This is a genomic window from Bacillus cereus (assembly GCF_007678085.1).
In the GTDB taxonomy this organism is placed as follows: domain Bacteria; phylum Bacillota; class Bacilli; order Bacillales; family Bacillaceae_G; genus Bacillus_A; species Bacillus_A cereus_BE.
In genome coordinates this window covers 346029-461371 of sequence record NZ_VEDW01000001.1, presented here as the reverse complement: position 1 = coordinate 461371, position 115343 = coordinate 346029, and the positions used below count along the sequence as shown (strand labels likewise).

Below are 115343 nucleotides of genomic sequence, written 5' to 3'. Positions count from 1 at the left end.
TAACCATCTTCCCTTTTCTCGAAACGTAGAGATAATAGATTGAATAAACTCTTTAAGTGGTGGTACTTCTCCTTCTTGTTTCTTTGCCTTTACTAGAACAAGTAATAAAACAATCGATACTACGCATAAAACTGGAATCGCCCAAAATGGTAAGAACCATACAATGGCAGCAAGAGCAGATCCTAAAATAGGGCTCAGCACTTTTCCAAATGTATTGGATGTTTCAATGATTCCTAAACCTGTACTAACTTGTTTTTCATCTTTGTATAAATCACCAACACACGGTATAACAACTGGCATTGCACCAGCAGCACCAATACCTTGAATCGCTCTACCGATCAATATCCACGTGTAGGGATCATCAACTTTCCAAGATACCCAACCAGTTATCGCTCCTCCTATAGCCGCAATCAGCAAACTCGGAACCATTATCATCTTTCGTCCCCATCTATCTGATAAATAACCAGCAATCGGTATAAGTAAAATGGCTACGATGGAGTAAATTGTAATAATCATGGATACTTGAAACGATGAAATATGTAATTTCTTTTCGATAGTCGGTAGGATTGGAATGAGCATTGAATTCCCTAATGTCATAACAAGTGGAACTGATGCAAGCGCAATTAAACAACAGTTTTCTTTTTTTAACATGTTGGCTTCGGAACCCTTTCATCGTATATTTCTGACCATATAATAGCCCTGGTGGAACGTAATTTTTCATTCCACCAGGGCTATTACATCTTTACTACTTCCCATTTACAACAAAAGAAATTGGGGAAAATATAGTATTATTACTATTCTTTGAATTCAGTTCGCAATATATCCATACCAATTAATTGAAAAAAAAAGAAAGGAAGAATCCTTCCTTTCTCCTATAACCTTCTACAATTAGCGAGTATATCCGCCACCAAGTTGTTGTTCTGCCATCGCTACTAGACGTTTTGTAATTTCACCGCCTACAGAACCGTTTGCACGTGAAGAAGTGTCAGCTCCAAGTTGTACACCAAACTCTTGTGCAATTTCATATTTCATTTGATCTAAAGCTGCTTGTGCTCCATGTGATGCTAATTGATTAGAATTACGATTTCTAGCCATTACCAATCACCTCCTTATTTATATATAAATTGTGTTAAATTTTAATTTAAATACATGGTAATTTTTGGTTATTTTATTTTTTTAAAAAAAGAGTCTCTACAATGAGAGACTCTTACATCCGTTTATATTAAGAAGTTACTACTTCTAAATTTCTATTTGTTAATACTTTCATTTCTTCTTTTAATATATCTTTCGCATGATGTCCAAACCATTCGAGTGAAGCGAAATGGTCAGTATCTCTCACTTCCTGAATAATCTCATCATAATTTACAATACCTTCAAATAATGGAACCATACCAATACGACTTCCCGCTGCTGCATATACATTATTAGGTTCAAACACATGTAAATAATCTGCTGACGATATATTCTTAAAATGGTAATGTTGTATCCACGGCTTTAGTCGATGGAAGCTGTCTATTGGATCGGCTCCAGACTCCCATATATGAAGAAAATCAAGGTTTATTTTCAAATTCGGATGATCCACTTCTCCTAATAATTCCAAAGTAGAAGGCAACGTATCCGTTAACGTATTTGGATGTGTTTCTAAAAGTACATACATATTATGCTGAGCAAATACTTCACAAATCATACGAATACGATTCACATACTCTTTTCTCTCCTGTTCCGAGAAATCTTCACTACCTTTTTGTCCAGCAAACGTACGAATTTTGTTCGTTTTAAACCAATTAGCTAGTTTTGCAAGTTGTTCACATTTCTCTATCGTTTTTGCAAAATCTGCCGATAAGGATATGTCTAAGTAATCACTTATCATCGTAATTTCTAAGTTTTTATTCTTTAAACAATTTAATTCTCGTTCTGTCGTTTCATACTCTTGCATATACAAATTTTGTGCATGAGTCCCCCACAATTCAATTCCTTCAAAACCGTTTTCATATGCAAATTGAACGATATCAGTAAATGAAATTAATTGATGACGAAAGGAAATAGTACATAATGAATATTTCATAGGTTTGAACTCCCTTATCTTAAATTCAGTTAGCTTTTATAATACTAAGACAGACTTGTTTGTTTTCATTTCTTTCCATAATAAAAACTGTCTCTCTAATTCAGCCTTAATTTGCAGTTCAATTGCATTCATTTCATCCAGCTTTTCAACAATTGACAATAGCATACTTTTATTATTCGTCATTGCCATTTTAATTGCACGATACTGTACATTTGTAAATCCTTGTACAATATCTTCTACCCGATCACACCAATAATCAAATTCTTGCTCCGAATATTGCAACGTTTCACGGAAGTATGCAAAGGCATGTTCATAACTATATTTACGAATTGCAAGTACTGGTATTTGTTTTACTGCCGCTACAAGACCAGAAAGCAAATACCCATCTTCTTCATTTGCCATTTTTATAATTAAATTTTTCAGCTCCATAGTCAGTTCATTGTCATTTCTTTTGAAAGTTTCTATGAAATAACTTGCTACCATTTCTTCTGTTGGCTCCTGAATTTCTTCTACATCAATGAAATACCCTCCACCGAATGGGTTATGTTGAACAGAGTGGAGCACTTTTTCTCTTCCCATATTCCCTTCCCAACGAAAATCAGGATCTAGCATAAACCACTCTTCTTCTTTCTCTGTCTTCGATATCATTAAATAATGCGGAAACGGTTTTTGATGGAATTTATTTTCCCTCTCAGGTAATAGAGACATATCAACCATTACAATAACATAACGATTTTCTGGCTTGTTTTCTACTAATTGTAAAAACGTTTCTACATTGCTATCTTTATCTTTTGCATGATCATACCATTCGTTCACTTTCATGCCATACAACTTTTCATACCATAATAAATAATTATCATGGTTAATATTTTCGGAGTGATACGATATAATACCGCCTTCTGTTATATCAAAATCGCCGTCCCATAGTCCAAAATAAAAGGGACGAAAATCAATATCGCTACGCCTTTTTATAATTTCACAAAAACAACTCACTAAACAGTGAACTTTAATTGAAGTCATATTCTCATCCACTTTCCTAAAGGTTAATTATTCACATTTATTTCTTATACCGGCTGTAACTCCTCCATAAAATCAAGTAAAGATCCTACAGTAAGAAATGCCTTTGGGTCTACCTCATCTTCTGGAACGAATAGCTTTACATCCATTTCTATGTAAACTATGAGTTGTAACATCATTACCGAATCTATATATAAATCTTGGTTTAAACGCATCGTTTCTTCTAAATGCGTTACATTTTTTAGTTCCATTTTTTCTGTCATAATTTTCAACACTTCATTTTTTAATATTTCACGTCTCATGCTGTAACCTCTCCCATCTCTAGTAACTTTCTACTTACTTTTCCAGTTTTATTTTTCGGAATTTCAGTTACACTTTCAATCTCATGTGGAACTTTATAAGCTGGTAAATGCTGCATACACCATTCTCTTATTCGAACTGGATCAATATGAGAGATTACTTTCGCTTTAACTATTTCGCCCATCACGGGATGTTTCCCTCGATATACAATTGCCTCTTGAACCCCTTCTAGTCGAAGAATCGCTTCTTCTACCTCTATAGGAAAGACTTTTAATCCTGAAACGTTAATCACATCATCCATGCGCCCCATAAAATGAAGGCCGCGCTCAGATTTATACCCCAAATCTTTCGTAAAAATTTCCTTATTGTTCATTTTCACTACGATTTCTTCAGGCTTATTTTCATCTGAACCTATACTTATACTCGCATGAGGTAGTGGATTTCCTAAATCTAAATGACTTTTCATATCATGACATATACTAATACAACCTGCTTCAGAGCAACCGTATTGCTGCATCATATATGTTGTCGTTTCTTTTAGTTTATAAAATAATGCTTCTGGCAAAGGCGCTCCAGATGTCATAATTTTATGAAACTGAAACGTTCCTTGAGGGAAACTCCCCATAATATGTAACATAAGTGGTACTGCATATATGATATGTTTTTCTGTATTGCGAACTATATTTAATGCGAATTTAGGGTTTTTATTTGTAATGATGACAGGCTTGCTTCCCCGCGTAATCGCAGATAACGTACCACATATGAGTCCATATGAATGCGAAACAGGAGCCATAACAATCGGCACTTCATCTACTTCACAGTTTAAAGCTTCATTATAAGCAGTAATTTCTGTATCCACTTCCGTCCATGCTCTACAAATCAGTTTTGGTTCTCCTGTAGTTCCAGAACTATATTGCAATAAAGAAGGCTCTTCTAGTAAAGAGTTCACTACTTCTAATTTCGTAAAACCGCCATATTCTCCATATAAAACCCCGATACAATTTGCACGCTTCGCCATTTCAATAGCCGTTTCTTTTGGCGTATCTTCATGTATAAGCAATACTGATGATTTCTTTTCTTTTAAGAAAAACACAAGCGTAATAATATCAAATGGATCTTTCAAACAAAGCGCAAATCTATTTCCTGCTGCTTCTTGAAATTGTTCCATTTCCTTATAAACTTGTAATCTCAAATCAAAATCACTTTTGCTATACTCTTCTTTATTAACGATTAGCATGATTTCCCCCTGTAACAACTGATTTTTGTTTGTTAAGTTTTCTTGCTCTATACAATGGATTTGGAACTTCATGAACGAGCGATTCCACATCCATATATAATCGACGCTTCGTTAATTGCTCAGCATAGAATGTAGGAGTGTATAGCTGGATACTTTCAAATCTATCTTTCAAGTGTGGATATTCCCTAAAATGATTTTCAATTTCTTCGACCACTATCATCCAAAAACTTTCTTCTTTCCAATCATATTCATCCGCAAGTACGAAAGCTAATTCTCCTACATTAAATAAGAACAGTGCATCTAATACCATCTCTTGTAAACATTCCATACGATCCATTTCAAAGAAATCATTCATTTTTCCATTCGCATACGTTTTATGTATTTTAGTAAAGTCCGGACACTTATTCGTTTCTTTTAAGAATGGACGATAAAACTCAAGTCCTTCATGGAAATCCTTTAATGCAATACGGACAGGTAGCCCTTCTTTATGAACTAAAATCATATTTTGTCCGTGTGATTCTAATGCGATCCCATGCTCTACAACAAGATGCACAACTGGAATAATCGCTTTTTGAATAAGTAATCGTAGCCAATTTTCTATCCCATATTTGTTTAACCATATATCAATAACTGGTGTACCATCCTCCTCTTTTGCATATACACCGTTAAAGGGAACAGCATCCTCTTGTCTATCCAAATATTTATGAACACTTTCACGCCAAATGCACCCTAATGAACCATATGTGGCTTTCTTATTCGTATCATACGTTACACTCGAAAATTCCTTTAACAAAATCACACGTGATTCATCCCTTAAATAAGAATCCTGACTTACGACATCACTTAACCAATTCGATATAGCTGGTGCACTCGCAACTGAATATGGTTTCAGCGTACGGAGTGTTGAAGTGTTAAGTATGTTCAGCGATAACTTTACATATGGTCTCTTTGGATTCGTAACATTTCTTAACGTTCTCATTGACTGTTGCGCACAATAATCGTCCGCTGATTTTCCTAAATAAATAATATTTTTACCTTGTATATGATCAACGTAATTAGGAATGATAAAATTTTCCCATTGCCAAGGATGAACAGGTAAAAATACGTATTGCTTTGGATCACATCCCGCACTGTGAATTCGTTCCATGAACGCTTCTAATTTATGCGCACCTATCTCACCTTTTAAAATATTGTCATAAATCATTTCATTTTCATAACCTACAGTCGCATATTTCTTATGAGCTGCAATCCATATAAGTTTTATTGGCCTCATAAATTCATATCCATATTGAAAATTGTCGCGATATTGAAATCCAATGCGTGCTTTATAGCTAGGATGATATGGGTGACCGTCTATTAAAAGGCTTTCAAAGTCATCGTATGATTTTTGAGTATATTTCACCTTATTATGTCTTTCATATTGTGCAATCGTGTCTTTAAATATCGTTTGTTCTAATTCATGAATAAAAGAATCTAATTTCGTTTGTTCTACGTTAACAATCCGAAAAACTTCTTCTAAAAATTGCGAAACTGATTGTATTTCTTGTTTTCCCTCTTGAACCCTTACTATTAATGAATCTATAGAGATACGTCCAAATGTCATTCGTTCTCTTCCGTAACATTCGTACGTGACACTTTTGTTGTCCTCATCAAGTCCTTGTATAAGAAAAAGAATTTTTTCTTCGTTTTCTATACGAACTGGCGTAATGATCCCCTCATAAATTAACGACTCTACTAATTGACGTAACACTCTTCTTCGTACTGAAATGTAATCTTCTGATTCAAGCGCTTTCAATATTCTCGTATGATACATGTCCACTTTCATAACTCCCTCCACCTTATGGGAAATACCATTATTTGTATTACGTGAAATTTTAATGTTATTTATGAACGGACAGCCACTTCTCTAACGAGCGGATTCTGTACCTGTACGTAAATCGCTTGTTCTAAAGGATTACTTAACTCATCGACATCAAAAAATCTCGTTAATAAATTTGCTTTACATGCCAACTTATCCTCTTCCAACAATTCTCTTAAAAAGGTCGAAGGTTCACGGTTATTAGGAAGGAACGATTCAAGTACAGACCTTAATTCCGAGAGAAGAATTTCCTCCTTAATTAATCCCGCTGTACCAAATCCGTTAATGAGTCCAAACATATGGTTAAAAATTAAGTAGTAACGAAATCTCTCATCTACAATATAGTCGTCATATAAATTTCCAGTACGTTCTCCAATACCAGCTAACTCATTATTAAGTATCTCTTTCATTGAATTACAGAAATAAAAACCTTGATTATCACGGAAATAATATTTGACTGGGTAACCGTCCTTTAGCTGAACAACACTATTTTGCTGATGAGCTTCTAATGCAACACCATAACGTAAGTACATCCATACCATCGGCTTTAAAGAAATATTCATATATCGTCTAAACCACTCTAAACTTACTTCTTCACAGCTTCTACCTTCTAAATCTGCTAGTTGATGAATAATATTCGATAAACGAGTACGTTCCCCAGGTATAGCGTCTTGAACTAGTCCAGCAATTAAAGTAGCGTCATTTGCATGTTCACTATAAAAAGGATTCTCTCGTATAATTACTTCAAATCCAGATTCTTCTGCACCGTAATTTAATGTAATAAATGCTGGATCACAAATAAAATCAAAACCTGGAAACTTTTCTAACACTTCACCAATTGCTGTATTTAGCATTTCCTTTCCTTCAAGACCACTCTCTAATTCCTTCAATTTATTAATGCGCATTGAATTTGTTACTTTTACTGGAAATGAAAACTTAAGCATATATTTTGATTTTGGATGATATAACGTCCTAAGTGATGATGTTGCCATATAATACTTACCGGCAGGACCGATATATTCAAGTACTCCTTGATCTATCCAATCCTGTACGTAATGTTGATGTAATAACCATTCTGCCTGAAGCGGATGTATTGGAAGTAATGAATATTCATCTTCATTACAATTCTTCGATATAAATTCTTTACTAACCATCTCATCATTACGTAACTCTTCTTTTAGAATTACTGTTGTAGAATCTAATAATAATGATTTTTCATTTACTATACTTTTATGTGCCCTAAAATAATGAAGCTGACATTCTCCTTTTAATTCTGGAGAATACATTGCGCTTTTCCATTCCAAAATACCTTGTCTACTCTTTGGAGTTGGATGAGTTAAATGTCCAAATAATAAAGATTGCTCCGCTTCTATAAAGGATGTATGGAAACCGTATAATGCAGATTTATCTTCTATTCTCTCCTTTGTAAATTCTTCAATATTTTGACAACTACAAATAACTCGAAGCATAAGTTCAGCGGGATTTGTACCCTCCCCATAAATCATAGACATTTCTTTTATTAAAAACGTAATAACAGTAACGTAATCTGCTTTTATAACATTCGTATTTTCTCCCATTTGATAATAAAATTGTTCTCCAAACAAATGGCGATCTGTTGCTGATTTATATATAACTTCTCCATACAAAGTAACGTTCTGCGCCGATAGCCGACAATATAAATATGTGGGGACTTTATCTCTTTTCGACGTATTACTGAAGATACTTTTCATTTTTTCATCCTCTGTAATCCATTCTCCACTCCCTGTTTCCCTTAAATAACAGTTTAAAAAGCTTTGTAGTGTTGCATGTTCTGCGATTTGTTTCGCATGCTGCATATTGGTCCTCCTCTTTATATTAAAGCTATCGAAATTTTATATAATAAACAACAATTGAATATCGTTATCAATTATGATTCTAATTGATAACGATATTCAATTCAATAGTATATTTCAGAATTTTTTTATCTAATTTAATTTTTCTTGTTTTCTCTCTTTTCTTTAATCTAGTTAAAAATACACGAAAAAAATACTCAATTTCAAACTACATACTTACTATTTTTCATTAGTAATCCATCCAAAATGGTTAAACAAAAGAGGTATACCTTAATTGGCATACCTCTTTCAAACATTAAGTTTACATAATAATATTATTTACATCTCTCCAACAATATGCTGTTTCTTCTATGTTTAGTCTCTCTAAAAATTTCGTGTCAATTTTTTCTGGATTATATTTTTCATAAAACCTTTTAGAAGGATTTTTCGTAACAATCCATACTAAAAGTGATTGTATATCATTATTTATACATTCCGATAATAAAGCTTGAAATAACTTTTGTCCTATTTTCATTCCTTGATACTCTTGTAAAAGGTAGATTGCATATAATTCCCCATCACAATTATATGTACCACTTCTTTCAACTCCCCCATCAATGAATCCAATTATTGTCCCATCTAACGTCTCTGCTACAAATCTAAATTGGTATTTGTCTTCTTGTCGAAAAATATTTCCCCATTGTTTTTCTCGTTGCTCATATGTGATATTTTCTAAAATTTCGTCGGCAAATATCCCTTTATACGTTGTTTTCCAGCTATCAGCATGCACTTTTGCGATACCTGGTATATCATCTTTTATCGCTCTTCTAATATGTATTTCCATCATTTCTCCCCCTTGTTATTCATCATTATATCAATTTTTTTCCTTAAAAATTCAAATGAAAAAAGAGTGAATGCACTTCACTCTTTTTTATCACTATTATCTACTTTCCACTTCAACTGAAACTACTCGATCTATCTCTTTTAAGGAACTATATAACTCTGTCGTATACAAGTCTTCTGGAGCTAAAATAACCATCTCCAGTTGCTGAAATGCTCCACTATCTATATCTTTAATTTTTACTCGTTTCACATGCATACCTAAATTTTTAATTTGCTTAAATATACCATCCAACTCATGATGCTCTTTGACAGTAATTTTTATAGATAAATCTTTTTGTCTTAATGAATACGGACCTGCGATTTTCACAAGTTGCGGAAGTACATTAATCGCTAAAATGATTAAAATCATAGCAACCGTCGCTTGTAAATAAAATCCTGCCCCAATTGCTATACCTAAAGCTGAAGCAGCCCACACCATAGAAGCTGTCGTTAATCCAGAAATAACGTCATTACTTCTTCGTAAAATAACACCTGCCCCAAGAAAACCAATCCCACTTACAATTTGAGCAGCTAGACGCATTGGATCCATATTTGTATGCCCTGGAACAGAATATACATGTACGGATTCAATGGAAACCATCGTAATTAAACAACTTGCTACAGAAATAACCATACTTGTTTTCACGCCAAGTGGTTTATTCTTTAGCTGCCTATCTATCCCGATGAATAATCCTAAAAAGAGTGCTAAACCTAATTTGAGTAAAAATTCATATGACATATTTCAATCTCCTTACTTTACAATGTTTCCCTTGGAATAATTCACTATAACTCTTTTATGATATCAATTCCAGTCTTTTCTATTCATTTAACGTAAAAAACCGAAAAAACATTTGTGACGATGTTTCTCCGGCTTTTTATTACGCTTAAGATGCTTCTTTATTTCTTATCTTTAATCTTAATCTCTGCATCTTTGTAGAATGCTAATTTACTGTCATTATACTCTTTTGTAAAATTGTTAAATTGCTCTTTTGATTTTTGTGCTTCCACAGTTAATTCATTAACAGCTTTAACTTTTTCACCAATCTCTTTTAATTTCGTTTCTTTTACTTTTAATTTTTCATACAGTTCTTTTTCAGTCGCTAACGCCTTCGTATAATTTTCATTCATTTTTTGGAATGCATCATAACGGTTTTTATACGACTCTTCTACTGCTTTCGCTTGTTTTTGTAACTTCTTATCTTCAAGCTTCTCTATATTTCCTTGAATAGATTTCGTTTCTTTCTGAGCTTTTTCTAACATTTCTTTCTCATTTTTCAATACTTTTTCACGTTCATCTACATTTGAGGTAGCTTGCTCTATTTTCTTCATAACAGCATCATTTTGATCTTTACCTTCTTGTAAAATTTGAGAATATAGTTCTTGACCTTCCTTCTCTAACTTCTCTAATTTCTTCGCTTCATCAACTAATGATTTTTCTTGTGTCGCCGCTGTTTCAAAAGCTGTATATAGATTTTCTTCTGGTTTTTCACCGAAACAACCTGTTAATAGTCCTACTGATAGTGCTCCAACTACTGCTACTTTTCCATACTTCAACGTTCATTCCTCCATTACATACGGTTATCATGCCAGAAATTCACTGGGAAGTGACTCTCTTCATGATAAGCTTCAAACTCATAACCCTTTTCTTTTAACCCTTTTAAAATTGCTGGCACAGCAGCAACTGATTGTGGGTGAATGTCATGCATTAAAATGACTTCCTGTGGTTTTGTTGCATTTGTTAATACATTTTGAGCAATTTGTGCTGCTGCTGCATCAACTTGCATTTTATTATACTTCCAATCTAATGAATCAATTGTCCAATCCCATACTTTAAAACCGCCCTCTGCCACTTTATTACGAAGACCTTCATTTAAACCAGGCATCGAACCGTATGGTGGACGTGTTAATTTAGGTGATTTTCCAATAATATTTGCGATTAAGCTTTGATCTTCTTTCATCTCATTTACATACTCGCCATTTTTATATAACTTTGCAAAATTATGTGTCATACTATGCATACCTACATAATGACCCTCTGCATTTTCACGTTTCACTAAATCCGGAAATTCTTTTACATTCGCTCCAATTAAAAAGAACGTCGCCTTCGCATCATGCTGTTTTAACGTATTTAACAATTCAGCCGTATATTTCCCTGGGCCGTCATCAAATGTAAGATAAGCAACTTTTCTTTCTTTTCCATTAAAACGACTTGGTGCCGTTTTATTCATTTCTACTTTCGGTTGTTCACTTGCAAGCTGTACTACGTTTTCTTGTTTTGCAACAGCCTTTGCTGGTGAAGTAATGGATTGAAACATGAAATACCCAATAGCTACTGCTGCAATCGCTATTAAAACGACTACTACTCGTTTAATTTTAAAAGCTTTTTCCATTCTATCGAATTCCTCTCCCTATTAATCTTATATATAAATCACCCAATATAATTATACATCTATTTATTTTATTACACTATATAAACAGATATTATATGTATTATAATGGGAGTTTTATCAAAATGGTTATTCTTTCTGTACTTATAATACTCAGTGTACCTCCATGAAGCTCTACCATTTTTTTTTACGATAGCTAATAGCATGATTATTAATCTGGTAAAATGACTGTTCTATATATGGTAAATGCTCTGTAGCAATTCCAATCCCTTCGTCTTTCACCTTTATCACTGCTTGTCCTTCATTTTTAGTCGCTTCAATATATACTTTACCATTTTTATGTGAATATTTAATGGCATTTTGAACAATATTCAAGAAAACTTGCTTTAGCCTATTTCAATCTCCTATTAATTCAATTCGTTCTATGATTTTGATGTATTGCATTTGCTTCTCTTCAGCATTAGGAGTTAATTGCCAAATCGTCTCCTCTAGTATATCGTATAATTGCACCTTTTGTTTATATAACTTAAAATGATTTAAGTATAATTTTTTAAAAATAAAAAATCGGTACAGAAAAGTTACAAATCCAACCCGAGAAAAAAAGATTGGCAAAGGCCAATCTTTTTTTATTATTCATTTCGAACTGGTTTTGGTGTTACACCTAAATGCTCATTTAATTTTTTCGAAATATCTTTTACATTTTTTTCGTTTGGAATGTAATAATAAATACCTCCGATACGTTTATCCGTACCTTCTATTTGCATTTTTTCCATTTCCAAATTAGATCCTGCCATATTTTTTGTAATAGCAAGCATATCATCGAAAGTTAAGTTCGTTTTCATATTTTTATCAATCGCATCAAGTAAAGAGCCCATTTTGCTAATTGATTGCACAGACATCGCTTTTTTTGCAATTGCTTCTATTACAAGTTGTTGTCTTTGTCCACGCATTGCGTCACTATCAATTTTACGCGTTCTTGCAAGTGCAAGCGCTTGTTCTCCATTTAAATGTTGGAAGCCTTTTTCTAAATGAATCATACCCGCTTGGTCTTTACTATCTTGCTCTGTGAAAGTAACAGGTACATCAATATCAATACCACCAAGTGAATCGACAATTTGTACGAATGATTCAAAGTTAAATTTCACATAATAATCAACAGGAACATTTAAAAATCTTTCCACTGTATCTCGTGTACTTTCAACACCACCAAATACGTGTGCGTGTGTAATTTTATCTAATTTCTTTCTAGATGGAATATATACACGTGAATCACGTGGAATACTTACTAATTTAACTGATTTATCATCTTTATTAATTGTTGCTAATAAAAGTGCATCTGTGCGAACAGCTTCACCATATTGACTTTTTCGCATTTCACTACCATCTACACCCATAATTAAAATAGAGATGTTATCCTTTAAAGGCTCAACTTCTTTATCACGTTTTGATGATTTATCAATTTGTGCATACGCATCACTTACAACAGCTTTTGCTTTATTATATATTAATGATCCATATCCTACTCCTCCAAAAATAAGTAGGAAAAATGGAATTAAAATGAACCATTTTATTGACTTTCTTTTAGAACGTTTTTTATTGCTTCTCGTATTTTGTTCTAATTCAGAGCTCATCTTCATTCGCCTCTCTTTCTCTTTCCCTAGTATAATGTATGTCTAGCAATCTTCATATTGAATTTCCTTTCAAACACCTTACATTTTTGTAAGGTTACATGATGAATCCAATATGTATTCCATTTCACATTATACTCTCGTGCTTATTTTTGGCAAGTCACTATTTTTTCAACTTCAAAAATTTAACATTCCATAACATCCTAAACTTCAGATTTATAAATTTATTCGTTTCGAATCCTTCAATTTCCACCTGAAAAATTAGTAAAAACAATACATTTCACATTATTTTTTCTCAAGCGGTGTATACATTGTTTTCTTCCCATGATTATTAATGAAGGCGGATTTTGCTTTTATTTTCGTCTTTTCTATTTCTATCTCTTCATTCGAGAAATTCACAATAATTTTAATATCTTTTCCATAAGAAGTAGTTTGAACTAATTTATCTTCTGACAAATATGCAAAGTTCGCCATTTCTTCTTTTACTGCCTTTTCATGAACGTCATTCCAAACTTTCAGGCGCTGCGTAATTTCTTGTTTATGCTTATTCCACTCTACTTCATCTAAATGGTACAACGGAGGAACGTTATACAATAATTCGTATAACATACGGTTTCCAACCTCATCTTTTACTTTCAAACTTCCCCATTCCCAATGGTGCGTTGTAATAACTGAATCATTGTATACTAATTTATATAACGGTACTGCATATACAGGGTTTAAATACACTTGTTTATATTCTTCTTTTAACGGGACTTGTTTTGCATATTTTTCTGGGACATTTTGATTCGGTGACCAATATCCCCCCACATAATACGGACTTGTTTTGTTTTTCCTCATGTCTTCATCGTCCCATTTAATTACAGGCGTTTCAATGCCGTGAGCAAATGCAATCGTGCTACTTGCAAAGTCATTTCCGCCCTCTGAACCAACTACCATACCTTTTTCTTGCGCAATATAATCCATTCGTTGCAACCTTGCTTTTAAATCTTGTTCTTGTGTCGTTATATGTTTAGCCGAATAGTCATCGTAAATTTCCCCTGTTGCATCACAATCAATAAACCATGAATTATATTTAGGTCCATTTTGTAATATATCATTCATTCGCTCTTTTACACTAGGAAGGGATACAGTTGGATTTAATTTTCTCCCTCTACCTAAAAATCCTTGCACCTTTTCTCCGTTTTTCCTCGTCACAGTTGCCTCTTCATATAACGATGGATCATGAAAAGAAGCTGTATTCCAATTTTTATCAGCTTTTTCGTGAATAGAATGGTAAGAATCATATGGACCAACTAAATATCCCATTTTCTTAGCTTCTGTCACGAAATTAGGCTGCATATACCCTTGTTCCCAGTTCGGTAACCCAATCCACGCATTGTCTATTCCTGCCGCTTTCATTTCCTTTATAATATCCGTTCCATCTGCGTTACCCCATTTCCTTACTTCTTCAATCGCATCACCGAACGCTGACTTTAATATATGTTTATTTAAGTTATATAACTCCATCTTCGATAAGTGATCCACGCCTTTATCTAATAACTCACTAGCGTTCTGATCAACTTTTGGGAAAATATCCTCTTTATACAATTCCTTCATTGATAATACTTCATTTACATAGCGCAAAATAACATTTTTTTGGTACTGATCAATGAAATCTTGTTTACTTACTTGCTCAAATACATTTAATTCTCCAGGCTCAGAACTATTCTTTTGAATAAGTTCTTTTATATGGCTAAATACAGGACTATTTATTTGTTCTCTTATCTTTGGCCAATTTACGTTACTGTCAGACAAACCATTTTGATTCCAAAAATAAAAATGAGCCCCACCATAAAGTTTTTCAATCTCTTTATTTTTTCTAGCCTTTTCTTGTAATGTTTTAAATTCACCTTTTCCAGCAATGTTATCCTTATACAATTTAGCAATACTGACTGCATCATTATTTGTCACATATAATTGAAATCCATATGTTTTATTTTTATTTATACTCGGAAATTCATGTATAAAGTCAAACCCTATTTTCGGATCCGAATGAAATTTCAATTCATTATTAAACATATTGTTCGCAATATACACAATGGAATATTTCGAACCATTTAACGCAAAAAACTTCATAGAAAATGATTCAGCAAATGAATATGCATCATCCTTTAAAAACTTCTTCCAATTTTCATCATTACTCGGAATTTGCTTTCCTTCCCATAACGGAAGTGTATAATTTTCTGCTTGTACTTTCGGCCATGTAAAACTTTCTGCACCAGTCGATTCCACTTCAATATTTAAGTGATCTGTTTTCTTTTCTAGATTCACTTTTACTTTTTGATCTGGATATTCCCAAGATGTGCGATCCTTGGCTTTTTTTACATTCGACACCTTCATTTTCGGTAACGGCTGTGACGCCTGTTCCTTTACACCATCATGTTCTACAGTTAACGTGAAAGTCTCTGGATTTACATCGTAAGTAAACTCTTTATACGTCACTTTCTTTATTTTAGACTCTTCTACAGCGTTGTTACCTTTTACATCACACCCGACTAAAGTCGAAAATGACATAGTTGTAAGAAGACATATTGCTATCATTTTTTTCATCTTCTGCACCTCCACCACTGAATATACAGTGGCTTTGTTACAGAAATGTGGCAAAAAAATAGAACTAGCATAACGCTAGCTCTATTTTCAGTATTATAAATAAGTGTGTATGAACATCTATAATCTATTTAGTGTATATGTAGTACAATAACCATGTTTTTTCATCTCCACTAAATATAAAAGAAAATAATCCGAAGCTTTCACATGCATTTCTTAACTAAAAAAATAAGTATATATAATATACCCTAACACTAGTACTAAAATTACTAGCGCTGTACCTTTCCAATTCATACCACCTGTCATATCAACTGGACTACCTGATTCAGCTCTGTTTAATCCATCCTTTAAAGAACCCGTAGGATTATTTTTCAATTCACTTTTCCTTATACGTTCTCTTTTTTCTTCTGGTGACTGTTTCTTCATACGATCACCTCCAAATGAATACACGCTATACTAAATTATACATTATTATTTTTCTTTTATATGCCAACTGAAAAAATATTTACAACAAAAAAAAGCTAGCGTTGCTAGCTTTTTTATAGTTCTATATGTTCTTCTTTATTTACAGTAATACCTCTATGATCGATTTCTAGCTCACACACTTTCATAGACGTAAATACTCTCGCTAATTGCTCAGCAATTTCTTGACGTTTTTCATACGGTGTTAATATAAAAATGGATGGGCCTGCACCACTAAGCGCTGTACCATATGCTCCAAATTCTTTTGCACATTTCCGAATAGATGGTAATAAAGGGACCAGTTCTAAACGAAATGGCTCGTGAAAATGATCTCTTTCCATCATTTCCCCTACAACTTCCCACTTCTTTTGACAAAACGCAGCTACTAATACGTTACTTATCGCACTAGCCTTAACTGCTTCATGAAACGGAAACATATCTGGTAATACAGATCTGCTTTCATCTGTATTTAACTCTTCATTCGGAATAAGAGAAATTACACCTAATTCCTTACTTTCAATTCTTACAACCGAAACATTCTTTCCATCAAGTGCTCCGATTACAGTTCCTCCTAATATAGAAGCAGCAACATTATCTGGATGTCCTTCAAAATTTGTAGCAATTTGAACTTTTTGATCAGTCGTTAAGTTCAAATTGCCTAGTTGATTCGCAAGCTCTATCCCAGCTACAATTGCTGATGCACTACTTCCTAACCCTCTTGTTAGGGGGATATTACTAGTAACTTCTATTATATGGGGTGATAAAGAAGGACTCACTTTACATGCTGTGCTAACAATTAAATTTGTATCGTCTGTCGGAATAGACTCTTCAAAGGAATGGATTACTTGCCATTTATCAACTTTTTCTTTTACCACCACATCTAAATATAATGACAAAGCTATTCCTACTGAATCAAATCCAGGTCCAACATTCGCTGTACTAGCAGGAACACGAATACTTAATGGTATCACGACATAATCACCCCTTTAATATGCTCTTTAATTTGTTCTATATTATTTGAAACACTTGCAATGTCTAATGTATTAGAAGAAATTGCGATATCAGGATCTTTCAAGCCATTTCCAGTTAAAACTGCAACAACTGTCTCTCCTTTTTTGATTTTTCCAGATTGAACATGTTTAATTACACCTGCTAATGACGCATTTGATCCCGGCTCAGCGAATACGCCTTCCGTTTTTGCTAATAATCTATACGCATGTAAAATTTCTTCATCTGATACCATATCTATTTCACCATGAGACTGTTCGGCAGCCTCTACTGCATATGACCAACTTGCTGGGTTACCGATACGAATCGCTGTTGCAATTGTTTCAGGTTCTTCAATGACATGTCCTTTTACAATAGCAGCTGCTCCTTCCGCTTCAAACCCGTGAATTCTTGGCTTCTTATATCCTTTTTCTTTCTCATATTCACAGAAACCTTTCCAGTACGCTGTAATATTTCCAGCATTCCCAACAGGTATCGCTAAAACATCTGGTGCACTTTGCAACTGGTCACAAATTTCATATGCTGCTGTTTTTTGCCCTTCAATTCGATAAGGATTCACTGAGTTTACTAATGTAATTGGCTCTTCCGCAGCAATATTTCTTACAGCCTTAAGTGCATCATCAAAATTTCCTTCTATTGAAATGATTTCAGCTCCGTAAGCAACTGCTTGCGCTAATTTTCCATGTGCAATCTTTCCTTCAGGGATTACGATTATACATTTCATTCCAAGGCGTGCCGCGTATGCTGCGGCCGATGCCGAAGTATTACCTGTTGATGCACAAATAATTGCCTCCGAACCTTCTTCTTTCGCCTTCGCAACAGCCATTACCATACCACGATCTTTAAAAGAACCTGTCGGATTCGCTCCCTCATATTTACCGTATAACTGAATCCCTAATTGTTTTGATATATTTAATAGCGGAATAAGCGGTGTATTTCCTTCCATTAAGCTCACATCAGGTGTATTTTCATTCACCGGTAAATAAGAAGCATACTGATTTAATAATCCTTTATACATATTGTTTTTCCTCCTCAATAATGTAATAACTGTTTATTTCACTTGCGACATTTTCTATCGCTCCTAGTACTCGTTCAAATTGATATTTTGAAGTTTGATGTGTCACAACAACGACTTCTGCAAGTTCACGATTTACAGGTAATTGAATAACTTCTTTTAAGCTTACAGAATAATTAACGAAACATTCTGTTATTTTCTGCAGCATCCCAGGTTCATCTCGTAATGAAATACGTAAGAAATATTTCGAAACGACTTCTTCATCTCCCTGTAATTCATACGGTTCTGGTTCTTTTAACGCACTTTTATTTTTCTGAACTTGATTCATATTTTTAACGATTGAAATAATATCACTTACTACAGCAGAACCAGTCGGCAATTTCCCAGCTCCAGGGCCGTAAAACATTACTTCTCCTACCGCTTTACCGTGAACATATACCGCATTAAATTCATTATTTACATTCGATAATGGATGATGACTTGGTAAAAGTGTCGGTTCTACACTTAAATGAATGGCTGATCCTTGTTTCTCTGCTTTCCCAATTAATTTCATAGTAAATCCTAACTTTTCAGCCATTAGTAAATCTTCTTTTTCGACCTTTCGAATCCCTCTTACTTGCACATCATCTAAAGAAACATTCATCGAAAAACCTAAGTTTGCAAGAATGGCTACCTTTCTCGCCGCATCTAGCCCATCTACATCCGCTGTTGGATCCGATTCTGCGAAACCTAATTTTTGTGCTTCTTGTAATGCCTCTTCATACGACCATCCCTTTTGACTCATCTTTGTTAACATGTAATTTGTTGTACCATTTACGATTCCCATTATTTTTTCAATTTGATCTGATGCTAATCCGTCTGTTAATCCTCTTAACACCGGAATACCGCCCGCTACACTTGCCTCGTAACATAAATCACAATCATTATCGTTCGCCAGTTGGAGAAGTTCTGCACCGTATACAGCCATTAAATCTTTATTTGCTGTTACGACATGTTTCTTATTTCGTAAAGCCTTAACAATGTGCTGCTTCGCTTCTTCAATTCCGCCCATTACCTCTACTACAATATCAATATTTGAATCATTTAGAACTTCATCGACATGACTAGTTACTACGATTCCATCAATACAAACATCACGTTCTTTTTCTAAGTCACGTACAACGACTGTCTTTACCTTCACTTCATACCCTGTATCAAGTGCAATTTTTTTATAATGTTCTTTCAAAATATGGACAACACCACTTCCGACCGTACCTAAGCCTAACACCCCAACATTAATAACGTTATTCATCTTCTAATCTCCTCCTACAGTTTTATTTTTTATCTTTATCAATCACCTTGCTCTGCTTTTTAATCATGCAGGTGGTGGTTATATCCGTACGTACAAATCGTTTCATGTTACAGCACCTCCTTTCAAAGTAATAAAAAAACACACTCATCCCTAGGAAAGGGACGAATGTGTTTTCGTGGTTCCACCCTTGTTCCAACCTAGACGTATTTCTCCCTAGATTGCTCAAGTTCAGATAACGGCTGATTCCGTCAATAATTACTAGATTACTCGTTCACTATTGAAGTTCAAAGGTGGTAAAATCATTTCTCGTGTTAGGAAGCTCACACCCTTGGCTTCCCTCTCTGTAAACCGTAAAAATGATTTCATGTCCTTATCGTTACTTTTCGTTCATGTTTATTTGTTAACTCATTATACTCGCATAAAAAACAAAATCAATACTATTTTTTAATTATTTTTAATTTTCAATCTTGAAATCCATAAAAAAACACACTCATCCCTAGGAAAGGGACGAATGTGTTTTCGTGGTTCCACCCTTGTTCCAACCTAGACGTATTTCTCCCTAGATTGCTCAAGTTCAGATAACGGCTGATTCCGTCAATAATTACTAGATTACTCGTTCACTATTGAAGTTCAAAGGTGGTAAAATCATTTCTCGTGTTAGGAAGCTCACACCCTTGACTTCCCTCTCTGTAAACCGTAAAAATGATTTCGTGTCCTTATCGTTACTTTTTCGTTCATGTCTATTTGTTAACTTATTATAGTTACCAACTTTTTAAAAAGCAAGCCTATTTTTACTAGCTATTTTCAAAATCAATTATTATTGTATTTCACAATAACATTATACAACTGTCGCTCGAATTACCTATTTTGTCATTTCTCCGGTTGATAAATCAACGATTCTTATATGAATATCACATTCTAAAATATTTACATATTCACCTTAAAAAACTATATCTATAAAGTTTTTTCAATACAATCTTTTCGTATAGCTTTCTTCTAAAGAACGTGCAACATCTTCTTCAGAAGTATTTACTTTCGCATGCTCCAGCAACATTTTTGCTGCTGAAGGTAACTCTTTTTTATTCAACCATGATTCTGGATCCCACATCTTAGATCGGATAAAAGCTTTTGCACAATGAATATAACACTCTTCTATTTCAACGACAATTCCAAGTAACGGATTGCGTCCATTCGCCTGCATTTCTTGCAATATCTCTTCGTCGTTTGTAATATACGCTCGGCCGTTTATCCGGAGCGTCTCCCCAAGGCCTGGAATAAAAAAGAGTAACCCTACGTGTGGATTTGAAATAATATTCAAAATGGAATCTATACGACGGTTACCTGGTCTTTCTGGAATGATAATTTGATTATTATTTAATACGTATACAAATCCAGGTGCGTCTCCTCTCGGCGAAGCATCGCACTCTCCTAATTTATTTGCAGTAGACAATACTAGAAAAGGAGATTTTGACAGAAAATCTATGCAATGGTGGTCTAATGATGAAATAACTTTCTTTAACGCTCGCTCACTTGGTTGCCCCAATATTTTCCGTAATTCTTCCTCTGTTGAAATAATCGATTTTATTTCTTTACTCTCTATCCCCACTATTAACCACTCCGTTTTTCTTTATTTTCCCAAAATTCAATACAAATATTGTATAATAAAATTTGCAGAAAGGGGAATTTAAATGACAGAGTGGTTAACAATATTTGATCCTGAAAGAAATACACTTGGGAAGAAATTGCGTGATGAAGTGCATCGTGACGGTGATTGGCACGAAACATTTCATTGCTGGTTTGTAGAAAAAAATGATGAAGATATGTTTTTATATTTCCAATTACGCTCTAAAAATAAAAAAGAAGCTCCGGGTATATGGGATATTACTTCAGCCGGACATATTATGCATGATGAAGATGTACAAATTGGTGGTCTTCGTGAAATTGAAGAAGAATTGGGGCTTTCTTTCCAAACGACTGATTTAGCATACAAAGGCATCTTTAAAATAGATTATGATATTTCAAATCTTACGGATCGCGAGTTTTGTCATATGTATTTTCACAATGTCATAAATCCACTTCCATTCGCACCAGGTGAAGAAGTAGACGATGTGATGAAAATACATGCAACTTCTTTTCTACAACTATTAAAAAGAGAGATTTCATCTTTTACGGCTACTTCTGTTTTGAGCAATAAACCGATAGCGATAACTTTTGATGATATTTATCCATATGATCTTGCATACTATGAATTTGTTATAGAGCAAGGAAAAGACTTACTAGAAAATAATAATTTATAAATAAGATAGGACTCCCATTTTAAAGTACTGAGGAGTCCTATTCTTAATAGTGTGGCTGATTGACAATACCCCGCACTCCACTTTATTTTCTCTCTTTCGATGTTTGGAACATACTTGGTAGCGTTACAAAACGTGCCCCTTTCGTTTTTAACTGTGGAATGATTTTGTCTAGTGCCTCTACAGATCCTTGTAAATGTCCGCCTGGGGTTGAATGCTGAAGTATGACACTGCCAGGAAATGAATTCCCTAACACATTATTTGTAATTGTTTCAGCGCTTACACCTTTCCAATCAACTGTATCAACACTCCACTGTACAATCATAAAATTTTGCTCTGTTGCCCACTTCAATTGATCTTCAAGTATTTCACCATACGGTGGACGAATAAACTTCGGTGCATAACCAGCTAAACGATTTAATATTTCTTCTGTTTTTATAATTTGATTACGGTACTCAGCATCATTTACTTTCGCTAAATTAGGATGGCTATACGTATGATTGCCAATTACATGCCCTTCATTCGAAATACGTTTTACTACATTCGGAAACTTTTCTGCATTTTCACCAAGCAGGAAAAAAGTCGCTTTTACATTATGTTGTTTTAACTTATCTAATATTTTTGGCGTGAATTCTAAATCTGGTCCATCATCAAATGTAAGAGCAACTTCCGCTTTATTGTACGGTCCTGAAAATGCATACGCATATTTTTCGACCCAAGAAAATGGTGTCCATGATCCACGCTCATCTGCTTTCATCTGTACTTCAAAATTTTGAGGGATATATGCGATATAGTCTCCATAATAAAATGAGTTATATGGCATATAGGCGTACGAAATATCTCGTTCTAGTCCCCATTGATATGGAGCAAACATTTGTGGCGAATAAAAATAATACATGTTAAAAACCTCCCTAAAGTTTCATATGTGATTCCTCTTCACTTTGTTAGGGAAATTCCTATTCATGAACAAAAATAAGACTGTCCGTAATTTGGACAGTCTTACTGCTTACTATTATGAATAAATCGATGTACTATCTTTCGGTAAAGCTTTCACATGTTTTAAATAGCTTGTCACTCTGTCATCATCACCTTGCGGGTATTGATATCCATATGCATTAGCAATTTCATTCGCTACTTCCCTAAATATATTACCCATGACAAAGAATGACTCCCATATGTTTTCATATTCAGCATCCGAATAGGTCAATTTAAAATGCTCCCACATATCTTTTTCAATATATTGCTCGAAATGCTTCCCAAACTTTCCTGCATTACCTGTAAAGTCTGTTTTCATACCAATATGCCATTCTAGCATTACGATGAACATATCTCGTACTGGACCATCGAGCATCCCTTTCGCATAAGAAAGTTCTTCTCTCCATAGTCCTTTTGCCACATTCGTACTACACCACCAAAATTCATTACAGCAATCTAAAAACTCTTTTTCTGTAGGCTTTTTTATTAAGTAATCCTTATCGCTTGCTGGTGGAAATTCAACAATACAATTATCTTTATCCAGAAGCAGTTCACTTAAACTATCTTGTCCAACGAACTTATTTATCAAATCAAATGGAACGAGTGTTAAATCAATTCGATTTCCATCCATAAACTGCATTAAATACGGAAATTTCCCGTCTTCGTCCGCTGAAATTAATGACATTTCTTCTGGCATTTGTACAATCATTATTTCTCCAAATCTATGAATCCAATTATGATTAGACGTAAAAGATTGTATATCATGTACAACATACATAACATCATAGTCTTGAAAACAATCTCTTTTCACATTTGGATTTACACGCGATCCATTCATGATAACTGCTCGGATTCTGTCATCCTCTTTTGCTGTATTCATAATTAAGTCTAGCATTTCTTTTTCAGTTCTCATCTATTCCTAACCTCCAATTTATATATTCTTATATTTTTATGTGTGTTGGAGGTCCACGAGCTAGCTGTGTTGTACACGATACATGTTATAATTTTTGAAATTTCTTTTTCACCTTTTTATCTCCTTTCGTCATTCTTTTACGACTGCGATTACAAACCCATCATAGCCTTTACTGCCGACAGTTTGAAGCGCTGTACACTTACCTCTGCAGATATTAATTCTTAGAAACGGAATATTCCTTTTTAAAGCTGCTTATCATTTAGATTAGATTATACAGAACATTTCGTTTCATGTAAAAATAAAGAAGGGACATCTACTCCATTACAGAATAAATATCCCTTCTTTTGTTTATACATTTATCCCTTACGGATTAGTAGACCAAAGTCCTGCTGATTTAATAAATGTACGTTTATTTAATTTCAACTGCGCTACAATAAACTCTGCAATATCTTCTGCTTGCATTACTTTATCTGGATTTCCATCAGTTAATCCTAAATCTACAGCCATATCAGTTGCTACTGTACTTGGAGTTAAAGCTGTTACACGAATGTTATGTTTGCGAACTTCCATCGCTAACGATTCTGTTAAGCCAAGAACACCAAATTTAGAAGCACTATATGCACTTGTTACAGGTGCACCTTTTTGTCCTGCTGTAGATGAAATATTAATAATATCACCAGATTGTTGTTCAATCATACTTGGTAAAGCTGCACGAGTTGCATAGTATACACCCATTAAGTTTACTTGAATGATTTTTTCCCAATCAGCAACATCTAGTTCTAAAAACTTACCGAATTTAGAAATACCAGCGTTATTAATTAAAATATCGATAGATCCTAAACCGTTTTTTAACGTCTCAATCGCAGTAGTCACTTCTTCGTATGAAGAAACATCAGCAGTCGCAATAACAGCTTTTACGCCTTCTGCTTCTACTTCTTTCGCTACAGCTTTTAAGTTTTCTTCTGAACGAGCTAAAAGACCTACATTTACGCCCTCTTTCGCTAATGCAATCGCTACAGCACGACCGATCCCTCTACCTGCTCCTGTAATTAAAGCATTTTTGCCTTGTATTAATTCTGCCAAGTATAACACTCCTTACTCATCTCAGTTATGTATTATATTAAAATTGTATCTATGTTTATGTAAAAAGGCAATGATGCACTTTCATGTGCGTAGGTTACTTGTAGGTAACTATAGAAAGTTTTTATTTATAAGTCTCATGTTTTTGCCATGATTCATGTAAAATATAAATACATCCAGTATAGGAGAGTGTATGTGTATGAAAAGAAAAAAATGGTTCTTATCACTAACTATAGTCGGACTATGTATCATATTTTTGGCTATGTACTTTATATTTGGTAATCCACTACATTATAAAGTAATAGAAAAAGATACTAGCGACTATCTCTATACTATAAAAGGATATAGTCAAAAAGAAATACAAAGTATAACCGGAAAATATACTCCCCTTTATACTATCGGCTATTATGCAGAAGTCGTATATAAAGATGAACCTTATTTTACATACTCTTATACATACGATAATAATAAAAAAATAATACAAGACAACGGCATTTTAGGAAGACATACTGAGTCATTTGAAAATCTTAATTTGAACTGGTCATTGTTTGACGAGTTAGTAGACGGTATTCGTACAAACTTGCAAGAAAGAGGTTTAAACGAAAAGAAAGATTATTCTATACGCTATGTTCAATTCATTGATATCGATGATGATAAAAACGGTGCAGAAGCATACGTTGACTTTAAGAAAGATAAAGAATCAGACTACTCATACCGTATGAATAACGAAGGAAAAGCTTATCAATATAGTTGCAGTAACGGGAAATGTATTTTTAAAGAGAAGTAGTGTTAGAAGATTTCCCTCCTAACACTACTTTTCTTCATATTTCGGAATACAAACAATAAATTCTGCCCCATCCCCATCTTCACTCTCGACTTTTATTTCTCCTTGATGAAGGTCGAGTACTTTTTTTACGATGGCCAAACCTAAGCCACTTCCTCCATAAGTACGATTTCGTGAAGAATCCGCTTTATAAAAACGTTCAAAAATATGTTGTTTCTGTTCTTCTGATATACCAATTCCCGAATCGCGAATTCGAACTTCCACTACTTTCTCATTTTCTTTTAACTGAATTGTAATTGTGCCGCCACTTGGCGTAAATTTAATACTATTATGAATTAAATTAATCCAAACTTGACTCAAACTTTCTTGGTCAGCAATAACATATACTTTTTCTAAGTCCAGTTCTAATTCAATTTCTTTTTCAACCCAGAGCGGTTCACTATTTAACACAATTTGCTTTAACTGTTGATCTAATTGATATGCCACTCTTTCTGGTGTATACTCTTCCGACTCTAAAAGAGTTAGTTTCAGTAAATTTTGACTTAACTTAGATAATCTCGTCGTTTCCGTTTCAATAATGGCAAGATAATGCTTTCTTTTGTCCTCGGAAAAATTATCGTCTTGTAGCGCTCGAGCAAATCCTTTTATAGAAGTTAGTGGTGACTGTATTTCATGAGAAACATTCGACACAAATTCCTGACGCATTTTCTCCATCGCATTTAGTTCATCTGTCATATCATTTATACTTTTTACGAGTACACCAATCTCTCCATCATACTTTTCTTCATTGCGTATTTTTACGGAGAAGTCTCCTTTTGCAATTTTTTGTATCGGTTCAATAATAGTCCAAATCATTGCCTGTCGTTTTGGCCTCATTAATACTCCAATTAACACCCAAATAAAAACAATAAATACAAAGCCGACCATATCACTAATTAAAAAAGTAACAAACGGCGATACGTTTATTTCCAGAGCATCTAATATACTAGATGCTACATAAAAAGCGACAGACCAAATTATAGTGAGAAAAGAAAAGAGCGCTATTATCGCTCCCGTTACTTTCAACATCTTCAACTTACTCATTTGTTTTCTTTTTCTCATTTACTTACCTCTAAGCGATACCCTAAACCTCTTATCGTTTTAATACTGAAGTTCGATTTCTCTTCTTGAAACTTCTCACGTAGCCGATTAATATGAACGTCTAGTGTACGTTCATTCCCTTCAAAATCATACCCCCATACATCTTCAATTAATTGCTCTCTCGAACACGTTCTTCCTGCTTTAGAACCTAAAGTAAAGAGCAATTCGAATTCTTTTAGCGGTAATGTAGCCGTTTGTTCTCCGGCTGTAACTTCAAATGTTTTACGATTTAACAGTACATTTCCAACTTGGATGGATTGCGATACTGTAATTTGGTAACGTTTCAGTAGTGCCTTTACTCTCACTACTAGTTCTATCGGATCAAATGGTTTTACAAGGTAATCATCCGTTCCAAGGTGAAACCCTTTTACTTTTTGAGACGTTTCTCCTTTGGCAGTTAGCATTAAAATCGGGATATCATAGTATTTTCTTAATTCAAAACATACATCAAATCCATCCATATTCGGCATCATGATATCAAGAATAACCATATCAACTTTTACTTCATCTATCTTCTGCAATGCATCTAGACCATCAATTGCCTCATATGTTTGAAAGCCTTCCCGCTCTAAAAAAACAGAAACAAGTTCTCTAATATGCGGGTCGTCATCTACAATTAATATTTTAGGTATCAAAAGAACCATTTCCTTTCTAATTAGCATCCTTAATAAAACTTTTAAAAATGAATAATCAGCGGAGTATAGGCCCCACTGATTATTCATTTTATAATGATGCCTCTTTAATTTTCAATTGTTGCGTTGCAAATTCACGATACATGTCATGTGTGCGTAACAATTCATCATGTGTACCGCTTCCTGTAAGATTCCCTTTTTCTATAAAGATAATTTTATCCGCATCTACAACAGTCGAAAGTCTATGTGCAATAACTAACGTTGTTCTGCCTTTCATTAAGTTATTTAATGCTTTTTGAACAACAGACTCTGATTTACTATCTAGACTGGAAGTTGCTTCATCTAACATAAGAATTTGTGGATTTCGAAGTAACGCTCGAGCAATCGCAATTCGTTGTCTTTGCCCTCCAGAAAGCTTCACACCACGTTCTCCAACTTCTGTTGCATAACCATTTGGCAAATCATGAATAAATGCATCAACATACGCCATCGCTGCTACTTTTTCAATTTCTTCATCTGTCACTTCGCCCTCAACACCGTAACAAATGTTATCACGAATTGTTCCATCGATTAACGGACTATCTTGTGAAACGTAACCAATTTGACGTCGCCATGATTGTAGTGAATAATTCTTAATTGAATCTTTTCCTAATTTAATAGCACCGCTAGTTGGCTCGTAAAAACGTTCTAACAGTGAGAATAACGTCGTTTTTCCGCTACCACTTGGTCCTACGATTGCTGTTACTTTACCTGATTCAATTATGAAATCAATATTCTTCAACACTTTCTCTTCTTCGTTATACTCGAAATGTACATTTTCAAGAACGATTGGCTGCTTAGCATTTGTGACCTTCACACCAGTTTCATGATCTTCTACTTCATATTCTAAAATTGTATTAATTCTTTCCGTTGCACCAATTGCCTTTTGGAATTGTGTAAAGAACATAGATAGTTGACTCATTGGCATTATAATTTGAACCAAATATAAAATAAACGCTACAAGTTCCCCTGTTGTTAATGCACCGCTAGAAACTCGCATTCCACCATACCCTACGATAATAACAAGCAATGCCATTAAAACAAACGACATGACTGGTGAAATTAATGCTTGCACTTTTCCTTCTTTCAGACCAAATTGCAATAACTTTTCAATACCTTTATTTCCAGTTTCATATTCTCTTTTTTCTGTGTTCGAAGATTTCACTAAACGAATTTCCGATAAAACTTGTGTTAATACACTAGTAAAAGAAGCCGTTTCATCTTGAAGTGATTTTGAAATCTTATACATTTTCCGTCCAAGTGGAACTAAAATGAGTACTGATAATGGAATAACCGTTAAAAGTAAAAGTGTCATTTTCCAATCCAAAACAAATAGTACAATTAATGATCCGACAATTGAAATACCACCTGTTAATAAGTTTGACAAATGCTCAGAAATTAATGTTTTCACAACTCCTGTATCATTTGTCATACGGCTAATTGTATCGCCTGTTCTATTTTGATCATAATAAGTTACTGGTAAAATAAGCACCTTTTTCCACAAACGTTCTCTTAGTCCAGCTACAATCTTCTGTCCTATATAATTTAATAAATATATAGATAATCCTGCAGCTATAGTTTGCATAATAAAGAATGCAACTAGCCCAACAATTTGCCCTGTACTAATTGACGAAAGTGAGAAATTATCTACTAGCCCCTTCGTTAACATTGGTATAAATAAACTCGCTCCCGTAGAAAGCAAACTCATTAATAATGCAAAAGCAAGAATCCCTTTTGGAGGATTTGTATCTTGAATAAGGCGTAAAAACTGCCTCCAGCTCCCTTTTTTCTTCATTTCATTTCTAACGTCCATTCCACTGTTCATCTCCTCGTGTTAAACCAAACTGTTCTTTCTAAAAATAGAATACAATACGAATGTAAACTGAATGTAAACACACTTTTTCTGTTTTTACAAAATATACATACAAACGCATCTTTACAACAGATATAAACATCTGATATTATTACCTGGTACTTAATATTATTCTATGCGAATGATAGATAATCAATTTACAATACTATATAAATCTCCCGTTATTGAAAGGAGTATCCTTTTTGCAAACAAATATACATTCCGAAAAGGAAACAATCATTTTTATTCATGGATTAGTTGGCAATCGTCGCGCTTTTAAAAAAGAGCATAAGCGATTTTCCGCCTCCTACAACATTATCACTTATGACTTATTAGGTCACGGCGATGATAAAGGAGAAGCTATCGAATTTTCATTACAGCGCCTTGTAGATCAACTATTGAAATTATATGAAAAAGAAGGTATTCAAAAAGCCCATATTTGCGCTCTAAGTTATGGCTGTTATATCTCTACAATTTTTGCACAAATGCATCCAGAAAAAGTATTAAGCATTTGTCATATTGGTGGACATTATAATAATCCATCCCTTTTATATAACGTATTTCAAAAGTTTTGGGAGAAGCGAGGGGACGATTACTCTAAATGGCTCTCTCAATACGCGAATACCATTTTTCCAAGTGGCATACTAAAGGCAAATCCGTTCGCGGTCATTTCCAGAAATATTTATTACCGTTTCGGATTGCAATTACATTCATCAATCATTGCCCAATCATTACGGCATCGTTTAGAATTCGATTTAAAATCTAAATTAAAATCACTTCCCCACCCTATTCTATGGGTAATGGGTGAACATGATCATCTCTATAAATCTTGCCTTTTTGATTTAAAATCCATTCTTCCTAACGTTTTATATAAAGAAATACCGCTTGCAGGACATGCAGCAAACTTATTTCGCCCGAACTACTTCCATGACCTATACGCTCGATTTTTAAATGGGAAGTTACAGTAAAAACTACTACATTCCCAATTTATTCAACTATAAAAAGGCTTCCCAAGTTTCCCTGGAAAGCCTTTTCTCTATACGAAAAGTATATAAACTACTTTTTCTTAGTATGCTTTTGTGTAACCTAACATGTGCTTGCTCCAGTAAGAGTTACTTACAGAACTAATACGTACACCAGTTGCATCAGTTTCTGCACTAATGAACTGACCGTTTCCTAAGTAAACGCCCATGTGAGAAGGACCTGATTTATAAGTATTTTGGAAGTATACTAAATCACCTGGTTGTGGATTGCTAGTTTTTGTTTTAGAGCTCCAGTATCCAGCAACTGTTTGACGAGCGCCTTTATGACCAGTTTGATTTAATACGTAGTGAATGAATCCACTGCAGTCAAAACCAGCAGGTGTTGTACCAGCAGTTCTGTATGGTGAACCATTTAAAGATCTAGCGAATCCAGCAATTGAAGATGTATCTCCACCTGTTGTTGGTTTTTGTACGTCTTTACCTGGTTGTTGAACGTTATTTGTAACGTTATTGTTATTTGTAACGTTGTTTACTCCGCCTTTTACAAACTTAACGAAGTCTGCACTTACGTAACCTGTACGGCCGTTATGGTTAATTTTGTACCAACCATTTTCAGCGCCAGTAACGTTTAATACTTTACCTTGTGTTACGCCACCGATTACAGCGTTGTATGTAGCTGGGCCTGTACGTACTTTTAAAGCACCAGTGTTAACAACATACGAACCACCAGTTTGAACTGTAGTAGTATTGTTGTTTGTAGTTGGTTGTTTTGTTTCGTTAGATACAGCAGAACCACCTTTTGTTACGAAGTCTTTGCTTACGTATCCAGTTCCACCATTGAAGTTGATTTTAAACCAATCTTGTACTTCACCAACAACTTGTACTGTTTTACCTTTATTTACAGAACCTAATACTGTATGAGATGTACTTGGGCCTGTACGTACGTTAAGTGAAGAAACGTTTACTGTGTAAGTACCAGTTCCTTGTTGAACAGTAGTCCCTGTTTTACCACCAGTCGTTACGAAGTCACCACTTACATAACCAGTTTGACCGTTTACAGTTACTTTGAACCAACCGTTTTCTTGTCCAATTACTTGTAGTACTTGACCTGATTTCACTTTAGAAATCACGTTATGTCCTGTACCAGCACCTGAACGAACATTTAATACATCAGCAGTTACTGTGTATTTTAAGTCAGATTTTGTTTCTACAGTTTTTGTTTCAGTTACAGTCGTTTGATTTTGAGTTTGATTTTGTCCATTAATTTCTTTTAGCGCCTCGTTTGAAACTTGTGCCTGAGCAGAATCCATACCTGGAACTGCAACACCCACTACTGAAGCTGCTGCTAAACCTGCAATTACTTTTTTCATAAGTTGTCTTTACTTCCTTTCCCTACTATCCTCTTAAAAAAACTTATAAACTTAATACATTACAATATTATCAAAGTAAAATATTCATTAAGTTCCATTTTTTAACAAGAGTTTTATTTTTCACACAGAGTTCATTTTAAACGAATGAAGTGAATTCCGTGTGAACTTCATGTGAACTTTACCATTAAACTCACTGTTTTTGCAATGCTTTTTTCAAATTCCTTATGTATTTCATTGAAAGTTCGACATTTCATTCAATATATTAATATATATTTCCTATCCACTCCGAAAAACTCTATTAATCTAATACAATGCAAAGAATGTACTTCCTAGTAAGGTTCCTTCCATGAAGCATACTCTTATCATGACAAAAAATTCTTTTTTTATCAATAGTATAATATTTTCTGAAAGCTATTTTTGATACTGTCTATCGCTTTTAAAAGTTTTGACGATTTGTAAGATTTAACTTCAAAAATTCTGTTCTAATTTGACGAAAATGTACATTCCACTCACTATTTCCCGCTACACATGGAATTTTCAGGATATTTATATTATCATATGTACAGTGGTGTCTTAATCCATACATATATTATCCACCCTACCCGGAAACCAATCAAACTTTTACAGGTCGGTATTCTCCACGTATCATTGAATTTTGATATGGTAGTCTTATTGCCTGCAAATATTAGGACTGAAGAAGGAGGTATATTTATGAAAAACATAATAGATGATCCTATAAATAAAAATATAGAACTGTACTATGCTTTTTTTCAATTCGCTTCAATTATTACCTTACAAAAAATATCAACTATTGAAACACGTAAAAACGAATTAAAAGATCAGATGAAAAATTCCTATCAAAAAAATCCTTACTATTTATAAAAAGGTGAACAGATTATATTTCTGTTCACCTTTTATCCTGCATTAACTGTCCGTAAAAGCCCGATTGGTGTGGGCTAATAATCAGTGGGGGATTAACAACCCCCCCACTGATTAAAGTTTCACTTTATCGTTCCTACATTATTTATAAATTTTCACACGTTTTTCTAAAGGTTGGTATTCTTTTTCACCTGCAGTTACCACCGGTTTACCAAACGGCATTTGTGCAGTGAGGTTCCAGTTTTCTGGAACTTCCCATTCTTTTCTCACTTCTTCATCAATTAATGGATTGTAATGCTGCAATGTAGCACCAAATCCTTCAATTTCTAAAGCTGTCCAAATTGCAAATTGTAACATCCCTGAGGATTGCTGAGACCAAACGGGAAAATTCTCTTTATATAAGGCAAAGTTTTCTTGCAGTTCTTCCACTACTTGACTATCTTCGAAGTATAGAACCGTTCCATAACCACTTTTAAATGCATTCATTTTTTCTTCAGTAGACGCAAAGTTATTTTCAGGTACAATTTTTCGTAACGTTTCTTTCGTAATATCCCATAACTTATCATGTTGTTCTCCAAGCAAGACGACAACGCGAGCGCTCTGAGAGTTAAAAGCTGAAGGTGTATGTTTTACAGCATGATAAATCACTTCTTGAATTTTCTCATCAGAAACTACTTGCTCTTTACTAATCGCGTAAATAGATCTTCTGTCTTCAATTGCTGAGTAAAAATCTTTTGCCATCATAATTCCCTCCAATTTTCATTTGAGGCTTTTTCATATGTACACATCATGTTCCGCCTCTCGAAACTTATCATTAATAAGTTTCTAACTTTATACTATCAACAAACAATAATAAACTCAAATAATAACACTCACATTTTTTACCTTTTTATTTCCTCATGCTAAAAATAAAAAGGCAATTTATTGTTACCGATAATAAGTAACAACAAATTGCCTTTCTTATATGATGATCCAACTCAATATTTTACTTAATTAACTAAGCCAAATGCATAAGACATTAGCTTATTCGTCTCTGTAAAACGCTTCGTTTTACCTTTCGTTCCCATTACAACAGTAATAATACGAGTATCACCTTGTTTGGCTGTACCCGTAAAACAATACCCCGCGCTATCTGTAAATCCTGTTTTTAATCCGTCTATTCCTTCTATATATAAAGCTTTATTATTTTTATTTAACATATCATTTGTACTTATAACATTAATATTATTAAATGCTAATTGACTTTGACGTAAATGAGTCACTTCTAATATTTCTGGATAATCTTTTATAAGATGATACGCCAAGTTTGCTACATCAGCAGCTGTCATCTTCGTCTCACTTCCATCAGGTTCTTGTAGTCCTGACGCATTTGCAAATTTAGCATACTCCGACATTTTTAACTGCTTTGCTTTTTCATTCATAATCTGAACGAAATCTTTCTCTGTTTTTGCCATATGTTCTGCTAAAGCCACAGCCGCATTATTTGCTGATTCAATCATTAATGCATGGTACAAATCTTTAACAGTTAATGTGTCATTCACTTGAACTGGGATTCTCGCACCCTCTGTTTGTGCCGCTTTCGCACTCATTTTCACCGGATCTTCCCAGCGAACTTTCCGATTGTGTACATTTTCTAATAGAAGATACGCTGTCATCATCTTAGACATACTTGCTGGCGCAAAAGCTTCATTTTCATTATGTTGATAAATAATATCTCCATTACTCGCATCGATAATCATAGCTGCTTTTGCATCAATTTCCGGTGGTATGTATTTTGGTGGCACTACTTTTTCAATTAATCCTGTTTTAGGTAATTCTGCCACCTGTAAAGGTTGTCCCTCTACATTTGTTGCACTCTTTTGAGTTCCTTGGAATAAGAACCAACATATCCCTAAAATAATGACTACTAGGATCGTCAGCCTTCCCCATTTTAACCGCTTCATTTCAAAACTCCTTTAGCAAACCATTTATACACTCCATTTAACCATAACAACAATTACTTTATATCGTCAAGGCAAAAAGCATATTTATTCATCCCATACATTTATGTTACACTTAAAATACCGAAATATAAGAATATTCAATGTTTCATTATCGTAATTTAACTATTTAATAGAAAGGATTCTTACGATGCTACTTCCAAAAACATTAAAACACGGAGACACAATCGGCATTTATTCGCCCTCTTCACCAGCAACCTACACTTCTCCAAAAAGATTTGAACGAGCGAAATCCTACTTACAACAGAAAGGATTTCACATATTAGAAGGTTCACTAACAGGTCGATATGATTACTATCGTTCTGGCAGTATACAAGAGCGTGCTGAGGAACTGAATGCCTTAATAAGAAATCCTAATGTATCTTGTATTATGTCAACAATTGGTGGTATGAATTCTAATTCATTATTACCTTATATTGATTATGATGCTTTTCAAAATAACCCTAAAATAATGATTGGTTATTCAGATGCAACAGCTTTATTATTAGGAATTTATGCAAAAACAGGAATCCCTACATTTTACGGTCCAGCACTCATTCCCTCCTTTGGAGAGTTTAATCCTTTTGTAGATTATACATACAACTATTTTGCAGAAACATTATTAAATGATCAATCACTTCCTTACAACATAAAACAACCTTTATTTTGGTCAGATGAATTTATTAACTGGGAAGAGAAGACGAAAGAAAAAGAGCTTAGACCTAATAGTTGGATTTCTGTAACAAACGGACAAGCTACTGGACGTATTATTGGTGGTAACTTAAATACAATGCAAGGAATTTGGGGTAGCTCTTATATGCCGAGCATTCAAGAAGGCGACATTCTATTTATTGAGGATAGCTCAAAAGATGCAGCTACTATTGAAAGAAGCTTTTCATCACTTAAAATTAACGGTTTATTTGATAAAGTTTCAGGTATTATTCTGGGAAAACATGAGCAATTTGATGATTGTGGTACAAATCGCAAACCTTACGAAATATTATTAGAAGTACTGCAAAATCAAAGAATCCCTTTACTAGCTGACTTTGATTGTTGTCATACCCATCCGATGATCACTATGCCGATAGGAGTTCAAGTGAACATGGATGCAACCAATAAAACAATACATATTTTAGAAAAATGGAAGATATAAAAAATACTTATATTATAAGAAGAAAATATTATAAACTTTTCCATTAGAAAACATAAAAAGCTCCGTTCATCACAAACGGAGCTTTTTATTATTGTCCTAAATTTTGAACCTTCTCTTTCAAATCACGAACTTGATCTATCGTCTGCATAAGCTCAGAGTTTTTAAATTGCTCTACATCCACTTTTCCTTCTTCTATCTTTGTCATCGCCGTATCAATTAATGTATTTAATTTTTCGTTATATCCGACGATTTGCTGATGAAGATCCTTTGCTACATCAGGTGGCGTTAATTCATTGAACGCGGGTATATCTTGTTTAATTTCACTAAGCTTCGTTTCTAATTCTTTTCGAGCTTCGCTATCATTCACAGCCTTTTCAGCTAATGCTGGTGCATCATTTGCAAATGCACTTATTTCATTTACATAGTCTGTCGCTTTTTGTGCATAATCTATGGAGCTCTTTCCTTGCTCTACTAGTGAACATCCCATTAAACCAATCGAAACTATAAATACTATTAAAATTGATTTGATTTTCATTTTAGACTCCCTTCGTCTTTATAATTGTCTGCAATTTTCTCTATCATAACTTCTAGCCAAATTGCCAATACCCTTTTTCAAATGACTATCTAGACTCTTACATGTCCTATAATCGTTACAACATCTACTTCTATATGCACGCTAATAATATCTTCAATAATATCCATATATCCTTGTCCGATAGCTGTTCCATAGTGTAATGTAAGCCCCTTCTTTTCATACACTGACTTTGGCACCGAAAAAATAAATCTCCTCAAGTTTCTTTCATCGGCTGGTTCCATAATTAAAACAATCCCATCCTCTTCAAACATATAATCACGCCTTCCAACAATCCTTTCACTATGGCTCAGTATTGCCTTAAATAGATAGATTTTAAACACGATTTCTAGTGAAACAATTCGTATTACAAAAAAACACAAACCTTGAACTCTCAAGAATTTGTGTTTTTCATTGCGGATTTATATTCCTTTATCAAGTTCATAAAGTTTACGATACTTCTCGTTTTCTTTCAGAAGTTGTTCATGACTACCTTGCATCACAATTTGACCACGATCTAGGAATATTACTTCATCAACATGCTCAATTCCTACAAGATGGTGTGTAATCCAAATAACTGTCTTTTCTTCCGTTGCAGAAAACATTGTTTCTATTAAAGATAATTCTGTCTTTGGATCTAAGCCGATTGTAGGCTCATCCAGTACAATGATTGGGGCTTCTTGCATTAGCGTTCTCGCAAAAGCAACCCTTTGTCTTTCCCCACCAGAAAACCTTTTTCCCATTTCATGCATTTTTGTTTGTAATCCATCTGGAAGAGAAGCAATATGCGAAGCTAATTGTGCTTTCTCTAAAGCTTTCCATATTTCTTCATCCGTAGCCTCTGATTTACCAATTCGCACATTATTTCCAATTGGCGTATCGAATAAATGCGGTTTTTGATTCAATACAGAAATATATTTCGATAAAAGATTCGTATGAGCATGTTCACTATTCAATAAAACTTCACCATGTAACGGGCTTAGTGCACCTGTTAACAATTTTAACAAAGTAGATTTTCCTGTTCCGCTTCTTCCTAAAATGGCGATTTTCTTTCCTGCCTTTATTTGCAGTGATATTTCTTTCAATACAAATTCATTACTATCTGGGTAACTATATGATACATTATTTAATTCAATGTCTATATGTTTTGATGCAACATAACCTTTATCCCCGCGTAAGTCCTCTTCATCCTGTAAAACGGCATTACCTTCTACTTGATTTAGACGATGAGCAGATTCTACATATGATGGAATTCGATCGATAGCATCTGAAAGAGGAATAAGCGCGTTTGTGACTGATAACGTCATTAAGACGAAAGCCGCAATAACGGTAGGTGCAATCTGTTCACTTGCCGCCTCATTTCCAGTCCATATGATCATTGAAATAATTACAATCCCCACTACTAATTGAATGATACTGTCCCGAATATGATTCCAGCGTTTCATTCTTTTTTCCGTTTTTAACAACTGATTATTTTGCTCTACATACTTATTAATGAATTCATCTTTTCTACCACTTGCTTGCCAATCTGATAATCCAAAAACAGCGTCTGTTAATTGTTGATATAAACGGCTTCTTCCTTGTTTTAAAGTAACATGATGTCGCTTCATTAAAAGTAATGATACAAATGGAAGCAGAAAGACGATAATCGCTAGCATACACCCTGCAATAAGTGCAAACACTACGTCAAATGCACCGATAACAAGTACGAATATGCTATATACAACTAATGCTAATATGCTAGGAAATATTGTACGTAAATATAGGTTTTGCAAATGCTCTATATCTTCGGATAATACACCTAACATATCGCCCGTTTGAAATCGTGAACGGAAAAATAACGCCTGTGGTTCTACTATTCTATATAGTTTCGTTCTCATCTTTTCTAAAATACGTAGTACGACATCGTGTCCAACTAAACGCTCTAAATAATGAAATACTGCTTGTCCTATACTAAACGCACGTGTTGCAACGATAGGAACATATACAGCCATTACATTTTCTGGTCTAAGTGCAGATTTAGAGATTAAATAACCTGATATGAAAAGTAACATCGCACCTGAACTAACTCCAAGAAGACCAAGGAAAATAGTTAAAGTCATTCTACCTTTATTTTGCTGTATATAAGGTTTAATCCAGTTACTCATCTCTATCCCCTCTCTTTCCTGTGAAAATGTAATGCCTCATTCTTTAAAAGTTCTTCATACGTTCCACTTTCTATCATTTCCCCTTTATTTAAAATAAGAATATGATCCATCTGTTTCATCCAGTGAAGACGATGTGTTGCAAGAAATACTAACTTACCTTCAAACAGTCGTAGCATCGATTGCTTTATTTCAAATTCAGTTTCTATATCAAGATGTGCCGTAGGCTCGTCTAATAAAATAATTGGCTTTTTACTTAAAAGGGCACGTGCCATAGCGACACGTTGTTCTTGTCCGCCACTAAGCATACGTCCACCTTCGCCAATTCTTTCGTACATTCCATTCGGAAGTGATGCAACGAGTGAACGAAGACCAACTTCATTAATAACTCTCTCCACTTCTTCATCAGTTGTATCTGTTTCATAGAAACAAATGTTATCTTTTAATGAAAGCGGGAAAAGATAAGGTTGCTGCGGAATATAAGCAATATTCTTTTGCCACTCTTCACGAGTAGACCCGTCAATTTCCACACCATTTACTATCATCTTTCCACCCGAAGGAGTTAAAAAACCGGCTAATACGTCGATTAACGTCGATTTCCCTGCCCCACTTTCACCAATTACACCTATAGCGCCGGTGCCTCTCCAAGTAAAATCAATTCCCTCTAATATAGCTTTTTCAGATTCATCATTCTTTACTTTTACATCTTGTAATTTCAAGTTACTAGAGGAATTCCATTTTATATCTACATTAGATTCTTTCTTTCCTATTTCTTTTTGTTGCTGTAATATCTCTTCCATTTGCTCCATCGCAAGTTGTCCATCTAATGTAGCATGATAATTTGCACCAACTTGTTTAATTGGCAGAAAATATTCCGGAGCTAAAATTAAAATTGTAAGGGCTGGCAATAGTACAATCGTCCCATCTATTAAACGTATCCCTAATCCGACCGCCACAAATGCGATTGATAAACTCGTAAAGAAATCTAATGCAAAAGAAGAAAGAAAAGCAACTCGCAAAGTACGCATCGTTGCTTTTCTATATCTTTTACTTACTTTTTCAATCTTTCCTTCGTGCTGTTTACTTTTACCTAAATACTTTAATGTTTCTAATCCTTTTAACGTATCTACAAAATGATTAGAAAGTACACGATACGACTCATACTGACTATCCGCCATTTTCTGTGCCGCTAACCCTAGTAGGATCATAAATATAATTACGATAGGAATCGTTACAACTAAAATGATTCCAGACTCAATATCTAGCGTAAAAACATATAGTACAATTAGTCCCGGTACGATACTACTTCTAATCATTTTAGGAATTGTTAATTCAATATATGTTTTAAATTTCTCAATACCTTCTATCGATAAGGTAACCAGATGACCTGTTCCAGCAGTTTGAACATATCGCGGACCTAATGTGAAATATGACTCTATTAATTGTTTTCTAAGTAGCGAACCTGTTTTTTCAGCGAAACGTTCCACTAATATTTGTGATATGCGTACTAGCGTGTGACGTACTGCAAACATGATTCCAAAATAAACCGTTTCATTTAACACAGATTGTACTGTTTCTCCTTGAAATAAAAACGTAATAGCCCGTGCTAAAAACACCGTTTGTGTAATAATGCTAATAGCTTCTAAAATGCTAATGATCGTTAACACTACATATAAAACTCGGCTACCAGGATACGACGGAAGTCCTCTTTTTCTTTTCATTAGTACTCCAAATCTTTATCTGACTTAACAGGTTGTCTAAACACATAGAAACTCCATATTTGACTTCCCAAAACAAATGGCAATATAGCAATTGAAAAATACGTCATCAGTTTTAGTGCATAATCTCCCGATGCTGCATTATAAATTGTTAAATCGTATATTGACCCTAACGAGCTAATTAAGACACGTGGGAACATGCCGGCAAACACACTCGAACTTAGTAAAACGATTGTTAAACTCGTCATAACGAAAGCCCAACCATCTCTTCTTCTTTTATTTAATAATGTTGACGCACATAATGCTACAAAAGCTCCGATTGGAACCATAATCCACTCTGTACCATGACCAGTGAATATATCCGTTTTCCATAACCCTACACCGGCAAAAATAAGAAGTGCTATAATTGCAAGCGGTGCAATTTTCAACGCAGCAATACGTGCACGTTCTCTTAACTTACCAGTTGTACGTATAGTAAGGAATTGCAAGCCGTGAACAATACATAGCAGAAGGAACATAACTCCTCCAAGTAATGCAAATGGATGTAGTAATTGTAAGAATCCACCTACAGCATTTTTCGTCTCATCAATTGGAATACCTACCATAAAGTTAGCAATGGCAACTCCCCAAAGGATAGGCGGTAGTAAACTTCCTAAAAACATACCCCAATCCCAAAAACCTTTCCATTTATGATTATCTATTTTCGCACGGAATTTAAAGGAAACGCCTCTAATAATTAAAGCGAGAAGCATAAATACAAACGGAATGTAAAACCCGCTAAATAAAGTTGCATACCAGTGCGGGAATGCTGCGAACATAGCTCCACCTGCACAAACAAGCCATACTTCATTCGCGTGCCAAAATGGACCAATTGTATTTAAGTAAATTCTTTTCTCTAAATCGTTTTCCCCTAAAAACCTTGAAACTATACCTACACCAAAATCGAAACCTTCAAGTACAAAGAAGCCTACGAATAAAACTGCAATAATGATAAACCACAACTCATTAAGAGATAACATACTCATCCTCCTTATCAAATGGATCATGGCTTTGAGAATCCTGTTTTGCTTTCTTATTCTCATGTCCTTTAATGACACGAATGAATAAGTAAACAGTAATTCCTCCTATAATTAAATATAGTGATGTGAATGAAACTAAAGAGAATAATACTTCTCCGAACGTAACATTTGGAGATACAGCATCTTCCGTTTTCATAACACCGAAAACTACCCAAGGCTGACGTCCCATTTCAGTCATAATCCACCCTACTGTATTACCGATAAACGGTAGTGCAATTGCATACACCATTAATTTTAAATACCAATTTTTTTCAGCTAATCGATCTTTTCTTGATAAGAACCATCCGTACGCTCCTAGAAGAAGCATAAATGTTCCACTCATTACCATCGCTCTAAAACTCCAGAACATAGTGTGTACTGGCGGTATATAATCTCCAGGCCCATATTTTTCTTCATATTGTTTTTGAATTTGATTCATGCCTTCTACTTGACCACTAAATTTATCAAATGACAATAGACTTAGCATATAAGGGATTTGAATTTCAAACGAGTTTTCTTGCTTCTCTGCATCAATTTTCGCAAATACTGTAAATGGCGCTGGATCTTCACTCGTATTCCATAACGCTTCAGCTGCTGCCATTTTCATTGGGTGTGTCTTAATTAATTGTTGTGCTTGCGCATGACCGAAGAATAATACTAGCGCAGTTGTAAGTGTTCCAACAATGATAGAAATGCGGAACGATTTTTTAAACACTTCAGTTTCTTGAGCTTTCGTTATTTTCCATGCACTCACACCTGCAATAAAGAATGCACCAGTTGCAATCGCCGCTGTAATTGTATGCGGGAATTGTACCCATAATTGTGGGTTTTGAATAATCGCTAAGAAATCATTCATTTGTGCACGTCCATCTGCTGCCATTTCATATCCTACTGGCGATTGCATAAATGCACTTGCAGTTAAAATCCAAAATGCTGATAACATTGTTCCAATTGAAAGGAGCCAAATACATAAAAGGTGAATGCGCTTCGGTAATTTGTCCTCACCGAATACCCATAAACCTAAGAATGTAGACTCAATGAAAAATGCTAATAAACCTTCAATCGCAAGCGATGGACCAAACACATCACCTACGAAACGTGAATATGTTGACCAGTTCATACCAAACTGGAATTCTTGTAGAATACCAGTTACTACACCTACCGCAAAGTTAACAAGGAATATTTGTGTCCAAAACTTCGTCATCTTCTTATAAATTTCTTGTCCCTTTACCACATATAACGTTTGCATTAACGCAATGATAAAAGCTAAACCAATAGACAGCGGAACAAAAAAGTAATGGAAAATCGTTGTTGATGCGAATTGTATTCGTGCCAATTCGAGCGTTTCCATACTACAATCACTTCCTTCATAATTTTTTATATCGTAATTTCGATTGAGTTGTATGAATAAAACAACTCAAATCTTAGAAATATAGAAAGATAAATTTGTTTATGTACTTTTAGAAAATATAAATTTTCAGTTTTTAAGATAATTACAAAAGAACTTTCTCATAAAATTTACCTTTTCACTATTTCAGTAGTGTTTTATCCGTTAATCGAATTGTATAATATACCTGCATAGTAAATTCAACTGATTTTTGACGTATTATTGACATCATTTTGTCTGAAATATGTCTTTTGTAATTTTTTTGAATTAGATTTTTCTCATTACTAAAATGTATTTTTTTAATATAAGACTTACTTTCATATCAATAAAATAATCGTTTCCCTATTCATACACTTGACTTTCACGCGAAAAAATGTCCTCTTAATCAACGAAGAAATCAGTCCGTTTTTTGTCAAGAGAAAAATGTATTTTTAAAATTCAAACACAAAATATTGTTATTCAAAAATAGAAAATACCCTCCCTCTTTCTAGACTAAAAATTCATTTTTTTGTCATTTTTCCAAACTGAATTCATACATAAAAAAATACCGAGAATCGATTAGACTCTCGGTATTTTTCACATTATTTTGCTGTATGTTTTCTAACAGCCGGTAAAATTTCAGTAGCAATTAATTCAATATTTTTCTCAATTTTATTAAGTGGTACACCACCAAAATCAATTTGTGCCATAAAACGTTGTTGTCCAAACAATTCATATTGGTAAAGCATTTTTTCAATAATTTGTTGCGGACTACCAACCATTAATGCGTCGCGGTAATCTACTGCATTTGTAAATTGTTGCTTCGGATACCCACCACCGCGCAGTGTAAGCATACCAGCATTAATATGAGGATAGTATTCATTAAATGCATCTTGTGAATTTTTTGCTGTATAAAATAAACTCGTTGTTGCAACTGGCAAACTTGCTGGCTCAAATCCACTTTGCGCCGCAGCCTCACGGTAAGCATCTACTGATCCTTTAAAGTTAATAGCTGGACCACCTAGTGTCGTTATCATCATTGGTACGCCCGCACTTCCTGCTTTAATCGCACTAGCTGGCGGGCCACCAACTGCACGCCAAATTGGTAAGTTATTGTTTTTCGCTCTTGGAATAACCGATGCATGTGCAAGCGGCGCTCTGAACTGTCCGTTCCATGTTACATGTTCCTCTTTATTAATTTTTAATAAAAGCTCCATTTTCTCTTCAAATAACTCTTCATAATCATTCACATCATAACCAAGTAAACTATATCCCCCAATACGAGATCCACGACCAGCTACGATTTCTGCACGTCCATTAGAGATTAAGTCAATTGTAGCAAAATCCTCATATACTCGTACTGGATCAGATGTACTTATTATCGTTGCTGAACTTGCAATTTTTATATTTTTCGTAGCTTGTGCAATAGCTCCTAAAATAACTGTATGAGCTTGCGTTGTAAAATGCGTTTGATGACTTTCACCGACAGCAAATACATCAAGTCCAGCTTCATCCGCTAATTTAGCTGTTTCAATTAATTCATGAATTCTTTGTTCAGCACTAATTTTCTCTCCGTTATGCGGATTTAAAACATGATCCCCAATCGAATATAATCCAAACTCCATTCCTTTACTTGTATCCATACGGTATTTTTCCATAGTTTCTCTCTCCTTTAATGAAGTGTTATTCGTTTCACTTTTTAAAACGTTGGTAAGTCACGTGTATATCCCTATTACCTACGCTATCACTTGATTAGTCAATTGATGGCGTAAAAAAAATTACTTATCTGGTAATTCTTTTTTCTCACTATGCTTATGAACTTTCGTCATTAGCTCGTATAATATTTTCTGCTCTTCTTCATTTAATACATCATCAAAAAACGATGATTGAAATGCAAGTTGCTCTGGCAATGCTCTCTCTAAAGCTGCTTCCCCTTGCTCTGTAAGACTAATTGTTTTCGTTTTCCAATCTTGTTTTCGTACTATATATCCTTCTTTTTCAAGACGAGTTAACATTCGAGAAATACCACCTTGTGTAACAGTTACCTTTTCAGCTAACTCCATTTGCGTTAGTGGTTGATACGTACGTATTTGCAAAAGCACATCAAATTGAGCTGTCGTTAAATCAAAACGTTTTAAAAACTCATTTGACATCTGATTACTTTGGTTCGTAAATCGTATTAAACGTAACCATATTAATGACCCTATCGTATTATCACGCATGCTTGATCACTTCCTATCGTGAATCTTACTATCACTTTACCACTCAAGTGATAGTAATGCAAGAAATAATTACATTTTTTTAACTCAACTTACTTGTACTTAACTAAAGGCATCACCCGTGTAGTATTAGGTCTACTTGCCATTCTCTACATCTCCATAAAAAAAGGATTAAGCTCCAACGCCAATCCTTATCATGCATTTATTTTTTGTTTTCAAAACAATATGTTTGAAATCCACATCATCTTCTAATCTATTATTTTCTTTTATCGTACCGTAAATTCATTTGAACATACTGTCTTCATGTAAAACTTTTATAAGTTTGCACAAAAGACCCTTGTTTACACCAATCGGGCTTTTACGGGATAAATCATTTAAGCTCTACCTTTACTTGCTCTTTAGACATAACATCAGGTCTATAAATTAATTCAAGATTAGAATCACCTTTTTTCGCTTCAAATGTTATGGCTCCCGTTAACTTACCGTTTGGATCTACATCTTTAATTTTAAAAATATTTTTATTACTAGTTGAAAATGTATGGTCCACGATACTTCCATCTCCTCTTTCAAGGTAAAAATCTAATGGATTAATTCTAACTTTTTGATTACCAATATTCTCTACTGTAACATGAACAATAACAAACTCATTACCTTTTTCCAGCTTATCATATTCTGCCACTTGTGCTATTTGTACTTTATGGACTGTTAATTTTTGATTTCTAATTTGAGTAGTTTTTTCAACATTATATTCTCTTGTATCTTGATTCTTCTTCGTATTGTCTTTTTTGGCACTACTTTGCTCTTCCTTAGTATTATTTGATACAGTTTTAGCTACTTCTTTCTTCTCATCACATGCCGATAAACTGAAAGCTAACGTCCCTGCTAAAGTGAATGTCGCGATTTTTTTAAACATAAATTCCCTTCCCCCAATGTGAAAATGATAAAAATCCCCAAAAACTATATATTATACTAACAGATAAATGAACAGCATATTGTCGCTATGTGTCGAATGTAGTAAAGCTATGTATAAGTATGAAGTCTTACTTCGCTTCATCTCTCAACTGTTCGACATATGATAAAATCTTAACAATAAGATATCCACCTTACTTACGAACTCTTTCTACCCATAATTATGAGTATCATAAAGTTTTAAATAAGAAAAAATTCAAATAAAATGCTAAAATTAAACAAGGCACTAGTATAAAGGTGGGAAGAACATGCATATTTCTAAACAATTTATAAAACCATTTCCTGAATATGAAGACATATTTTATGATGATTTGGAACAACATAAAAAGCACTTTTTACCCATTTGTTCTATAAACTTACAATGTATTGAACCGGAATTGGACGAATGGTTACATATTGTGTCAGCAAAAGAAATCCATGATGGTTGCGTGGGTGATTTCACCAAACCATTTCACACAAATTTTACGAAAGCAGATACATTAGGATTCGATGTCATTAATGGAAAATATAAATTTGAAGCGGATTGGAATTATTTCGAAATCGAACAAAATAATTCTGACATAATAGTACAAGCCTACGAGAGTAATGAAAGAAATTATCAAATCCGTAAAGAGTATTTTCAACGTAATCAAAAAATTTATCCTTATTCTAGCTTTGGAAAAGAAATAACATCTGTAGAAGTATTGGAACAAGAGTTTGCTGAAAAACAAACAAATGGCTGGGGATTAAATTATCCCGTGGTAAATGGTATCCTAGATGATGTTCGTTTTATGACAGAAGAAGGTGAAGAATTATTAGAAGACTGCGTTAACGAAGACGAAATTTTTGACTTTACGAATCTTCTATATGTACCAAAAGATGAACATGGACATCCCTTTACATATGTTGGATTTGTTACAGGATATTATTTTCAAGCTTATGGTGCCGATCGTATTTACTTATTCTTTAATAAAGAATTAAGAAAAGCAGTAATTTGTTTTGAATATACATAAGATAATTAAGAAAAGTCCATTTTGAACATTATTACTTGAATCAAAATGGATTTTTTATAAATAATTTATTTATATTTCAATTCCGCATCTACTGTGAAATGTGTAAAACCTCATATATTGTAATATCCTCTCTCTCTTCAATTTCAGGCTTTACTTCATAAAATTCCAACTGACTATATCCCCACTTATCTGGGTTATACACTATTACATTCCCTTTACAATTTTCTGTATTCTGGACATTCTTATTAAAAATGTTACATTGAGCTTCAACCAATGAATTCTTTTGAGAAATACTCCCCATGTATTCAACAACATACTTACATTTCTTAAAATCATCACTTAAATTAACAACTAATGGAACACCTATATTTATTTGTTGCCATCCAAAAGATTGTAAAATATTATCGTAATACCCTTCAAAAATAAATTTGTTCATTCCTTCATGGCCATTCCAAATATATAAAGGTGCATAACAGTTATAGAAATTCCCGTCCTTACCTGCCTCAGTAATTAAATATGCTTTGAAATTCAATTCTTGAAAACCATCCGTTTTATGCCCATTATCCTTTACCCTTTTTTTTATTATCTCCATGTCATAATCCTTTGGTAAAATGACCTTATATTGCATTCCAATCATGTTTATCACTCACTTTCTATCTTATATACAAAATGATAAACCGATAATTGACTAACGTAAAATAGGTATAAATTATGTTTGATATCATTTATAATGATACCGTATAAGGGGCTGTGATACATGGAAATAAATGATCTTATTATATTCAAAACTGTAGCTAGTGAAGGTTCTATTAGTAAAGCTGCTAAAGAGTTAGGATATGTTCAGCCAAACGTAACTGAACGAATCAAAAAATTAGAACAAGAATTAGAAACTCCTTTACTACATAGAGATAATAAAGGCGTTTCCTTATTACCTTCTGGTGACATTTTATTAGACTACACGAATCAAATATTAACTTTAGTAGAAGAAGCGAAAGATAAAATTAAAACGAGTGGTTCTTCTTATATCATCGCGACGTCACAATCTATTTTGACTAATTATGTAAGTAAGCGTATTAAAGAAAATTTCAGGAATTATCAAATATATGTAGAAAATAGTAGTCATTTGCATAAATTACTGCAACAACAAAAAGTTGATATGGTCATTACTTACGAGGATGATCCCGAAGCAGCTTTTAAAAAAGTATTTACTACTTCCATTTCTGTAGGCTTATTAAAAGCGAAAGAAACACGAACCATTGACTATTCGCAGGAACTCTTCTTCGTTAGTAATGACAAAAAATGTCCCTTTAGAAATAAGACGATACAATTTCTAACAGAAAATAATTTATCTCAGTGTCAACTTCAACAATTAGATTCTTATTCGCTTATGAAAGAGTTTATTCAGGACGGAAAAGGAATAGCCTTTTTACCGATTAAAAATGATAACTTAGTGCCCATTGAAGATGTTCCAATTGAGAAATTAGCTGTTCATTTTTTTACGAACCAACACTCTTTAAAGCAAATTCCTGATGAACTATTTGATTAGTATAATAGCTATAAACTAAGTAATTACACCCACCCATAAAAATCCCTCCTTTACGAATCTAAAAGAGGGATTTTCATATTCTATACAATTGATTTTTCACACATTTTGCTCCACTTCTGCACTTTTCTCCTTCTTATTCCGTTTCATATTCTTCAAACTCTTTACCGTTCCAACTAATCCTTTCGGGAAAACTAGCAATACGATAATGTACAATAACCCAAGAATAATCGTCCATCGTTCAAAAATCGGATACGCTGTAGCTAGTTCTGATAAATAGTATTTCAGTGATTCAATAATTCCTGCTCCAGCAATTGCTCCAATTAGCGTTCCAACGCCTCCAATCATCGTCATCAATAATGCATTTAATGTCATTTCAATTGAAAATACAGTCGTATTAACAAAGCGGAGTGTGATAACAAATAAACCACCACTAATCGCAGCTACTACTCCTGCCACAATACTAGCAATAATTTTATAATGAAGAACTTTATATCCTAATGCTTCAACACGTTGTTCATTTTGTGAAATTGCCTTTAATACTTTTCCGATAGAAGATTTAGTAAAAAGACGTAACAGAATAAAAATAACAATTAAACATATAAGTGTTACATAATAAAAGGTAAAACGATCACGGAATATATCTGGTACACCAAATGTAAAACCATCCCCTCCGTGAGTGAGCCCACGCCATTTTTCAGCAAGTACGAAAAATAACTGTGAAATAGCAAGTGTTAACATTGCATAAAAATGACTTTTCAGCCGCAAAGAAAGCAAACCGATTATATAACTAACAATTGCTGAAATAATAATTGCAGCTACTATCCCTATTAAAAAGTTCGTTATGGATACTCCTTGCCGATCAAATAAAAGCGCTACCCCATATGCTCCTATTCCAAAGAACATACAATGGCCGAATGATACAATTCCGGTATACCCAAGCAATACATCAAAACTCATTGCAAAAATAGCAAAGATGAAGATTTGAGTGAACAAAATTAACAAGCTCCGTGAATCATTTACGAATGGAAATACGCTTAAACAAATGAGCATACATACTCCGAAGTATACTTTAATTCGATTTGAAGTGCTGTTCACCATTTCACCCCTTTTCACTAACAAGTCCATTTGGCTTCACTATTAAGAAAAATAGTAACATTAACATATTGATTGCAAGTGATAAATCCGGTATAAAATACGCTGTAAAAGCACCAGCTAATCCTACAATTAAAGAAGCGATTGCTGAACCTTGTACGCTTCCTAATCCTCCAATGATTACTACTATAAAAGCTAAAATCGCATACTGCATACCCATCTCGGCAAAAATAACGCCTGAATAAGGTGCTAATAGAAATCCTCCTAACGCTGCCATCCCTGCTCCTAATAAAAAAACGAAAGAAAATATCGCTTTTACGTTAATACCGAGCGCTTGAACCATCTCTTTATCCATTACACCTGCGCGAATCATTAGACCTATCTTTGTTTTTTTCAGCAATAATAGTAAGGCAATGTAAATGATTATCCCAAGTAAAATAACGAATAGACGATATTTAATTAATATAATACCTTCAAATGTATAACTACCTTGTAACCATAACGGTAATTTAGCACCAATTGGATTTGGCCCCCAAAATACTTTAATACATTCACTAAGTACAAGCATTCCTCCAAGCGTCACAAGAAGCTGGCGAACATGATTTCCATATACCGGTCTAATAAGGAATCTTTCTAAAATGAAGCCAAGAAACATCCCCATAGCAATTGCTCCAATTAACGCTAATACATAACTACCTGTCATATTAAATAGCCAAACACCTGTAAACGCTCCCCAGGCAAATAAACCACCATGTGCGAAGTTTAGAACGCTCATTAAACCGAAAATCAGTGAAAGACCTGATGCTAATAAAAAAATGAGCATCCCTGTTGAAATCCCATTTACAAATAAATTGATTAACACATCCATCCTTCTCACCTCGGATTCATGTTAAGAGATTCCTAAATATTTGTGACACATTTCCTTATCCTCTTTTAATTCATGCATAAAACCGTTATGAACAATTTTTCCGTTATCCATAATATAAAAGTAATCACCAATTTGACTAGCCATCATAAAGTTTTGTTCAACCAGTAAAACTGTTGTTTTCTCCTTCATTTTCAAAATGGCTATCATTAATTTTTCTATCATAATAGGGGACAAGCCTTTACTCGGCTCATCAATAAGTAATAAACCATCACTATTAATAAATGCTCTTGAAATTGCTAGCATTTGCTTTTGTCCTCCGCTTAATAGTCCGCTTTTTTTGTGCCAAAACTGCTTTAAATCTGGAAATAGTTCAAGCATCCATTCAATTTTCTCTTCCGCTTCTTCTCCCTTACCTCTAGCAAGAGCGAATGTTTCTTCTACTGTCAGGTCGTGAAAAATACCTTGATTTTCTGGTACATACCCTATTCCTTTCCTTGAAATTAAATGTGTAGATAATCCATTTACTTGTGTACTATCATAATAAATTTCACCATGTGCGATATCGTGAAAACCCATAACCGAACGTAATGTCGTAGTCTTCCCTGCCCCATTTCTTCCAAACAGTACAGTAATCGTTCCTTTCTCAACAGCAAGAGATACCCCTTGTAAAATATGAAACTGATCTAAATACGTCTCTATATTATTCACTTGTAATAGTGCCACTATATAATCCCCCTAAATAAGCACTTTGTACACGCTCATCTTTCATAATTTCTTCAGGCAAACCTTCAGCTAATAACTCTCCATGAAATAAAACGATAAGATGGTCTGACAAACCTAGTACCATATCCATTTTGTGTTCAATCAGTACAATTGTACTCTCTGGATGTTTCTTAATATTTTCAATCACTTGTAAAATTGCTGGTACCTCCTCGACTGATATACCTGCCGTCGGCTCATCAAGTAGTAACACATCCGTTTTTAAAGCCAATAACATCGCAAGCTCTAACTTTCGTTTTTCTCCATGCGCTAAATCTTTCGCTAATACATGTTCTTTCTCCTGAAGTAATACCGTTTTTAAGAACCGTCTCGCCTCTCCCACTTGTTGTTTAAATTTTGCCGAAATCGGAAAAAAACTATAGTAATCTTGAACAAATGATTGAACACTTAAACGAACATTTTCAAGTACCGTTAACTCCGGGAATATATTTGTAAGTTGAAAAGAACGACCAATTCCTAATCGAGTTCGATCCGAAATTGATAATTTTGTAATCTCTTGTCCTTTAAAATATACTTCACCCTTCGTTGGAGAAATTTGTCCACTAAGTAAATTAAATAACGTTGTCTTTCCTGCACCGTTTGGTCCAATAATAGAAATGAGCTTTCCTTTTTGTACTGTTAAATTCACATCCTTAATAACATGATGTTCACCAAAAGATACGCTAAGATTTTTCGTTTCAAGCAAGTGTGTCACGAAATCCCTCCCTTTAAAGCTTTCAGTGTGAAAGAAATACGTATAAAGAGGGTATTCCCTCTTTATACAGAAACAACAGAAAATTCAGTCTATTTATTCTGAACTGGTGGTTCTGTCTCTTTCATCGTTAATTCTCGCTCTAATACTGGCACCGGATAGTCAACACCATCTTGCTTTTTCAATGTGATAGAATACAGTGTCTGCATCGCTTGGTGATCCTTTTCCCTAAATTTCATCTTTCCTTTCGGTGTATCAAATTCCATTCCTTCCATTTTCTTAATCAACGTATCTACATCTGTATCCCCTTTTGTTTTCTTTAAAGCTTCTACAATAGAAATTGCCGCTGACATTCCACCTGCTGTAAATAAATCTGGCACCGCACCATTAAATCGTTTTTTATGTTCTTCCACTAACCAATCATTCACCTTATTTTTCGGTAGTGTATGATAATATACCGAAAAACCCTGCATTCCTACTAACGCATCCATCGTTTTTAATGCCGGAATATCTGGTGCACCGGTAGAAATTTTAATACCTTGCGCTTCCACATTCATATCCTTCAACTGTTTCCAAGGGGAATTTGCCCCAGCCCAAACGATAAATAAATAATCTGGTTTTGAGCTAATGATATTTTGAATATTTGCAGTGAAGTCAGTCGAATTTGTATCAGCATATTGCTCGTTTACAATATTCGCACCTAATTTCTTCGCTCCAGCTTTAAACGCCGCAATCCCCTCACGGCCAAATGCATTATCCGGGGCAAACGTCGCAATCTTTACATCTTTTTTTGCGATTGCCGATGCTCCTGCAATCGCATCTTGCGAAGAACTTCTTCCTGTTCTAAAAATATATTTATTCCAGTTCTTCCCGGTAATACTATCAGCAACTGCCGGTTCAACAACCATAATTTTTTCATATTCTTCCGCTAGTGGTAATACGGCTAACGTATCACTTGAACTAGACGAACCGACTAAAAAATCAACTTTCTCTTCTTCTAATAACTTCGTAGCTTTTTTAACTGCTACATCTGCTTTCGTTTCCGTATCTTCTACAACAAACTTAATCTTCTTCCCTTCCACTTTCCCTGTTCCAGCCGTTGCATAGTCTAAGCCTAATTCAAATCCGTTCATTGTTTGTTTTCCATACGATTCTAATGGACCTGTTAATGATGCAAGAACCCCTACCTTAATCGTCTTTTCATCCTCTGTACTTGTTTTCTTTCCTGAACAAGCTGCCGTTATTAATAACGAACCTAACACACAACCAGTAAACATCATCTTTAGCCACTTACGTTTTTTCATCGACATTGTGATCCTCCCCATACTTTTCTTTCTGATAGAATCAAACACGCCAAAGTCCCCTGCCCGTAATCATGACTAACTATAAGATAGGTAACGGAAAACTCTTGTAGTATCCTCTACATTCGGCACAAATCTATAATCACCTTCCTAGTAAATGGAAACGGACATACAATCAATATATATTCTGCTTCCTAATTGAAAATACTGTTTCGTCACAGTATTAATCACAAAAAAGCTACAATAATTAACTTAAGTTATTAAGTCAATTATTGCAGCCTATCTAAAAAATACTTAATTATTTTCTACTTTCTCTAACCCTTCAGCCAATTGTTTCTTATCTAGCCCTTCCCCTATTACTACCAAGTTCGTCGGGAAACCGAAGTCTTGTTCCAGTAAAGTCGGTACCCCAAACGAATATTGGAATAGGTGCGGGTATTTATCTCCATGGAATTTCACAAATCCTTTTACGCGATAAATACTATCTGGTAAATTCGAAAGCCATTCATATAATTTGTCTTGATCAATCGATTTCGTAAATTGATATGTCATCGTTTGTATATGTAAATGCTGTTTGACATGTAGTGTCTCATGTTCCCCATCATTCGTAAATTCAGCTTCTTCTATATCTTCTAAAGATATATTACAATATTTTGTTTCAAACAATTTCGCATGATTATTGATTGTATTCACTTCTTCAATTACTTTGTTCTTATCCGAATCTGGGAGTAAATCTGATTTGTTAATTAAAATATGGCTACCAAACTTCAGTTGCTCATGCAATAATTGCTGAACGTTTGCACTTAATACACTTCGATTTAACCATCTTACTGCATCTAGTACGACTACAATTGATTTCACTTCTAAGAAAGGTGCTAAAATTGGTGATACACATGCATCTAACACTTCAATTGGATGCGCCACACCTGTCGTTTCTATATAAATGACATCTGGTTTTTCTTGCTGATATAACGAATGCAACTGTATTTCAAGCTCTTCTTTTAGCGTACAGCAAATACATCCTTTCAGAAGTTCTCTTAAAACATTCTCTTTTCCAATAATATCTGTATCTACTGAGTACTCACCAATCTCATTCATCAACACTGCAACTTTTCTATTCTTCTTTTTCTCCGCTAACAATAAATTTTGTAATAATGTTGATTTTCCGCTACCTAAAAAACCACCTAATATATGAATTTCTACTTTATTCATTTGATCGACCATCCATTTCTTTACTTCAAATGTATTCAAAGCGTAATAATTACGATTTATATTAATTATTCTATTAAAAGAATTGTGATTTGTAAATATATCTTCACTGTTCATTTACCTCATATGCAACTCGAATTCCAGATTCTATTGCTCCTTGCATCCATCCATGCGTTAATGTCGTATGCTCTCCTGCAAAGTGTACTTTTCCAGATGGTGGTGTAATATACGGAAATAACTCGAGCTCTTGCCCCGGTTCGAAAGCTGTAAATGCGCCGCAAGAATACGGATTTTGACTCCAGCTAAAAGATGTTCCAGTAACAAACTCACTATAAACGATGTCACCGTATATTTCCGCTAAATTTTTTAATGCGTAACGAATACGATCTCTGTGCGAGAGACTATCCCATGTTAATGCCTCATCTGCCCACGTATAACTCGCTAAAACGATGGCTGCCCCTGGTGTATGAATGCCACAACTAGGATAATATGTAAATCGGATAGGTAAATCTGTAATAGATTTACCTCCACACTGTCCCGCCTTCTCCCAAAATCGACTTTTAAACTCTATCGCAATTTTAGTTGCAGCAATATAATTCAACTCACGAATTGCTCGTCTTTTAAAATAAGAGAATAAATGATATGGCTGAACTTCTATAAATCGTAACGCTGAAAATGGAATTGTAATAATAGCAATATCATTTGTTATTGTAAATTGTTCTAACGTTTGCTCACGGTTTCCTTGAAGCATTACTTTATCATCTTCCTGTATAATTTTCTCTACTTTATACGACATAAAAATATTATCCTTTAACTCCGGTAAAAATGAATTTGGTAATGCATCCATTCCGCCCGTTATCTCATAATATTTTGTCGTTGAAGTAAAAAAAATCATTTCACGTAATACTTCAATTAAAGACATTCCCATATATGCTTCCATATCAAGAAGTACACCGATCATATCGATTGCTCCATCTGAATAATACTCCATTAAAAAGGAACCAAGCGAATACGTGTTATACTTTTTTTCAACGATAAGCCAGTTTTTATTAGGGTCTTTTTTTATAAAATTTAGTATGGGTTCTAATACTACTAACATTAACTCTTCTGCCGTTTTTCCTTTTTCATTCTCTAAAATGGGGTATCCAAGTATACTTGGATTTTTTTCAAACAAGCTCAATCTCGTTTTAATATTATTCGTATAAATAATATCTGATGTGGTTTTATTTATAAAAAGATTTAACGGTAATTTAAATTTGCGAATGTACGCTAAAGTTAACTCGTGTGTTTCAGGAATTCGCATCGGCCCTGCATTAAAATATAAACCTCTACTAAACGGTTCTCGAATCGTATATATTCTTCCACCTATTCGGTTATTCGCTTCTAAAATTGTTATGTTATGCCCTGCTTCTTTCAATAACGATGCTGCAACTAACCCTGAAATCCCTGCACCAACAATAATAATTTGCTTTGGGTTATTCGTTTTAACGAGCCCTACATTAATAATATGAAGCATTCTTTCCGTCGTTAATGGCTGCATCATACCCTTTTCCCCTTCAACAAAGGATTTTATTGCATTATATTCGGTTAACTTGATTCCTATGTTTCATGCAAGAAATTGCACGGATACATTTTCAATTACTTGAATATCTTTTATAAAATGTAATAAACTAGATATGAATCTATAGAAGTAAGACGTATTATCTTACATAATAAAATCAATGAAATTGCGAGGAATTTTGAAATGAAAAAAGGTATTAACCGAGTTGTATTAGTAGGAACAGGGGCGGTTGGATGTAGTTACGCTTACTGCATGATTAACCAAGCTGTAGCTGAAGAGTTTGTTTTAGTTGATGTAAACGAGGCAAAAGCTGAAGGAGAGGCAATGGATTTAAGTCATGCTGTTCCTTTTGCACCAGCTCCAACTAGAGTATGGAAAGGGAGCTATGAAGATTGTAAAGATGCGGATCTTGTAGTCATTACGGCTGGATTACCACAAAAACCAGGCGAAACACGTTTAGATTTAGTTGAGAAAAACGCAAAAATCTTTAAACAAATCGTTCGCAGTATTATGGATAGCGGGTTTGATGGTATCTTCTTAATCGCAACTAACCCTGTCGATATTTTAACTTACGTAACTTGGAAAGAATCTGGTTTACCAAAAGAACGCGTAATTGGTTCTGGTACAACGCTTGATTCCGCTCGTTTCCGTTATATGTTAGGTGAGTACTTCAATATTGGTCCACACAACATTCATGCTTATATTATCGGAGAACATGGTGATACGGAACTTCCTGTTTGGAGTCACGTATCAGTTGGTATTCAAAAACTACAAACACTTCTTGATAAAGACAACACATACACACAAGAAGATTTAGACAAAATCTTCATAAACGTTCGTGATGCAGCTTACCATATTATTGAGCGAAAAGGTGCAACTTACTATGGTATTGGTATGTCACTTCTACGTGTTACTAAGGCCATTTTAAACGACGAAAATAGCGTATTAACAGTATCAGCTTACTTAGAAGGTCAATACGGTCAAAAAGATGTTTATATCGGCGTACCTGCTGTTTTAAATCGCAGCGGTGTTCGTGAAATTTTAGAAGTGGAATTAAGTGAAGAAGAAGAATTAAAATTCGATCACTCTGTTCAAGTATTGAAAGAAACAATGGCTCCAGTTCTTTAATATGTATAGTAAAAAGCAATCCAATTTATTTCGGATTGCTTTTTTTGTTTATTTTCTATTTTTTAATCGTTTTCTCATTATTTACATTAAGTACATCTAATAAGAAGATGAAGATTGGTATCCCGATAATAAGCCCCCATATTCCAAGAAAATGCTCTGAAAAGATGAGAATCATAAATGTATAAAAGATTGGTAAATTCGTTTTCGCAGACATGAACTTCGGGTTTAAAAAATAACTTTCAAGAGCATGGATTACTGTAATGAACACAAGTATGTATACAACGTACATAACTCCTCCTATGTTATAAGCAATAATACAAAGTGGAAACAAGGAAATGATTACACCGGCAACAGGAATCAATCCTAGTAAGAAAATCATGACAGCCAATACGAGAAGCTGCGGAAATCCTAAGACGATTAATGCAATTACAGTGAGTACACAATTGACAACCGCAATTAAAAACTGTGCTTCAATTACTTTACCGAACGATCTTGCAAATCTTTCACCAAAATATGCAATCTCCTCATAAAAAATCTTCAGACTACTATCTTTAAATTTAGAAGTAAATGTAATAATACGCTCTTTTTCTAATAAGAAAAATAAGCTTAATATGAGAGACAATAATATTTGTAAACTTACCTTCCCTATATTTGCAATCGATTGATATATGACATCTACACCTTGTTCTATATATTTTGATACTTCCATCCCATTAATTGTCGAAAGTGCATATTTAATGATCTCATTATCAGGTGGATTTTGAAAAAACAACCTAAACTGATAAATCAATTGGGAAATTTGTATCGTAAGCACAGGTAAATATTTATATAATGTTGTGCCGATAAAAGTAACTAATATTATATACAAACATGCGATAACAATTTTCCGATTCACTTTGAATTTCTTTGAAATAAAACGTTGAAATCGATCCATTAAAAATGTCAGTATGAACGTAATTAATATTAAATTAATCATACTTTTTAATCCATATAAGACAAGCGCTACTATTATTAAAACGAGAAACCGTTGGAACCCTCTACTTCGAAAGAAATTTTTTACTTCATTCATTAAGATTTAACCTCCCCCTTCAATGGATGGAAATTGAATATATTACATTTTATGAACCTCTATAGACAATCTTTCTTACTAATTGAGAAGAATCCTTTTTTCTTTTCATATTGTTAGATTCTTTTCATTCCAGCCTACCAACATATTTCAGTGAAACTCTTTTTTCGTTTACTCTTTTACAGTTTTGGTGATCTTCTATTTTTAGACTGCTGCTCATACGCATATCCAATATTGAACAGTTCCTTTTCCCCAAATTGCTTCCCGACAAACACCGCACCTACCGGCTCTCCATTGTTATCATATCCTGCTGGCACTGCTAACTCTGGATACCCAGCTACAGCTGATAGAAGAACTTCAGAGTTGTTAATCATAACTAAAGCATCCAAACCTTTTTCTACTAAATACCTATCTAGCTCTTTTCTTGCATTTTCTTGACTCGTTTGCACTATTTTTTCTAATTCATCTTTCGTTATAGCAGATTTTTCAGATCCCTCAATTAATGTTTGTCCGTATTTTATTCGTCTATTACTATCCTTTTTATTAAAAGCTATAATCTCTTCTAACGATTTTACCGGTATATTTTTTTGCTGTGAAAGATACTCGTTAACATTATGTTTGAACTCATATTCTAATGTTTGTAGATTATCTACTCCCTCATCGTTTAACTGAATATCATCAGTCAATATCGCACCTGCATCTTGAAGGTCTTTTCTAATCTTTTCTGCTACTTCTTTTCTATTTTTATCTTGTCGATCTATTGAAAAAAGAACTCCTATTTTTTTCCCTTTCAATCCGTCTATTGATAAATCCTTCGCATAATCAACTCTTTCTTTGTCTTTCATTTTTTCTGTCATAGTATCTTTTTCATCATAACTTACCATTGCGTTAAATAAAGTTGCCGCATCCCTTACCGTTCTTGCCATCGGTCCTGCAGTATCAAGTGTTTCAGCTAACGGAATTATGCCTGATCTACTCACCATACCTAGTGATGGGCGTAGCCCAACTACTGATTGCTGCGTCGCTGGCGCTACAATTGATCCAGTCGTTTCCGTCCCGATTGCAAGTGACGCAAAATCAGCCGCAACTACTGTAGCAGATCCAGAACTTGATCCCGACGCATCAAACGTAATCGGACCGTATGGATTCAAATTTTGTCCTTTTTTCCCGCTATATCCGCTAGGCATTGTAAAGGATAAATAATTTGCCCACTCAGACATATTCGCTTTTCCTAAAACAAAAGCACCTTCTTCTTTCAACTTCTTCACTACCGTCGCATCTTCATCTGCAATCCAATCTTTTAACACATAAGTTCCCGCGCTTGTAGGCATCACCTTTTCCGTTTGTACATTATCTTTTACGATAACTGGCATGCCGTATAAGTTCGATTTCTTATTGAAAGATCTCTCTTTATCTAACTTTCGCGCTTCCTCCATTGCATTTGGATTAATTTCTGTAACAGCATTTAATGATATTCCATTTTGGTCATGCTCTTGTATTCTAAAAAGATAAATACTCGTTAATTCTTCATATGATAATTTCCCATCATCAATCATTTTTTGAAGCTCATCTACAGTCGCATTTACAACCTCTTTTTCTTTTATCTTTCCATTATCTATGTCGATCCCTTTCAGCTGATTATGTATCGGTTTTAACACTCTATCTTTATCATATACGATTCTCTCAGGTTCCTTTGGAAAATAGTTTTTATACACGTAATATCCTCCGGCACATGCCAATAAAACAATACCTCCAGCGATCGACAACGTTATCTTTACCCACTTTTTCATGTTGTTTCCTCCACTCTAAAAGTTGCTCAATTGTATTGAAAAAGAGAGTTACCCTTGTAACCCTCTCTTATTAAAATGCTAAATGAAAAAATGAAGAATTTCAATTTAATTCATTCTTTTTTTGTATTTGCTTCGCTAATAACTCCTTCACTTGATTATACGTTAGTCCTGAATCTCTATTTAAACGTTTTACTTCCTCAACATCAGTACCTACCACTGTATATTTTTTCTCATCATTCATTTTTCCACTTCCCTTTCTACTGCATTATTTCTAATATTTTTTCCCTAAACCCTTATAAATTAATACAAATAAGGAAACTGCCCGAAATTCAACACCTAAGGGCAATTACGTAAGAGGAAACGATAAAGAAATGTCGAATGTATATACTTGTTGAATTTAAGGGCTTGGAGGGAACATTTTGAAAACATATGAGTTTAAACATAACACTCCAACATTAGAAGAGTACAAATATTTGTGTGATTCTGTTGGATGGACTTATTATATAAATTTTGATGTAGCAAATATTTCACTGAAGAATTCTATTCACTGCATCACAGTGAAAGATGATGAACAAATAATCGGTATGGGGCGAATTGTTGGTGATGGATCTATCTATTTCTATATTCAAGATATAGTAGTTCATCCGAATTATCAGAAACATGGTATTGGGAAAGAAATCATGCATCGTTTAGTTTCATACTTACATGAGAATGCCCCTGATAAGGCGTTTGTCGGTTTGTTTGCATCAGAAGGTAAAAAATCGTTCTATGAGAAATTTGATTTTAAGGATTACTCACCAAACATGACGGGGATGTTTACTGTCATTTCAAGAACATAATAGATTTTTAATTGTAAGGAAAGACTTCGATTCCTATGTAGGTAATTGCGCTTGCAATAAGAGTTTAACATTACATACGAAAGGAGAGTACATTTATGGATAATATGTACTCTCCTTTTATTTCACTCTTTATATATTAAATTTCTTAATAAAATTTCACTACATCTTCAGTAGGTAAAAATGTTCTTTCTCCTGGTTGTTCATTTGGCTCACCAAATGGCATTTGTCCTACTAAGTTCCACTCTGCTGGAATGTTCCAAGTTTCTTTCACTTCAGCATCTACGATTGGATTGTAGTGTTGCAGAGATGCGCCAATTCCTTCAGCTGATAATAACATCCATACTGTATGTTGTAACATTGCATTTCCTTGATGAGACCAGAATGGGAACTGATCTTTATATAATGGTGCATTTTCTTGCATTTTTTCTACTGTCGCTTGATCTTCAAAGAATAACACAGTCCCAACACCTGCATGGAAACCTTTTAATCTTTCTACAGTCGCTTCAAAGTTTTCTGCTGGTACGCGGGCTCTTAGTGTTTCTTTAACAATATCCCAAAACTTTTCATGCTCTCCATCCATTAATACAACCATTCGGCCACTTTGCATATTGAAAGATGTTGGTGCGTGTAAAGCTGTTTTTAAAACTTCTTCAATTCTTTCTTTCGTAATTGCATCGTTTTTTGTTACTTTACGAATGGAACGACGGTTCACGATTGCTTCTTTTAAGTTTGTTGTAGTTGCTGACATGTTAATTCCTCCAAATATTTGTTTTATAATTTATTTTGTTATTTCATAACAAGCGAATTAGCAATATCCATCTGTATTACACTGCATACCTTCAAATGAATTTGTTTTTTCCTTTTCAATTTCTTTATCAATTACTCTTTGTAGCCTTTCTTTACTAGCAAGTCCTTGAATGACTTCATCTCCAATCATGACAGTTGGAACAGCCATAATATTCGCTTCATCATATGCGTGCTGAATTGCTTCTTCATGTTTTTCTTTATATTTACGAGTTACTAAAGCATCTTTAAATTCGGCTTCAGGAAGACCTACTTCTACTGCTAATTTTGTTAAAACATCAATATCTTCAATGTTTTGCTCTTCTTGGAAAAATGCTGTGAATACGCGGTGATGATACTCATTTCCAAGTCCACGTTCTTTCGCAAATTGACATCCTTCAAAAGCTAAATGTGTATATGGATGCGGAGAAACACGCGGCAAACGCATATCGATTCCTAACTTCTTCGCAGTTGGAAGAATGAAAGCATCCCATGAACCTAATTTTTCTGGCTCATTCCATGGATCTATTTTTGAATATGGACTTGGACGTAATTCAAATGGCATCCATTCAATTTCTACATCTTTCTCTTTCGCTACTTCATCTAATGGACCTTTTGCTAAAAAACAAAATGGACATATAAAATCTGAGTATACTTTCATTTTTACAGTCATAACTTTTACACCTTACCTTCATAGTTGTAATCAAAACAGTTACATTAATAATAAAAAAAATATAAATATGATTTAAGCATTCATTTTTTCTTGCAAAGTTTCAAACAACTGCCCCATCGTAATATTTCTTAAAATTTCTTCCATCGCGGATTGCGCTTGTATTAATATAACTTCTAACACCGCTTGAATATTTGCTCCAATTGGACAATCTGGATTTGGTTGCTCGTGAATATGAAATAATTTATCCTCTTCCACTACATTCACTGCATGATACACATCTAACAATGTGATTTCATGTAAATTCTTTAATAATCCCGCACCACCTGGACCGCGGTTTACATATACAAAACCCGCTTGTTTCAAGTACGACATGATTTTGCGAATGACTACTGGATTTGTGTTTACACTTTCAGCCATATAGTCTGAAGTACAAAGTGAAGATGGATTATTTTTCAAAATAGATAAAATATGAACAGCTATAGAAAAGCGGCTACTAATTTTCATCGTGATCATCACCTCGATGTAATCATTATAGTTACAACAGAAAGATAAGTCAATCCTTTTCATAAATTTTTTATAAGCAAATTAAAAAGTGTCCCATTAAGATATATGAGACACCTCTTTTCACTCTGCAAATAGCGCTTGAAATTCCTCTATAAATAGCTGCACAGCTATTGAAGAATCCTTTAATGAAGGAACAGCTAAAGCAATTTCTCTCCATACTTGTGGTTCCAATTCCCTCGTTTGCACATTCTGTGGTAAATTCGTTAAAGATAATTCGGCTAATATTGCAATACCTAATCCTTCTTGAATCATATTTAAAGCTGTAGTAACGGTTGATATTACATACTCAGCCCGAAGTGGTACGTTGGCTTGTTTAAACATATCAATAATGGGTGGTTCATATCCGCCCTTACATAATATGATTGGTTCATTCTCTAAATCACTAATTGTAATAGAGTCCTTCTTACAAAGAGGATGGTCATCTCTTAAGATAACAACCATTTTTCCTTTCGTTAAGGGAACAATCTCCATCTCTTTATTAGGCAAAATAACAATTCCTATATCAACAACCCTCGATACTAACCAATCTTCAACCTCTTGAATCGTTCCTTCGCAAAGAACGACCTCTAAGTTCGGATACTTCTCTTTAAAATGGTTTATCATTTTCGGTAAGAAATGTGCAGAAGCACTCGGAAAACTCCCAATTCGAATCGTCCCCACTTCGTGCCCTTTCTCCATCGCAACTTCTTGTTCAATCTTCTCTACACTGTTCAAAATCTCTCTAATATGTACAAGAATTCTGTTTCCTACATCCGTAACAATTAGCCCTTTTCGTTTATCACGTATAAGAATCGTAACTCCTAACTCTGACTCAATACTTGAAATGGCATGACTGACTGCTGGCTGCGTCATATTTAACACCCGGGCCGCCTTCGTAAAACTACCTAACTCAACAGTTTTTATTAATACTTGCAGTTGTGTAATGGTCATAACTAATCACTTATACTCCTTATAAAAAAGATTCATTTTATTTATCACTGTCGATATCATATCATAGTGAAATGAATAACAACAAGGAGGTCTTACCGTGACACAGCTTTCTCGAACTAAGACGGCCATCATCCTTACCTTTCTCGTTTTCATGTGGGGAATCAATTGGCCTTTATCTAAGTTTGCCCTGCATTATACACCACCCGTTTTATTTGCAGGCGTTCGAACTTTAATTGGAGGATTCATTTTACTCCTGTTCGCATTACCGAAATACAAAGAGTTACACATAAAAGAAACTTGGCATTTATACGTTATTTCTTCTTTACTTAACATCATTATATTTTACGGATTACAAACTGTCGGCCTTCAATATATGCCTGCTGGGCTATTTTCCGCCATCGTATTTCTACAACCAGTTTTACTCGGCATTTTCTCATGGATTTGGCTTGAAGAATCTATGTACGGCTTAAAAATTTTCGGGCTTGTTCTTGGATTTATTGGCGTAGGTGTTATTAGCTCTAGTAGTTTAACTGGACATATTTCTATTATCGGAGTCCTTCTCGCGATAGGATGCGCTATTGGCTGGGCACTTGGAACAGTATTTATTAAGAAGACTGGGCACCGCGTTAATTCCATTTGGATGGTAACACTGCAGCTTATTATTGGCGGATTCTGCTTAATTGGATTTGGTTCAGAGTTTGAAAGCTGGTCTAGTATCGCTTGGAGTATGCCATTTGTTAGCGTACTACTCTTTATTTCATTCTTTGTTATTGCAATGGGATGGCTTGCTTACTTCACACTCGTTGGAGCTGGTGAAGCAAGTAAAGTTGGTGCTTATACATTTCTTATTCCACTAATCGCTATTATTGTAAGTTCAATTTTCTTACACGAAGCCATTACTATTAGCCTATTCATTGGACTATTATTTATTGTTGTGAGTATTTGTTTTGTTAATATAAAGCCGAAAACACTTGCTGTAAGGCAGCAGGTTGAAGTGAAATAAATATAAAAAAGAGCCCACTGTTTGTAGGCTCTTTTTTATATCTTATTTTTTACGACGTACTACAAAAACACACGCACCTACCGACGATACAATCGCCAAAATAGATAAAACAATCGCTATTACTTGCATATTACTAGTGCCTTCATTCTTTTCTACACTAGACACTTCACCATGTTCTCCTGTTAATGACGTACCTTTTGCAATTGTAGTAAGTGAATGTGGTTTTTCAGCTTTTTCATCGCCTGTCCATTCAACAATTTCTCCGTCTTTATATTGTTGATATGCATCCCAAGCTATTTTTTGTTCTTTATCAGGGTTTTTAGCGACGAAAGTAAATCGCTGGAACTGACCAGGTAAAATCCCTTCCCCTGTTGCTTCCCATACTACTGTTTTCACTTTTCCAGCATTATCTTTTTGCTCTTCCACTTTCCATCCTGGCACTGGTTCATACTGTTGGAACTCCACTCCAGACGGTATTTTCAATGTGATTTTTGTCGTTGCTACATTCTTTTCAACTGGTACTTTTATCGTGTAAGTCTCCCAAGAGTTAACGTCCGAAGTTGCTGGTTTCACAGTAACGTGCGCACTAACAGGTAACGAAAAAATCCCCATTGCAATAATTGTTGCGATCATTGTTGTGCCAATTTTTTTTATACGTTTCATTTTCTATTAGCTCCTTTTTATCTATACCTTCTCTTTATCTGCCGCCTACTATAAATTTATAATCCGTATCAAAGCTATCAAGAGATTTTGTTAATCCATGCACTTGTATATTCCAGTTTCCTGTCATGTTAATATACATACCTTCTGCTTCATATTCTCCTGGTGAAACGGCGGAAACTTTAAATGAACCTTTTCCCATATTCATATCTAATGATTGCGTAGTTAAAATAATTTGCTCCATATCGGTAACAGGTTGTCCATTCTCATCCTTTAAAGTAATATGGAATGTATTTTGTCCTACTTTATTAGGACTTACATGTAAAGTAAGTTCATATCCATTATCTAATTGTTTACTCTCTGTAAAAGGTCCAGTAGGAGGCATCGGTGGTGTTTGTACGTTTGTCATAAAAGCTACGATTATGAAAATAATAATTCCAATGATAAACTCTATTTTTACCGTAGCGCCTAATCCTTGCTCCGCTCTCATTTTCCCTTTTACATAATGAACAATTCCCAATATCCCCATGAAAATGAATAAAAGCATCTTCACTAATAAAGCTAATCCATACTTCGTATCAAATAACGAGTGGATTGTTGGAATAAAGAATGTACTGTTAAAAAGACCAGTTATTAAAATCACAATGACAGCACCTGTTGCCCACGGTGAAAAGCGCTTAATCATATCCCAATACTTACTCCACTTGTCATCCTCTTTACGTAAAAGAAGAATAATGGATGATAGACCACCAATCCATAATGAAGCTGCGAATAAATGTAGAAAGTCCATAATAACAGCAATCTCTTTAAACTTTAAACCATATGCGTGACTATTAAATGCTTTCATAACAAGTATCCCGATAAATAATACTATCGGAATGCTCCAAACTTTAAACGACGATAGCTTCTCGCACTTCATCGCAAAATACGTAACGATTATAAGCAAACTAATAAGAGTCATTTGAGTGAGCCATACGTAACTAAAAACAGAAAGCTGTAACGTTTCTTTTAATAGTAAAGGATCGAATGCTGCTAGCCATGAAACATCTGCATTTATTTTCGCTTGCAATGGTAGATTGAATAGTAAACTAATGAATATACCAATTAATGAGATCCATATTATTTTTTTGCTCCTTGATCGAACCGAGATTGCATTCCCTTTGTACATAATAAGATTAAAGAATAGCACTCCTATAAATAGTGAGAAACTTGTATATAGAACTCCACGTTCCATAATCATATCTATTTGCGGGACATACCCCATCTCTTCTACCTGTACATCGTCTGCTCCCGCTTCCTCTGATCCAATCCGGAACGGAATAACTCCTTGAATAGGATGACCGTCAGCAGAAATCACTTTCCACTGAATAGAGTAGAGTCCGTTTTTTAAGTTTTCTTTTAACTCTACTTCTAATAACTTTTTGTTTTTCTTATCGATATGAGCATCTTTTAAATCTACTCTTGTACCTGCGGTATCTCTTACAAACAATGTATTAAAATGCGAAACTTGTATATCCTCATCGAATTCAATTTTCACAACAGCTGGTGCTTTCTTCAACGTTTCATTTTCAGCAGGGTTTGATTTCACAATGTACGCATGAGCAGATGCACTTTTCGGCATCGATATGATAAGTACACATGCAATGAATAACCATGCCCCTAACCTTTTCATTACTTTCACAATCATTTCACTTCTTTCTTACTCATCGCTATACTTCCATTCCTTTAACTTTCCAAGTTCAATTCTCCGGCGAAATATTAACCTGATTAAATATAAATTTCTATACAAAATAACTCTTTATTTCTCTCTCACCTCTAAACTTCCAATACAATAGTAACTACCTTCATAGATACAACTTACATTTTTAAAGTCGATTGTTATTATATCATAAAATATATTTATGTAAGTTCCTGAAGAAGAAAAGTTATCGTGAATCATTTGTGAAGAAAGTGTGAAATACATAAATAAAAAGGTATTACGTAATAACGTAATACCTTTCTTCCATCATAAAATTTCTCTACTTCTCTTCCGGATAATCACAATACTCAATGATTGTTCCCTCTGTATCTGCTGGGTTAAGATAAATTAACCTTCTACCGTGCTTATTAATCCGAAGTGTATGCTCTAACGTTCGAATACCTTGTTCTTTTAATTCTTCTAAAGCTACATCTAAATCATCGACACGATATGCAACGTGATGAACACCTTTACCTTTTTGCTTTATAAATCTGGCAATTGGTGAAGTCGTATTATTCGTTGGTGCAAGTAATTCAATTCTATCTCCATCCACTTCAAGAATGGCGACTTCACTTTCAACACCAGGAGCTTCACTTACGTAACGATCTATTAAAGTTCCTAACAACACCTTTTCATAAAAACGTATCGTACTATCTATATCTCGAACTGCGATGCCGATATGATCAATTGTTTTTTTCATTTTATGTCCCCTACTACTTTATTTTCTTTCATTATTAATAGTAACAAAAAAAGTTATAGAAACAAGTTCTATAACTTTTTTATTTAACCTATTTTCTTATTTGCACTAGCTGCTGGTTGAACTTGATTTTTCACTTTGATAATGCTAATGCCGTATCCGATAAATCCACCGATAATCGCTGGTAAGATCCATCCTAATCCTACTTCTTGCATCGGAAGGAATTTAGTGAACACTCGGCTTACTACTTCAATGTTAACTCCAGCTGCACTTAATCCATCGAATAAGCTAATGATAAATGTTACGATTAAGCTCACTTGATAAACTTCAGCTCTTCCTTTGAATAATGAATGGAAGAAGGTTAAGAAAATCAATACAATGGCTAGTGGATAAATTGCTGTTAATACTGGAACAGAAACTGCGATTAATTGTGTTAACCCTACGTTTGCAACAATGGCACTAAATACACAGAGCGTGATTGCAATTGCTTTGTAAGGAACATTTGGGAATAACTTATGGAAGAATGAAGAACATGCTGATACAAGTCCCACACTAGTTGTTAAACAAGCTACTGTAATCATTAATCCTAATAATACTCCGCCATATGATCCAAAATAGTAGTTAGAAACTTTCGCTAATACTTCTCCACCGTTCTCTAAATGTCCAAGCTTTGCAACACTTGAAGCACCCATATAAGAAAGAGCTGTATAGATAATCGCTAAAATAGATGCTGCAATGATTGTTGCTTTTGCACAAACGACCATAATTTGTGTTTTCGTTTTTGCACCTTTTTCTTTAATTGCATTAATGATAATAATTCCAAATACGAATGATGCAAGTGTGTCCATTGTTAAGTATCCTTCTTGGAATCCTTTAAAGAATGCATGTGACGTATAAGCTTCTACTGGTGCTTGCATATCTCCAATCGGATGTATAAAAGCAACGATTACTAAAATACCAATGAAAGTCAACTTAATTGGCGTTAAGATTTTTCCAACAATATCGACAATTTTCGCAGGATTTAGCGAAAAAAAACAAGTGATGCTAAAGAATACAATCGTGAAAAGAATTAAAGGTGTAGAACCTAATCCTTCTGGCATAAACGGTTTAAGACCAATTTCATAAGAAACATTTCCTGTTCTTGGTATTGCAAATAACGGACCAATCGCTAAGTATAAAACTGTTGTAAACACAATCCCGAACACTGGGTGAGCACGACTTGCTAATGACTGTAAATCATCTTTACCCGAAAAACCAAATGCTAGTACACCTAGTAATGGTAATCCTACACCTGTTACTAAAAATCCAGCGTTTGCAATCCATACATTCTCTCCTGCCGATTGCCCTAACATTGCCGGGAATATTAAATTTCCTGCTCCAAAAAATAGTGCAAATAACATTAATCCAATAACTACTATGAACGAAAACGGTACTTTATTCGCCATAATATAACCCCCATTCAAATTTCCTTATCTCATTTTCCATTTTTAACTAATTGAATTTTCTGAATTTTTAATTCGACTATCAACTATTCTTGAACTCATTATAGTTTGCTATATAATATTTTGCAATACTATTTTCAAACTTTTCATTTATTTTATAAATATACATTTTTTAACATAGAAATAGACTAAAAAACCAACATGGTCATCCATGTTGGTTTTTTACATTTATTATCAATTAAAATTTCGCCGCTACTTTTTTAACGTTCTCTAAACCTTCTTCAACAATTTGTTGTGAACGATCTGGATATTGATTGTGCCCCTCAATTACAACAGTCTCTGGATTTGTAATTCCCCAGAACCCAAGTACATTCGTTACATAATTAACGGCCATTTCCATAGGAGCCATTTGTTCTGAAGAGTAATCTGAACCACGCGCACCTAATACAACGACTTTCTTATCACCAGCTAAACCTTCCGGACCATTTGCTGTATATTTAAATGTTTTTCCAGCTTGAGATAAATATGAAATATACGTAATTAATGGCGCTGGCACTGTGAAGTTCCATAGTGGAAAGGCAAAAACAACTTTATCAGCTTCTAAGAACTGATTTAAATATTGATCTACCGTAGCTACAGCCTTCTCTTCTTCTGCTGTTAACTCCATTCCTTGACTACGTTTGTATCCACCTGAAATAGCAACATTTCCGTAATACGGAAGATCTAATGCGAATAAATCTAACTCCGTAATTTCTGTATTTGGGTTCGCTTCTTTATAAGCACTTACAAATGTTTCATACATTCTTGAACTAACTGCTTGCTCCGCTGGACGATCGTTTGCTTTTACAAATAATACCTTTGACATTGTTTTATTCCCCTCTACTTTTGTATTTTCTTCTTTTTTACCAAATAGCGAGCTAAATAATCCCATTTTCTTCACCTAAACTTTCTTATCATATTCATTATTCATCATCATAAAAATTCTTATTCTAGTAAAAAGTTCCAATAGATACCTTAAGTACAAACATAAAAAACTTTTTGTTATTTAATTACCTTATGTAAGTGATTGTAATACAGTTACTTACTTTAGTCAAGTAACTTTAAATAAAAAACAATACCTTGGATTAAAAATAATGACCACAATACAATTCATACACCCATTGTAACTTTATTGTTTGTATAATGGATGTAGAGAGGGCAATTCATATTTAGAAAGGATTTACTCATGAGCACTATAGAAAAGATTCAAACTTTCATTATTCTTTTTGCTGTTACATGCGGCATCGTACTCGGACAATTCCATTTGATACATATGTATTCAGAGCAATTTATTGTCCCCTTCTTATTTTTCATGCTGTATGGATTATTCCTCAGCATCCCATTGAAAGAAATAAAAAGCGGGTTCCGCAATTTAAAATTTGCTGGAACGAGCCTTACTATTAATTTTGTATGGACACCTTTACTCGCTTGGGGGTTAGGAGCACTATTTCTTTCAGATCACCCAGCACTTTGGGTTGGATTTATTATGTTAATGGTTACTCCATGTACAGATTGGTACTTAATCTTTACTGAAATAGCGAAAGGAAATGTAGCACTTTCTACTGCCATTTTGCCTGTAAATTTAATATTGCAAGTACTACTCCTTCCCATTTATTTATTTTTATTTGCTGGTGTCATGAAGACTGTAGCGGTTTCTGTTTTAGTAGAAAGTATTGTTATCGTAATCGTCTTACCATTTGTACTTGCACACGCTACAAAATTCATTATGAATAAAATGAAAAAGGCTGAAATACTCGAGAATACACTCATTCCGTTTTTCAGCTCTGCACAAATTGTATTTTTAAGTTTAGCAATCGTAGCGATGTTTGCGTCACAAGGAAAATATTTACTACAAAATATGAATGTTGTTTTACTATTACTCATTCCTGTTCTATTGTTCTTCTTCATTAATTTTATACTCGGTCAATTTATCGGACGCATGATGCGTTTATCTTATAAAGATACAGTTAGTCTAAGCTTAACTACATTAGCAAGAAACTCGCCTGTTGCACTCGCTATTGCTGTAACAGCTTTTCCAGACGAACCTCTTATCGCTCTTGCATTAGTGATTGGACCATTAATAGAACTACCAGTACTTGCTTGTGTGTCACAAGTGTTATTACTTATTAAGAAAAAAAAGCAATATACATAATAAAAAAACGTCCTACTTTGGGACGTTTTTTTATTTTCAAGAACTTATAGAAGTAACGATAATTATTGGCTCTATTGGTTATAGAAAATTAGCTTGTCGTTACATTTACAATGTCTTTCTAATTAAAAATTATAGGAAAAGTAAATATTACGAAAGCTGCCCAAAGTCCGTAGATTGGCAAATATTTCGTAACAGCATCTTGGATAGCTGTCGGTCCTGATTTGTTTTGTAGAAAACGCATATAGGAGAACATAATCCAAATGAGATTTGCCCAAATCAGTATGTTTACGCCTAAAACAGCAAGTCTATTAGGTGTAATCCCGTAAGAAGAAAGTCTAAATACGATGGCTGACAATGCGACAGTATCAATAATAAGTGCCAAAACAATTAAGGCAAAGTTTATATAATCTGAAATGCTCTTTTTCTCATCTGACTCACTCTCAACGATAGAAAATATAGTAACAGCCAATACACCAAGGAGTATTCCGTTGAAGACCATTAGGAAATTGCGGTCCAAGAATGGATTTTTCCCGACCCAAATTACCGTTATAAGATAAATAAACAATGTGATCAAGACAAGCGGACTAAAAATTTTAGATATGTATGGTGTAATATTTTTAGCAAGTTTAAGATTCAATGATACTAAGTATGCAGCCACTACAGCGAGAGCGGCAGCTCCAAATAAAACAACATTACTAAAATAGAACTCTCCTATATCCAAGTCAACAAAGCTAAATAATCGCATTGTGAATAATGCTAGTATCATTCCGCTCACTGCCATGCTCGCGTAGAGAAGGCCATATTCTAAATTAAATTTAATATACGCTAATCTTGTACTACCTTTTGAATATTCATTTCCCGTAAACGCAACTCCCAATAAGACCCATAACAATATAGGAAGATGTAAATACGCAAGGATACTGCTGTCTTTATAATTTAATGGCAACATATTAAGATACAACCCGACAATTAAGAACAACGCTGCAAGGAAATAAATAATACTTTTTTTCGGAGTATTATTGTAAATAAAATAAGCAGCAATAAAGGGAATTACACCAAAAGCCAAGTTAATTGGAGCAATTGCTTCCTGCTCAACAAAGTGGAAAATGATTCTAGTACTTAGCCCTGCTAAAATAGCTAACATGCCCATGAATAAGAAACCTTTTTGAAACAGTGATATTTTTTCTTTATTTGCCGTCTCCTTGAAATGCAATCTTTCATACCAAGCAGCTAGTACCTGAGAATCAGGGTTTTCATCCCATGCTTGTGAGAATGACTTTTTAAAAGCTTTTGGGTCTTTTCTATACATTCTCTCCAACTCATGAGGATTATCCATATTTTCAATAATCAAATTGTGATTGTTCATAGTTTTACCTCCTCTAATAAAAAACAGCGTTGTTACCTTTCTATAAAAAGCACCTCACTGATTTATCATGATATTGATTCTAATACAAATTTTATTGTTTTACAATAAATAATTATCAATTATAAAGATTTTTTTATTGTATATTTTATTTTAAATAAAAATAAATAGTACAACTTATTCAAAAAAATATCCTATAGAATAGACTTTTTTAAGTGTCTATTCTATAGGATACAGTTTAATTATCATATTTTTTTATTTGTTGAAACTACTTAATTCTCAAACACAAAGTTAATCTTATTATCTTTCCACTCTAACATCGCATCAAACGTTTTCTCGCCTTTTTTAAAGCCTTTAATTAAATCGGTCTTTTCACCTTTTAAGAGCTTTGTCATATTTTTTTGCGAAATTGTTTTACTTAATATCTTCTTTGAGATGGTAAAATCACATTGTGTTGTATTGTAGTTAGAACAACCGTAAAATGTTGATTTATCAATCACATCGCCATCACATTTTTTACAACTACCAACCTTTTTACCTGTTGTAAATTTCGATCCTTTTCGCTCAATCGATTCAACATGTAATCCAGTGAAATCCCACTTCTCCGACATTTCCACTGCATCTTCAATAATTTTAGCTGATAGCTTTTTCGTTTGTTCCATAAATGTAGCTGGTGATGCTGTACCTTCGCCGATTTCCGCGAGGCGCTGCTCCCATTTCGCTGTCATTTCTGGTGAAGCTAATATTTTGTCTCCGATTGCGGTAATTAATACTTTCCCTTTATCAGTTGCATACACTTGGTTCTTCTTCACATCTATATATTTACGGTCTTTCAGCATCGTAATAATTCCAGCGCGCGTTGCCTCTGTACCTAAACCTTCTGTTTTCTTTAATACTTTTTCAAGCTCTTCGTTCTCTAAATACTTACCTGCCGTTTTCATTAACGTAATAAGTTGCCCTTCTGTATAACGCTTCGGTGGTTGTGTTTTTCCTTCTTTCACTTTCACCTTTACAACTTTTCCTTGTTCACCTTCAGCTACAATTGGAAGAATCGTTTCGTCATCTTTATCATCTTGGAAAATAACTTTACGCCAACCTTCTTGAATTTGCTGTTTTCCTTTTGAAATGAATTCAGCACGTTCATCTACAAGCGTTACAATCGTTGTATAATCAAAGATCGCGACTTCATAGTGAGCGGCAATAAGTCTTCTTACGATCATATCGTAAATTTTCTTTTCATCACCTGATAATCTGCTTGGGTTTGTAACTTGCTCTGTCGGAATAATGGCGTAGTGATCTGTTACTTTCTTTTCATTCACATAACGCTTATTGTTCATAATTGATTCAACTGGTGCAGGTAATAACCCTTTATATTCATCAAACTGACTTAACTTCTGTAAAATATCAGGGAAGGTCGCTGCTTCTCCTTGTGTAACATAGTTGGAATCTGAACGCGGATAAGAGACAATTCCTTTTTGATATAAAGCTTGCGTTATATCAAGCGTCTTTTTCGGTGAAAATTTGAATGCTTTATTTGCCGTAGCTTGCAGTGACGATAAGTTAAATAAAAGCGGTGGCTGAAACTCTTTACGCTCCGTTTTCATTTCTTTTACTACTGCCGGTTTCCCTTGGCAAAATGCCGCAATTTTATTTGCCATATCAGGGTCTTGTAAGCGGGATTCACTATCCTTCTCCCATTTCCCCTCATACTTCTTTCCTTCTATATTAAAGGTTGCGAACACTTCCCAAAACGGCTCAGACTTAAAGTTTTCAATTTCTTTCTCACGCTTTACAATTAACGCGAGTGTCGGTGTTTGTACACGACCAGCTGAAAATACATCGTTCATTCCTTTTTTCTTTAGCAAAATACTAAAGACACGCGATGCATTCATACCAACGACCCAATCCGCACATGACCTTGTATACGCCTCATAGTACGTATTAATTGTATCTGCTTCATCTAGTAAATTTTTAAATCCTTGGTATATAGCTTGTTTCGTTAAAGATGAAATCCAAAGACGCTTCATCGGCTTTTGCACGTTACAAAGATTAATAATGTTTCGTACGATTAATTCCCCTTCACGCCCAGCATCGCCCGCGTGAATAATTTCTGTTACCTGTGGATTATGTAACAGCTGTTTCACAACGTTAAACTGCTTATACTTTGACTTTGTTACTTCAAATTGAAAACGCTCTGGAATCATCGGTAACGTATTAAGTGACCATTTTTTCCACTCTGCGTGATAATGCTCTGGATTACATAACTGCGTCAAATGACCAATTGCCCATGTACAGTACGCTCCATTTGGAAATAACTCATTCGCTTCTACTTCTAAATATCCATCTTTTCGGCGATATTTAAACTGTGAAACAAGAGCCAAACCTTGATCTGGTTTCTCGGCAATAATTAATTTCATTTTATAACTCCCTATCCGTATTCCAGTGTTACTTTCATTGTCTATCTGTTTAGAGGCGATGATAAAACAACAATCTTATTTATCATTCGCGGGTTACCCCGGGTAATGGGATAACTATAATATTATACGCTTATTCTTTATAGCTTCACAATAGAAACTCATTATCTGCACAATTTCTTTCACATGCTTATATTTGAAATTGTGCAGATAATATGCAGATATAAATAAGCATAAGTACTCTCCATATGAACATATGATGAAATGAATGATAGGACAGGGAGGTATCATAATGTTCGCTTACACATTAACGGCCTTAACACTTTGTTGTATCTCGATTCTTATTACATCGTATATATCTAAATGCAAGGGTACCCTAATGGAGTATATGGTATTTATTATGTCTTTTAGTATGAGTATCGGTTTAAGCATAGGATTTTATTTAGGTATTCTTTTTAAAGGAGAATTACTCTATTCTACTTTGCTTGCTATATTAATTAGTGGTTGTATCGGTTTTTTAGTCGGTCTACGTTTTCACCTATATACTGCTTTAGAAGGGATGTTCTCTGGATTAATGGCAAGTATGATGGGAGCAATGATTACAGAAATGTTAAACGCTCAACAAGCTCATAGTATACTGTTTATTAGCCTTTTACTTACGATAACAATAACTATGTCATGCATAATTCAACTTTTATCAGAAACTTTTTCTGCTTTTATCCAAAGGCGTTTTTTATTATTACTTTCAATTAGTGTGGTAATTATCGTTGCCGTATTCGTGACATTCCCAGATCATACTCCCCCACCTTCAGCCGGGCATGATCAACATATACATTGATACTTGGAATATAATCAACTTTATAAATAGAAGATGATTTTCGAGAAAATATCGCGGTTTCAAATGAACAAAATAAAAAGACGCTCAAACTTGAGCGTCTTTCCCTATCATTATTTCGTAACAACTTCATCTTCTCTTACATTCACATTATTTTCTCTCATAAACTCTTCAATCTCTTCAACTTCTCTAATGATATCTTTTGACAAGTTTTCATGTCCGTCTTTCGTTACAAGAATATCATCTTCAATACGAATTCCAATTGATTCTTCTTCAATATAAAGACCAGGTTCAATTGTTATTACCATACCTTCTTCTAACACTCTATCTTTATATGTTCCTACATCATGCGTATCTAAACCAAGGAAATGGCTGACACCATGATAATAGTATTTTGATAACTCTTCGTCTTCTTGAATTAAACCAATTTCTTTACACTCTTCTGCTAGTACCTTTTTTGTATGCTCATTTAATGCAGCAAACTTTACACCTGGCTTAATCAGTTCCGTTGTTTCTTTCAATGCTTTTAATACAATATTATACATTTGTTTTTGGCGACTAGAGAATGTTCCATTTGCCGGGAATGTATAACTAATATCAGAGTTATAGTAGTCTTTTTGAGCGCCTAAATCTAGTAGTACTAAATCTCCATTTTGAATTTGTGCATCATTATCTTCATAATGAAGAACTGTAGCATTTTTCCCACTTGCCAAAATTGTATTGAACGCATGATGCTTAATGCCAGATGATTTCAGTGTGAAATCAAACTGAGCTTCTAATTCATACTCCATCATGTCAGCTTTTGCATGCTTAAGTACGTTGTAAATACCCTCTTTCGTTACAGCAATCGCTTCTTTAATAATTTCAACTTCTTCTTCTGTTTTAAACACTCGTAATTCACAAATATTCGGATATACATTACCAATTAAAACGTGTGGATACTGTTCCCTTACATGTTTAGCAAACGCAAGCGTTTTTGTCTCCGCTCCATTCCACTCACGACGCTCTAAATCTAAATATAGATGCTTCACATTTTCTGTAAAAAGTATATTTGACATTGTCTTTTCAAAGCTATCTAAATATACAACTTTCTTTATACCTGAAATTTTCTCTGCTTCTTCATTAGAAACTGTTTTACCGACCCATTTTTCCATTACTGGATCTGACTTTTCAATGAAAAGAATTTCTTCTACACTATTTCCAAACTTCTTCAACATGAAAATAACATTTGGTTCATCAATTCCTGTTACATAGTAAAAGTTTCGATTCGGCACAAATTTATAATGTGCATCAGCTGACATATGAGGTGCTTGTCCAGCAAATAAAATAGTAATAGATTCATCTGGTAATGTGTTTACTAATCGTTCTCTATTTTGAGCAAAAAATGTTGATTTCATAATAATCCCCCTAGCGTTCTATGTATGCTTGTAAAACTAATTGTCCTCTGTTATTCATTTTATTATTGTTATAATTTTTCGTCAATTTTTAACCTTTTAGATGTTGTTGACATAATAAAAATTAAGCGTTATAATAACTATACATTAGTAAGTAACTAATGTAATTAAATCTAACTAGAGGTGAATCAAATGAAAAACATTTTATTCCGTATTAACGAATTATCAAAAAAAGAAAAAGCATCTGGATTAACAGTTGATGAAAAACAAGAACAACAAATGCTGCGTCAAAACTATACAAAAACATTTCGTGGAAGCTTAGATTCCATTTTATTAAACACAAAAATTGTTGATCAAAATGGTCTCATCGTTACACCAGCTGCATTACAAGATGCTCAAATACGTTTAAAATTAAGCAAATGAAATCAATGCTAAAAAAACAGTCGTATAAAACATAAAAAGAGCCGGAATTCCTATTTAGAAATTCCAGCTCTTTTTATTGTTTTTTCTAATTTAGTAAACGAGCGATACATCGCAATTCTCCACGATACAATCATCGCAAATGCAAGTAAGAAAAACATTCCGCTTAACTCTGCTAAATCAATTGATTGACTTAAATATGATTTTAACGCTACTCGTACAGCCAATAACCCGACTAAAATAAATATAAACGCTTTTGACGGTTTCATATATATATCTTCACTTCTTATTTCAAACTTAGTTGTTTTAATAAGAAATATAGAGAACAGAAGTCCTATGCTAATCGCCTCTACTATTTCTAACGATGTTAATCGAAACTCCGGTAAGAAGTACATCATTGCGCCCGTACTCATAAAAATTGGCGGTAATATAATTTTCTTTTTCGTTACTGGCTTTTTCGCTGCTTTAAAGCGAAGAAACATTACCCCAACAGCCATACAAACTGCTACAATACTTGATAAAAGTGCTATCATATTCTCCACTCCTATCTATTTAAATGACTTTTTGAGCAAAATCATAAACCAAACGAGCCCGATACTTATAATAACGTGACCTAATCCAGCCATATGGCTTAAACCGTTAAAGTCAGTTCCATTTACTTGTAGAAGCCCTCTCCATAGCATTGTAGAGATTGTAAAAATTAATCCTGCATTATAAACCACAAACCATGCACGAAAGCTCTTTGTTTCTTGTACATGAAATGCTTTAAATAGACCCAAAGCGATTAAAAAGAAGACGAAACCAAGTACTAACACATGTGTATGCACCAATTGCAACATTGTGGATCCTTTAATTCCTTGTGCTTTCGAATACTCTCTTGCAAATACACCTGATAATAAACCGATAATTAAGTAAATAAATGCTGCATTATATAATTTCTTCATTTTATTCCTCCTGCTGTAAACTTTCCATATTCGCTGCAATCATTTTACGCAAAGTTTATGAACAGAATATGAACAAAATATTACATTCAAGTTTTGAAATTTAAAAAAACATCCCACAATTCATAATTGCGGGATGGCTTTTTTATTTTAAATCTTCTATTGAGAAAGCACCTGGAAGTAATTGCTCAACAGTCACTTCTTTTTCGTCGCCTTTTACATTCGTTAGTAAAACTGGCATTTTCGGTTCACAGAATTCAGCAATTACTTGTCTACAAGCACCACATGGTGAAATTGGTCCGTCCGTTTCGCCTGTAATAACTAAGTAGCTAAAATCGCGCTCGCCTTCTGATACTGCTTTAAAAACCGCTGTTCTTTCTGCACAGTTACATAAACCGTAAGAAGCATTTTCTATATTACAGCCAGTATAGATTTTACCTTCTTTCGTAACTAACGCTGCACCAACAGGAAATTTCGAATACGGAATATATGCTTTCGATAACATCTTATTTGCTTCTTCGATATATTTTTTCTTATCCATATTATTTCCTCCTCAAAGTAAGTGTAATTATGATTAGTCAGTAATAACTGTATGAACCAATTTAGGAGCCACTGCTGTTTCAGCGATAGAAATGTTCTCATAGATTTTTGCTTTTACATCTTCTACATTTTCACGATTTGCGTAGATTGTTACGAATGGCTCGCCTTCTTTTACTGCATCGCCAACTTTTTTACGTAACATTAATCCTACTGCTAAATCAATTTCATCTTCTTTTGTCGCACGGCCAGCACCAAGTAACATAGCTGCGATACCGATTTCATCTGCAACAATGTTCGAAATAACTCCTGAAGTTTTAGCAGGTACATCAATTACATACTTCGCCTGTGGCATTTTTTCTGGATTGTCTACAATTGAGCTATCTCCGCCTTGATTGCTTAAGAACTCTTTAAACTTCTCAGTTGCTTTTCCGTTTTTCATAACTTCAATTAGCATTTCACGAGCTTCTTCTAACGTATTTGCTTTTTTCGCAAGTACGACCATTTGACTTCCTAATACAAGTACTAATTCTGTTAAATCTTCTGGACCTTCACCTTTTAACGTATCGATCGCTTCTTTCACTTCTAGAGCGTTACCAATCGCAAATCCAAGCGGTTGTGACATATCTGAAATAACAGCCATTGTTTGACGTCCTACATTATTTCCGATACGTACCATTGCATGTGCTAATTCTTTTGCATCTTCCTCTGTTTTCATAAATGCGCCAGCACCTGTTTTTACATCAAGTACGATTGCGTCAGCACCAGCTGCAATTTTTTTACTCATAATTGAACTTGCAATTAAAGGAATTGAGTTAACAGTTCCTGTTACATCACGTAAAGCATAAATCTTTTTATCTGCAGGTGTTAAGTTTCCTGTTTGTCCAATAACAGCTACTTTGTCACGGTTTACAATATCAATGAACTGCTCTTTCGTAATTTCAACGTGGAATCCTTCTACCGCTTCTAATTTATCAATTGTTCCGCCTGTATGTCCTAATCCACGACCAGACATTTTTGCTACTGGTACATCTAAAGCAGCTACTAATGGTCCTAATACTAATGTTGTTGTATCACCAACACCGCCAGTTGAATGTTTGTCTACTTTAATTCCTTCAATTGCTGATAAGTCGATTGTTTCTCCAGACTCAACCATCGCCATCGTTAAATCTGCACGTTCGCGATCTGTCATATCTTTAAAGAAGATTGCCATTGCAAGTGCACTCACTTGATAATCAGGAATACTTCCGTCTGTATATCCATTAATAAAGAATTTGATTTCTTCAGTCGTCAATTCTTTGCCGTCACGTTTTTTTGCAATAATATCTACCATTCTCATTACAATCACCATTCCTTTTTATATGATATGAATCTGTTAAAATAATAAGCCAACGATTGTTGCTGATAAGAAACTTACTAATGTTGCACCGAAAAGTAATTTCAAACCAAATCTTGCAACTACATTCCCTTGCTTTTCATTTAAGCTCTTAACTGCCCCTGCAATAATTCCAATTGAAGAGAAGTTTGCAAATGAAACTAAGAATACAGATATAATCGCTGTCGTTCTATCTGAGAAATTAAAGTTTCCTTGTGCTAAATCTGTCATAGCAACAAATTCATTTGATACTAATTTTGTTGCCATAATATTTCCGGCATTAACTGCTTCATGCCAAGGTACACCCATAATAAATGCAAATGGTGCAAATACATAGCCAAGAATTTCTTGGAATGAAATACCGATTACACCTTTAAATACTGCATTAATGAATGCGATAAGAGCTACGAAACCGACTAACATAGCTGCCACTGTAATCGCAACTTTAAATCCATCTATAATGTATTCCCCTAATACTTCAAAGAAAGTCTTTTTCTCTTCTTCTTGTACTTCTAACATATCTTCTTCTTCAGTAACTTCATACGGGTTAATGATAGAAGCGATAATAAAACCACCGAATAAGTTAAGCACTAAAGCGGTTACAACATATTGTGGTTTTAATAACACCATATACGATCCAACGATAGACATTGAAACAGTAGACATTGCAGATGCACATAATGTATACATTCTTTTCTCTGGCAATAATCCTAGTTGTTTCTTAACTGAAATAAACACTTCAGATTGTCCTAAAATCGCAGAAGCAACAGCGTTATATGATTCTAGTTTCCCCATTCCATTTACTTTACTTAATGCTAGACCGATAGATTTCACAATAATAGGTAATACTTTAATGTGTTGCAAAATACCGATTAAAGCTGAGATAAATACGATTGGCATTAATACACTTAAAAAGAACGAAAACTCTTTTTGATTTACTAATCCACCAAATACGAAATTCACACCGTCAGCGGCATATTTTAATAGCTCTCCAAAACCATCTGCTATTCCGCTAATTAATATATTCCCTACACTTGTATTTAATAATAAAAACCCCAAAATGAATTGTAGTATAACCATCGTTATGATTGGGCGATATTTGACTTTCTTTCTATCATTACTAGCAAGCCAAGCGATACCTAAAATCAATACGAGGCCAAAAATACCGATTAAGTATTTCATAAGCCGTCTCCTCCCATTCGTATCCGCTTACATTTTTTCAATTATTAGAGCAATAGATACACTTACTTTGTGTATCTATTGCTTTTGACTTCATTAATGATTAGTAATTATCTGTAGCACCTTTTGCATCATTTAATACGATTGCAACACTAGCACTTGCTCCAACGCGAGAAGCTCCAGCAGCTACCATTTTGTCTGCATCTTCACGTGTACGAACGCCACCAGATGCTTTTACACCAACGTTTGGTCCAACTGTTTTACGCATTAATGCGATGTCTTCAGCAGTTGCTCCGCCAGTTGAGAATCCAGTTGAAGTTTTTACGAAATCAGCACCAGCTTTTACTGATAATTCACAAGCGCGTACTTTCTCTTCATCTGTTAATAGACAAGTTTCAATGATTACTTTTACAAGAGCTTTTCCTTTTGCTGCTTGTACTACTTCATAAATGTCTTTTTCAACGAACTCGTTATCGCCATCTTTTAAAGCGCCTACGTTGATTACCATATCAACTTCAGTTGCACCTTTTGCGATAGCATCTTTTGTTTCAAATGCTTTTGTTTCAGTCGTGCTTGCTCCTAATGGGAAACCGATTACAGTACAAACATCTACATCATGTCCAGCTAATTCTTCAGCAGCTAGCTTTACCCATGTAGGATTAATACAAACAGAAGCGAATTTATATTCCTTTGCTTCTTCGATTACTTTCATAACATCTTCTTTAGTAGTATTAGCTTTTAAAATTGTATGGTCAATTAACTTTGCAATGTTCATTATCTTCACTCCTCATATCTTTTAACAACTTCATTCTAACTCTTAGTTGAACAAATGTAAATACACTTTTGAAATTTTGTTCATTCTTTTTAAAAAGGGATTTTTCCTGTAGTAAATAAAGCTCATTCTAACTAAGAAACACTTCCTATTTAAAATCAAAACTTTTATATTAACAATGGTAGTATGTATCTCAATATCCATAATTATTTTAAAAAAGGCAATTTGTATTCAAAAAACACTCCTATAATTCATACATAACAAAATAAAAGGCTTTCTCAAAATTAATATCTTGAGAAAGCCTTTTATTTCTAATCTTTTTGATAATGTAACAATTCCTTCGCCGTATGCTGATCAATAATTAATACATTTGCATACCCGCCACGTAAAGCACCATCAATTGATTTTATTTTTCTATTACCACCTGCAACTAAAATCGAGCGTTTCTTTAATTTCAGTTCTTCTAACTCAATTCCAATAGTCCGCTTATTAATTTCTTCACTACTAATATTTCCGTCCCCATCAAAGAATCGTGAACAAATGTCACCGACCGATTGTTTTTTGAGTAAACTCGTTTCATCCTTATCGAAATAACCTAATCGGAATAATAGCGCTTCGTCTCGCACTGTACCTACAGTGAAAATTGCAATATTCGCTTGTTTCCCCATTTCAATAATGTGATGAATATGTCGATCCTGCTCTACTAATTCTTTTGTCACTGCGTTATCAAATATAACTGGAAGGGGTAGATTTCTTGGCGTCGTTTGAAAAGCATCTGCAAATAAAGCAATCGTCTCATTCGCATATGTGTTTACACTCGAATGACTGATACCACCTTTTAACTGAACAACTTCTACACCTTTTACATGTTGTGGTACGATTTTTCTAGCGATTTCATACATCGTCATTCCCCAGCTTACACCAACGATATCACCGTTTTTAACCGTTTTTTCCATATACTCTGCTGCATATTTACTAATATACTCTGTAATCGTTGCATATTCTGGCACTGGAGAAAATACGACATGTGCCTCTAACAAGTTGTACTTTTCTTTCAGTAAATTCCCAACGTTATCTAAATCAGCAAATGGATCGGCTATGCTAATTTGAACAAATCCTTTTTCTTTCGCGTACTTTAATAGTCTAGAGATAGTCGGCCTTGAAATATTTAATTTATTAGCAATTTCTTGCTGACTATAATCTGATTGATAATATAACCTTGCAACTTCAACGCTTAATTGTTGTTTATCTTTATCCATAGTAACTCGCTACATATCCTTTCCTGTATTTCCTTTTCGTTACAAGCATTATACAGCTTTATGCAAAAAAATTCGACTACCGAATTTTATCTAACTGAACTTCTACTACACTTAATATATATACTGAAAACTTATTGTGTAGATTTACAAACTCAATATAGATCCGCTTGAAACATGTTGGTGACTCCTATCAAATAAACGCCCCTGTTATTTTATAAAGGCGATTTACTGGAAATTAAGTTAAAACGCCAATTATTACATTGCATAAAGTTACCAGGAGGGTATTCGAATTCGGATTCGGAGATTAATTCGAATTCGGATTCGGAGATTAATTCGAATCCAAGCTTCCGACAAATTGCATTTGAAGCTGGATTGTCAACTGAAGGGAAAGCATGAATATACCTATACCTATTCTCAGCGGATGCTTCTTCTATTGCCAACTTTACTGCAGTTGTCGCTATCCCTTTCCCCTGAAATGCGGGAAGGACGCTCCAGCCAGTTTCGTACACACTTTCATCATTCCAAGTAGTTTGCCAATAGCCAACAGAACCTACTGATTCTCGTTCTGGTAACAATAAAATGCTAAACATACATCCTTTACTAACCAGTTCAAGGTACCGTTTATGTCGCTTCAAAATTTGTTCTTCATTTTCTGGACCTCCAAGATGCTGCATCATCACTGGGGTGTTAATACGAAAAAGTAAATCAAGGTCCTTATCTTCCCAAGGTTTAATTTGAATACTATGATTGCTTCGTTCTAAAATTTTATTCATCCCCTTACATTTTTCTTTATTTATTCTTTCTTTACGGTAAGCAAAACTCCTTTATCTGTTCCATCAATCTGCACCGTTAGACAATAAGTAAAACTGAAAAATAGTAAAGGGTTTTTATTCTCAAAATTTATTATAGATCATGTTTCAATCATTCATTTTTAGGGGCAACCTCCACATTTGTTTAGTTATCTAAACTACCTTGATTTTTCTTATAAAGCAAACCGGTCAGATTATTGAGGAAGTCATTTTTAAAGTTCAAATTAGATATTTGTATAAACTCAGTATGAGGGTGTGAAATCAATTGTAAAATAGTAGTTGTGGAATAAGTAAATAAGAGAAATAATCAATAGTGATTATTTCTCTTTTCATATACATATTTATTTTTGGAAAAACAATCTAACTCCAAATACTAATAATACCGCGCCTGTAATCCCCTCTATTGTACGATTCACTCTTTCTTTTCTTAAAAAAGTTCTTAATTGACGTATGAGTGAGATATAAAGTAAATACCATATTGCTGTCAAAGTCGTAAATGTGACTCCTAATAAAAGAAATTGGAGGAAATGATTTTGATTACTCACAATAAATTGGGGTAAAAAACTAAGGAAAAACACAGCAGTTTTTGGATTTAAAATTGCCGTAGTAAATCCTTGTCTAAAGCTTTTAATTGACCCAATATCCTTAGAGTCCATTTCTATTGAACCTGATATATCTTCTTTTTTATGTAAGGCACTTTTAATTGACTTTACAGCTAAGTAAATTAAATAACAAGCCCCAGCATATTTTATAAATGTAAATAACATAGCAAATTTCATTAGGATAGCAGAGAGCCCTAACGTAGCCATTATTGTATGAATCATCATTCCAGATATCGTTCCTAAAACAGTCTTTATCCCACCATTTTTCCCATGCGAAATAGTGTTTTTTGTAACTAGTGCAAAACCAGGACCAGGCATCATTATGATTAACATTGCTGTAAGGATAAATAACAGATAATTTTCCATGTTCTAGTATTTCCTTTCCAATTTTTAGTTTTGCTTACAGTATAGCTTTTTTCATTAAAACATTAAATATAAAAGACTTGATCAGAAGTAAATCTAGGTTATTAGTATCGATTTGATTAAACATTACCCAAAGCTACATTAATAAAAAAACACAGCAAATTTATATATCAAATTACAAGTCCAACTCTCACAAAAAAAGGATAAAAAATAAACAGCGGAACTAGTCCACTGTTTACTTCGCCACGCCTTCATGTAATTTTTCTGTATAATCTTTTACATCTTTCCAGCTATCTTTCGCTGTATGTAAGTCTTCTTTTATGAAGGTAAATTCTTCAGGGCTGATTCCTTTTACGTTTTGTAGTAAATTATTATATTTTGCCCCTACTGTATACCATTGATTTGATATATTTTGCAGTGCTGTAATTGCTGCATCAATTGTTTCTGTCATATTTGTTGTTTTATTTTTCACATCTGTCAAAATTACGACTTCTGCTTGTGCGCCAGAAATTCTATCCTTTAAATTGGCGATTTCTCTTTCTGCATTTGCGATATCTTTTTTCGCAATCGCAATCATCGGTCCGCCAGCAAGACATGTTATTAACGCTACGCAAAGTACGCCACCAGCGATAACCATATCATTACTCTTCTTGATTGAATCGTTATATGTATTAATTTGTTGCTCTAGAGCTGGAATACCGGCATTCGTACTTGCCAAAATCGATGTTAATTGATTTATATCCTCTTTAAAACTATTTGTGTCTTTCGCCATTCTATCGCGGAAGGCTTTCAAATCCCCTAATAATACATCTACCTCATTTTGATTCTTTACAATATCCGCATACAACTTTTCTAAATCCGCTTTTAACTTGACGCTATCTTTTTGATCAATTGCAACTAGCATGCTATTATAATACGCTTGAAAAGTATTATTGTAATTAATAATATTTTGATCTGTTTTCATAATCTGGGGCTTCATATTGTTTAACCAATAAGCCGCGTTAATTTTTGCATCTCTTTGATGCTGAATCATATTTCCTTTAAACTCACTATTAATCGAACTTATTTTACTTAAATCAGTCTCTTGCTGATTTTGAATTAATTTTGCATATGAATCCATTGCAAATATGCTCGATGTCGTTTGTGCCATTACATCTTGGAATCCAGCTGGCCCTAACGAATAATTTTCCGCACTTTCTTGCAATGTTTTTACGTTTTGTTCTGCTGCAAAAGGATGTAAAGGAAATACGTTACTCGTTGCCACCCCAGCAATCATTAACGTTAAAAGGCATTTTTTATAAAATCTTTTCTGCATACTTTTCACCTATTTTCTTTATAAGAGTATAAAAAACTCCTGCTCACAACTGAACAGGAGCTTCAAATCATTCATCAATACTTAACGCTCTAACGATTCGTATTCGATTAAGCTTTTTTCGTATCTACTACTTTAATATCTTCAGCATAAATCTTTTCTGCATAGTCTTTAATGTTTTTCCAGCTATCTTTCGCAATGTTTAAATCTTCTTTAATGAAAACAAGGTCATTCGGACTAATTGAATCTACATTTTGAAGTAAAGAATTGTATTTTGATCCCATTGTGTACCATTGGTTTGAAATGTTTTGCAGTGCTGTAATTGCAGTATCAATTGTATTTGTTAAATACTCAGTTTGCGTTTTAATGTTCGTTAACCCTGCTACTTCTAATTGCGCAGTTGTAACTTGTCCTGTTATTTTTTGAATTTCTGCCTGTGCATTATCAAGCTCTTTCTTCGCTAATACGATTCCAGCTGTACCACCGCCTACTGCTGCTGCACCACCTGCAATTAACGCGACTCCTAGCGGCGTTCCTGCACCTGTAGCAATAACTACTGCACCACCGATAATTGCAATTGGGCCTAGCGCTGTCGCAACTGATGAACCAATAATAATTGCATTATATTTACTAATTGCTTCATTGTACGTTGTAATTTGATTTTGCAGAAGCGGGATTCCTGCATCTTGACTAGCTAATATAGATGTAATTTGATTTGCGTCTCCCTTAAAGTTTTGCGTATCTGACGTCATTTTGTTTCGGAATTTCTTCAAGTCTTCTACTAACTGATCTACTTGCGCTTTATTTTCATTAATACTACTTGATAATCTAGTTAAACCTTTCGTAAGAGTCGCTTTATCCTTTGTATCAACTGCAGCAACTAAAGTATCATAATAGTTTTGGAATTTCGTATTGTAGTTAATGATATTTTGATTCGTTGAAATAAGCTGTGGTTTTAATACATCTAACCATTGCTTCGCATTTCCTCTAGCTGTATCTTGGTGCTGAATTACTTTCCCTTTTAAAGCAGCATCAACAGACGATACATTTCCAAAGTTAACATTACCTTGTTTAATAATTGTTAAAGCGTACAGATCCATTACTAAAGCGTTTGAACCCGTTCTTTCCATTGCATCTTTTAGGCCTTCTGGTCCTAATGAATATTCCTCATAGTCATTATAAGCTTTTGCTACCGCATGAACTGGAGCTTGCTTCACTGTACTCTCCGCTGCATACGTATGAGCCGGCATAATATTTCCTGCTGCAAATACTGCCATAAGTGCTGATAGAGCCATTACTTTATAAGGTTTTTTTGTCATTTTTCTTCTCTCCCTATATCGTTACTTATTTTTAATGTACTTCAACGTTTGTAACGTAATCTTCAAATTGATTCGTTTGTTTATTCATTTCATCACTTACTTTTTTAATTTGGTTGAAATGTTTTTGTAGTAAACTACTGTCTGTATATGTGCCTTCTTCAACATTCTTTTGAATTTGGATCATATTATTGTTTAAAACTTTCCAATCCGTTAATAACGTTTCTAAAGTTGAGATTTGGCGATCAATTAGTTCTGTAAAACTACTTACTTGATCTTCAACGAATGTAATTTGTGTTGCCTCTGCTTCAGTTTGTGATAACTTTTGAATAAGTGGCAATAGCTCTTTTTGCTTTTGCTGAATGCGAAGAGCGGCTTCTCTCGTTTGGCTATCTGCAGCATTTACAATTTCATTACTTAAAGTACCGATAGAAACGAAATCAATTGTCTTCGTTTGTGCAGTTTGATTTGTAATTGTAAATACTTGTTTACCGATATTAATAGAACCTTTAATAATTTCTTGCGGTCTATTCAAAATAGTCGTTAACTCTGCTTGAATTTCTCCTTGAATTCTTTTTATATCTTCTCTTAATTTCACAATATCTCCACTTGATCCTTGTAGTGTTTTTATTGCTTCATCGGCTTTAATTGATAAGTTGCTACTATCTTTATCTAATACCGTTTTAAATCGATTTAACTCTAATAAATCTTGCTCCATACTCTCTTGGATACTTTGTACTTGCAGTTGTAATTTTCCATATGCATTTGTAAAATCTGCTTTTGCTTGTTCATCTTCATTTACGTTTCCTGCTAGTTCATAGAGCTTACTATAATAACTATTAAATCTAGTACTATATCTCATCATCTCTTGATTTAAGTCAATGAGCTTCGGATTATATTCATCAATCCACTCTCTTACATTTGCCTTTGCAAACTTTTGATGATTCGTCAAACTACTCATGGCATTCACCTTAATGTCTGGCTGTTGTAAAATCACTAGTCCATATGCTTGTATAAGTGGTGACTGTGATCCTAACATTCTAATTGAATTAGATAATGTATTTGGAGCAATTACATTTTGTGCATATACTGTTTTCACTTCTGTTTGCCCCTCCTTAGCGTAAGCGCTTACAGGAATGAAGCAACTCGTAGATACTGCCGTAACCAATAACCCTGTAATTAAAGTCTTTTTCACTTTAACTCCTCCTATGTATTAGTAACTATTACTATCGCATTTTATTATTCTATTTTCTTACACATAATTTGAGATGGTTAAAATAGAGAACGTTCTCACCGCGATCCATGTATGAACCACCTCTCTCAACTTTTATTGCTACAGTACTTACTTATTGTTATAAAACATTTCATATGTGATTAGTATGAATATTATTGTATAAAATTTCTATTTTATAGCCATTTCCACATTCACACAGTGAATATATTACATGAAAATATTATTCATTATAAACTAAAAAACGTACGTCAATATGAAATTCCGTTTTGTTTTTATGTAAGTTTTGTACTGTAAGGTCATTTAAACACAGCTATTTATATAACGTAAAGAAGTATTTTCATTCCCTTTATTTTCAAGCTTTCCTGTCCTTATTCCAAAATATAATCCTCTTCACTTTTTCAATTGAAATATCCATATATCACAACAAAAACCTCTACTTATTTACAGATACAAAAATTATATCAATATATTTTTTAGACTCATATGCAATTATGCATAGTGTATACACAAAAAGGATAGCTTCACTTTCATGAAGCTATCCTTAAAAAATCTTCTTACTTTTTCAAATGATATGGAACTGTCGTAATAACTACATTTCTTTTATAGAGTAAATACGCACGAATGAGTAAACTAGACTGATTATGAAGAATGTTATGCCAACCTTTTTTCGGAATGAACTGTGGTATAACTACAGTAACTCGGTAATTTGATTCACTCGCTTTATATTGCACTGTATCAATAAACTTTGTTAGCGGTTGAAGAATACTTCTATAATGAGAATGCAATGTAACAAGTCTTACTTCAGGTTGCCACTTCTTCCATTTCTCTTCAAATTTCTTCTCTTCTTCTCTGTCAAAAGCAACATATACAGCGATAACTTGATCTGCAGAAAGAGACTTCGCATAGTTCAACGAATTTTCTACCACATGTGTCATACCAGCCACAGGAACGACAATTACATTTCCTTCAATCGGAACAATTCTCTCACAAGTTTTTAAACTTAATTGATCGCCTACTGCATCATAATGCTTCTTAATTCGGTGGAACAGGAATATGATTGCAGGTAAGAAAATAAGGATCGACCAAACTTGTGCGAATTTAGTTAAAAAGAACATACTCATTACGATAAAACTAATGACTGCTCCAATTAAATTGACCGTTAATCTCAAAGCCCATCCTTCAGGTTTTTCACGAAGCCATTTTAATACCATACCCGTTTGAGAAAGGGTAAACGGAATAAATACACCTACTGCGTATAACGGAATTAAATGTTCCGTTTGTCCTTGGAAAGCTACAATTAAAATAATCGATGCGATTCCAAGTATAATAATTCCGTTTGAGTATCCTAGGCGGTCTCCTCTAATCATAAACATTCTCGGTATAAATTTGTCTTTTGCAAGATTAACTGCTAATAGTGGAAATGCAGAATAACCTGTATTAGCAGCAAGAATTAATATTAAAGCAGTTGTACCTTGTATGAAATAGTACATGAAATTACGTCCAAAAGTTTGTTCAGCAATTTGTGAAACAACCGTTACTTCCTTACTTGGATTAATTCCGTAATAATAAGCTAAAAAGACAATTCCTGAAAATAAAACAGCAAGTAATGCACCCATTGCAAGCAATGTTTTCGCTGCATTGTTTGGTGCAGGATCTTTAAAGTTTGGAATTGCGTTGGAGATCGCCTCAACACCTGTTAAAGCAGAGCTTCCTGAAGCAAATGCTCGTAGCAGTAAGAACAAACTAATTCCTGCAACTGGTGTTCCAATTGGCGTGTGTAATGTCGGTGAAACTTGACCAGTTATAATATTATAAATACCTACACCAATTAATATAAATAGTGCTAGAACAAATACATAAACAGGATATGCTAAAACGGAAGCCGATTCCGTTACCCCTCTTAAATTTAAAATAGTAATAAAAATAACAAATATAATCGCAATGATTACATTATGTGCATGTAAACTAGGAAAAGCTGATGTAAGCGCATCTGTGCCTGCTGATACACTTACTGCAACAGTTAAAATATAATCGACTAATAAAGACCCTCCAGCTATTAACCCTGGATTCATCCCTAAATTTTCTTTTGATACAACATACGCTCCTCCGCCATGCGGATAAGCGAAAATAATTTGTCGATAAGATAAAATAAGAGCAGTTAATAACACTAATACCCCAACAGCTATCGGAATGGAATACCAATATGCTATTGCCCCAAGACCTGCTAATGCAATTAATATTTGCTCTGGTCCGTATGCAACCGATGACAATGCGTCAGAAGATAAAATAGCTAACGCCTTCGTTTTATTAAGCTTTTGCTCTCCAAGCTCAGTTGATTTTAACGGCCTTCCAATTAAAAACTTTTTGATAGATGAAACCACTGCTGTCCACTCTCCAATAATTTTGTACGAACTTTTCTGCTAGTTACAGCGGATAAACGATTTCTTCAGAAAACAAAAAATGTCTACAAGCCATAACGAAATAGACTTGTAGACATTATATTTTTTGTCGCACAAGCTCCACCTTCCTTCTCAATATAACGCTTACGAGGTTAGCTGTCGGATTCGGGCCTATGAGTAGCCCTACCTTTTTCAAGGATTCACCCCATTGGATTAAGAACTAATCCATAAGAACGGGTCCCCCGCACCATGCGGTTTCAGCGATTTAGAAAATTGAAACTGTGGATTATAATACTCCTTTATTTTCAAAATGTAAACAAAAATTTCGAAAAAGAAAAAATTTAAAATGATTGCGCATAATCCGCCGGTAAATATACATAATGAATACTAAAAAATCGATAAAGGAGACCTACATGTCTAAAGAAAAGAAGCCTATTTTTTCCGATTCCTATTTAGATGCATTAGCAAATGAAATTAATCAATTATACGGTAAACGTGAACAGGAAATAAATTTGACAGATAGAACGAAAAGAAATAAATAATTTGTCATAAAAAAGAAAGCAATACACTTATATATTGCTTTCTTTTTTATTTTTTCATACATCCAATTCTATTGCTGATTTGTTAAAGGTCATTTCTTCATACACCTTTAAATTTTGATATACCGCACCCAATAACGGTGCTTCTATAGAAAATTGTTCTGCTACATCGAGTAAGTATCCTTGTAAGTGCTCCCCTTCAATGGACGAACCTTTTTCCATATCACGCTGCATCGATGACTTCATATCATACGAAATTTTATCTATTGTTTTCATATGTTCCTGGGCAATATTATCCTTAACTGGCGCTTCCATAGATCTCATAATTTGTACACATTCTTCAAATATGTTTTGGATAAAATCGCGTCCACCTTCACTTTCCCGAATCGGCCCTATCGGTGCACGCAATAATGTCGTCACACCCGACATTACAGTAATAAATAAATATTTATGCCACATATCTTGTGTAATATTTTCACTTAAAACAAAACTAGATTTCGTACCTGCAAATGCTTTAGCAATATGCTGTATTCTCTCTGAATCTTGAAACTTCATTTCTCCAAACAGAAGTCTGTTGGCAGCGCTAGTTTGTACAATTTCTCCTTGATCATTTAACGTCGTCTCGATAAAGCATAAACCGCCAATTACTTTTTCCACGCCGAATTCCTTTTGTAATAGTGATACATGAGCGATACCATTTAACAATGGAATGATGACCGTATTTTCACCTACAAACGGCTTCAAATCTTGAATTGCCTCGTTTAAGTGATACGCTTTTGTTGAAAATAAAATGACATCAAATGGAGCAGTTCGATCTTCTTTCGTTATTAATTTCGGTTGGAAGGAAAAATCACCGTTAATACTTCTGATTACAAGTCCTCTTTCCTCTAATTGTTTTTTACGTTTACTACGAACAAGAAACGTAACATCTTCCCCTTTTTCGACTAATCGGCCACCAAAAAATCCTCCAACGCCTCCAGCCCCTAATACTAAAATACGCATACAACATCCCCCTTTTCAAAATACAATTTTATAACTTTTAGTATACATAACATTATACATGTCCCCTGCTAAATAAGCTGAATTTTCATACTCAATCAAGTATAAAACAGTGGTTATTTTCAAATAAATTTGGGTATGTTGTTTTTATAGCATATATGAAAGGAAACAATGTAAATGGAGGCAATACAAACAATCGAGGAAAAAGATGTAACAACAGCTATATTTCAATTTATATTCCCGTTTTCTTTTAAAGCTGGATATGAACAAAATATGTTCCCTTTCTTACAGAAAAATGATTTTCGCCCTTTTCGACTCGATCATCTTGAAAATGAAAATACATACTACGGAAAGTTTCAAGTTTCACATCAAAATATGGAAGCATACTATCTTTCATTTACAAATAAAATACTATTTCCTCACTCAGAACATGAAAAAGGATTACAACGCTATTCTAAAGACCTTAACTTAACTGGACATTTAACAACAAATTTGATTTCCGTTCCATTCAAGATTCATTCTATTGACGTAACACTTTGTCCTTATGAGCTCGGCTTCTTAACAATTCGGACAGAAGTAGAAACTGCTCCAAACATGACATTATCAGAAGCAATCGAATTCGCCGCCCGCTTCCGTGTACTTGAAACTAAAAATGATACAAACGAGACTATTTGTATTGAATGTAACGGAAAAAAATATTCCCAAGTGGAAAAACTTATATTCGGTGATTTATTTCATGGTGTAACAGACTTCTTCGAGAAAAAGAGATTGCGGAGCTCTTACTTTCAAACCTTTCCTTTCTTTGAAGACCAAAGAATGTATGTTCAAACTTTATTATCTATAAAAGAAGATATGGAATTTAATGAAGTGAATGTATACCGAGCTTCCAGTCTTTCCGGATTAACAGACGATGGTAAGCCCTATATTAGTGCAAATAATGTTCCTTATATTCAAGATTATTTAACAAAACATTCTTATCAAAGATGGGCTCCTAATCGCTACTTTGTTTTGGAAGAACATATTTTCACATGTATAACAAACGAAGATGAGCAAGCAATCGCTAAACTTGCTAGTCAAATGTACGGGGAGTTTTATTACGCTTTATTATTAAATCTATTTCATAAAGTTGTTTTATTAAAAATGGCAAACGCTTATGCTGAACTAAACATTGAACAAGATACAAATGAAATAGAGAAATTAATTTATTCAATCAATTCGTTTACAGCGAATTACTTTTCTTTAGAACTAGTATCCCAATCACAGAGTGAAGATATCTTCTTTCGCTTAAGAAAACTTTTTAATATCGAGGTTTTATACTCGAATGCAAAACAAAATCTTGATAGTTTGTTTAAATATCAAGAAAATGTCGCTTCAAAAAAAGATAGCCTTTTATTATTAATTTTAACACTCTACTCTGTAGTAGGCCAAATGTTAGGGTTTACTATGATTGATCTTTTAAGAAACACCGATTCAAACAAAATATCGTCGCCACTTGAATTTTTCGCGCTTTTAATTGCAATTAGCGGCATCGTCATTTCACTTATTTTAGGTGCGCAAAGTTTATACCAATGGGGTATACAACATAAACGAAGAAAAGCATGGGTAAAACAAACTGTACTTTCTGCTGTGAAAGAGAAAGATGATAAGAAGTAAAGAAGGTTATTTTCAAATTACAAATGCGTGGTACGCTTCAGTAAATGAAATTTTTATCGGCGATTTTTAAGATATATCGACTTACCGAAAAAAACTGACAAAAGAAAAACTACATAATAAAAAAAGTACTCCAAACTAAAATTTGGAGTACTTTTTTATTACAATAATCTAGCTTACTTCCCTGCTTCGATTTTTTCTAATGCAGCAGCTACTTGCTCTTCAGTTAATTCGTGTTGTACTACGTAGCGGTTACGTGGGCTTACACGACATTCATGAGAACATGCACGTAAATATTTCGCTTCGTTTTCTTCAGAACATAAAATTTTCTTATTACATTCTGGATTTGAACAGTTTACATAGCGCTCACAAGGTTCACCTGAGAAGTGGTCTTTACCAACGATAACATGTTCTTTTTGGTTTACTGGTACAGCGATACGCTCATCGAACACGTAACATTGTCCATCCCAAAGCTCACCTTGTACTTCTGGGTCTTTACCGTACGTTACAATACCACCGTGAAGCTGGCTTACATCTTCGTAACCTTCACGAACTAACCAACCAGAGAACTTCTCACAACGAATTCCGCCAGTACAGTATGTTAAAATCTTTTTACCTTCAAGCGTTTCTTTGTTTTCTCTAATCCAATCTGGTAATTCACGGAATGATTCAATATCAGGTTTGATCGCGCCTTTGAAGTGACCTAGATCAAATTCATAATCATTTCGTGCATCAATGATAACTGTGTCTTCTTGTTTCATTGCTTCATAAAAATCTTTTGGCTCTAAATACTTACCAGTGATTTCGTGTGGATTAATGTCATCTTCTAGACGAAGTGTAACTAATTCTGGACGAGGACGCACGTGCATTTTCTTGAATGCATGCCCCTCTTCTTCATCTATTTTAAATACGATACCGTCAAAACGTGGATCGTTATTCATCGCTTCCATGTATTTCTCTGTTTGTTCTACAGTACCAGAACAAGTTCCGTTAATACCTTCTTTTGCTACAAGAATTCTACCTTTTAATTCAAGTGAATTACAAAATGCTAAATGCTCTGCCGCGAATTCTTCTGGGTTTTCAATTGTTGTGTACATGTAATATAGTAATACTCTATATGGTTTTGTAGTTGCCAATGTATTTCTACCACCTATCTAATTTTTAAAATCATGTATAAGTTAACGTTCATATCAAAACATATATAATAAGAAAATGAATCCCATTTTCTTTTCTTTATACTATTTTCTATCAGTTAACAAAAATAAAAAACAAGATTACACACCAAAACACTATGGTTATGTTGTAATCCCAATATATTATATATCATACAAATGCAATTCCATCAATTAATATGCTATATTATCGGCTTTATGTTCACATAAATTTCAAAATTAGCCCTTTAATTTATTATCTTCCCCCTTATCTACAAACCATAAACTTCCAAAAGTTTTTCACATCGTCACACCATTCATTGCATAAAGGCATATAATTTGCACTAAGGAAACATTTATGTTCAAATAAAAATATCACCAATACATTTAAATGTATTGAAATAAACAATAAGAATACTTACAATAATTTCATCAAGTTAACATTTCAAAGGGGAAAACGACTATGAATAAAGATATATCAAAAGATGAACAAGTCCCTTCTCAAAGTACAACTGTTCAATCAGCGCACTTAGCATTAAGCGGACAAACGAAAGGTTTAAAAAGACTATTACCCTTTTTAGGTCCTGCTTTCATCGCTTCAGTCGCTTATATTGATCCTGGCAATTTCGCGACAAACATTGCCGCTGGATCACAATATGGATATTTACTACTCTGGGTAATTCTTGCGTCTAATTTAATGGCTGTATTAATCCAAACTTTATCAGCTAAATTAGGAATCGCTACAGGCAGAAACCTTCCTGAAATTGCTCGAGAAAACTTCCCAAAGCCTGTATCCATTGGCTTATGGATACAAGGTGAACTCGTTATTATGGCTACTGATTTAGCTGAATTTATCGGGGCAGCACTCGGATTGTATTTATTATTTGGAATTCCGATGTTACCAGCCGCTTTAATTACAGCAGTCGGATCATTTATTATTCTTGAATTTCAACGTAGAGGCTTCCGTCCATTAGAAGCTATCATAACAGGAATGATTTTTATCGTTGTTATCGCTTTTGGTGTACAAGTCTTTTATGCAAAACCGGAATTAAGTCCTCTACTTTCAGGACTTTTCATTCCAAAATTCCAAGGTGTAGACAGCATATTACTTGCAGCCGGAATTTTAGGTGCGACAGTTATGCCACACGCAATCTATTTACATTCCGCCTTAACGCAGCGCCGCGTAGTCGGAACAAATGATGAACAAAAGAAAAAGATTTTCCGCTTCGAGTTTATTGATATTATTATCGCAATGGTTATCGCCGGAGCAATTAATGCAAGTATGTTAATTGTTGCTGCTGCACTATTCTTTAAAAATGGCTTACATGTCGAAGACCTTGATGTTGCTTTTAACCAGTTCAGTACTTTAGTCGGTCCTGTATCAGCTGCTTTATTTGGAATTGGGCTCTTATCAGCAGGACTATCTAGCTCTTCTGTCGGTACAATGTCAGGTGATATTATTATGCAAGGTTTCATTCGAATGCATATTCCGTTATACTTACGCCGCTTTATTACAATGATTCCACCATTAGTTATTATCGCTTTAGGTGTAAATCCAACTTACGCTCTAGTCATGAGCCAAGTCGTCTTATCATTCGGTATTGCCTTTGCATTAGTACCTCTTATTATGTTTACAAGCAGTAAAAAAATTATGGGTGCGCTCGTTAATCACCGTATAACAACCTTTATCGCTTGGATCATTGCTGCACTTGTTATCATTTTAAATATTTTCTTACTGTATCAAACTTTTGTAGGTTAATAAGAAAAGGTATTCCAATAAAACTGGAATACCTTTTTTAGTGAAATAATTCTCTTCTACTCACCACTTATGTATGTACCTCTTTTTGGCATCGTCGCATCTTTTTCAGTTCGAAAGTACAGTGGTAATCCTTCCGAAAGAAATATACTCACCTTTGATGGATCCTGCCTTTGATGATGAATATGTAAATGCGGCTCACTTGAACTTCCGGAGTTACCGACTTGGGCAAGAACCTCTCCTTCATTTACATGTTGTCCTTCCCTCACTTTAATTGATCCTTTCTTTAAATGGGCCAGAACCATAAATGTCCCTGATTCATCTAGTCGTAAATAAATATGATTCCCCGCCATTGACTGAAAATCATCCTCTCCTGGAACTACATCTTTTTCATCATTATTGATAGATACAACTGTTCCAGAAGCTGGTGCCATTACTTCCGCTCCATATATTCCATAATCCTCTAACATACTACTTTTCACTTCAGCAGGCGGAATAAGAATATCATATGCCCAGCGTTCATTTGGTTTTATAACATGATAGTTCGTTTCTAATCGATCACCACCCCATCCCACTAATGCTCGTTCATTCAAAGGAAAGCGAACTACTGCTTTAGGATTCATAGAATGTACATCTGCTGGATAAGCAAGTCCCCCTATGTTAGCAAACCACCCTAAAGGCCAAGCACCAATTATAGAGAAAAGAACGATGAAGAGTAGCGCTCTATCTATTCGCTTTCTGAAAATCCCTTTCCACACAAATAGTAAAACTGATCCTATCAAAATAAAGAGTGATACTATGCTAAAGGCTTGTATACTCCACCAAAAAATGACTGATATAACACCATGGGCTAAATAAACTACACTCCAACTTATAATTAAAAATGCAACTAAAATTATTAATACATATTTCTTCCACATGTTGTATCCTCACTCTCATATCTTTGTTCTACATAATACGAAGTAAAAATTACGACATATAAAAGAAATACTTACGACTTTCTTACAATTCTTTATAATGCGGTAAAACGATGGTGAAAACAGTTTCTTTCTCGTTACTGCACACAGTGATATCCCCTTTATGAAGCTCTGCTATACTTCTCGCAATTGCAAGTCCCATTCCTTTTCCACCCGTATGAGAGCTACGTGATTTTTCACCACGATAAAACTTCTCAAAAACGTAAGGAAGGTTCTCATTCGGAATACATTGTCCAAAATTTTTAATTTCTATTTCAACATTCATGTCTCTTTTAGAAATTTGAATCAAAATCTGTTTTCCGTCTTTCCCGTACATAATACTATTACTAATTACATTTTCGAACAGCCTTACCATAAGCGCTACATCCATTTCCACATGTAACTCCTTATCACCATTAATACAAAAGCTCATATCGGCATCATCTAGTTGTGGTACAAAATCAATCATGATTTGTTCAATGAACGCTTTCATATTTACTACACTTTTATGTAATTCAATCTTCCTATAATTTATTTGACAATATTCTAATAAATCATCTACTTGATTTTTTAATTCATAACTTTTTCGCTTTAATATACTTACATACTGTTCACATTCTTCTCTATTTGAATGAAGCTGATTTCCTAACAAGTCCGCGTAACCGATTAGAGATGTTACAGGTGTTCGTAAGTCATGAGAAATATTGCTGATCATTTCATTTTTCGTTTCCTGCGATTTTTTTTCATTTTCGATAGACTCTTTTAAACTTTTAGCCATTCTATTAACATTCGCTGCTAATTCACCAATCTCGTCATTTTTTGAAATAGGTATATGTATTTCCAAATTACCACTACTTATTTGCTTCACACTCTTGTTAATTTCAGATAATCTTTTCATCATTGTTTTTGTCATGAATGCAAAGTATATTGTAGTAAAAGTTAAAAAAGCTATTAAATATAAAAATGAATATTTTTTCTCTAATTCGGTAACTTGACCATATATATTTCCAATTAATATTTGAAACGCTATTATACTTACAGTTGCTAACAAAATGCTACAGATGAATGCGATAAAAAACTTAGCTCTAATGCCTTGTAATGATTTAATCTTCAATTTTATATCCGACTCCCCAAACATTTTGAATAAACTTCGGCTCTTTTGGATTCTCTTCAATTTTATTTCTTAATCTTGCAATATGAACCATTACTGTATTATTACTTTCATAGGCTCTTTCTTTCCAAACGCTCTCATATATTTCTTCAATAGTAAACACACGATTCTTCGCAGCGGCCATTAAGTACAAAATATCATATTCAGTTTTCGTAAGATTGATTGTTTCTCCATATAACATTACTGTTCTCGACACTTCATCGATTTCTAACCCTCTAATATTTATTTTCTTTTCTATTACTCGGATAGCATTTTGATTGAAATATGTATACCTTCTTAATTGAGCTTTCACTCTCGCTATAAATTCAATTGTACTGAACGGCTTCACAATATAATCATCTGCCCCAGTACTAAATCCAATTACTTTATCTACATCCGATGATTTCGCACTTAAAAACATAATTGGTAAACTATGTTTCTCTCTAATCCTTCTACACAATTCTATTCCATCCATTTGTGGCATCATAATATCCAAAATAGCAAGTTGAATACTGTTATTATTTATTATTTTTAAAGCATCTTCTCCGTTATGAGCACTAAAAACTTTAAAACCTTCTTGCATTAAATTTACGTTCACAAATCGAACAATATCTTGATCATCATCTACAATCAAAATTGAATTTTTCTCCATATACAAACCTCTTTTTGAAATATATTCCACAATCAATTTTATCATAAATTAAAACCGTACTTCTCACTTGAATAATCTTTATTTTCAGACTAGATTATATAATAACAACACATTCTATCAGAAGAAATGGAGTGAAAGCATGTTTCCTATATTGAAAACCGACCGACTCATTTTACGAGAACTTACAGAAAAAGATGCACCGAGTATTCTACAATGCTTTTCTAATACTGAAGTACTGCGCTATTATGGTCAAAAACCATTACAAGATGTTGATCAAGTGAAACAAGTCATTCATAACTTTAAGCTCAGTTACAATGCAAGAAGTGGTATAAAATGGGGAATCGAATTAAAAGACAAGAAAGGACTTATTGGAACAATCGGGTTTCACGATTGGTCTTCTGAGCACAAACGAGCCAATATAAGTTATGCCTTTCTCCCTGAACACTGGGGAAGTGGATATGCGACGGAAGCTGTTTCTGAAGTTATAGCATACGGTTTTCACACACTTCACTTAAAGAGGATTGGGGCAATTGTCTTTCTTGAAAATGAGGCTTCCAATAAAGTGCTATTAAAATTAGGATTTGAAAAAGAAGGCGTTCTAAAAAATTATATGTATCAAGATGATATCCCCTATGACACGAACTATTATTCTTTATTAAAATGAGTTTAATAGAAATTATGCGTAAAAACTCGTTTCAGCATAATGAATCAGGATAGTGGATCTTTAACGAAAGATAGGAAAGCGAGCGTTTTTCATTTCTTAGATCATCAGTACAATAAATTATATAATCTAAAAAAGGGGCATGAGCATATTCTTACTCATTTCCCTTTTTTACGTTCTTTTTCTGTTTTCTTAATGCTTTTGGAATGTATACACAGAAAGGTTCACTTTCCATGTAATCTCCCGTTATTGCATATGCTCTAGAACGAGATCCCCCACAAATATATCGAAACTCACAAACACCACACTTTCCTTTATAATTGTCAGGATTACGAAGGTTTTGAAAAACAGGGGAGTTTCGATATATTTCAGCTAGCGATGTTGTTCTAATATTCCCAGTTTTAATCGGCAATAACCCACTTGGATATACATCTCCAATATGAGAGATAAATACAAAACCGTTCCCATCATTCACCCCTTTTGGAGCACGCCCAAGCCCATCAATTCGCCCCGTTGTTCCATTCATCAATACATCCTGATATTGAATGACCTGATTTTCCTTTTTATGTTCTTTCATTTTTTCTTGAATCACAACACGTCTATAGTGCTGACCAGCTGTTGTTTTAATGTCAAAAGAAACCTTTTTACTAAGCTGATATAGCCAACGGAATACCCTTTCATGTTGAGCTGGTGAAATCATATCTTTTTCCTTACCTCGCCCTGTTGGAACTAAGAAAAATATACTCCAGAGTACACATTCTAATTCTTCTATTAATACTGCCATCTCTTCAAGTACATCCACATTATAATTAGAAACAACAGTATTAATTTGAATAGGAATTTTTAATTCATGCAAATAACGAATCGCATTCATCGTTAATTGAAATGACCCTTCTGTCCCTCTAAAATGATCGTGTATTTCAGCTGTTGGTCCATCTAAACTAAATGCCCATCTAGCAAGTCCTACTTCTTTTGCTTTTTGAATCGTTTCTTTCGTAACGTTCGGGGTGGCACTTGGCGTCATAGATACTCGAACACCTTTTTTCACTGCATATTCCGCAATATCATATACATCTGAACGCATTAATGGATCTCCACCAGTAAATACAAGCATTGGATTTTCCATTTCATATATATCATCAATTAGTTTTTTTCCTTCTTCGAATGTTAGCTCTAGAGGATGACGATGATACTGTGCTTCTGCACGACAATGCAGACATTTTAATTGACATGCCCTTGTCAACTCCCATATTACAATAAATGGATTTTCATTAAAATCAAGATTTATCAATATTAACCCTCCCATAAATTGATATTCTAATTGTAAAGTTATATATGTATTTATGTTGTGAGATGCATCACAAATAACTCTCTTCTTACCCTGCTGTTGATCTAATGTTTCTACCTTCCTCTTCAACAATTACAGAATCTCTTTTTTAATATAAATACCCCTTTAGACTAAATTATCTAAAGGGGCAAAACTACACAACTTTTTATTAACATCGCGGCTTTCTTCAACTCATCAAATTTAAATTAAGTTTTTTAAAATTGTATTTTTAAATTTTTTCAACATCATTACCTCTTTTCTAAAACCATAAAGAATGTACTATCCGGTAGCGCAACCACATTGCCAGACTCATCTTTAAACTCGATTTTCTCGCTAAGATGTTGTGTATATCCATCCTGTAAATAGTTCATAGCTTGAACGATGTTTATTTTATCTCCAAAGATACCCTTTACGAAATCCTTATATTCGTTTGGCGTAAATATTCCAAACTGCTCTTGCACCTCGTGAACGAAGGAATCCTCGCCCCATGTATACGTATATAAGAACTCCATTGCATCGTTAACAGACATTTTGACTGTATTGTCTGCAAGTATTTCATACTGGATTATGCGCCCCTTAAATTCACGGACATACTGCTCTAAGAACTTCATTCCACCTGCATCTTTAAAATGAATCACACGCATTAACGTTTTATCTTCGGTCATGATGCCATCACGAATAATAATACGACCTCCTGGCTTTAACACCTCATAGGCACTCTGCAGCCCCTTTTTAATTACTTCATGATTGAATTTCTTACCTTCATACTCGATATAAGAGAACAGCTCATGAAGGATAGAAGAATATACAATCGTATCAACCGATTCTTTTTCAAACGAGCTGCTTAAGTTGATTGCATCCCCTTTAATGACGTCCCAAGAACGTCCCTCGTTCTGTTTCTTCTTTTTCAACGTATCAATCACGTTTTCGGAAATATCGATACCGTAGATTCGTTTATCCTTGGTCTCTTCTTCAATCATGTCTAGCATGACACCACCACCGGCTCCGACATCTACAATCGTATCTCCCTTTATATAATCAAGAATAATTCGTTTATCATCAGCCGAACTATTCATATGCTCCAGATACACTTCTTCGTTATGGAATCTATCATATGCATCCTTTCGTAACCCGAAGAAATCAAAGAGCAGTACATTTGCCCGAGCATGCATCATGTCTATCTTTTCGGCCTCTACACAGAAGGTAATTAACGCCTCACCTACAGCAGAAAACTGAAACGACACATACGCAGTTTTCATATCTTCATCAACTTTAACCTCAAAGGAAACATGCGTTGTATTCGGCTTCTCATTCTCACGGTACTCCCGTAGATACTTCTCAATAACCCGCTTACGATATACGTTGTCCTTTTTCTCACCTTTGAAATCATAGTGCAACTGCTGCATCAATTTCTCGAAATGTATATGCTGAATCTTTCTAGTGCCTATCTCATTCTTTAACATAACAAACACTGTCCAAATATCCTCGAAGCTAAGGGCATGCATAGACGGTTCTACATACCACAAATCCTTATCGGATAAGAATGTTTGAACGTCACTCTTCTCGCTCCCCATAATTATATCTTTTTCAAATACTGACTCCTTATGTTTTGGCGTGAGTCTATGTATGCGAGAAGTAAATGGCTCCACATAACCATCAAACAGACCATCAATTGTAATCTTCACATCATTCTTTACTTCGCTCCACAAAGTTTTTGATACACCCTCAATAATACACTGGTTAAGATAGTATATAATCTCCTTTAACCTAACGTCTCCGTATTCTTCTTTATATGTGTTAATTAAATCAACATGAGAGTCCAAACGAGCCTCCCCGCGGATATACTGCCCAATTAATCCATGTGTTCTAATTAAATCTCGAATAAACAAATACTCAGTAGAGTTTAAGTTTGTCTCTACACGTCCAATAAACTGAATATCACTAAAAATATCAGCAGAACCCTCGTTATGTACGAATAGATTAATCCCTTTTTTCTTCCATTGCTCCCGCTGTTTTAAAGATCCTACCTTTGCAAGCTCACTATACGTTAGTACCTTTTCAATAATACGATACGCTTCTTCATCTAAAGGCAGTCCATCTAACACTTGTAGCGTACGGTGTACATAGTACAACACCGCATCTGTTTTTAATGTTCCAAGCACTTGTACATTCTCATAGTTTTGATGTATCTCCTCTGCCTCAATTAAATACTTTAACCACGTAGGGAGAGTATCCGAAAACCCTTCAATGTATTTATTTAGAATTTCAATGTTTTTCAACTTATTTACCCCCATATATAATCAATATCTGTAGTAAAGTCTGGGACACCTTCTCTAAAAAAATCATCATCCTACGTCCCCCTTTACCATCTAGAACCCTTTCTAATACAAACGCATCAAACCCAGTCTTTTTATCTTGTAAAAAAGAGTTATCAAATTTGTAACACATTCTTTTGTTCATCTCTTATTTTAACTTCATCAGGAATTTCGGCGGAATAAACAGTAGGACTCAGCGGATCACTTCTTACATTGATAAACATATGTTGTGATAGAATCAACCGAAAATGAAAACGGCAAGCGGGTGCACTCCACTTGCCGTTTTTTCATAGCTTAGTATGTATTTGAATTTCTTTTGCTTTCTCTTTTTCACCCTTCACGCGTACAATTAAATCATATGATCCGGATTTTGGCGCTTCAAAAGAAAGCAGACCTTCTTTTTGAGAAGTAACTTCTTCTTCATAAATAACCTTATCATCTTTTGTAACTTGTAATAAAATCGTACCTTCCTCAACGGCTGCTTCATAAGGAATTTCCACATTTCCTTTTTCAGCTTTAACCGTTTGCACATCGTAATACCCTTGCAACGAACCAATTTTCAAAGTCGTTTCGCCATTTTTTTGAACCTTTGTGACTTGTGTTGCTGTATTGCATGCGCTTAACAATACAACAAGAGTAAGAATCATAAATAAACGTAGTAATTTCATAAAAATTCCCCTTTTTTATGTATATGAATTAAGATTCATTCTTTAACTATTTCAAAAACACCAATAGCTTAAAAGAATCACTGCTTTTCTTCAATTTCTTTTTTAAATAATTTTTGAAATTCTAATTCTGTTTCATCAATAAAACCAAGATGTAACACACTAGAGATATCTTCATGATTCAAAAAGAAATTGTACTCTGAAGAAATATTACCATGAGGGAAATAACAACATACATAATCCCATGTTTTTTTTGTTTCAGAATCCCTCTGTCTTCTTCCATAAACCATTAATGGATGTTCCCAATCTTTAAACATTACAACAGAACCTATTGGAAGTAATTCTAACTCTAAATTTTGTCCCATCTTATTTCCCACCTCTTAAAATAACTTTTTTTACAATAAAATACATAATAGAGAATAGTAAACAAGCTCCAATTGTACCAAAAGTTGCAATTGAAATTTTCCCTGCTAGTGATTCATTTGGATCTAATGCATTAGGTAGAACTGTCCCAAAAATTGCAATACAAGCTAATATAACCATAAAATATTTTAAAATTTTCACTTTCTTATTCATACTAATTTTCCCCTTTATTCTTTAATAGCAAATTCTCCACCAAATCCCCAAAGACCAACACCAGGACCAACTGGCACATGGAATTTTACTCCGCCTTTTCCAGCTTCTAAAGATCCCCCTACTGTCCCAAGTGACGCCGATCCTCCAATTTGTAACTTTTTATCAGAAAATGGAAGTGGTATTTTTATAGCACTCTCATATTTTACTAGAGTAGCTTCAGCTCCTATATGTAAATTCCCATTTTCTACATGAGCACCTAACTCTGCAGTAGCAAGTGCTACTTTAGCTTCAGCTCCCACATTAGATCCTTTAATATTCTCTAGTTCTATTCCAGCTTGAGCTACCGTAAAACCAACCATAGGTCCAAAAGTTTGTTCCCTCTTGTTTTTATCTTTCATATCAAATTTATCATAAGTACGAGAGCTTACAAATGGCTCGGCTTCAACTGTAAGACCTTTAATAAATAGACCACCAGTTCCTTTTTCATCTACAAATGATTTTTCATACTTTTCACCATTAATTACATTACCAATTCCCTTTACAAGTACTCCAGCACCTGTTTCAACCACTGACTTTGAATTCATCAAAAGTGAATCATTTTTAGAGTTTTTAGACGAATATTCCATATCAGCTTTTTCAAACTTCTCTGCTATACGCATTAATTCATCTTCTATTTGTTTTAACATATTAAGAAAAGATTCATGTGCTTTATTCATTCTAGGTAAATCATTATAAAAACTTAAACTTGATGCACCAATCCATTTCATTTGAAGATTAAATAACTCCCTTTGAATATTCAAATGACGATCTGATTCTACATTACTAGCATATTTAAAATTTTTTGCAATTCTTCTTAATTCTTCCGGTTTAACTTGTATATTCCCCATTTATATCCCCCTAATAACTAATAACACATTCAATAAATCTTATAACATAAACATTTAATTCTAATCATTAAAAACCCTACTCTTTCTTACTTTAATTGTCTCTAAAATATAGATAAGAACCCCTAAACCAAATATCTTTTCAGCATCAGAGATATTATTGCCTAATTTAATAATGGGTACATTTAATCCGAATCTTTCACTCCATTCTAAAGGCATATATCCTCTCTTACAATTTATTAATATACGATCATCCATTGTACGAAAAGACGTTTCAAAAAAGTCAAATTCTACTTCAATCTCAGAAAGTTTTATCTCTTTTTCATTCATTAAAGAACCACGTACCATTCCAAATCCTTGTATCATATTTTCTTTAAACATACCTACACAATTATAATTCGAGTCATAAATAGCCCAATCATAGTTTTCAACTTCACTATGAAAATATGCAAGAATTTCCCCATCCCTTGCTTCCAATCCAATAACTTGCTTGTTTTTTAAAAAAGGTAATTTTGAAGAAATTATATCAGTTGAAACCATAGTTGTTCCTACTATATAGGCCCCATCCGGAGTATATAAACCGTAATGTTTATTATTTTGAGGTAATTCTAGTAAAACATAAGTATCAATATCCCAAAATTTCAAATCATTTTTAGCTATATTCTCTTTTAATAAGTTCCCTTTTCTTAATTGCCAAAACCCAATTCCCCAAAAAACAAACGAAGCTATAACCATAAATATTATTTCTCCCCAATTAACATCACCCCAACTATTATACAGACAATATAATCCAAAGAGAAAAATCCCTGTCCCAATTAAACACTTAAATCGGCCCCTTTTTTTATAATACTCAAATAATTCCACGCAAACACCTCTATCAATTCATCTTAATACCCCAAATTACCTTTTAAGTATACCAAGGACAAAATATATAATCTAATATTTTTTTTATATAATTAAAAATAAACATAGTTACAGAAAGAGAATGCTTGTATGCTGATCTGTACTGCATTCCCTTATTCCATGTATGCTATATTTCTATTCTTCTTTTTCCAATATTACATCCCTACAAAGAATAGAAATTACATTCAATTTTTAAACAAGTCGGGAACACCACCAAAGGATTTCCCTGCCCTCTGTTAAAAAAACCTTACTTTTAATAAGTAAGGTTTTTTGTATTTATTCTTTAGTGATATAAGCATTCTTATAAGTATAAACACCACCAAATTGATGCTTCTCAATTCCTTTTACATAATCCTTTTGTACGTAAGCTGATCCCATTTGATAAAGCGGTGCGACCGCAGCATCCTCTAGTAAAATACGCTCGGCCTCTTGCAATGCTTCCCATCTTTTCTTCTGATCTAGTACTAGATCGCTTTTCGCTTTCTTTATTAATTCATCGTAGTGTCGGTTAGAATAATTCATTTTGTTATTCTGATTATCCGTCGTAAAGAGTTCTAAATAACTAATTGGGTCTTTATAATCTGGTCCCCAATTTGCCATAGATATATCGTAATTTCCTGTTTGTTCTAACTGTAATTTTTGTTTAAATGGCTGTTGTTTAATTTGTATCGTTAATCCTTGCAAATGCTTTTCTAAGTCACCTTTTATATATTCTGCCATACGTTTTGCATTATCTTGTTCATATGTTAAAAATTCGAGGTTTACTTCGTCTACTCCCATTTCTTTTTTCGCTTCTACCCAAATCTTTTTCGCATTTTGCAAGTCATAAGGAGAAAGATCTCCGTTTTCTTTTCTAAAATCTTTACCAGTCTCTTCGTGTATATGACCAGCCGGTACAAGTCCGCTTGCAGACTTGGCCCCGTTATTAATAAAGTGAGCAACGAAATCTTCTTTATTTAACGCTAATGAAATAGATTGACGCACCTTTTTATTTGCTAACGCATTATTTTTCTCATTAAAACGTAGCATAGCAATTCCAGGTTCGCTCGACATATGTAATTCCTTATTCCCTTTATATTTGTCTACAAATTGAGAATTAATAGGCACCCGGTCTAAATTACCAGCTTCGTATAAATTAACAGCCGTCATTGTATCCTTTACAATTTGAAAGTTTATCTCGTCTAATTTCACTTTCTTTTCATCCCAATATGTAGCATTCTTCTTTAATTGAAACTCTTGTTCATGCTTCCATTTCTCTAATACAAATGGCCCGTTATATATGAGATTACTAGGGTCCAATGCATAATTCTTTCCTTGTTCTTTCAAAAATGATTTATGCTGTGGTAAGTAAATAGGCAGTGCTAACAACTGTAAAAAATACGGAATTGGCTGTTCGAGTTCTACTACTAACTTATAATCATTTATTGCTTTAACTCCCAGGTTATCAAGAGGCATTGTTCCTTTATTAATTTCTTTCGCATTTTTCACATGAAAGAGCATGTACGCATATTGAGACGCTGTTTCAGGGTTAATTGCACGTTTCCATGCAAACATAAAATCATCAGCTGTCACACTGTCTCCATTTGACCATTTTGCATCTTTACGCAAATCAAATGTATATTTTTTACCATCTTCACTTCTTTTAAACGATTTTGCTACCGCTGGAACAGGCTCATCTTGATCATCTAATACATATAAACCTTCAAATATGTTTTGCATAACGTGTGCTGATGTACCATCCATCGTTTTCGCAGTATCAAGAGAAGGAATTTCTTCTGATACTGTTACATTTAATACTTGTTTTTTTGCCTCTGTTTCACTTTTATTCGCTTTATTATTACAAGCTGTTAATAATAAAGATGTAACAAGTGCCATTACCATTAAATGGCTCCTTTTTCGCTTCATGAGTTGTTCTCCTTAAGTATAAAATATTATAAAGCGTTATATATTATAGCAGAAATATGAACAGAAAGATGCGACATTCTTTTGAATATTTATTCGTTCACGAAAAAAAGCTACCCTTTTAAAAAGGATAGCTTTTTCAAATACCTATCTTTGTAAACCTCGTTTATAACGACTCGCTTCAAATATAATACGCTCTTCATCTAACGTTTTACATTCGCCATTCCAAACGACACGTTTTCCGTTAATAATTACATCGCTTATATCTTTTCCACTAGCAGCATATACAAGGTGCGATAACACTTCATCTGCTGGTTGTAAATGCGGCTTATTAGATGGGTCAATCGTAATAAAATCAGCACATTTTCCGACCTCAAGTGATCCTGTTTGTTTCATTCCTATTACTTCAGCAGCTCCTTTAGTCGCAAGTGTAAGAGCCGTTTCAACTGGTAACGCTGTTGCATCTTGATGAATACCTTTTTGTAATAATGTTGCAATGCGCATTTCTTCAAACATATCTAAATTGTTGTTAGATGCCACGCTATCTGTTGCAATTCCTACTTTCATTCCTGCTTCTAGCATCGCTTTTACATTTGCTATACCAGAACCTAGTTTTAAATTACTATTTGGGTTATGTGCTACTCGAACATCATGTTCTGCTAAAAATGCACGCTCATTTTCATTTAATACTACGCCGTGCGCAATAACCGTTGGACGTTTAAACAACCCGCAACTTGCTGCATATTCTACTGGACGTTTTCCGTACTGTGCTTCAATATCACGTACTTCACGCTCTGTTTCCGAAAGATGAATATGAACCATCGTTTGATTTTCTACTGCAATACGTGCGCATTCTTCTAATAATTCTGTGGAACATGTATATGGACTATGCGGTGCAACCATCGTAGTTAACATGCCACTTTCGTTATAGTAACGCTTCACATATTTTTCAGCTTCTTCGATTGCTTTCTTTTCATCATCTTTCGTTCCGAAGCTAAATAAAGTTCTTGAAACAGCAGCTCGCATTCCACTCTTTGATACCGTTTCCATAATTGCATCTTGATCTACTCCAATTGGATTAAACATATCAGAGAATGATGTTGTACCACTTTTCACCATTTCAAGTAATCCTAATTCCGTACTAGCGACCGCAAGCTCTGGAGTAAACTGACTTTCAAGTGGCCAAATTCTCGTCTCCAGCCATGGTTGTAATAACATATCATCGCCAATACCTCTTAAGAGACTCATTACAACGTGTGTATGTGTATTTACAAGCCCTGGTAAAACCCACTTTCCTTTCATGTCAATTACTTCATCTACTGCAAAAACATTAGCGAATTCTCCGCTCTTTACATCTATAATTTGATCATTTTCTACAATGATATATCCATTTTCTATCACTTCGTTTTGTTCATTCATCGTTACGATTGTAGCGTTTACATAAGTTGTTTTCAAAAGTATTTCCCCTTTCAACTCTATGAAGTTCCCTTTAATAAGTTACCACCATTATAGTAACTTATTAAAGATTAAGAGTCAAAAGATAATTTCAATTCTTTCATTATCTTTTCCTTCAAAATGCTATATTGTTTTTCATTTGTATCTGCAAATGCTTCTTCTCGATTTGATTCCACATCCAAATAATTCAACCTTTCATTGAACTGAGTCTCTGTAAAATCAAACCTCTGTCCAGCTATACAGTTATAAAAATGCCACACCTCCCCTACTTTTGTCTTTTTGATTTTTCCTCCGTATATATCTTGAACGACTAAAGCAGTTACACCACACTGTCCCTTTGCCGGATTCTCAATAGTCCACTTTGAACTTGTTTCAATCGACCATGATTTTATTAGTGCTTCATATATCCTTTTTATCTTTACATCATCCATTCTAATCTTCTCCTACTATTAATAGTTTTACACATCATATTTCAAAAGAGGCAGTAAACGATCTTTAAAAACCGTTGATGGTGTCTCTCCTATTAACTTCGCTCCCATCTTCAAGTAAAACCCTTTTGCATTCGGATCACTATCAATCGTAAAACTTTTTATTCCTAATTCATTTGCTTGTTGTATTACATACCCCCAAAGTATTTTCCCGTACCCTTTCCCTTTGTAACGAGGATGAATGTACAGGACATCAAGAGCTTTATCATTACGTAAAAATGAGAAAAATCCAATCTTCGTATTATCGTTTTCTAAAACATATACAAAATTATTATTTATGTACTCTTCTGTAATTGTTAAATCTTCCTTACAAGCAAGTATGAATGCTTCACTATAGTTCCACGTTGCTTTTGAATGTAGTGCGAGTTCACTTAATTCATTTGCTTCACTTAATAATGCTTTTCTTATCTTCATGATTCTTTCTCCTCACCTTTGATATATAAACTATTAAAATGATTCGAAAATTAATTTAAAAAACCTCTTATTTCCGTAAATAAGAGGTTACTTTTATAATTCTTCATAATAGGTAAAAATTTCAAAAAAGAAATAGAACGCCATTCCTGAAAATTGGCGTTCTTTTTCTTTTAACCTTTATGGCATATTATTTTAAGAATCATTTTTACACTTCTATACAGTTTCTACTACATCTTCAAGCATTGTTCCATTTTTAGCATAATTCGTATGCCAAGAAAAAGCTTTTTCTAAAACATGAGGAGTTTGTCCACCTCTTGCTTGTGCTTCTTCGAAATAAGCTTTTAGCTGGTCACGATACATTGGATGTGCGCAATTCTCAATAATTAGCTCCACTCTTTCTCTTGGCGCTAGTCCTCTTAAGTCCGCATATCCTTGTTCAGTGACGATAACATCTACATCGTGTTCCGTATGGTCTACATGCGAAACGAAAGGAACGATACTTGAAATGTTACCACCTTTTGCAATCGATTTAGTAACAAATATAGCTAGACGTGCATTTCTCGCAAAATCACCAGAACCACCAATACCATTCATCATCTTTGTACCTAAAACGTGAGTAGAGTTAACATTTCCGTATATATCTAATTCTAAAGCAGTATTAATCGAGATTAATCCAAGGCGACGAATGATTTCAGGATGATTAGAAATCTCTTGCGGGCGCATCATTAATTTGTCACGATATTTTTCAAAGTTAGAAAATACTTGTTGCATTTTCTCTTCCGAAAGCGTGATCGAGCAGCAGGAAGCAAAATTAACTTTCCCAGCATCCATAAGATCAAAGACCGCATCTTGTAAAACTTCAGAATACACTTCTAAATCTTCAAACTCAGAATCTAGCATGCCATGCAATACTGCATTAGCCACTGAACCAATTCCCGATTGTAACGGTGCTAAACTCTTTGTTAATCGGCCTACTTTAACTTCTTCTCGAAGGAATTCTATTAAATGTTGTGCCATAATGACAGTTTCTTCATCTGGAGGAACAATTGTCGATGGTGAATCCAGTTGATTCGTAAACACAATCCCCTTCACTTTTTCAGCATCAATTGGGATACCAATTGTTCCAATTCTATCATCCGTTTTTACGAGCTGAATCGGAAGTCTTTCCCCTTGTTTACCTGGTTCATATAAATCATGTAGCCCCTCTAGTTGCGTAGATTGAGCCATATTCATTTCAATAATAATGGACTTAGCATTTAAGGAAAATGCTAAGGAATTTCCAATTGAAGTGGTTGGAATAATCATTCCATCTTCAGTAATCGCAACCGCTTCCAAAATAGCGACATCTATACCCATAACGTCAGCACGAAGTAGCTCTGCTGTATGAGATAAGTGCTGATCCACAAATAAAAAGTCTCCGTTATTAATTCCTTTTCGCATAGTCGCATCGGCTTGGAAAGGCAATCTTTTCCCTAAAATTCCTGCCTCAGCAAATAATTTATCTACATCCGAACCTAAGGAAGCTCCTGTATAAACATTTACTTTAAAAGATTTATCATTTTTAACTCGATTTACAAGTGCAAACGGGACTGCTTTTACATCCCCAGCACGTGTAAATCCACTTAACCCTAAAGTCATTCCACTTTCAATCCATGAAGCTGCTTCTTCAGGTGTAACTACTCGATCTCTTAATCGTTGATCCCTAATTCTATCTAAATTATTCTCCATATGTAATCCCTCTCCCAATAAATATTCATAATTATTTTACACATTAACACTGTAAAAATAGGGATTTTTGCATACAATGCCGAAAATTCAGATAAAACAGCGAATCTAGGTTCTAAAGCAGAAAAATTTAGAATCCTAGAAGCTTACGAAAATAACTAGCATATGATTGACTCACTGGTACCCTCTGTCCGTTATCCATAGAAAGTACAAAAGTAGAATGCGTATCTGGGTAAATCGCTTTAATATGATTAACATTTACAATAAAGGAACGGTGGCATCTAATAAACGAATCTTTCGGAAGCAAGTATTCAAATTCTTGTAGCGAGTACTTATGTGTTCCTGTTAACTCTTCTGAATTCACATATGTCTTTTTATCTTTAGCCTCTAAATACATCACCTTTGAAAAAGGAACCGGAACCCATCCGTCTGTTGTTTTTAAAGTAACGACTGACTTACCATCCGTTAAAGCTGGATAAATTGCCATCACGCAACCTTCAATCTTGCCATTATTTGAAAATGGTACCGCCATTCCATGATAAGGAATACCGAAAATATCTCGGTTAATAAACTCAGAGGCTTTTTGCTTCGTTACCATTGCTTTATGAGCAATCGTCCCTTCCTTAATAGAATCCCCAGCACTAATCTTTAAATCAATTCGTTTACTTGGCCGATAATAAATATATTCTTCCGTATTCGAAACGGCAATTGATATTTCATCTGAAAATAATTCCCCAATTACATCTAGTAGTATATCTAATGTTTTATCTTCCATAGTATTAACACCTCATTTACTATTATACTACTATTATGATTTGAAAAACCGTTCAACAATTTGAACGGTTTTTCAAACAATTCAGTTCACCTTAGCCCCATAACATCTTGCTACTGCAACTGCCTGCGCTATATCTAATTTCACATTTTTTAAATCAAAACTTGTAAAATCTATTCTATCAACTACCGCTCCTTTTAAATTTGCACCGCTAAGTTTCGCCTTACCTAATTGTGCACCGGTTAAATCCGCTTCACGTAAATCTGCTTTTTCTAAATTACATTCATATAAATCAGCTTCAATTAAACGTATACCTTTTAACATTTGTTTACTTAAGTTCGCGAACCTTAAATTCGTATAGGACCAATCGCCCGATATGATAGTTATTCCGTCTAAATTCGCTTCTTCAAAATCAGAGCCAGTCATTTTACATTCTTCAAACTTCGCTACGAATAAATTCGCACCAATAAACTTACAATTCGCAAATGTAGTTCTTTGATGGATAGAAGCATTAAAAAGAGCACCAGTAAAATCACATTCTATAAAATTACAATTTTCAGTAGAAACTTCTGATGCATCTATCCCTCTAAAACGGCATTTTATGAAAGTACAATTCTTCAATTCCTCTTCTTTAATCCAAACATCTTGAAAATCTACTTCTACATAT

Annotated in this window: 109 protein-coding genes, 2 pseudogenes, 1 riboswitch and 2 other annotated features (2 of these 114 cut by a window edge); of the genes and pseudogenes, 17 read left to right on the top strand and 94 right to left on the bottom strand. The window is 34.2% G+C overall.

Features of this window, described 5'->3' with window-relative positions:
* From FS742_RS02330 to FS742_RS02235, 20 genes and pseudogenes are all read right to left on the bottom strand, one after another.
* Positions 1 to 651: the 5' portion of a bacillibactin exporter BcbE gene (locus tag FS742_RS02330; protein WP_144611039.1), read on the bottom strand. Its footprint begins 558 nt before the window's first position; 651 of the gene's 1209 nt are visible here — the first part of the coding sequence; it begins with the start codon at positions 649 to 651; the stop codon falls past the left edge of the window.
* A gap of 237 nt (positions 652 to 888) precedes the next feature.
* Complete coding sequence (locus FS742_RS02325) at positions 889 to 1095, bottom strand: alpha/beta-type small acid-soluble spore protein (protein WP_000113545.1); 207 nt, start codon at positions 1093 to 1095, stop codon at positions 889 to 891.
* Between the two features lie 127 nt (positions 1096 to 1222).
* Positions 1223 to 2065 (bottom strand): petrobactin biosynthesis 3-dehydroshikimate dehydratase AsbF, encoded by an 843-nt coding sequence (gene asbF, locus FS742_RS02320; RefSeq protein ID WP_144611038.1) that lies wholly within the window; start codon positions 2063 to 2065, stop codon positions 1223 to 1225.
* A gap of 36 nt (positions 2066 to 2101) precedes the next feature.
* Entirely contained in the window at positions 2102 to 3085 is a 984-nt protein-coding gene (gene asbE / locus FS742_RS02315) for a petrobactin biosynthesis protein AsbE (protein WP_144611037.1), read from the bottom strand.
* A 44-nt stretch (positions 3086 to 3129) separates the two neighbouring features.
* The gene (gene asbD / locus FS742_RS02310) at positions 3130 to 3384 is read right to left on the bottom strand and encodes a petrobactin biosynthesis protein AsbD (RefSeq protein ID WP_144611036.1); all 255 of its coding nucleotides are present in this window, start codon (positions 3382 to 3384) and stop codon (positions 3130 to 3132) included.
* Positions 3381 to 4619 carry a 3,4-dihydroxybenzoic acid-AMP ligase AsbC gene (asbC, locus tag FS742_RS02305; RefSeq protein ID WP_144611035.1) on the bottom strand — a complete coding sequence of 413 codons (1239 nt, stop codon included), beginning with the start codon at positions 4617 to 4619 and terminating at the stop codon, positions 3381 to 3383. Before asbC ends, asbD begins: the two co-directional genes overlap by 4 nt.
* Entirely contained in the window at positions 4606 to 6444 is a 1839-nt protein-coding gene (locus FS742_RS02300; protein WP_144611034.1) for an IucA/IucC family protein, read from the bottom strand. Before FS742_RS02300 ends, asbC begins: the two co-directional genes overlap by 14 nt.
* Positions 6445 to 6503: 59 nt before the next feature.
* A complete protein-coding gene (locus tag FS742_RS02295) occupies positions 6504 to 8312 on the bottom strand; it encodes an IucA/IucC family protein (RefSeq protein ID WP_144611033.1) in 1809 nt (602 codons plus the stop codon).
* A 298-nt stretch (positions 8313 to 8610) separates the two neighbouring features.
* Positions 8611 to 9132: a GNAT family N-acetyltransferase gene (locus tag FS742_RS02290; RefSeq protein ID WP_144611032.1), complete on the bottom strand. Its 522-nt coding sequence runs from the start codon at positions 9130 to 9132 to the stop codon at positions 8611 to 8613.
* Positions 9133 to 9228: 96 nt separating this feature from the next.
* Positions 9229 to 9909 carry an MgtC/SapB family protein gene (locus FS742_RS02285; protein WP_000119508.1) on the bottom strand — a complete coding sequence of 227 codons (681 nt, stop codon included), beginning with the start codon at positions 9907 to 9909 and terminating at the stop codon, positions 9229 to 9231.
* Between the two features lie 158 nt (positions 9910 to 10067).
* Positions 10068 to 10724, bottom strand: coding sequence for a YkyA family protein (locus tag FS742_RS02280; protein WP_144611031.1), 657 nt, complete (start codon positions 10722 to 10724; stop codon positions 10068 to 10070).
* A gap of 14 nt (positions 10725 to 10738) precedes the next feature.
* Positions 10739 to 11560 (bottom strand): peptidoglycan-N-acetylglucosamine deacetylase, encoded by an 822-nt coding sequence (locus tag FS742_RS02275; protein WP_144611030.1) that lies wholly within the window; start codon positions 11558 to 11560, stop codon positions 10739 to 10741.
* A 100-nt stretch (positions 11561 to 11660) separates the two neighbouring features.
* Positions 11661 to 12112, bottom strand: a pseudogene (locus FS742_RS02270) (sensor histidine kinase); the annotation flags it as partial.
* A gap of 74 nt (positions 12113 to 12186) precedes the next feature.
* Positions 12187 to 13188 carry an LCP family protein gene (locus tag FS742_RS02265; protein WP_144611029.1) on the bottom strand — a complete coding sequence of 334 codons (1002 nt, stop codon included), beginning with the start codon at positions 13186 to 13188 and terminating at the stop codon, positions 12187 to 12189.
* 282 nt (positions 13189 to 13470) lie between these two features.
* Positions 13471 to 15777, bottom strand: a complete 2307-nt coding sequence (locus tag FS742_RS02260; RefSeq protein ID WP_260869607.1) for a glycoside hydrolase — start codon at positions 15775 to 15777, stop codon at positions 13471 to 13473.
* A 213-nt stretch (positions 15778 to 15990) separates the two neighbouring features.
* Complete coding sequence (locus FS742_RS02255; protein ID WP_144611027.1) at positions 15991 to 16200, bottom strand: DUF6366 family protein; 210 nt, start codon at positions 16198 to 16200, stop codon at positions 15991 to 15993.
* 113 nt (positions 16201 to 16313) lie between these two features.
* Positions 16314 to 17207: a homoserine kinase gene (gene thrB / locus FS742_RS02250; RefSeq protein WP_144611026.1), complete on the bottom strand. Its 894-nt coding sequence runs from the start codon at positions 17205 to 17207 to the stop codon at positions 16314 to 16316.
* Positions 17204 to 18262, bottom strand: coding sequence for a threonine synthase (gene thrC / locus FS742_RS02245; protein WP_144611025.1), 1059 nt, complete (start codon positions 18260 to 18262; stop codon positions 17204 to 17206). The genes thrB and thrC overlap by 4 nt, the downstream gene beginning before the upstream one ends.
* A complete protein-coding gene (locus tag FS742_RS02240) occupies positions 18255 to 19550 on the bottom strand; it encodes a homoserine dehydrogenase (protein WP_144611024.1) in 1296 nt (431 codons plus the stop codon). The genes thrC and FS742_RS02240 overlap by 8 nt, the downstream gene beginning before the upstream one ends.
* Positions 19551 to 19704: 154 nt before the next feature.
* Positions 19705 to 19936, bottom strand: a binding site (T-box leader).
* A gap of 114 nt (positions 19937 to 20050) precedes the next feature.
* Positions 20051 to 20282, bottom strand: a binding site (T-box leader).
* Between the two features lie 235 nt (positions 20283 to 20517).
* Positions 20518 to 21156: a pyridoxamine 5'-phosphate oxidase family protein gene (locus tag FS742_RS02235; protein ID WP_000510736.1), complete on the bottom strand. Its 639-nt coding sequence runs from the start codon at positions 21154 to 21156 to the stop codon at positions 20518 to 20520.
* Positions 21157 to 21238: 82 nt separating this feature from the next.
* On the opposite strand from FS742_RS02235, the gene FS742_RS02230 reads away from it, so the two are divergent.
* On the top strand, positions 21239 to 21847 hold the full coding sequence (locus tag FS742_RS02230) for an NUDIX hydrolase (RefSeq protein WP_144611023.1): 609 nt from the start codon (positions 21239 to 21241) through the stop codon (positions 21845 to 21847).
* 82 nt (positions 21848 to 21929) lie between these two features.
* Here the strand turns inward: FS742_RS02230 and FS742_RS02225 are convergent, their stop codons facing one another.
* The 4 genes and pseudogenes from FS742_RS02225 to FS742_RS02210 form a co-directional block, all read right to left on the bottom strand.
* Entirely contained in the window at positions 21930 to 22742 is an 813-nt protein-coding gene (locus FS742_RS02225; RefSeq protein ID WP_144611022.1) for a peptidoglycan-N-acetylglucosamine deacetylase, read from the bottom strand.
* A 114-nt stretch (positions 22743 to 22856) separates the two neighbouring features.
* Positions 22857 to 23732, bottom strand: a complete 876-nt coding sequence (locus FS742_RS02220) for an aminoglycoside 6-adenylyltransferase (protein WP_144611021.1) — start codon at positions 23730 to 23732, stop codon at positions 22857 to 22859.
* Between the two features lie 129 nt (positions 23733 to 23861).
* Positions 23862 to 23939, bottom strand: a pseudogene (locus FS742_RS02215) (O-methyltransferase); the annotation flags it as partial.
* Positions 23940 to 24095: 156 nt separating this feature from the next.
* Complete coding sequence (locus tag FS742_RS02210) at positions 24096 to 24815, bottom strand: 3-ketoacyl-ACP reductase (RefSeq protein WP_000818854.1); 720 nt, start codon at positions 24813 to 24815, stop codon at positions 24096 to 24098.
* A gap of 190 nt (positions 24816 to 25005) precedes the next feature.
* Between FS742_RS02210 and FS742_RS02205 the strand changes: the two genes are divergently transcribed.
* Entirely contained in the window at positions 25006 to 25599 is a 594-nt protein-coding gene (locus tag FS742_RS02205) for a DUF3139 domain-containing protein (RefSeq protein WP_395940387.1), read from the top strand.
* 24 nt (positions 25600 to 25623) lie between these two features.
* Here FS742_RS02205 and hitS read toward each other — a convergent pair whose 3' ends face one another.
* The 3 genes from hitS to FS742_RS02190 form a co-directional block, all read right to left on the bottom strand.
* Positions 25624 to 26697 (bottom strand): envelope stress sensor histidine kinase HitS, encoded by a 1074-nt coding sequence (hitS, locus tag FS742_RS02200; RefSeq protein ID WP_144611020.1) that lies wholly within the window; start codon positions 26695 to 26697, stop codon positions 25624 to 25626.
* Positions 26694 to 27371, bottom strand: coding sequence for an envelope stress response regulator transcription factor HitR (hitR, locus tag FS742_RS02195; RefSeq protein ID WP_222124842.1), 678 nt, complete (start codon positions 27369 to 27371; stop codon positions 26694 to 26696). The genes hitS and hitR overlap by 4 nt, the downstream gene beginning before the upstream one ends.
* 88 nt (positions 27372 to 27459) lie before the next feature.
* On the bottom strand, positions 27460 to 29220 hold the full coding sequence (locus FS742_RS02190) for an ABC transporter ATP-binding protein (RefSeq protein ID WP_144611019.1): 1761 nt from the start codon (positions 29218 to 29220) through the stop codon (positions 27460 to 27462).
* Between the two features lie 242 nt (positions 29221 to 29462).
* Here FS742_RS02190 and FS742_RS02185 point away from each other — a divergent pair, with 242 nt between their 5' ends.
* Positions 29463 to 30227: an alpha/beta fold hydrolase gene (locus FS742_RS02185; RefSeq protein WP_087959529.1), complete on the top strand. Its 765-nt coding sequence runs from the start codon at positions 29463 to 29465 to the stop codon at positions 30225 to 30227.
* A 98-nt stretch (positions 30228 to 30325) separates the two neighbouring features.
* On the opposite strand, the gene entFM is transcribed toward FS742_RS02185, so the two are convergent.
* On the bottom strand, positions 30326 to 31612 hold the full coding sequence (gene entFM, locus FS742_RS02180; RefSeq protein ID WP_088029583.1) for an enterotoxin EntFM: 1287 nt from the start codon (positions 31610 to 31612) through the stop codon (positions 30326 to 30328).
* Positions 31613 to 32323: 711 nt separating this feature from the next.
* On the opposite strand from entFM, the gene FS742_RS02175 reads away from it, so the two are divergent.
* Positions 32324 to 32494, top strand: coding sequence for a DNA mismatch repair protein MutT (locus tag FS742_RS02175; RefSeq protein WP_144611018.1), 171 nt, complete (start codon positions 32324 to 32326; stop codon positions 32492 to 32494).
* Positions 32495 to 32632: 138 nt separating this feature from the next.
* Here FS742_RS02175 and FS742_RS02170 read toward each other — a convergent pair whose 3' ends face one another.
* Together FS742_RS02170 and FS742_RS02165 are read right to left on the bottom strand one after the other, a co-directional pair.
* Positions 32633 to 33235, bottom strand: a complete 603-nt coding sequence (locus FS742_RS02170) for a nitroreductase family protein (protein WP_186327133.1) — start codon at positions 33233 to 33235, stop codon at positions 32633 to 32635.
* A 245-nt stretch (positions 33236 to 33480) separates the two neighbouring features.
* Entirely contained in the window at positions 33481 to 34434 is a 954-nt protein-coding gene (locus FS742_RS02165; RefSeq protein ID WP_144611016.1) for a D-alanyl-D-alanine carboxypeptidase family protein, read from the bottom strand.
* A gap of 187 nt (positions 34435 to 34621) precedes the next feature.
* On the opposite strand from FS742_RS02165, the gene FS742_RS02160 reads away from it, so the two are divergent.
* Positions 34622 to 35623 (top strand): S66 family peptidase, encoded by a 1002-nt coding sequence (locus tag FS742_RS02160; RefSeq protein WP_144611015.1) that lies wholly within the window; start codon positions 34622 to 34624, stop codon positions 35621 to 35623.
* An 88-nt stretch (positions 35624 to 35711) separates the two neighbouring features.
* On the opposite strand, the gene FS742_RS02155 is transcribed toward FS742_RS02160, so the two are convergent.
* From FS742_RS02155 to FS742_RS02115, 9 genes are all read right to left on the bottom strand, one after another.
* Positions 35712 to 36158: a DUF6376 family protein gene (locus tag FS742_RS02155; protein ID WP_144611014.1), complete on the bottom strand. Its 447-nt coding sequence runs from the start codon at positions 36156 to 36158 to the stop codon at positions 35712 to 35714.
* A gap of 89 nt (positions 36159 to 36247) precedes the next feature.
* Entirely contained in the window at positions 36248 to 36469 is a 222-nt protein-coding gene (locus FS742_RS02150; RefSeq protein WP_144611013.1) for a hypothetical protein, read from the bottom strand.
* A gap of 147 nt (positions 36470 to 36616) precedes the next feature.
* Positions 36617 to 38341, bottom strand: coding sequence for a thiol reductant ABC exporter subunit CydC (gene cydC, locus FS742_RS02145; protein WP_144611012.1), 1725 nt, complete (start codon positions 38339 to 38341; stop codon positions 36617 to 36619).
* 2 nt (positions 38342 to 38343) lie between these two features.
* Entirely contained in the window at positions 38344 to 40059 is a 1716-nt protein-coding gene (cydD, locus tag FS742_RS02140) for a thiol reductant ABC exporter subunit CydD (protein WP_144611011.1), read from the bottom strand.
* Positions 40059 to 41075, bottom strand: coding sequence for a cytochrome d ubiquinol oxidase subunit II (gene cydB / locus FS742_RS02135; RefSeq protein WP_144611010.1), 1017 nt, complete (start codon positions 41073 to 41075; stop codon positions 40059 to 40061). The genes cydD and cydB overlap by 1 nt, the downstream gene beginning before the upstream one ends.
* Positions 41062 to 42465: a cytochrome ubiquinol oxidase subunit I gene (cydA, locus tag FS742_RS02130; protein ID WP_144611009.1), complete on the bottom strand. Its 1404-nt coding sequence runs from the start codon at positions 42463 to 42465 to the stop codon at positions 41062 to 41064. The genes cydB and cydA overlap by 14 nt, the downstream gene beginning before the upstream one ends.
* 617 nt (positions 42466 to 43082) lie before the next feature.
* Positions 43083 to 44138 carry an LLM class flavin-dependent oxidoreductase gene (locus FS742_RS02125; RefSeq protein WP_144611008.1) on the bottom strand — a complete coding sequence of 352 codons (1056 nt, stop codon included), beginning with the start codon at positions 44136 to 44138 and terminating at the stop codon, positions 43083 to 43085.
* Between the two features lie 120 nt (positions 44139 to 44258).
* Positions 44259 to 44702, bottom strand: coding sequence for a MarR family winged helix-turn-helix transcriptional regulator (locus FS742_RS02120; RefSeq protein ID WP_144611007.1), 444 nt, complete (start codon positions 44700 to 44702; stop codon positions 44259 to 44261).
* 367 nt (positions 44703 to 45069) lie between these two features.
* Entirely contained in the window at positions 45070 to 45612 is a 543-nt protein-coding gene (locus tag FS742_RS02115) for a DUF4352 domain-containing protein (protein ID WP_144611006.1), read from the bottom strand.
* Positions 45613 to 45916: 304 nt separating this feature from the next.
* On the opposite strand from FS742_RS02115, the gene FS742_RS02110 reads away from it, so the two are divergent.
* Positions 45917 to 46660 (top strand): siderophore biosynthesis protein, encoded by a 744-nt coding sequence (locus FS742_RS02110; protein ID WP_144611005.1) that lies wholly within the window; start codon positions 45917 to 45919, stop codon positions 46658 to 46660.
* 88 nt (positions 46661 to 46748) lie between these two features.
* On the opposite strand, the gene FS742_RS02105 is transcribed toward FS742_RS02110, so the two are convergent.
* Entirely contained in the window at positions 46749 to 47297 is a 549-nt protein-coding gene (locus FS742_RS02105) for a DUF4865 family protein (protein ID WP_144611004.1), read from the bottom strand.
* A gap of 120 nt (positions 47298 to 47417) precedes the next feature.
* Between FS742_RS02105 and FS742_RS02100 the strand changes: the two genes are divergently transcribed.
* On the top strand, positions 47418 to 48206 hold the full coding sequence (locus tag FS742_RS02100; protein ID WP_144611003.1) for a LysR family transcriptional regulator: 789 nt from the start codon (positions 47418 to 47420) through the stop codon (positions 48204 to 48206).
* Between the two features lie 96 nt (positions 48207 to 48302).
* On the opposite strand, the gene FS742_RS02095 is transcribed toward FS742_RS02100, so the two are convergent.
* The 7 genes from FS742_RS02095 to FS742_RS02065 form a co-directional block, all read right to left on the bottom strand.
* Positions 48303 to 49256 carry a branched-chain amino acid ABC transporter permease gene (locus tag FS742_RS02095; RefSeq protein ID WP_144612045.1) on the bottom strand — a complete coding sequence of 318 codons (954 nt, stop codon included), beginning with the start codon at positions 49254 to 49256 and terminating at the stop codon, positions 48303 to 48305.
* Positions 49257 to 49305: 49 nt separating this feature from the next.
* The gene (locus FS742_RS02090) at positions 49306 to 50166 is read right to left on the bottom strand and encodes a branched-chain amino acid ABC transporter permease (protein ID WP_144611002.1); all 861 of its coding nucleotides are present in this window, start codon (positions 50164 to 50166) and stop codon (positions 49306 to 49308) included.
* 21 nt (positions 50167 to 50187) lie between these two features.
* The gene (locus FS742_RS02085; protein WP_144611001.1) at positions 50188 to 50889 is read right to left on the bottom strand and encodes a branched-chain amino acid ABC transporter ATP-binding protein; all 702 of its coding nucleotides are present in this window, start codon (positions 50887 to 50889) and stop codon (positions 50188 to 50190) included.
* Positions 50867 to 51640 (bottom strand): ABC transporter ATP-binding protein, encoded by a 774-nt coding sequence (locus tag FS742_RS02080; protein ID WP_144611000.1) that lies wholly within the window; start codon positions 51638 to 51640, stop codon positions 50867 to 50869. Before FS742_RS02080 ends, FS742_RS02085 begins: the two co-directional genes overlap by 23 nt.
* A gap of 89 nt (positions 51641 to 51729) precedes the next feature.
* Positions 51730 to 52947: a substrate-binding domain-containing protein gene (locus tag FS742_RS02075; protein WP_144610999.1), complete on the bottom strand. Its 1218-nt coding sequence runs from the start codon at positions 52945 to 52947 to the stop codon at positions 51730 to 51732.
* Positions 52948 to 53232: 285 nt separating this feature from the next.
* Positions 53233 to 54150: a CobW family GTP-binding protein gene (locus FS742_RS02070; protein WP_186327157.1), complete on the bottom strand. Its 918-nt coding sequence runs from the start codon at positions 54148 to 54150 to the stop codon at positions 53233 to 53235.
* 103 nt (positions 54151 to 54253) lie between these two features.
* The gene (locus tag FS742_RS02065) at positions 54254 to 55690 is read right to left on the bottom strand and encodes a flavin monoamine oxidase family protein (protein WP_144610998.1); all 1437 of its coding nucleotides are present in this window, start codon (positions 55688 to 55690) and stop codon (positions 54254 to 54256) included.
* Between the two features lie 201 nt (positions 55691 to 55891).
* Here FS742_RS02065 and FS742_RS02060 point away from each other — a divergent pair, with 201 nt between their 5' ends.
* Entirely contained in the window at positions 55892 to 56836 is a 945-nt protein-coding gene (locus tag FS742_RS02060) for an L-lactate dehydrogenase (protein WP_060630460.1), read from the top strand.
* A gap of 55 nt (positions 56837 to 56891) precedes the next feature.
* On the opposite strand, the gene FS742_RS02055 is transcribed toward FS742_RS02060, so the two are convergent.
* The 3 genes from FS742_RS02055 to FS742_RS27415 all read right to left on the bottom strand — a co-directional run bounded on the left by FS742_RS02055 (position 56892) and on the right by FS742_RS27415 (position 59933).
* The gene (locus FS742_RS02055) at positions 56892 to 57905 is read right to left on the bottom strand and encodes an AI-2E family transporter (RefSeq protein ID WP_144610997.1); all 1014 of its coding nucleotides are present in this window, start codon (positions 57903 to 57905) and stop codon (positions 56892 to 56894) included.
* Positions 57906 to 58081: 176 nt separating this feature from the next.
* Entirely contained in the window at positions 58082 to 59692 is a 1611-nt protein-coding gene (locus FS742_RS02050) for an amidase family protein (RefSeq protein WP_144610996.1), read from the bottom strand.
* Between the two features lie 100 nt (positions 59693 to 59792).
* Positions 59793 to 59933, bottom strand: coding sequence for a hypothetical protein (locus FS742_RS27415; RefSeq protein ID WP_186327132.1), 141 nt, complete (start codon positions 59931 to 59933; stop codon positions 59793 to 59795).
* Between the two features lie 178 nt (positions 59934 to 60111).
* On the opposite strand from FS742_RS27415, the gene FS742_RS02045 reads away from it, so the two are divergent.
* On the top strand, positions 60112 to 60531 hold the full coding sequence (locus FS742_RS02045) for a GNAT family N-acetyltransferase (protein ID WP_144610995.1): 420 nt from the start codon (positions 60112 to 60114) through the stop codon (positions 60529 to 60531).
* Between the two features lie 145 nt (positions 60532 to 60676).
* Here FS742_RS02045 and FS742_RS02040 read toward each other — a convergent pair whose 3' ends face one another.
* The 4 genes from FS742_RS02040 to FS742_RS02025 all read right to left on the bottom strand — a co-directional run bounded on the left by FS742_RS02040 (position 60677) and on the right by FS742_RS02025 (position 63481).
* Positions 60677 to 61279, bottom strand: coding sequence for a nitroreductase family protein (locus FS742_RS02040; RefSeq protein ID WP_071757879.1), 603 nt, complete (start codon positions 61277 to 61279; stop codon positions 60677 to 60679).
* A gap of 57 nt (positions 61280 to 61336) precedes the next feature.
* Entirely contained in the window at positions 61337 to 61987 is a 651-nt protein-coding gene (locus FS742_RS02035; protein WP_144610994.1) for a DsbA family oxidoreductase, read from the bottom strand.
* A gap of 72 nt (positions 61988 to 62059) precedes the next feature.
* Positions 62060 to 62500, bottom strand: a complete 441-nt coding sequence (locus tag FS742_RS02030) for an Rrf2 family transcriptional regulator (RefSeq protein ID WP_186327156.1) — start codon at positions 62498 to 62500, stop codon at positions 62060 to 62062.
* A gap of 111 nt (positions 62501 to 62611) precedes the next feature.
* Entirely contained in the window at positions 62612 to 63481 is an 870-nt protein-coding gene (locus FS742_RS02025) for a LysR family transcriptional regulator (protein ID WP_144610992.1), read from the bottom strand.
* Positions 63482 to 63578: 97 nt separating this feature from the next.
* On the opposite strand from FS742_RS02025, the gene FS742_RS02020 reads away from it, so the two are divergent.
* Positions 63579 to 64484, top strand: coding sequence for a DMT family transporter (locus FS742_RS02020; RefSeq protein WP_144610991.1), 906 nt, complete (start codon positions 63579 to 63581; stop codon positions 64482 to 64484).
* A 42-nt stretch (positions 64485 to 64526) separates the two neighbouring features.
* On the opposite strand, the gene FS742_RS02015 is transcribed toward FS742_RS02020, so the two are convergent.
* The 5 genes from FS742_RS02015 to FS742_RS01995 form a co-directional block, all read right to left on the bottom strand.
* Positions 64527 to 65147 (bottom strand): YcnI family copper-binding membrane protein, encoded by a 621-nt coding sequence (locus FS742_RS02015; RefSeq protein ID WP_144610990.1) that lies wholly within the window; start codon positions 65145 to 65147, stop codon positions 64527 to 64529.
* A 34-nt stretch (positions 65148 to 65181) separates the two neighbouring features.
* Positions 65182 to 66831: a copper resistance CopC/CopD family protein gene (locus FS742_RS02010; RefSeq protein ID WP_144610989.1), complete on the bottom strand. Its 1650-nt coding sequence runs from the start codon at positions 66829 to 66831 to the stop codon at positions 65182 to 65184.
* A gap of 331 nt (positions 66832 to 67162) precedes the next feature.
* On the bottom strand, positions 67163 to 67582 hold the full coding sequence (locus FS742_RS02005) for a VOC family protein (protein WP_000750833.1): 420 nt from the start codon (positions 67580 to 67582) through the stop codon (positions 67163 to 67165).
* An 83-nt stretch (positions 67583 to 67665) separates the two neighbouring features.
* Positions 67666 to 69024: a branched-chain amino acid transport system II carrier protein gene (gene brnQ / locus FS742_RS02000; protein WP_144610988.1), complete on the bottom strand. Its 1359-nt coding sequence runs from the start codon at positions 69022 to 69024 to the stop codon at positions 67666 to 67668.
* Between the two features lie 235 nt (positions 69025 to 69259).
* Entirely contained in the window at positions 69260 to 69952 is a 693-nt protein-coding gene (locus FS742_RS01995; protein ID WP_144610987.1) for an FMN-dependent NADH-azoreductase, read from the bottom strand.
* A 294-nt stretch (positions 69953 to 70246) separates the two neighbouring features.
* Between FS742_RS01995 and FS742_RS01990 the strand changes: the two genes are divergently transcribed.
* The gene (locus FS742_RS01990; RefSeq protein WP_144610986.1) at positions 70247 to 71212 is read left to right on the top strand and encodes an arsenic resistance protein; all 966 of its coding nucleotides are present in this window, start codon (positions 70247 to 70249) and stop codon (positions 71210 to 71212) included.
* Positions 71213 to 71330: 118 nt separating this feature from the next.
* On the opposite strand, the gene FS742_RS01985 is transcribed toward FS742_RS01990, so the two are convergent.
* Positions 71331 to 72578 (bottom strand): DUF4153 domain-containing protein, encoded by a 1248-nt coding sequence (locus FS742_RS01985; protein WP_144610985.1) that lies wholly within the window; start codon positions 72576 to 72578, stop codon positions 71331 to 71333.
* A 269-nt stretch (positions 72579 to 72847) separates the two neighbouring features.
* Entirely contained in the window at positions 72848 to 74992 is a 2145-nt protein-coding gene (gene topB, locus FS742_RS01980) for a DNA topoisomerase III (protein ID WP_144610984.1), read from the bottom strand.
* A gap of 289 nt (positions 74993 to 75281) precedes the next feature.
* Here topB and FS742_RS01975 point away from each other — a divergent pair, with 289 nt between their 5' ends.
* On the top strand, positions 75282 to 75827 hold the full coding sequence (locus tag FS742_RS01975; protein ID WP_144610983.1) for a hypothetical protein: 546 nt from the start codon (positions 75282 to 75284) through the stop codon (positions 75825 to 75827).
* A gap of 110 nt (positions 75828 to 75937) precedes the next feature.
* Here the strand turns inward: FS742_RS01975 and FS742_RS01970 are convergent, their stop codons facing one another.
* Positions 75938 to 77221 carry an aminopeptidase P family protein gene (locus tag FS742_RS01970; protein ID WP_144610982.1) on the bottom strand — a complete coding sequence of 428 codons (1284 nt, stop codon included), beginning with the start codon at positions 77219 to 77221 and terminating at the stop codon, positions 75938 to 75940.
* A 189-nt stretch (positions 77222 to 77410) separates the two neighbouring features.
* Between FS742_RS01970 and FS742_RS01965 the strand changes: the two genes are divergently transcribed.
* Positions 77411 to 77641 (top strand): DUF896 domain-containing protein, encoded by a 231-nt coding sequence (locus FS742_RS01965; RefSeq protein WP_000789776.1) that lies wholly within the window; start codon positions 77411 to 77413, stop codon positions 77639 to 77641.
* Between the two features lie 50 nt (positions 77642 to 77691).
* On the opposite strand, the gene FS742_RS01960 is transcribed toward FS742_RS01965, so the two are convergent.
* The 13 genes from FS742_RS01960 to FS742_RS01900 all read right to left on the bottom strand — a co-directional run bounded on the left by FS742_RS01960 (position 77692) and on the right by FS742_RS01900 (position 91718).
* Complete coding sequence (locus FS742_RS01960; RefSeq protein WP_144610981.1) at positions 77692 to 78171, bottom strand: CcdC family protein; 480 nt, start codon at positions 78169 to 78171, stop codon at positions 77692 to 77694.
* Positions 78172 to 78186: 15 nt separating this feature from the next.
* Complete coding sequence (locus tag FS742_RS01955) at positions 78187 to 78582, bottom strand: DUF2871 domain-containing protein (RefSeq protein ID WP_144610980.1); 396 nt, start codon at positions 78580 to 78582, stop codon at positions 78187 to 78189.
* Positions 78583 to 78724: 142 nt separating this feature from the next.
* Positions 78725 to 79120, bottom strand: coding sequence for a cytidine deaminase (locus FS742_RS01950; RefSeq protein ID WP_144610979.1), 396 nt, complete (start codon positions 79118 to 79120; stop codon positions 78725 to 78727).
* Between the two features lie 33 nt (positions 79121 to 79153).
* On the bottom strand, positions 79154 to 80455 hold the full coding sequence (locus FS742_RS01945; protein ID WP_001983022.1) for a pyrimidine-nucleoside phosphorylase: 1302 nt from the start codon (positions 80453 to 80455) through the stop codon (positions 79154 to 79156).
* Between the two features lie 36 nt (positions 80456 to 80491).
* Positions 80492 to 81673, bottom strand: coding sequence for a NupC/NupG family nucleoside CNT transporter (locus tag FS742_RS01940; RefSeq protein ID WP_000876170.1), 1182 nt, complete (start codon positions 81671 to 81673; stop codon positions 80492 to 80494).
* Positions 81674 to 81773: 100 nt separating this feature from the next.
* Positions 81774 to 82445, bottom strand: coding sequence for a deoxyribose-phosphate aldolase (deoC, locus tag FS742_RS01935; RefSeq protein ID WP_001017444.1), 672 nt, complete (start codon positions 82443 to 82445; stop codon positions 81774 to 81776).
* A 308-nt stretch (positions 82446 to 82753) separates the two neighbouring features.
* Positions 82754 to 83701, bottom strand: a complete 948-nt coding sequence (locus FS742_RS01930; RefSeq protein ID WP_144610978.1) for a sugar-binding transcriptional regulator — start codon at positions 83699 to 83701, stop codon at positions 82754 to 82756.
* A 212-nt stretch (positions 83702 to 83913) separates the two neighbouring features.
* Positions 83914 to 84474 carry a GNAT family N-acetyltransferase gene (locus FS742_RS01925; protein ID WP_144610977.1) on the bottom strand — a complete coding sequence of 187 codons (561 nt, stop codon included), beginning with the start codon at positions 84472 to 84474 and terminating at the stop codon, positions 83914 to 83916.
* Between the two features lie 377 nt (positions 84475 to 84851).
* Entirely contained in the window at positions 84852 to 85478 is a 627-nt protein-coding gene (locus FS742_RS01920; protein ID WP_144610976.1) for a LysE family translocator, read from the bottom strand.
* A gap of 232 nt (positions 85479 to 85710) precedes the next feature.
* Complete coding sequence (gene nheC, locus FS742_RS01915) at positions 85711 to 86790, bottom strand: non-hemolytic enterotoxin NHE subunit C (RefSeq protein WP_144610975.1); 1080 nt, start codon at positions 86788 to 86790, stop codon at positions 85711 to 85713.
* A gap of 107 nt (positions 86791 to 86897) precedes the next feature.
* On the bottom strand, positions 86898 to 88106 hold the full coding sequence (gene nheB, locus FS742_RS01910; protein ID WP_105433739.1) for a non-hemolytic enterotoxin NHE subunit B: 1209 nt from the start codon (positions 88104 to 88106) through the stop codon (positions 86898 to 86900).
* A 31-nt stretch (positions 88107 to 88137) separates the two neighbouring features.
* Entirely contained in the window at positions 88138 to 89298 is a 1161-nt protein-coding gene (gene nheA, locus FS742_RS01905; RefSeq protein WP_144610974.1) for a non-hemolytic enterotoxin NHE subunit A, read from the bottom strand.
* 593 nt (positions 89299 to 89891) lie between these two features.
* A complete protein-coding gene (locus FS742_RS01900; protein ID WP_144610973.1) occupies positions 89892 to 91718 on the bottom strand; it encodes an APC family permease in 1827 nt (608 codons plus the stop codon).
* Between the two features lie 144 nt (positions 91719 to 91862).
* Positions 91863 to 92009: riboswitch (cyclic di-AMP (ydaO/yuaA leader) on the bottom strand.
* A gap of 140 nt (positions 92010 to 92149) precedes the next feature.
* Between FS742_RS01900 and FS742_RS27850 the strand changes: the two genes are divergently transcribed.
* Entirely contained in the window at positions 92150 to 92278 is a 129-nt protein-coding gene (locus FS742_RS27850) for a hypothetical protein (RefSeq protein ID WP_000031869.1), read from the top strand.
* Between the two features lie 54 nt (positions 92279 to 92332).
* Here the strand turns inward: FS742_RS27850 and panE are convergent, their stop codons facing one another.
* On the bottom strand, positions 92333 to 93277 hold the full coding sequence (panE, locus tag FS742_RS01895; RefSeq protein WP_144610972.1) for a 2-dehydropantoate 2-reductase: 945 nt from the start codon (positions 93275 to 93277) through the stop codon (positions 92333 to 92335).
* A gap of 174 nt (positions 93278 to 93451) precedes the next feature.
* Between panE and FS742_RS01890 the strand changes: the two genes are divergently transcribed.
* The gene (locus tag FS742_RS01890; RefSeq protein WP_144610971.1) at positions 93452 to 94927 is read left to right on the top strand and encodes a hypothetical protein; all 1476 of its coding nucleotides are present in this window, start codon (positions 93452 to 93454) and stop codon (positions 94925 to 94927) included.
* A gap of 173 nt (positions 94928 to 95100) precedes the next feature.
* Here FS742_RS01890 and trhO read toward each other — a convergent pair whose 3' ends face one another.
* A complete protein-coding gene (gene trhO, locus FS742_RS01885) occupies positions 95101 to 96060 on the bottom strand; it encodes an oxygen-dependent tRNA uridine(34) hydroxylase TrhO (protein WP_061676675.1) in 960 nt (319 codons plus the stop codon).
* A gap of 478 nt (positions 96061 to 96538) precedes the next feature.
* On the opposite strand from trhO, the gene FS742_RS01880 reads away from it, so the two are divergent.
* On the top strand, positions 96539 to 97834 hold the full coding sequence (locus FS742_RS01880) for an Nramp family divalent metal transporter (RefSeq protein WP_048527295.1): 1296 nt from the start codon (positions 96539 to 96541) through the stop codon (positions 97832 to 97834).
* 56 nt (positions 97835 to 97890) lie between these two features.
* Here FS742_RS01880 and FS742_RS01875 read toward each other — a convergent pair whose 3' ends face one another.
* From FS742_RS01875 to FS742_RS01865, 3 genes are all read right to left on the bottom strand, one after another.
* Positions 97891 to 98751, bottom strand: coding sequence for a M23 family metallopeptidase (locus FS742_RS01875; protein ID WP_144610970.1), 861 nt, complete (start codon positions 98749 to 98751; stop codon positions 97891 to 97893).
* An 82-nt stretch (positions 98752 to 98833) separates the two neighbouring features.
* Positions 98834 to 99901, bottom strand: coding sequence for a sensor histidine kinase (locus FS742_RS01870; protein WP_144610969.1), 1068 nt, complete (start codon positions 99899 to 99901; stop codon positions 98834 to 98836).
* Positions 99891 to 100589, bottom strand: coding sequence for a response regulator transcription factor (locus tag FS742_RS01865; RefSeq protein WP_144610968.1), 699 nt, complete (start codon positions 100587 to 100589; stop codon positions 99891 to 99893). The genes FS742_RS01870 and FS742_RS01865 overlap by 11 nt, the downstream gene beginning before the upstream one ends.
* 139 nt (positions 100590 to 100728) lie before the next feature.
* On the opposite strand from FS742_RS01865, the gene FS742_RS01860 reads away from it, so the two are divergent.
* Positions 100729 to 101253 (top strand): GNAT family N-acetyltransferase, encoded by a 525-nt coding sequence (locus tag FS742_RS01860; RefSeq protein WP_144610967.1) that lies wholly within the window; start codon positions 100729 to 100731, stop codon positions 101251 to 101253.
* A 151-nt stretch (positions 101254 to 101404) separates the two neighbouring features.
* Here the strand turns inward: FS742_RS01860 and FS742_RS01855 are convergent, their stop codons facing one another.
* The 14 genes from FS742_RS01855 to FS742_RS01785 form a co-directional block, all read right to left on the bottom strand.
* A complete protein-coding gene (locus FS742_RS01855; RefSeq protein ID WP_186327155.1) occupies positions 101405 to 102556 on the bottom strand; it encodes a TIGR04053 family radical SAM/SPASM domain-containing protein in 1152 nt (383 codons plus the stop codon).
* A 269-nt stretch (positions 102557 to 102825) separates the two neighbouring features.
* Complete coding sequence (locus FS742_RS01850) at positions 102826 to 104871, bottom strand: class I SAM-dependent methyltransferase (protein ID WP_144610966.1); 2046 nt, start codon at positions 104869 to 104871, stop codon at positions 102826 to 102828.
* A 308-nt stretch (positions 104872 to 105179) separates the two neighbouring features.
* Entirely contained in the window at positions 105180 to 105560 is a 381-nt protein-coding gene (locus tag FS742_RS01840) for a BA_1872 family lipoprotein (RefSeq protein ID WP_048527289.1), read from the bottom strand.
* A 77-nt stretch (positions 105561 to 105637) separates the two neighbouring features.
* Positions 105638 to 105922 (bottom strand): DUF4176 domain-containing protein, encoded by a 285-nt coding sequence (locus FS742_RS01835; RefSeq protein WP_144610964.1) that lies wholly within the window; start codon positions 105920 to 105922, stop codon positions 105638 to 105640.
* Position 105923: 1 nt separating this feature from the next.
* A complete protein-coding gene (locus FS742_RS01830; protein WP_144610963.1) occupies positions 105924 to 106133 on the bottom strand; it encodes a hypothetical protein in 210 nt (69 codons plus the stop codon).
* 14 nt (positions 106134 to 106147) lie between these two features.
* Entirely contained in the window at positions 106148 to 107020 is an 873-nt protein-coding gene (locus FS742_RS01825) for a WXG100 family type VII secretion target (RefSeq protein ID WP_144610962.1), read from the bottom strand.
* 60 nt (positions 107021 to 107080) lie between these two features.
* Positions 107081 to 107881 carry an ABC transporter ATP-binding protein gene (locus FS742_RS01820; protein WP_144610961.1) on the bottom strand — a complete coding sequence of 267 codons (801 nt, stop codon included), beginning with the start codon at positions 107879 to 107881 and terminating at the stop codon, positions 107081 to 107083.
* Between the two features lie 315 nt (positions 107882 to 108196).
* Positions 108197 to 109825 (bottom strand): peptide ABC transporter substrate-binding protein, encoded by a 1629-nt coding sequence (locus FS742_RS01815; RefSeq protein ID WP_144610960.1) that lies wholly within the window; start codon positions 109823 to 109825, stop codon positions 108197 to 108199.
* A gap of 144 nt (positions 109826 to 109969) precedes the next feature.
* Positions 109970 to 111295, bottom strand: coding sequence for a bifunctional S-methyl-5'-thioadenosine deaminase/S-adenosylhomocysteine deaminase (locus FS742_RS01810; RefSeq protein WP_144610959.1), 1326 nt, complete (start codon positions 111293 to 111295; stop codon positions 109970 to 109972).
* Between the two features lie 53 nt (positions 111296 to 111348).
* Positions 111349 to 111708, bottom strand: a complete 360-nt coding sequence (locus FS742_RS01805; RefSeq protein ID WP_144610958.1) for a YunG family protein — start codon at positions 111706 to 111708, stop codon at positions 111349 to 111351.
* 27 nt (positions 111709 to 111735) lie between these two features.
* Positions 111736 to 112179, bottom strand: a complete 444-nt coding sequence (locus tag FS742_RS01800; protein ID WP_144610957.1) for a GNAT family N-acetyltransferase — start codon at positions 112177 to 112179, stop codon at positions 111736 to 111738.
* A gap of 213 nt (positions 112180 to 112392) precedes the next feature.
* The gene (locus tag FS742_RS01795; RefSeq protein WP_144610956.1) at positions 112393 to 113907 is read right to left on the bottom strand and encodes an acetyl-CoA hydrolase/transferase family protein; all 1515 of its coding nucleotides are present in this window, start codon (positions 113905 to 113907) and stop codon (positions 112393 to 112395) included.
* A 127-nt stretch (positions 113908 to 114034) separates the two neighbouring features.
* On the bottom strand, positions 114035 to 114679 hold the full coding sequence (locus FS742_RS01790; RefSeq protein WP_144610955.1) for a LytTR family DNA-binding domain-containing protein: 645 nt from the start codon (positions 114677 to 114679) through the stop codon (positions 114035 to 114037).
* Between the two features lie 81 nt (positions 114680 to 114760).
* Positions 114761 to 115343: the 3' portion of a pentapeptide repeat-containing protein gene (locus tag FS742_RS01785; protein ID WP_144610954.1), read on the bottom strand. 23 nt of this gene lie beyond the right edge of the window; the window shows 583 of its 606 coding nt (coding positions 24-606); its start codon lies off the right edge, out of view; its stop codon occupies positions 114761 to 114763.

Excerpts from the sequence above, each read along its gene's own strand:
- FS742_RS02075 (WP_144610999.1), bottom strand. The coding sequence starts at position 52,947 with ATGTCGATGAAAAAACGTAAGTGGCTAAAGATGATGTTTACTGGTTGT.
- FS742_RS01880 (WP_048527295.1), top strand. The coding sequence starts at position 96,539 with ATGAATAAAGATATATCAAAAGATGAACAAGTCCCTTCTCAAAGTACA.
- FS742_RS02230 (WP_144611023.1), top strand. The coding sequence starts at position 21,239 with ATGACAGAGTGGTTAACAATATTTGATCCTGAAAGAAATACACTTGGG.
- FS742_RS01795 (WP_144610956.1), bottom strand. The coding sequence starts at position 113,907 with ATGGAGAATAATTTAGATAGAATTAGGGATCAACGATTAAGAGATCGA.
- FS742_RS02170 (WP_186327133.1), bottom strand. The coding sequence starts at position 33,235 with ATGATGGCAAAAGATTTTTACTCAGCAATTGAAGACAGAAGATCTATT.
- FS742_RS01930 (WP_144610978.1), bottom strand. The coding sequence starts at position 83,701 with ATGGATAAAGATAAACAACAATTAAGCGTTGAAGTTGCAAGGTTATAT.
- FS742_RS02030 (WP_186327156.1), bottom strand. The coding sequence starts at position 62,500 with ATGATCACGATGAAAATTAGTAGCCGCTTTTCTATAGCTGTTCATATT.
- FS742_RS01960 (WP_144610981.1), bottom strand. The coding sequence starts at position 78,171 with ATGATAGCACTTTTATCAAGTATTGTAGCAGTTTGTATGGCTGTTGGG.
- FS742_RS02010 (WP_144610989.1), bottom strand. The coding sequence starts at position 66,831 with ATGATTGTGAAAGTAATGAAAAGGTTAGGGGCATGGTTATTCATTGCA.
- FS742_RS02300 (WP_144611034.1), bottom strand. The coding sequence starts at position 6,444 with ATGAAAGTGGACATGTATCATACGAGAATATTGAAAGCGCTTGAATCA.
- deoC (WP_001017444.1), bottom strand. The coding sequence starts at position 82,445 with ATGAACATTGCAAAGTTAATTGACCATACAATTTTAAAAGCTAATACT.
- FS742_RS01850 (WP_144610966.1), bottom strand. The coding sequence starts at position 104,871 with ATGGGGGTAAATAAGTTGAAAAACATTGAAATTCTAAATAAATACATT.
- cydC (WP_144611012.1), bottom strand. The coding sequence starts at position 38,341 with ATGAGTAACTGGATTAAACCTTATATACAGCAAAATAAAGGTAGAATG.
- FS742_RS02285 (WP_000119508.1), bottom strand. The coding sequence starts at position 9,909 with ATGTCATATGAATTTTTACTCAAATTAGGTTTAGCACTCTTTTTAGGA.
- FS742_RS02090 (WP_144611002.1), bottom strand. The coding sequence starts at position 50,166 with ATGGATGTGTTAATCAATTTATTTGTAAATGGGATTTCAACAGGGATG.
- FS742_RS02165 (WP_144611016.1), bottom strand. The coding sequence starts at position 34,434 with ATGAAGCGGTTAAAATGGGGAAGGCTGACGATCCTAGTAGTCATTATT.
- hitS (WP_144611020.1), bottom strand. The coding sequence starts at position 26,697 with ATGAGAAAAAGAAAACAAATGAGTAAGTTGAAGATGTTGAAAGTAACG.
- FS742_RS01835 (WP_144610964.1), bottom strand. The coding sequence starts at position 105,922 with ATGGGACAAAATTTAGAGTTAGAATTACTTCCAATAGGTTCTGTTGTA.
- nheB (WP_105433739.1), bottom strand. The coding sequence starts at position 88,106 with ATGACAAAAAAACCTTATAAAGTAATGGCTCTATCAGCACTTATGGCA.
- FS742_RS01805 (WP_144610958.1), bottom strand. The coding sequence starts at position 111,708 with ATGGATGATGTAAAGATAAAAAGGATATATGAAGCACTAATAAAATCA.
- FS742_RS02325 (WP_000113545.1), bottom strand. The coding sequence starts at position 1,095 with ATGGCTAGAAATCGTAATTCTAATCAATTAGCATCACATGGAGCACAA.
- FS742_RS01830 (WP_144610963.1), bottom strand. The coding sequence starts at position 106,133 with ATGAATAAGAAAGTGAAAATTTTAAAATATTTTATGGTTATATTAGCT.
- FS742_RS01990 (WP_144610986.1), top strand. The coding sequence starts at position 70,247 with ATGAGCACTATAGAAAAGATTCAAACTTTCATTATTCTTTTTGCTGTT.
- FS742_RS02015 (WP_144610990.1), bottom strand. The coding sequence starts at position 65,147 with ATGAAACGTATAAAAAAAATTGGCACAACAATGATCGCAACAATTATT.
- FS742_RS02160 (WP_144611015.1), top strand. The coding sequence starts at position 34,622 with ATGCTACTTCCAAAAACATTAAAACACGGAGACACAATCGGCATTTAT.
- FS742_RS01920 (WP_144610976.1), bottom strand. The coding sequence starts at position 85,478 with ATGGAAAATTATCTGTTATTTATCCTTACAGCAATGTTAATCATAATG.
- asbC (WP_144611035.1), bottom strand. The coding sequence starts at position 4,619 with ATGCTAATCGTTAATAAAGAAGAGTATAGCAAAAGTGATTTTGATTTG.
- FS742_RS02120 (WP_144611007.1), bottom strand. The coding sequence starts at position 44,702 with ATGCGTGATAATACGATAGGGTCATTAATATGGTTACGTTTAATACGA.
- FS742_RS01890 (WP_144610971.1), top strand. The coding sequence starts at position 93,452 with ATGGAGGCAATACAAACAATCGAGGAAAAAGATGTAACAACAGCTATA.
- FS742_RS01855 (WP_186327155.1), bottom strand. The coding sequence starts at position 102,556 with ATGGGAGGGTTAATATTGATAAATCTTGATTTTAATGAAAATCCATTT.
- brnQ (WP_144610988.1), bottom strand. The coding sequence starts at position 69,024 with ATGGCGAATAAAGTACCGTTTTCGTTCATAGTAGTTATTGGATTAATG.
- FS742_RS02265 (WP_144611029.1), bottom strand. The coding sequence starts at position 13,188 with ATGAGCTCTGAATTAGAACAAAATACGAGAAGCAATAAAAAACGTTCT.
- FS742_RS01815 (WP_144610960.1), bottom strand. The coding sequence starts at position 109,825 with ATGAAGCGAAAAAGGAGCCATTTAATGGTAATGGCACTTGTTACATCT.
- FS742_RS01925 (WP_144610977.1), bottom strand. The coding sequence starts at position 84,474 with ATGAATAAAATTTTAGAACGAAGCAATCATAGTATTCAAATTAAACCT.
- FS742_RS01800 (WP_144610957.1), bottom strand. The coding sequence starts at position 112,179 with ATGAAGATAAGAAAAGCATTATTAAGTGAAGCAAATGAATTAAGTGAA.
- FS742_RS01965 (WP_000789776.1), top strand. The coding sequence starts at position 77,411 with ATGAAAAACATTTTATTCCGTATTAACGAATTATCAAAAAAAGAAAAA.
- FS742_RS02295 (WP_144611033.1), bottom strand. The coding sequence starts at position 8,312 with ATGCAGCATGCGAAACAAATCGCAGAACATGCAACACTACAAAGCTTT.
- FS742_RS01865 (WP_144610968.1), bottom strand. The coding sequence starts at position 100,589 with ATGGAGAAAAATTCAATTTTGATTGTAGATGATGATCAAGATATTGTT.
- cydA (WP_144611009.1), bottom strand. The coding sequence starts at position 42,465 with ATGGAAACGCTCGAATTGGCACGAATACAATTCGCATCAACAACGATT.
- FS742_RS02040 (WP_071757879.1), bottom strand. The coding sequence starts at position 61,279 with ATGTCAGCAACTACAACAAACTTAAAAGAAGCAATCGTGAACCGTCGT.
- FS742_RS01955 (WP_144610980.1), bottom strand. The coding sequence starts at position 78,582 with ATGAAGAAATTATATAATGCAGCATTTATTTACTTAATTATCGGTTTA.
- FS742_RS02070 (WP_186327157.1), bottom strand. The coding sequence starts at position 54,150 with ATGAATAAAGTAGAAATTCATATATTAGGTGGTTTTTTAGGTAGCGGA.
- FS742_RS01790 (WP_144610955.1), bottom strand. The coding sequence starts at position 114,679 with ATGGAAGATAAAACATTAGATATACTACTAGATGTAATTGGGGAATTA.
- FS742_RS02050 (WP_144610996.1), bottom strand. The coding sequence starts at position 59,692 with ATGAAAAAGTGGGTAAAGATAACGTTGTCGATCGCTGGAGGTATTGTT.
- FS742_RS02065 (WP_144610998.1), bottom strand. The coding sequence starts at position 55,690 with ATGATGCAGCCATTAACGACGGAAAGAATGCTTCATATTATTAATGTA.
- FS742_RS01840 (WP_048527289.1), bottom strand. The coding sequence starts at position 105,560 with ATGAAATTACTACGTTTATTTATGATTCTTACTCTTGTTGTATTGTTA.
- FS742_RS02275 (WP_144611030.1), bottom strand. The coding sequence starts at position 11,560 with ATGGAAAAAGCTTTTAAAATTAAACGAGTAGTAGTCGTTTTAATAGCG.
- FS742_RS02095 (WP_144612045.1), bottom strand. The coding sequence starts at position 49,256 with ATGCTCATTTGTTTAAGCGTATTTCCATTCGTAAATGATTCACGGAGC.
- cydD (WP_144611011.1), bottom strand. The coding sequence starts at position 40,059 with ATGAAAAGAAAAAGAGGACTTCCGTCGTATCCTGGTAGCCGAGTTTTA.
- FS742_RS02060 (WP_060630460.1), top strand. The coding sequence starts at position 55,892 with ATGAAAAAAGGTATTAACCGAGTTGTATTAGTAGGAACAGGGGCGGTT.
- FS742_RS01825 (WP_144610962.1), bottom strand. The coding sequence starts at position 107,020 with ATGGGGAATATACAAGTTAAACCGGAAGAATTAAGAAGAATTGCAAAA.
- FS742_RS02100 (WP_144611003.1), top strand. The coding sequence starts at position 47,418 with ATGGAAATAAATGATCTTATTATATTCAAAACTGTAGCTAGTGAAGGT.
- asbD (WP_144611036.1), bottom strand. The coding sequence starts at position 3,384 with ATGAGACGTGAAATATTAAAAAATGAAGTGTTGAAAATTATGACAGAA.
- FS742_RS02005 (WP_000750833.1), bottom strand. The coding sequence starts at position 67,582 with ATGAAAAAAACAATTGATCATATCGGCATCGCAGTTCGAGATATAGAT.
- FS742_RS02110 (WP_144611005.1), top strand. The coding sequence starts at position 45,917 with ATGCATATTTCTAAACAATTTATAAAACCATTTCCTGAATATGAAGAC.
- FS742_RS02105 (WP_144611004.1), bottom strand. The coding sequence starts at position 47,297 with ATGATTGGAATGCAATATAAGGTCATTTTACCAAAGGATTATGACATG.
- FS742_RS02225 (WP_144611022.1), bottom strand. The coding sequence starts at position 22,742 with ATGTATTATTTTTATTCGCCACAAATGTTTGCTCCATATCAATGGGGA.
- FS742_RS02190 (WP_144611019.1), bottom strand. The coding sequence starts at position 29,220 with ATGGACGTTAGAAATGAAATGAAGAAAAAAGGGAGCTGGAGGCAGTTT.
- FS742_RS01945 (WP_001983022.1), bottom strand. The coding sequence starts at position 80,455 with ATGAGAATGGTAGATATTATTGCAAAAAAACGTGACGGCAAAGAATTG.
- panE (WP_144610972.1), bottom strand. The coding sequence starts at position 93,277 with ATGCGTATTTTAGTATTAGGGGCTGGAGGCGTTGGAGGATTTTTTGGT.
- FS742_RS02115 (WP_144611006.1), bottom strand. The coding sequence starts at position 45,612 with ATGTTTAAAAAAATCGCGACATTCACTTTAGCAGGGACGTTAGCTTTC.
- FS742_RS02290 (WP_144611032.1), bottom strand. The coding sequence starts at position 9,132 with ATGGAAATACATATTAGAAGAGCGATAAAAGATGATATACCAGGTATC.
- FS742_RS02255 (WP_144611027.1), bottom strand. The coding sequence starts at position 16,200 with ATGAAGAAACAGTCACCAGAAGAAAAAAGAGAACGTATAAGGAAAAGT.
- FS742_RS02035 (WP_144610994.1), bottom strand. The coding sequence starts at position 61,987 with ATGACTGTAAAAATGAAAGTATACTCAGATTTTATATGTCCATTTTGT.
- FS742_RS02260 (WP_260869607.1), bottom strand. The coding sequence starts at position 15,777 with ATGAAAAAAATGATAGCAATATGTCTTCTTACAACTATGTCATTTTCG.
- FS742_RS01950 (WP_144610979.1), bottom strand. The coding sequence starts at position 79,120 with ATGGATAAGAAAAAATATATCGAAGAAGCAAATAAGATGTTATCGAAA.
- cydB (WP_144611010.1), bottom strand. The coding sequence starts at position 41,075 with ATGTTATCTCTTAATGAGTTGTGGTTTATCATTATTGCAGTTTTATTC.
- thrC (WP_144611025.1), bottom strand. The coding sequence starts at position 18,262 with ATGTATAAAGGATTATTAAATCAGTATGCTTCTTATTTACCGGTGAAT.
- FS742_RS02240 (WP_144611024.1), bottom strand. The coding sequence starts at position 19,550 with ATGAATAACGTTATTAATGTTGGGGTGTTAGGCTTAGGTACGGTCGGA.
- FS742_RS01860 (WP_144610967.1), top strand. The coding sequence starts at position 100,729 with ATGTTTCCTATATTGAAAACCGACCGACTCATTTTACGAGAACTTACA.
- FS742_RS01995 (WP_144610987.1), bottom strand. The coding sequence starts at position 69,952 with ATGGGATTATTTAGCTCGCTATTTGGTAAAAAAGAAGAAAATACAAAA.
- FS742_RS02150 (WP_144611013.1), bottom strand. The coding sequence starts at position 36,469 with ATGTTTGAAGAGGATGGGATTGTTTTAATTATGGAACCAGCCGATGAA.
- FS742_RS02155 (WP_144611014.1), bottom strand. The coding sequence starts at position 36,158 with ATGAAAATCAAATCAATTTTAATAGTATTTATAGTTTCGATTGGTTTA.
- FS742_RS01975 (WP_144610983.1), top strand. The coding sequence starts at position 75,282 with ATGTTCGCTTACACATTAACGGCCTTAACACTTTGTTGTATCTCGATT.
- FS742_RS27850 (WP_000031869.1), top strand. The coding sequence starts at position 92,150 with ATGTCTAAAGAAAAGAAGCCTATTTTTTCCGATTCCTATTTAGATGCA.
- topB (WP_144610984.1), bottom strand. The coding sequence starts at position 74,992 with ATGAAATTAATTATTGCCGAGAAACCAGATCAAGGTTTGGCTCTTGTT.
- FS742_RS01970 (WP_144610982.1), bottom strand. The coding sequence starts at position 77,221 with ATGAAATCAACATTTTTTGCTCAAAATAGAGAACGATTAGTAAACACA.
- entFM (WP_088029583.1), bottom strand. The coding sequence starts at position 31,612 with ATGAAAAAAGTAATTGCAGGTTTAGCAGCAGCTTCAGTAGTGGGTGTT.
- FS742_RS02175 (WP_144611018.1), top strand. The coding sequence starts at position 32,324 with ATGAAAAACATAATAGATGATCCTATAAATAAAAATATAGAACTGTAC.
- FS742_RS02220 (WP_144611021.1), bottom strand. The coding sequence starts at position 23,732 with ATGAGAACTGAAAAAGAAATGCTAGACTTAATTATGAATACAGCAAAA.
- FS742_RS02025 (WP_144610992.1), bottom strand. The coding sequence starts at position 63,481 with ATGACCATTACACAACTGCAAGTATTAATAAAAACTGTTGAGTTAGGT.
- FS742_RS02055 (WP_144610997.1), bottom strand. The coding sequence starts at position 57,905 with ATGAATGAAGTAAAAAATTTCTTTCGAAGTAGAGGGTTCCAACGGTTT.
- asbE (WP_144611037.1), bottom strand. The coding sequence starts at position 3,085 with ATGACTTCAATTAAAGTTCACTGTTTAGTGAGTTGTTTTTGTGAAATT.
- asbF (WP_144611038.1), bottom strand. The coding sequence starts at position 2,065 with ATGAAATATTCATTATGTACTATTTCCTTTCGTCATCAATTAATTTCA.
- FS742_RS01875 (WP_144610970.1), bottom strand. The coding sequence starts at position 98,751 with ATGTGGAAGAAATATGTATTAATAATTTTAGTTGCATTTTTAATTATA.
- FS742_RS27415 (WP_186327132.1), bottom strand. The coding sequence starts at position 59,933 with ATGAATGATGAGAAAAAATATACAGTGGTAGGTACTGATGTTGAGGAA.
- FS742_RS01985 (WP_144610985.1), bottom strand. The coding sequence starts at position 72,578 with ATGAACAATCACAATTTGATTATTGAAAATATGGATAATCCTCATGAG.
- nheC (WP_144610975.1), bottom strand. The coding sequence starts at position 86,790 with ATGCAGAAAAGATTTTATAAAAAATGCCTTTTAACGTTAATGATTGCT.
- FS742_RS01940 (WP_000876170.1), bottom strand. The coding sequence starts at position 81,673 with ATGAAATACTTAATCGGTATTTTTGGCCTCGTATTGATTTTAGGTATC.
- FS742_RS02125 (WP_144611008.1), bottom strand. The coding sequence starts at position 44,138 with ATGGAAAAATACCGTATGGATACAAGTAAAGGAATGGAGTTTGGATTA.
- FS742_RS02205 (WP_395940387.1), top strand. The coding sequence starts at position 25,006 with ATGTGTATGAAAAGAAAAAAATGGTTCTTATCACTAACTATAGTCGGA.